At 47.6% G+C, this 115,343-nt stretch carries 95 protein-coding genes and 3 tRNA genes (2 of these 98 running past the window's edge); 72 read left to right on the forward strand and 26 right to left on the reverse strand.

All coding sequences use genetic code 11. The features are described 5' to 3' along the window. Positions 1–485: the 5' portion of a carbon-nitrogen hydrolase gene (locus M0L20_RS03400; protein ID WP_248475714.1), read on the reverse strand. It extends 388 nt beyond the left edge of the window; 485 of the gene's 873 nt are visible here — the first part of the coding sequence; its start codon is at positions 483–485; its stop codon lies off the left edge, out of view. 141 nt (positions 486–626) lie between these two features. On the opposite strand from M0L20_RS03400, the gene M0L20_RS03405 reads away from it, so the two are divergent. The 5 genes from M0L20_RS03405 (at position 627) to M0L20_RS03425 (ending at position 5,484) form a co-directional block, all read left to right on the forward strand. After that, positions 627–1,721, forward strand: coding sequence for a Gfo/Idh/MocA family protein (locus tag M0L20_RS03405; protein WP_232559454.1), 1,095 nt, complete (start codon positions 627–629; stop codon positions 1,719–1,721). 181 nt (positions 1,722–1,902) lie between these two features. Further along, positions 1,903–2,133 (forward strand): hypothetical protein, encoded by a 231-nt coding sequence (locus tag M0L20_RS03410; RefSeq protein ID WP_232559455.1) that lies wholly within the window; start codon positions 1,903–1,905, stop codon positions 2,131–2,133. Positions 2,134–2,320: 187 nt separating this feature from the next. Continuing rightward, positions 2,321–2,512, forward strand: coding sequence for a cold-shock protein (locus M0L20_RS03415; RefSeq protein ID WP_232559456.1), 192 nt, complete (start codon positions 2,321–2,323; stop codon positions 2,510–2,512). Positions 2,513–2,665: 153 nt separating this feature from the next. Then, on the forward strand, positions 2,666–4,792 hold the full coding sequence (locus M0L20_RS03420; protein ID WP_248475716.1) for a Tex family protein: 2,127 nt from the start codon (positions 2,666–2,668) through the stop codon (positions 4,790–4,792). Between the two features lie 143 nt (positions 4,793–4,935). After that, the gene (locus M0L20_RS03425) at positions 4,936–5,484 is read left to right on the forward strand and encodes a C40 family peptidase (protein ID WP_435531813.1); all 549 of its coding nucleotides are present in this window, start codon (positions 4,936–4,938) and stop codon (positions 5,482–5,484) included. Between the two features lie 79 nt (positions 5,485–5,563). Here M0L20_RS03425 and M0L20_RS03430 read toward each other — a convergent pair whose 3' ends face one another. After that, complete coding sequence (locus M0L20_RS03430; RefSeq protein ID WP_232559459.1) at positions 5,564–5,818, reverse strand: GIY-YIG nuclease family protein; 255 nt, start codon at positions 5,816–5,818, stop codon at positions 5,564–5,566. A 172-nt stretch (positions 5,819–5,990) separates the two neighbouring features. On the opposite strand from M0L20_RS03430, the gene M0L20_RS03435 reads away from it, so the two are divergent. Both M0L20_RS03435 and M0L20_RS03440 read left to right on the forward strand, forming a co-directional pair. After that, a tRNA-Ala gene (locus tag M0L20_RS03435) sits at positions 5,991–6,064 on the forward strand. 459 nt (positions 6,065–6,523) lie between these two features. Continuing rightward, a complete protein-coding gene (locus tag M0L20_RS03440; RefSeq protein ID WP_248475727.1) occupies positions 6,524–9,232 on the forward strand; it encodes a S8 family serine peptidase in 2,709 nt (902 codons plus the stop codon). 99 nt (positions 9,233–9,331) lie between these two features. Here the strand turns inward: M0L20_RS03440 and M0L20_RS03445 are convergent, their stop codons facing one another. Continuing rightward, complete coding sequence (locus M0L20_RS03445) at positions 9,332–9,832, reverse strand: DUF3299 domain-containing protein (RefSeq protein WP_248475729.1); 501 nt, start codon at positions 9,830–9,832, stop codon at positions 9,332–9,334. A gap of 87 nt (positions 9,833–9,919) precedes the next feature. Here M0L20_RS03445 and M0L20_RS30300 point away from each other — a divergent pair, with 87 nt between their 5' ends. From M0L20_RS30300 to M0L20_RS03475, 6 genes are all read left to right on the forward strand, one after another. Continuing rightward, on the forward strand, positions 9,920–11,461 hold the full coding sequence (locus M0L20_RS30300) for a sensor histidine kinase (RefSeq protein WP_248475730.1): 1,542 nt from the start codon (positions 9,920–9,922) through the stop codon (positions 11,459–11,461). Beyond that, positions 11,448–12,104: a response regulator transcription factor gene (locus tag M0L20_RS03455; RefSeq protein ID WP_483012342.1), complete on the forward strand. Its 657-nt coding sequence runs from the start codon at positions 11,448–11,450 to the stop codon at positions 12,102–12,104. The genes M0L20_RS30300 and M0L20_RS03455 overlap by 14 nt, the downstream gene beginning before the upstream one ends. Positions 12,105–12,262: 158 nt before the next feature. Next, positions 12,263–12,898, forward strand: coding sequence for a peroxiredoxin (locus tag M0L20_RS03460; protein ID WP_232559465.1), 636 nt, complete (start codon positions 12,263–12,265; stop codon positions 12,896–12,898). 171 nt (positions 12,899–13,069) lie between these two features. Beyond that, a complete protein-coding gene (locus tag M0L20_RS03465) occupies positions 13,070–13,315 on the forward strand; it encodes a hypothetical protein (protein ID WP_232559466.1) in 246 nt (81 codons plus the stop codon). A 116-nt stretch (positions 13,316–13,431) separates the two neighbouring features. Continuing rightward, a complete protein-coding gene (locus tag M0L20_RS03470) occupies positions 13,432–14,205 on the forward strand; it encodes a glycoside hydrolase family 25 protein (protein WP_248475732.1) in 774 nt (257 codons plus the stop codon). A gap of 78 nt (positions 14,206–14,283) precedes the next feature. Beyond that, positions 14,284–14,526, forward strand: a complete 243-nt coding sequence (locus M0L20_RS03475) for a hypothetical protein (RefSeq protein ID WP_232559468.1) — start codon at positions 14,284–14,286, stop codon at positions 14,524–14,526. Between the two features lie 60 nt (positions 14,527–14,586). On the opposite strand, the gene M0L20_RS03480 is transcribed toward M0L20_RS03475, so the two are convergent. Together M0L20_RS03480 and M0L20_RS03485 are read right to left on the reverse strand one after the other, a co-directional pair. Continuing rightward, positions 14,587–16,254, reverse strand: a complete 1,668-nt coding sequence (locus tag M0L20_RS03480; RefSeq protein WP_248475733.1) for an ArnT family glycosyltransferase — start codon at positions 16,252–16,254, stop codon at positions 14,587–14,589. A gap of 131 nt (positions 16,255–16,385) precedes the next feature. After that, positions 16,386–17,234 (reverse strand): 2OG-Fe(II) oxygenase, encoded by an 849-nt coding sequence (locus M0L20_RS03485; RefSeq protein ID WP_248475735.1) that lies wholly within the window; start codon positions 17,232–17,234, stop codon positions 16,386–16,388. A 226-nt stretch (positions 17,235–17,460) separates the two neighbouring features. Here M0L20_RS03485 and pgi point away from each other — a divergent pair, with 226 nt between their 5' ends. From pgi to M0L20_RS03505, 4 genes are all read left to right on the forward strand, one after another. Continuing rightward, positions 17,461–19,116 carry a glucose-6-phosphate isomerase gene (gene pgi / locus M0L20_RS03490; protein WP_248475737.1) on the forward strand — a complete coding sequence of 552 codons (1,656 nt, stop codon included), beginning with the start codon at positions 17,461–17,463 and terminating at the stop codon, positions 19,114–19,116. A 279-nt stretch (positions 19,117–19,395) separates the two neighbouring features. Beyond that, entirely contained in the window at positions 19,396–20,259 is an 864-nt protein-coding gene (locus M0L20_RS03495) for a PorT family protein (protein ID WP_248475739.1), read from the forward strand. A 175-nt stretch (positions 20,260–20,434) separates the two neighbouring features. Continuing rightward, on the forward strand, positions 20,435–21,322 hold the full coding sequence (locus M0L20_RS03500; RefSeq protein ID WP_248475741.1) for a hypothetical protein: 888 nt from the start codon (positions 20,435–20,437) through the stop codon (positions 21,320–21,322). 102 nt (positions 21,323–21,424) lie between these two features. Further along, positions 21,425–21,991, forward strand: a complete 567-nt coding sequence (locus M0L20_RS03505) for a precorrin-2 dehydrogenase/sirohydrochlorin ferrochelatase family protein (RefSeq protein WP_232559474.1) — start codon at positions 21,425–21,427, stop codon at positions 21,989–21,991. Positions 21,992–22,003: 12 nt separating this feature from the next. On the opposite strand, the gene M0L20_RS03510 is transcribed toward M0L20_RS03505, so the two are convergent. Next, on the reverse strand, positions 22,004–22,357 hold the full coding sequence (locus tag M0L20_RS03510) for a hypothetical protein (RefSeq protein ID WP_232559475.1): 354 nt from the start codon (positions 22,355–22,357) through the stop codon (positions 22,004–22,006). A 121-nt stretch (positions 22,358–22,478) separates the two neighbouring features. Here M0L20_RS03510 and M0L20_RS03515 point away from each other — a divergent pair, with 121 nt between their 5' ends. Then, positions 22,479–22,895 carry an OsmC family protein gene (locus M0L20_RS03515; RefSeq protein ID WP_248475742.1) on the forward strand — a complete coding sequence of 139 codons (417 nt, stop codon included), beginning with the start codon at positions 22,479–22,481 and terminating at the stop codon, positions 22,893–22,895. A 51-nt stretch (positions 22,896–22,946) separates the two neighbouring features. On the opposite strand, the gene M0L20_RS03520 is transcribed toward M0L20_RS03515, so the two are convergent. The 3 genes from M0L20_RS03520 to M0L20_RS03530 form a co-directional block, all read right to left on the reverse strand. Next, positions 22,947–24,128: a glycoside hydrolase family 88 protein gene (locus M0L20_RS03520; RefSeq protein WP_232559477.1), complete on the reverse strand. Its 1,182-nt coding sequence runs from the start codon at positions 24,126–24,128 to the stop codon at positions 22,947–22,949. 30 nt (positions 24,129–24,158) lie between these two features. Beyond that, positions 24,159–24,989 carry a 5-dehydro-4-deoxy-D-glucuronate isomerase gene (gene kduI, locus M0L20_RS03525; RefSeq protein WP_248475743.1) on the reverse strand — a complete coding sequence of 277 codons (831 nt, stop codon included), beginning with the start codon at positions 24,987–24,989 and terminating at the stop codon, positions 24,159–24,161. A gap of 601 nt (positions 24,990–25,590) precedes the next feature. After that, positions 25,591–26,067 (reverse strand): CHRD domain-containing protein, encoded by a 477-nt coding sequence (locus M0L20_RS03530; RefSeq protein ID WP_248476596.1) that lies wholly within the window; start codon positions 26,065–26,067, stop codon positions 25,591–25,593. Between the two features lie 294 nt (positions 26,068–26,361). On the opposite strand from M0L20_RS03530, the gene M0L20_RS03535 reads away from it, so the two are divergent. Continuing rightward, complete coding sequence (locus M0L20_RS03535; protein WP_248475744.1) at positions 26,362–28,629, forward strand: aconitate hydratase; 2,268 nt, start codon at positions 26,362–26,364, stop codon at positions 28,627–28,629. 74 nt (positions 28,630–28,703) lie between these two features. Here M0L20_RS03535 and M0L20_RS03540 read toward each other — a convergent pair whose 3' ends face one another. The 4 genes from M0L20_RS03540 to M0L20_RS03555 form a co-directional block, all read right to left on the reverse strand. Further along, positions 28,704–29,021, reverse strand: a complete 318-nt coding sequence (locus tag M0L20_RS03540) for a protease inhibitor I42 family protein (protein ID WP_248475746.1) — start codon at positions 29,019–29,021, stop codon at positions 28,704–28,706. An 80-nt stretch (positions 29,022–29,101) separates the two neighbouring features. Beyond that, positions 29,102–29,506 (reverse strand): hypothetical protein, encoded by a 405-nt coding sequence (locus tag M0L20_RS03545; protein WP_248475748.1) that lies wholly within the window; start codon positions 29,504–29,506, stop codon positions 29,102–29,104. Positions 29,507–29,522: 16 nt separating this feature from the next. After that, complete coding sequence (locus M0L20_RS03550) at positions 29,523–30,638, reverse strand: C1 family peptidase (RefSeq protein WP_248475749.1); 1,116 nt, start codon at positions 30,636–30,638, stop codon at positions 29,523–29,525. A gap of 533 nt (positions 30,639–31,171) precedes the next feature. Beyond that, positions 31,172–32,656: a helix-turn-helix domain-containing protein gene (locus M0L20_RS03555; protein WP_232559483.1), complete on the reverse strand. Its 1,485-nt coding sequence runs from the start codon at positions 32,654–32,656 to the stop codon at positions 31,172–31,174. A gap of 264 nt (positions 32,657–32,920) precedes the next feature. On the opposite strand from M0L20_RS03555, the gene M0L20_RS03560 reads away from it, so the two are divergent. Then, positions 32,921–33,253 carry a hypothetical protein gene (locus M0L20_RS03560; RefSeq protein WP_232559484.1) on the forward strand — a complete coding sequence of 111 codons (333 nt, stop codon included), beginning with the start codon at positions 32,921–32,923 and terminating at the stop codon, positions 33,251–33,253. 150 nt (positions 33,254–33,403) lie between these two features. Continuing rightward, complete coding sequence (locus M0L20_RS03565) at positions 33,404–33,931, forward strand: hypothetical protein (protein WP_248475751.1); 528 nt, start codon at positions 33,404–33,406, stop codon at positions 33,929–33,931. A 23-nt stretch (positions 33,932–33,954) separates the two neighbouring features. Here the strand turns inward: M0L20_RS03565 and M0L20_RS03570 are convergent, their stop codons facing one another. After that, positions 33,955–34,947, reverse strand: a complete 993-nt coding sequence (locus M0L20_RS03570; protein ID WP_248475758.1) for a chemotaxis protein CheB — start codon at positions 34,945–34,947, stop codon at positions 33,955–33,957. Positions 34,948–35,653: 706 nt separating this feature from the next. Here M0L20_RS03570 and M0L20_RS03575 point away from each other — a divergent pair. Then, positions 35,654–35,821, forward strand: coding sequence for a hypothetical protein (locus tag M0L20_RS03575; protein ID WP_248475760.1), 168 nt, complete (start codon positions 35,654–35,656; stop codon positions 35,819–35,821). Between the two features lie 321 nt (positions 35,822–36,142). Here M0L20_RS03575 and M0L20_RS03580 read toward each other — a convergent pair. Then, positions 36,143–36,227 (reverse strand) — tRNA-Ser (locus M0L20_RS03580). Between the two features lie 174 nt (positions 36,228–36,401). On the opposite strand from M0L20_RS03580, the gene purL reads away from it, so the two are divergent. Together purL and M0L20_RS03590 are read left to right on the forward strand one after the other, a co-directional pair. After that, on the forward strand, positions 36,402–38,633 hold the full coding sequence (purL, locus tag M0L20_RS03585) for a phosphoribosylformylglycinamidine synthase subunit PurL (RefSeq protein WP_248475762.1): 2,232 nt from the start codon (positions 36,402–36,404) through the stop codon (positions 38,631–38,633). A 12-nt stretch (positions 38,634–38,645) separates the two neighbouring features. Continuing rightward, positions 38,646–39,206: a D-sedoheptulose-7-phosphate isomerase gene (locus M0L20_RS03590; protein ID WP_232559489.1), complete on the forward strand. Its 561-nt coding sequence runs from the start codon at positions 38,646–38,648 to the stop codon at positions 39,204–39,206. Between the two features lie 39 nt (positions 39,207–39,245). On the opposite strand, the gene M0L20_RS03595 is transcribed toward M0L20_RS03590, so the two are convergent. From M0L20_RS03595 to M0L20_RS03605, 3 genes are all read right to left on the reverse strand, one after another. Then, positions 39,246–39,956, reverse strand: coding sequence for a sulfite oxidase-like oxidoreductase (locus M0L20_RS03595; RefSeq protein ID WP_248475764.1), 711 nt, complete (start codon positions 39,954–39,956; stop codon positions 39,246–39,248). 42 nt (positions 39,957–39,998) lie between these two features. Beyond that, a complete protein-coding gene (gene pheA / locus M0L20_RS03600; RefSeq protein WP_232559491.1) occupies positions 39,999–41,072 on the reverse strand; it encodes a prephenate dehydratase in 1,074 nt (357 codons plus the stop codon). A 98-nt stretch (positions 41,073–41,170) separates the two neighbouring features. Next, on the reverse strand, positions 41,171–43,069 hold the full coding sequence (locus M0L20_RS03605; RefSeq protein ID WP_248475766.1) for a DNA topoisomerase IV subunit B: 1,899 nt from the start codon (positions 43,067–43,069) through the stop codon (positions 41,171–41,173). 252 nt (positions 43,070–43,321) lie between these two features. Between M0L20_RS03605 and M0L20_RS03610 the strand changes: the two genes are divergently transcribed. From M0L20_RS03610 to M0L20_RS03705, 20 genes are all read left to right on the forward strand, one after another. After that, positions 43,322–45,952 carry a polysaccharide biosynthesis/export family protein gene (locus tag M0L20_RS03610; protein ID WP_248475770.1) on the forward strand — a complete coding sequence of 877 codons (2,631 nt, stop codon included), beginning with the start codon at positions 43,322–43,324 and terminating at the stop codon, positions 45,950–45,952. A gap of 13 nt (positions 45,953–45,965) precedes the next feature. Next, positions 45,966–47,078 carry a GumC domain-containing protein gene (locus tag M0L20_RS03615; RefSeq protein ID WP_232559494.1) on the forward strand — a complete coding sequence of 371 codons (1,113 nt, stop codon included), beginning with the start codon at positions 45,966–45,968 and terminating at the stop codon, positions 47,076–47,078. A 45-nt stretch (positions 47,079–47,123) separates the two neighbouring features. Beyond that, entirely contained in the window at positions 47,124–47,954 is an 831-nt protein-coding gene (locus M0L20_RS03620; RefSeq protein ID WP_232559495.1) for an ABC transporter permease, read from the forward strand. A gap of 77 nt (positions 47,955–48,031) precedes the next feature. Continuing rightward, positions 48,032–49,288 carry an ABC transporter ATP-binding protein gene (locus M0L20_RS03625; RefSeq protein WP_248475771.1) on the forward strand — a complete coding sequence of 419 codons (1,257 nt, stop codon included), beginning with the start codon at positions 48,032–48,034 and terminating at the stop codon, positions 49,286–49,288. Between the two features lie 48 nt (positions 49,289–49,336). Beyond that, positions 49,337–50,431, forward strand: a complete 1,095-nt coding sequence (locus M0L20_RS03630) for a DegT/DnrJ/EryC1/StrS family aminotransferase (RefSeq protein ID WP_248475772.1) — start codon at positions 49,337–49,339, stop codon at positions 50,429–50,431. 41 nt (positions 50,432–50,472) lie between these two features. After that, a complete protein-coding gene (locus M0L20_RS03635; RefSeq protein ID WP_248475773.1) occupies positions 50,473–52,554 on the forward strand; it encodes an ArnT family glycosyltransferase in 2,082 nt (693 codons plus the stop codon). A gap of 70 nt (positions 52,555–52,624) precedes the next feature. Continuing rightward, positions 52,625–53,329 (forward strand): WbqC family protein, encoded by a 705-nt coding sequence (locus M0L20_RS03640; protein WP_248475775.1) that lies wholly within the window; start codon positions 52,625–52,627, stop codon positions 53,327–53,329. Between the two features lie 65 nt (positions 53,330–53,394). Then, positions 53,395–54,048 (forward strand): acetyltransferase, encoded by a 654-nt coding sequence (locus M0L20_RS03645; RefSeq protein WP_232559500.1) that lies wholly within the window; start codon positions 53,395–53,397, stop codon positions 54,046–54,048. Positions 54,049–54,184: 136 nt separating this feature from the next. Further along, entirely contained in the window at positions 54,185–55,315 is a 1,131-nt protein-coding gene (locus M0L20_RS03650; RefSeq protein WP_354004158.1) for a glycosyltransferase family 4 protein, read from the forward strand. 54 nt (positions 55,316–55,369) lie between these two features. Then, positions 55,370–56,488: an acyltransferase family protein gene (locus M0L20_RS03655; protein WP_248475779.1), complete on the forward strand. Its 1,119-nt coding sequence runs from the start codon at positions 55,370–55,372 to the stop codon at positions 56,486–56,488. A 43-nt stretch (positions 56,489–56,531) separates the two neighbouring features. Further along, positions 56,532–57,539 carry a glycosyl transferase gene (locus tag M0L20_RS03660; RefSeq protein WP_248475781.1) on the forward strand — a complete coding sequence of 336 codons (1,008 nt, stop codon included), beginning with the start codon at positions 56,532–56,534 and terminating at the stop codon, positions 57,537–57,539. A 1-nt stretch (position 57,540) separates the two neighbouring features. Then, positions 57,541–58,575, forward strand: a complete 1,035-nt coding sequence (locus M0L20_RS03665; protein ID WP_248475782.1) for a glycosyltransferase family 9 protein — start codon at positions 57,541–57,543, stop codon at positions 58,573–58,575. Continuing rightward, positions 58,572–59,399 carry a DUF5672 family protein gene (locus M0L20_RS03670; RefSeq protein WP_248475783.1) on the forward strand — a complete coding sequence of 276 codons (828 nt, stop codon included), beginning with the start codon at positions 58,572–58,574 and terminating at the stop codon, positions 59,397–59,399. The genes M0L20_RS03665 and M0L20_RS03670 overlap by 4 nt, the downstream gene beginning before the upstream one ends. Before the next feature lie 9 nt (positions 59,400–59,408). Next, positions 59,409–60,431 carry a glycosyltransferase family 2 protein gene (locus tag M0L20_RS03675; RefSeq protein WP_232559506.1) on the forward strand — a complete coding sequence of 341 codons (1,023 nt, stop codon included), beginning with the start codon at positions 59,409–59,411 and terminating at the stop codon, positions 60,429–60,431. A 17-nt stretch (positions 60,432–60,448) separates the two neighbouring features. Further along, a complete protein-coding gene (locus M0L20_RS03680) occupies positions 60,449–61,465 on the forward strand; it encodes a hypothetical protein (protein WP_248475784.1) in 1,017 nt (338 codons plus the stop codon). Positions 61,466–61,571: 106 nt separating this feature from the next. Continuing rightward, positions 61,572–62,672: a glycosyltransferase family 4 protein gene (locus M0L20_RS03685; RefSeq protein ID WP_248475785.1), complete on the forward strand. Its 1,101-nt coding sequence runs from the start codon at positions 61,572–61,574 to the stop codon at positions 62,670–62,672. A 4-nt stretch (positions 62,673–62,676) separates the two neighbouring features. After that, the gene (locus M0L20_RS03690) at positions 62,677–63,570 is read left to right on the forward strand and encodes a glycosyltransferase family 2 protein (protein WP_248475786.1); all 894 of its coding nucleotides are present in this window, start codon (positions 62,677–62,679) and stop codon (positions 63,568–63,570) included. Between the two features lie 76 nt (positions 63,571–63,646). Continuing rightward, positions 63,647–65,029, forward strand: a complete 1,383-nt coding sequence (locus tag M0L20_RS03695; RefSeq protein WP_232559510.1) for an O-antigen ligase family protein — start codon at positions 63,647–63,649, stop codon at positions 65,027–65,029. After that, entirely contained in the window at positions 65,029–66,195 is a 1,167-nt protein-coding gene (locus M0L20_RS03700; RefSeq protein ID WP_248475787.1) for a glycosyltransferase family 4 protein, read from the forward strand. Before M0L20_RS03695 ends, M0L20_RS03700 begins: the two co-directional genes overlap by 1 nt. A gap of 22 nt (positions 66,196–66,217) precedes the next feature. After that, positions 66,218–67,405 carry a glycosyltransferase gene (locus M0L20_RS03705; RefSeq protein WP_248475788.1) on the forward strand — a complete coding sequence of 396 codons (1,188 nt, stop codon included), beginning with the start codon at positions 66,218–66,220 and terminating at the stop codon, positions 67,403–67,405. Here the strand turns inward: M0L20_RS03705 and M0L20_RS03710 are convergent. The 3 genes from M0L20_RS03710 to M0L20_RS03720 all read right to left on the reverse strand — a co-directional run bounded on the left by M0L20_RS03710 (position 67,374) and on the right by M0L20_RS03720 (position 71,110). Then, positions 67,374–68,228: a polysaccharide deacetylase family protein gene (locus M0L20_RS03710; RefSeq protein ID WP_248475789.1), complete on the reverse strand. Its 855-nt coding sequence runs from the start codon at positions 68,226–68,228 to the stop codon at positions 67,374–67,376. The two genes, M0L20_RS03705 and M0L20_RS03710, sit on opposite strands and share 32 nt — an antisense overlap. A gap of 50 nt (positions 68,229–68,278) precedes the next feature. After that, positions 68,279–69,043 (reverse strand): methionyl-tRNA formyltransferase, encoded by a 765-nt coding sequence (locus M0L20_RS03715; RefSeq protein ID WP_248475790.1) that lies wholly within the window; start codon positions 69,041–69,043, stop codon positions 68,279–68,281. 66 nt (positions 69,044–69,109) lie between these two features. After that, the gene (locus M0L20_RS03720; protein ID WP_248475791.1) at positions 69,110–71,110 is read right to left on the reverse strand and encodes a sialate O-acetylesterase; all 2,001 of its coding nucleotides are present in this window, start codon (positions 71,108–71,110) and stop codon (positions 69,110–69,112) included. Between the two features lie 133 nt (positions 71,111–71,243). Between M0L20_RS03720 and M0L20_RS03725 the strand changes: the two genes are divergently transcribed. From M0L20_RS03725 to M0L20_RS03850, 26 genes are all read left to right on the forward strand, one after another. Continuing rightward, on the forward strand, positions 71,244–72,161 hold the full coding sequence (locus M0L20_RS03725; protein ID WP_248475792.1) for a glycosyltransferase family 2 protein: 918 nt from the start codon (positions 71,244–71,246) through the stop codon (positions 72,159–72,161). Beyond that, a complete protein-coding gene (locus M0L20_RS03730; protein WP_232559517.1) occupies positions 72,127–72,720 on the forward strand; it encodes a WcaF family extracellular polysaccharide biosynthesis acetyltransferase in 594 nt (197 codons plus the stop codon). The genes M0L20_RS03725 and M0L20_RS03730 overlap by 35 nt, the downstream gene beginning before the upstream one ends. Next, positions 72,717–73,496 carry a glycosyltransferase family 2 protein gene (locus tag M0L20_RS03735; protein WP_248475793.1) on the forward strand — a complete coding sequence of 260 codons (780 nt, stop codon included), beginning with the start codon at positions 72,717–72,719 and terminating at the stop codon, positions 73,494–73,496. The genes M0L20_RS03730 and M0L20_RS03735 overlap by 4 nt, the downstream gene beginning before the upstream one ends. A 192-nt stretch (positions 73,497–73,688) precedes the next feature. Beyond that, a complete protein-coding gene (locus tag M0L20_RS03740) occupies positions 73,689–74,897 on the forward strand; it encodes an MraY family glycosyltransferase (protein WP_232559519.1) in 1,209 nt (402 codons plus the stop codon). A 302-nt stretch (positions 74,898–75,199) separates the two neighbouring features. Continuing rightward, positions 75,200–75,949, forward strand: coding sequence for a Fe-S cluster assembly ATPase SufC (gene sufC / locus M0L20_RS03745; protein ID WP_232559520.1), 750 nt, complete (start codon positions 75,200–75,202; stop codon positions 75,947–75,949). A 72-nt stretch (positions 75,950–76,021) separates the two neighbouring features. Beyond that, on the forward strand, positions 76,022–77,347 hold the full coding sequence (sufD, locus tag M0L20_RS03750; protein WP_248475794.1) for a Fe-S cluster assembly protein SufD: 1,326 nt from the start codon (positions 76,022–76,024) through the stop codon (positions 77,345–77,347). 189 nt (positions 77,348–77,536) lie between these two features. Then, positions 77,537–78,457: an esterase-like activity of phytase family protein gene (locus M0L20_RS03755; protein WP_248475795.1), complete on the forward strand. Its 921-nt coding sequence runs from the start codon at positions 77,537–77,539 to the stop codon at positions 78,455–78,457. Positions 78,458–79,245: 788 nt separating this feature from the next. Continuing rightward, entirely contained in the window at positions 79,246–79,986 is a 741-nt protein-coding gene (locus M0L20_RS03760; protein WP_232559523.1) for a polysaccharide biosynthesis/export family protein, read from the forward strand. A gap of 39 nt (positions 79,987–80,025) precedes the next feature. After that, the gene (locus tag M0L20_RS03765; RefSeq protein ID WP_232559524.1) at positions 80,026–82,329 is read left to right on the forward strand and encodes a GumC family protein; all 2,304 of its coding nucleotides are present in this window, start codon (positions 80,026–80,028) and stop codon (positions 82,327–82,329) included. Between the two features lie 196 nt (positions 82,330–82,525). Beyond that, positions 82,526–83,122 (forward strand): sugar transferase, encoded by a 597-nt coding sequence (locus tag M0L20_RS03770; protein ID WP_232562874.1) that lies wholly within the window; start codon positions 82,526–82,528, stop codon positions 83,120–83,122. Between the two features lie 35 nt (positions 83,123–83,157). After that, the gene (locus M0L20_RS03775) at positions 83,158–83,910 is read left to right on the forward strand and encodes a WecB/TagA/CpsF family glycosyltransferase (protein ID WP_248475796.1); all 753 of its coding nucleotides are present in this window, start codon (positions 83,158–83,160) and stop codon (positions 83,908–83,910) included. 9 nt (positions 83,911–83,919) lie between these two features. Continuing rightward, entirely contained in the window at positions 83,920–84,903 is a 984-nt protein-coding gene (locus M0L20_RS03780; RefSeq protein ID WP_232559526.1) for an NAD-dependent epimerase/dehydratase family protein, read from the forward strand. Next, a complete protein-coding gene (locus tag M0L20_RS03785) occupies positions 84,903–85,247 on the forward strand; it encodes a cupin domain-containing protein (RefSeq protein ID WP_232559527.1) in 345 nt (114 codons plus the stop codon). The genes M0L20_RS03780 and M0L20_RS03785 overlap by 1 nt, the downstream gene beginning before the upstream one ends. A gap of 17 nt (positions 85,248–85,264) precedes the next feature. Further along, complete coding sequence (locus tag M0L20_RS03790; protein ID WP_232559528.1) at positions 85,265–86,665, forward strand: flippase; 1,401 nt, start codon at positions 85,265–85,267, stop codon at positions 86,663–86,665. A gap of 5 nt (positions 86,666–86,670) precedes the next feature. Continuing rightward, positions 86,671–87,579, forward strand: coding sequence for a glycosyltransferase family 2 protein (locus M0L20_RS03795; protein WP_262923844.1), 909 nt, complete (start codon positions 86,671–86,673; stop codon positions 87,577–87,579). A 42-nt stretch (positions 87,580–87,621) separates the two neighbouring features. Continuing rightward, positions 87,622–88,554: a glycosyltransferase family 2 protein gene (locus M0L20_RS03800; RefSeq protein WP_248475797.1), complete on the forward strand. Its 933-nt coding sequence runs from the start codon at positions 87,622–87,624 to the stop codon at positions 88,552–88,554. Next, positions 88,551–89,684, forward strand: coding sequence for a glycosyltransferase family 4 protein (locus M0L20_RS03805; RefSeq protein WP_248475798.1), 1,134 nt, complete (start codon positions 88,551–88,553; stop codon positions 89,682–89,684). Before M0L20_RS03800 ends, M0L20_RS03805 begins: the two co-directional genes overlap by 4 nt. Continuing rightward, complete coding sequence (locus tag M0L20_RS03810) at positions 89,681–90,928, forward strand: O-antigen ligase family protein (RefSeq protein ID WP_248475799.1); 1,248 nt, start codon at positions 89,681–89,683, stop codon at positions 90,926–90,928. Before M0L20_RS03805 ends, M0L20_RS03810 begins: the two co-directional genes overlap by 4 nt. Positions 90,929–90,949: 21 nt before the next feature. Next, positions 90,950–91,831 carry a glycosyltransferase family 2 protein gene (locus M0L20_RS03815; RefSeq protein WP_248475800.1) on the forward strand — a complete coding sequence of 294 codons (882 nt, stop codon included), beginning with the start codon at positions 90,950–90,952 and terminating at the stop codon, positions 91,829–91,831. Between the two features lie 50 nt (positions 91,832–91,881). Beyond that, positions 91,882–93,201 carry a glycosyltransferase family 4 protein gene (locus M0L20_RS03820; RefSeq protein WP_248475801.1) on the forward strand — a complete coding sequence of 440 codons (1,320 nt, stop codon included), beginning with the start codon at positions 91,882–91,884 and terminating at the stop codon, positions 93,199–93,201. A 45-nt stretch (positions 93,202–93,246) separates the two neighbouring features. Next, positions 93,247–94,041: a class I SAM-dependent methyltransferase gene (locus M0L20_RS03825; protein WP_232559535.1), complete on the forward strand. Its 795-nt coding sequence runs from the start codon at positions 93,247–93,249 to the stop codon at positions 94,039–94,041. Between the two features lie 364 nt (positions 94,042–94,405). Further along, on the forward strand, positions 94,406–95,653 hold the full coding sequence (locus M0L20_RS03830) for a glycosyltransferase family 4 protein (protein WP_248475803.1): 1,248 nt from the start codon (positions 94,406–94,408) through the stop codon (positions 95,651–95,653). A gap of 137 nt (positions 95,654–95,790) precedes the next feature. Further along, positions 95,791–97,362 (forward strand): hypothetical protein, encoded by a 1,572-nt coding sequence (locus tag M0L20_RS03835; RefSeq protein ID WP_248475804.1) that lies wholly within the window; start codon positions 95,791–95,793, stop codon positions 97,360–97,362. Between the two features lie 70 nt (positions 97,363–97,432). Beyond that, on the forward strand, positions 97,433–99,142 hold the full coding sequence (locus tag M0L20_RS03840) for an IPT/TIG domain-containing protein (RefSeq protein ID WP_248475805.1): 1,710 nt from the start codon (positions 97,433–97,435) through the stop codon (positions 99,140–99,142). A 71-nt stretch (positions 99,143–99,213) separates the two neighbouring features. After that, entirely contained in the window at positions 99,214–100,224 is a 1,011-nt protein-coding gene (locus M0L20_RS03845) for a hypothetical protein (RefSeq protein ID WP_248475806.1), read from the forward strand. Between the two features lie 427 nt (positions 100,225–100,651). Further along, complete coding sequence (locus M0L20_RS03850) at positions 100,652–101,089, forward strand: response regulator (protein WP_232559540.1); 438 nt, start codon at positions 100,652–100,654, stop codon at positions 101,087–101,089. A 132-nt stretch (positions 101,090–101,221) separates the two neighbouring features. On the opposite strand, the gene M0L20_RS03855 is transcribed toward M0L20_RS03850, so the two are convergent. After that, the gene (locus tag M0L20_RS03855; RefSeq protein WP_248475807.1) at positions 101,222–106,369 is read right to left on the reverse strand and encodes a PA14 domain-containing protein; all 5,148 of its coding nucleotides are present in this window, start codon (positions 106,367–106,369) and stop codon (positions 101,222–101,224) included. 499 nt (positions 106,370–106,868) lie between these two features. Then, positions 106,869–110,114 (reverse strand): right-handed parallel beta-helix repeat-containing protein, encoded by a 3,246-nt coding sequence (locus tag M0L20_RS03860; RefSeq protein WP_248475808.1) that lies wholly within the window; start codon positions 110,112–110,114, stop codon positions 106,869–106,871. 671 nt (positions 110,115–110,785) lie between these two features. On the opposite strand from M0L20_RS03860, the gene M0L20_RS03865 reads away from it, so the two are divergent. Together M0L20_RS03865 and M0L20_RS03870 are read left to right on the forward strand one after the other, a co-directional pair. Beyond that, positions 110,786–111,181: a LytTR family DNA-binding domain-containing protein gene (locus M0L20_RS03865; protein WP_248475809.1), complete on the forward strand. Its 396-nt coding sequence runs from the start codon at positions 110,786–110,788 to the stop codon at positions 111,179–111,181. A 156-nt stretch (positions 111,182–111,337) separates the two neighbouring features. Continuing rightward, positions 111,338–112,234, forward strand: a complete 897-nt coding sequence (locus tag M0L20_RS03870; protein ID WP_248475810.1) for a glycosyltransferase family protein — start codon at positions 111,338–111,340, stop codon at positions 112,232–112,234. Positions 112,235–112,598: 364 nt separating this feature from the next. Here the strand turns inward: M0L20_RS03870 and M0L20_RS03875 are convergent. From M0L20_RS03875 to M0L20_RS03885, 3 genes are all read right to left on the reverse strand, one after another. Then, positions 112,599–112,670, reverse strand: a tRNA-Arg gene (locus M0L20_RS03875). A 58-nt stretch (positions 112,671–112,728) separates the two neighbouring features. After that, positions 112,729–114,012, reverse strand: coding sequence for a GTPase HflX (hflX, locus tag M0L20_RS03880; RefSeq protein ID WP_248475811.1), 1,284 nt, complete (start codon positions 114,010–114,012; stop codon positions 112,729–112,731). 185 nt (positions 114,013–114,197) lie between these two features. Then, on the reverse strand, positions 114,198–115,343 hold the 3' portion of the coding sequence (locus tag M0L20_RS03885; protein ID WP_248475812.1) for an MATE family efflux transporter. The gene runs 240 nt beyond the window's last position; 1,146 of the gene's 1,386 nt are visible here — the last part of the coding sequence; the start codon falls outside the window, past its right edge; it ends in the stop codon at positions 114,198–114,200.

The following is a 115,343-nucleotide window of genomic DNA, read 5'->3' on the forward strand; positions in this document are numbered from 1 at the left end:
GCTTCTGGATACCACTGGTCCCAGCAGATCAAGACGCCAATACGGGCGAATTTTGTATCAAATACTTTATAACCCAGGTCGCCGGGGGTGAAATAGAACTTCTCGTAATAGCCCGGATCGTCGGGGATGTGCATCTTCCGGTACTTACCCAGATACGAGCCATCTGCATCTAAAACGGCGGTGGTATTGTGGTACAACCCCTGCGCCCGTTTTTCGAACAGCGACGCAACGATAACAACGCCAAGCTCACCGGCTAACTTCCCTAATCGGTCGGTCGTGGGACCCGGAATAGCTTCAGCCAAACTGAAATTATGGTGGTCCTCTACATCACAGAAATAGAGCGATGTAAATAACTCCTGTAAACAAACGATCTGAGCACCTTTCTGAGCAGCCTCACGGATACCCTTGATCGCCTTCTGGACGTTAGCTTCGACATCGGCCGAGCAACTCATCTGCACTAAACCGATATTGACTTTTTTAGACATAATGCAAAAGTAGGGCGTTCTGTGTTGTTAACGCCTAAAACCAACAAAACTCTTATCGGGTGGGTTCGGCAAAACTTGTAGTTTACAGCTCGATAGTCGTAGTTTACTCTTGAAACTCGTTATTATAACTGTTCCAATCCTATGACCTCTCGTAGAAGCTTTCTACACGCGGCAACGCTGACTGCTGCCACAACGGCAATTGCCCCAAATTCCCTGTGGGCCGCTACCCGACCCGCCAAAGACAAACTTGGCGTGGCCCTGGTTGGCTTGGGGTATTACAGTACGGACTTACTGGCTCCTGCTCTGCAAAAAACAAAGAACTGTTATCTCGCCGGAATCGTGACGGGTACACCCGAAAAGGCTGAGAAGTGGAAGAAACAGTATAATATTCCCGATAAAAACATCTACTCGTATCAAACCTTCGACCAGATTGCCAATAACCCCGATATCGACGTCGTATACGTGGTTTTGCCTCCATCCATGCACGAAGAATACGTAATTCGGGCGGCTAAGGCTGGCAAACACGTTTGGGTTGAAAAACCGATGGCTGTAACGGCTAAAGAGTGTCAGAACATGATTGATGCCTGCGCCAAAAATAAACGGTCACTGGCTGTTGGCTATCGGCTTCACCATGAACCCAACACGCAGGAATACGTAAAAACCTTACGTGACGGCAAAATTGGCAAAGTGCTAATGGTGAGCTGTGCCGCTGGTTACTACGACGCCCGGACTACGCACTGGAAGCAGAAAAAAGAAATGGGTGGCGGAGTGATGTACGACATGGGCGTTTATGTATTACAAGGAGCACGTCTGGCAACCGGCGAAGAACCGATAGCCGTAACCGCTCAGCAATACACCACCCGACCGGATGTCTATAAAAACGGACTCGACGAAACGACGATGGCTCAACTTGTTTTTCCGAGCGGGGCGCGGGCAGCGGTACAAACCAGCTATGGCATGAACATGAATTTTCTGGATGTAACCGGCTCAAAAGGAAAAATGCGGATAGAGCCCTATTCAGCCTACAACGGTCAGAAAGGTATTTGGAGCGGTGGCACAATTGAACACCCTTACGAGGTGCCCTACCAGCAAACGCAGCAGATGGACGATGACGCGGCAGCCATCATGAACAATAAACCGGTACTGGCCCCCGGCGAAGAAGGACTGCGCGATATCAAGATTGTTGAGGCTATTTATGCAGCAGCCCGATCAGGGCGAGAAGTCAAAATCGGTTGAAAAATTTTCCGGAGGCAGCTATACCGTTGCCTCAGGAAACCTGCCTGTTTTGTAGTTAGTTAGCCAAGACACTATTTTAGTTATGCGGCAACTATGTTTCAATTGTCACATATAAAGTAAGAACGATCATTTGGCTAGGCGGCTGGTTTTTGCGTACTTCGCTTGTCAACCCCCGTATGTTATGCAACCCGCTGATTTTACTAAGCTGCCCGCTCAGCAACAACTTGATACCCTTTACTTCGCCGGTGATGTACTAGCCAATCGCTACGAAGGCGATAATATATTCTTGCTCTACAACCTGCGGGATTTTTACGTCGAACTTCGCTACGACGCTTATAACAGCCATCTTCATCAGGTCACTGCCTTCCGAGATACCGATCACTTAGAGCCGTATCTGCCTTATTTGGCCTAACACGGTCGGTCGTATACGACTCCTGTTTTGAATCGGATTAGTTGTCGTATTATAGGTTTATAGCTAAGGCTCAAAAACTTATAAATCGGTTTTTACGAAAAATTTTTCCACTTGTGAGGGAAAAACCTCATATATATTTGGAATTAATCTTTATTGTGCCGTCCTTCGCTTAAATTTTAAACAAGCAATGCAAACAGGAACTGTAAAATTCTTTAATGAAACCAAAGGGTTTGGATTCATTAGACCCGATGAAGGTGGCGAAGACATTTTTGTACACGCTTCTGGCCTCATCGATCAAATCCGCGAAAACGACAAAGTAAAGTTCAACGTCGAGCGCGGTAAGAAAGGCTTAAACGCCGTTAACGTCGAAATAGCTTAATTGTAAGATATAAAGACACCCGTAGTAAAAACATGCCGAGTGGCATGTTTTTTTTTGCCCCTACAAGCCTACTTAGTGGATGAATGAGCAACCACAACACCCGTTTTTTCGCCAAATTGCCCATTCGCTTTCTTTCCATTTATTTTATTACCAATGCCCCAATCACCCGAACAACGTACAGCCGTACGTCTTGGACTGAACCTCAAGTCGGTAACCGCCACGATTGACCTGCTTACTGGTGGAGCTACCGTCCCTTTTATTGCCCGATACCGAAAAGAAGCCACGGGACAACTCGACGAATTACAAATCGGACAAATTAAGGATACCTACCAAAAAATAACAGAGCTTGATAAACGTCGAGATGCAGTTCTAAAAATCATCGACGAGCAAGGCAAACTAACCGATGATCTGCGCCGAAAGCTTGAAGCCGCCGACTCGCTAACTGAACTTGAAGATCTTTATTTACCCTACAAACAAAAACGTAAGACCAGAGCGACAATCGCGATTGAGCGGGGACTCGAGCCATTAGCGAATCTGATCATTGCCCAGCGAGAAACAAACCTTGAACGGGCGGCTCAACGCCACCTCACCGATGCGGTATCGACCATCAGTGACGCCTTACAAGGGGCCCGCGATATTCTTGCCGAACGGATCAGCGAAGATGCCGACGCCCGGCAGCGTATTCGCAACGTGTTTGAACGCGAAGCAATTATCCGCTCCGTTGTCAAGAAAGGGAAAGAGGTCGACGGTATAAAGTTTAAAGACTATTTTGATTTTGCGGAACCGCTACGGCGTGTCCCATCCCATCGATTACTGGCGCTACGCCGGGGCGAAGCGGAAGGATTTCTCTCGGTAAGCATCGGTCCCGACGAAGAGGTTGCTATCGAACGGCTCGACCGGCAGTTTCTGTACAATCAGTCAAATGCCCAGGATTGTCGGCAACAACTCACTCTGGCTATCCGCGATGGCTATAAACGACTCCTTAAACCATCACTCGAAACTGAATTCGCAAACCTGTCGAAAGAGAAGGCGGATAGCGCTGCAATCACGATCTTCGCGGACAATCTGCGGCAGCTTCTCCTGAGCCCTCCGCTCGGTCAGCAACGCGTGCTAGCCATTGACCCCGGTTACCGCACGGGCTGCAAAACCGTTTGTCTGGACGCCCAGGGAAATTTGTTAGCTGATACGGTATTATACCTTTTTCAATCAGAGAGCCAGAAACAGCAGGCGGTAAAAACCGTTCAAAGTTTATTGGAGCGCCATAAAATCGACGCCGTAGCCATTGGTAACGGTACCGCCGGACGAGAGACGGAAGAATTTGTTCAAAGCCTGAATGTCGGTAAACCGATCTTTATGGTTAGCGAGCAGGGCGCTTCGGTTTACTCAGCCTCCGAAGTAGCCCGAGAGGAGTTTCCCGATCAGGATGTTACAGTTCGGGGGGCCGTTAGCATCGGACGCCGGTTGATGGACCCGCTGGCCGAACTGGTCAAGATTGATCCAAAATCAATTGGCGTAGGGCAATACCAGCACGATGTTGACCAGACCGATTTAAAAGATAGCCTGGATACGGTCGTCGAAAGTTGTGTCAACCAGGTTGGCGTTTCCCTCAACACCGCCAGTGCTTACTTACTCCGGTATGTGTCGGGACTTGGCCCCCAGCTAGCAGGTAACATCGTTGCTTACCGCGCGCAAAACGGCGCGTTCACCTCCCGCGAACAACTCAAAAAAGTCCCCCGGCTCGGCCCGAAAGCCTTTGAACAGTGCGCGGGTTTTCTACGCATTGAAGGAGCCAAGAATCCGCTTGACAACAGCGCCGTACACCCGGAACGTTATGCGGTAGTCGAACAAATGGCGGCTGACGCGAAAAGCACGGTGATGGACCTTATCCAAAAGGCTGAATTGCGTAAACAGATTAGCCCCGAACGATACGTAACCAACTCGGTTGGTCTACCTACCCTACGCGATATCCTGGCCGAGCTCGAAAAACCAGGTCGAGACCCACGCGAGCAATTAGCGGTGTTTGAGTACGACGCCCGCATTCGGACCGTAGATGATTTGCACGAAGGTATGGTACTAAATGGTGTGGTGACCAACATCACCGCTTTTGGGGCTTTTGTCGATATCGGTGTCAAGCAAGACGGTTTGATTCACGTTTCTCAGTTGGCCAATCACTACGTTTCCGATCCAAAAACAGTGGTTAAGGTGTACCAGAAAGTAAAAGTTAAAGTTTTGGAAGTAGACAAGGCTCGCAAACGGATTGCGTTGTCCATGAAAATTTAATAGGTTGCACTTGTATCGTCGTTGGATGACTGCGATAAACGTGCACTACAAATCCCATCCATATGCAACAATGCTGGTCACGGAGCTTACAGCGCTCCGTTCTCCTGAGCACTTGCCTGCTTTCATTACTTACCTCCTGCGAGGTGCTACGTTCTTCGGGACCGTCCCATTCGGTCAGTCGTCGCTCGGCTGGGTCCAGCTCAGTGGCCCGCCGAACACCGACGGGTAAAACCCCGGCCCGACCGCCAGCAGTCCCTGCCAAGTCGGTCGGTAAAGTGGTAGATTCGCGAACGTACGAGAACCGGTACGTTCCGGAAGTCGTGAAGATAGCCCGAACGTATACCGGTACCCCCTATCGATCAGGTGGAAATACAACGGACGGTATCGACTGCTCAGGATTGGTATTTGCTGTTTTTAATACGGTAGGCTTGCGGATGCCCCGAATTTCGTGGCAACAATCGGAAGTAGGCCGGGAAGTAGAAGTGACTGACATACTGCCCGGCGATCTGATCTTCTTCGTTCCCGATAAGGGGCAGGCTGGTTATGTTTCGCACACAGGTATTGTAACGGAGGTCAACGGCAGCAGTAATATTCGGTTCATTCACGCATCATCGTCGCGGGGTGTTCGGGAAGATAATTTGTTTGCGGATTACTTCAAGGGTCGCTTTGTCAAAGCATTACGGCCATTTTAAGTCTACAAAACGAAAAGAGGACGCTCATTAATGAGCGTCCTCTTTTCGTTTTACAATTATTTTATCTCACCAGCAAGAACTATACGGCTGGCTGCGGATTGTTGATTAGTTCTTCCCAATAAACTCGGTCCTTGTTTTTGAGCTTCATCTCTAAGCTTAAGGCTTCATTACGCGTAGCAAACTGCCTTGTGAATTTAACTTCCCACGGCTTACCCTCGGCTGTAGCTGGGTTTGTTTTGGCATTGTGTTGCCACAACGTGATTTTCAGGTCTTTCGACTGACCGATAAAATATTGATCAGTTGATGGGCTGTAGATGATATAAACCGTATGCATGAGATGTCGTATACTATTATCAAAGCTACGTAATTGTTAACATAAAACAAACCTGGTTAAGTGTAAGCGGTTTCAGGTATCGGACGATTTAACTTTTTTAACCAGCAATTTGGGCTAGTCTATTTTTTTTCCAATCTTTGCAGCCACAAAACCGCCACCAAGTGGTTTTTGAGGGGGTATAGCTCAGTTGGCTAGAGCGCTACAATGGCATTGTAGAGGCCGTCGGTTCGAATCCGACTATCTCCACCCTACTGCATACTATCGGCTTTTAAGTCTGCTACATACCGTGGCAGACTTTTTTTATTGCACGTTCATTAAATATGATTTTCTCAATATTACTTATTCATTATCACACTATCACTGTATAAATATTTATAAGTAATAACTGCAAAATCACTATCGAACTTTCATCATATTTAAAATATTATACCAATAATGCTTATTTACGTAATATAAAATTACTCTATTTAAAACTATTAAAGCATAATTTTTCTCGTAAGACGAAAAAGACTAAATCCGTATTAATACTCCTTCCGTATGTGTCTTCATTAGAGAAGTAGTTCCTCCCACAGACTGCAGCTGTTTACAGGTTCGCTACACGCTCCACTGAGTTGATGAAAGTCTGATTCTGTCCTACTCAACGGACGGCGTGTCTTTCATACCCGAAACCAATCGTTCCATAGTATCAATCAGCTCAATAAGCCAATGAAACAATTTCTAACATTGTTAGTGCTCTCTATTTTGTCTGTTCAGTCTACTTGGGCACAGGCAGTAGTCGATCCAGAGTTGCAAGACGCATTACGTACCAATCCACTGGCCCAAGTCATCGTTACGTTTAAAGGTGACGCAGCACCATTACCAACTCAGGTCGATCTTCTGCGCCAGATGGGGATTACAAAGGGCGTAACGCTTAAATCCCTTCCCATTGCGGGTATCTTGGCAACTGCTGCCCAAGTAAACGCATTATCGATGAGCGCAGAGGTCAAATCACTTTATCTCAACAAAAGACTTAATTACTATAACTACGACGCCACTCATCTAACGGGTGTAAAGCGGTTACGGGCTGACAAAACGATGACCGCGTCGAACAAAGGACTACCTATTTCCGGAAAAGGAATTGGCGTGCTTATCAACGACAGCGGTGTTGACGGTACGCACGACGACATCAAATTTGGGACGCATCTGGTACAAAACACGCTGGGCACAACTAATTTGAACTCGCTGAATTCGCTTCTCCCGGTCAGCTATATCGAAGGCGTTCCCAATACAGATTCAAACTCAGGTCACGGAACGCATTGCGCTGGCACGGTAGGCGGGAATGGGGCAAAATCCAACGGAAAGTACGAAGGTGTTGCTCCCGGTGCCTCTCTGCTTGGCTACGGTTCAGGGGGTGCCCTGCTGGTGCTCGACGCTATTGGCGGTTTCGATTACGCCCTGACGCATCAGTACCAGTACAATATTCGTGTGATTAGCAATTCGTTCGGGACCAGCGGGCGGTTTGATCCGAACAGCCCGATCAACCTAGTTACTAAAAAAGCGTACGATCGCGGGATGGTCGTTGTGTTTGCCGCTGGAAACAGCGGTCCTGGCTCAGACACGCACAACCCATACGCCATCGCGCCGTGGGTTATATCGGTAGGCGCTGGCGACAAATACGGCCGATTGGCTGATTTTTCGTCACGGGGCGTAATGGGTCAGGGAGGTACGTTCAGCGTAGATGGCGAAACGTGGACTTATAAAAACGAGCCAACGATTGTAGCACCTGGTGTAGACATTATATCAACTCGTGTGGTCGGTCCGGTAGCCTCACTAGGTATTCAGACCGACATTGCACAGCTAGAGGCCGCGCATGTACCTTTCTATACGTTTATGAGCGGTACTTCTATGGCAACTCCACACGTAGCGGGTATTGTTGCTCTGATGTTGGAAGCTAAACCTTCCCTGTCTCCGGCGCAGGTCCGTCAGATTATTCAAAATACGGCGACTAATATGCCTGGCCGGCAATCCTGGGAAGTAGGATCGGGATACGTTAACGCCTATGCCGCTGTCGATTACATTTACCGGGGTGCTAGTTTTGGGACAACGCTCAACAGCACACGAAACTTCAACAGCTCGGTTGATTCGCAGCTTTCTACACAAGCGTTCACCGTCAACTACAACCCAGCAACCAGCAGCAGCAATCAATTTACATTTTCGGTACCTGCGGGCGTAAACAGCCTCGAAGCTAAAATAGCCGCTTTCGGATTGCTGGAGCAAACAGGTAATACGGTTGGTCTAGTGCTAGTTGATCCCAATGGTACTCAGTATCGTTCGGGAGTACCTCTTACCTTCGCCCTGTCTACGGATCGCAATGTGGCCGTATCATTACCCCTGGCGGGTTCCTGGACGTTGAAAGTAACCGGTATACAAGGATACCTAGGAGTTCCTGAAACAATCAACGGCACGATTTCTACCTTGACCGCTAGTGGCACCAAAGGGCTTGGTGACATTGCCGGTCACGCAGCCGAAGCATCCATTAAACTAGCGATAACCAAGCGCCTGGTCGACGGATTATACGGTGAGTTCAAACCAAACGAGTCGCTTAAGCGGATTCATTTAGCGGACTACTTGAGCATGGGCCAGGCTGTTCGTCAGTATTTTCCAACCAATGGTACAAAATCATTTTACGATGTGAACGATAGCCAGGCTTTACTAGCCGAATCGGTAACAGCACAAGGTGCATCCCTTCGGGATGGCGAACAGAAATTCAAAGGCGTGATGCTGCCCCGGAGCCAGAATAATTTTGCGCCCTGGGATGATGTCAATCGGGTTTCGCTGGCTTATTCACTTGTTCAAAGTCTGGGATTACAGGAAGCAGCGCTGGCACGTTCGGGCAAACCGGTTAGTCTGACGGTTGATGGAAAAACGTTAACTCTCGATGATGCAGCCAGCATACCGGCAGGCATGGAAGGGTACGTGAGCGTCGCGCTGGACCTGAATCTGATCAACGCCTTCTACAGCGTTGCTCAGGGGCCGTATGACTTAAAACCAACACTTCGCGCCGTTTTTAAACCTTTGCAGACCGTCAGTCGCGCTGATTTCGCCGTTATTGTTACCCGCACTTTCTCGCAGTGGGAAGCCTTGGCGAAGGCGCGGGTAGCCGCCAGCCAGCCTGAATACGTATACCAGGTATCGGCGTCACCCAATCCGTTCTCGGGGCGTACAACCGTCAACTACACGCTGGCGAAGGAAGAACACGTTCTGGTAGAGGTATCCAGCCTATTGGGCTATCGGCTACAAACATTGGTCAACGAGAAAAAACCAGCGGGCAGTTATCAGGTCAACTTCGACGGAAATAATCTGGTACCAGGAAGCTACATTCTGAATGTGAAAACACCAACCAGTCTGTTATCCAAACGTCTGGTTGTCAACTAAGCGCTTCCTCAAACAATTAGACAAGTAGAACAGTGATAAAAATAAAAGCCCGGAAGACTATGTGTCCTCCGGGCTTTTGTATTGACTAATAAACTTTTTCTATTGCTCAACCATCTCGGCATCAGCCAGGATGTAGTTCAGTTCGTAGATATTGTCAGCGTTCAGCTTGAGCGTTCCGTGAAAAGTCCGGCGCTCGTCCGTCTTGAACTTCTTGCCTGCTTTCTTAAACTTTAGCGACACCACCGACTCAGGACCCGCTCCTCCGCAGAAGAAACACGCGCTGTAGGGGAAAGCCGACAGTACGTACAGGTTTGACTCCAGATCGACGGGTAAGACGTAGCCGGTCAGCTCGACGGTTTTGCCGTTAAGCTTTTGGATACCTTGTCCGAATGTTGGATAAAGCATGTATACTGATTCTTCAGCGTACCATTTCTTTTTGAAAGTAACATCGCGTAAGACCTCCCACGACAGTTTCACTGGCTCAGCAGCCGCAGCAACGGTCTTTGAAGTGACTCCACGGCCTGGGCTGACGGGTTCCAGCGGCCGGAAAGAAAATGCAACAAAACTGGCGAATAGCAGAGCAACGAGTAAGCGGTTCATGGCGTTATACACAGTATGTGACAAGTGTGAAGTAAAATTACGAAATTTACTACATTTACTCAATTATTTGCTTCGATCCAACTGACGGTGTCCGAACTACTCAACGATAACACAAAAAACGACCAGGCAATTCCATTTCGGTTTACGCGCCTGTATGTAACTTTATTTGTTGTCCTCGCTGTGCTGCTTACCGGGGGGCAAATTCTCACGCAGTGGCGTCTTAGCACGGTACAGGATGAACTGTGGATTATTCGGTACACCGCTTTACAACGACATCAAAGCCAGCAGATTGTCAAGCAGGCACTTCAGGTAACTGATATCAACGAACGGGCTAACTTCGACCAGAACCTTTCGGAATTACGTCACGTATTCACCACGTTTGAACGGTACCATCTGCAAAGTCGTGAAGGTAAAGTAAGCGATCACAACGTAACGATTCCCAACTCGGCTAACGTACAGGTACTCTACAATGAGATCAATCCTGAATTCACGGCCTTTCAGCGCAGCATTAGGCGCTTGATAAACCTCCGTAGTCCAGACGAAGTGGTACAGCCTGACGTACAGGCCAGTTTAAAATTGCTTCTGGCCAACGAGAAACCATTTCTGGAAGAGATTGACGCTATCGTACGTCAACATACGGGGGATCTTCGCAATCAGCTTACGCGACTCGAATCGATTGAGCTTTATCTGTATATAGTTTCAATACTGGTACTGCTAGGTATTGGGGTACTTATCTTCCGTCCTGCCACACGCCGTCTGAAGCAGACCATTGCCCAACTAATTGAAGCAGAACAACAGGCTAGTATAGCCAATAAACAGTTATTGAGCGTAAACAAATCGCTCAGCGAAACGCGGCAGAAACTGTTCGAAGCGACCCGGCTTCAATACCAGCAGGAAATGGACGAACAAAAATTACGCACATCATATTTAATGGCTGGCCAGGAAGATGAGCGGAAACGGTTATCGCGGGAATTACACGATGGATTGGGGCAGATGCTAACGGCGATCAAACTTCAGATTGAGGGTTTGGAAGCGGGTCTCAAGCGAGCGGCTCAACAGGGAACAAGTGATCTAACGGCCCACTCTAAAAATATTAGTAACCTTAAGAAACTGGTTACCCAAACTATTCAAGAAACCCGTACGATCTCTAATAATTTGATGCCGACGGTTTTAAGCGATTTTGGGGTTATTCCAGCCATCAAAATGCTGGCCGAAAATGATCGTAGTGAAACAATAGATGTAACTTTCGAATCGAACCTTACAGCCGATGATCCGCGTTTAGATAAAAATGTGGAGATTATGTTGTACCGCATTACGCAGGAAGCCATAAGTAATGCAGTACGTCACGCACATCCTTCACATATTCATATTGAGTTGATCGAACGCCAGAACTACGTACACCTGATCGTCAGCGATGATGGGCGGGGATTTCGTCCGGAGAACCAGCGTTCGAAGCTTTCGCACCAAACCCAAGATGGCCGTGCTCCATCGCAGGGTTTACACAACATGCAGGAACGGGCAAAACTGCTCAACGGCAAGTTGAAAATTAATTCGGTACCCGGAAAAGGTACAAAAGTACAAGTTAGTATACCGTACAAGATGCAATCTGCGCACTATGACGCCAATTAAATTAATGCTTGTGGATGATCATTCGATTGTCCGCGATGGGATTCGGCTGTTGTTGGAACAGGCCGATGGCTTGGAAATTATCGATGAAGCCAACGATGGCGAAGAAGCGTTAGAAAAGCTCAAAACGCATCAGCCCGATCTGGTCCTTATGGACATTTCTCTGCCCGGTATGTCGGGTATTCAAACAACACAGGTTATCAGCCGACTGTATAAGAGTGTGCGGGTCTTAATGCTGTCGATGCACAACAATGAAGATTACATCCTGCGCTCGGTAGAAGCCGGAGCCTATGGCTATATCCTCAAAGACTCTTCCTCGGACGAAATGATCAAAGCGATACGCATGATCGCTGGTGGCGAAAAGTACTACAGCTCGCCGGTGGCTTCCATTATATTAAGCGGCTACATGCAGCAACTTAAGAAAGGCAGCAAACAAGGCCGGGAGGTTCAACCCTCCCGCTTATCGAACAAGGAGAAGGAGATTCTGCAATTCCTGGTCGATGGGATGAGCAGCCGGGAAATTGCGGAACGACTCCAGTTGAGCGTTCGTACGGTCGACAACCACCGCGCCAACATGATGCGTCGCTTACAGGTCCGCAATGCTGCCGAGCTGGTTCGAATCGCGGTTGAGGAAAAACTTATTTGAAAATGCTCCGCGCTTTTCGAATGAGATGAATCAACGCATTGCGAACTAGGAAAATCTTTTCTACGTTTACATCGAGAAACCGGTCGTATAAGCCGGTTTTTCCATTTCATTACTACTATATTAAGTATATCGAGTTAATCAATAAAACCATCTCAACTATGTCACTTCGTTTAGGAGACATTGCCCCCGATTTTGAGGCCGATACAACCCAAGGTCACATTCAATTTCATGAGTGGCTCGGTAATTCATGGGGAATGCTTTTCTCGCACCCCGCCGATTTTACTCCTGTTTGCACCACTGAGCTGGGCAGAACAGCGTTATTAAAGGATGAATTTGGTAAGCGTAACGTGAAGGTCATCGCTGTTTCGGTAGACGATCTGGAGTCACATAACCGCTGGACGCCTGACATTAAGGATGTAACAGGGTCAGAGGTAAACTTCCCAATTATTGCCGATGCGGACCGTCAAGTGGCAACGCTTTACGATATGATTCACCCGAATGCCAGCGAAAAAGCAACGGTTCGTTCGGTGTTTGTGATTGGCCCCGATAAGAAAATCAAGTTAACGCTGACCTACCCGGCATCAACGGGCCGTAACTTCAATGAACTGCTGCGCGTTATCGACTCGTTGCAGCTGACGGCTAACTACCAGGTGGCTACCCCCGCAGATTGGCAGGAAGGTGACGACGTTATTGTTACGCCAGCGGTAACGAACGATCAGCTGGAAGAAAAATTCCCCAAAGGTGTAACGTTTGTGAAACCTTACCTGCGCACAACGCCACAGCCGAATAAATAAATTTCTTTAAACGAAAAGTCGTTAGGTATCGTCAAGAAGTACTGTTGTTGGGACAGTATCTGGCCGATGCCTAACGACTTTTGTTTTATTGCTCAAAGACTAACCCCCGATTCAAACAAACCTTTTTGCTTGCTGGTTAAGCCTTCGTTATCAACCAAACATATCAACGTTATGTCTAAGTTACAAAACTCCAATCCAGAACATAAAGAAGGTCCAGTAGCCACTGCCATCGAGGAACAAACCGCTAAATTACCATCTGACCTGTTCCTATGGTCGGCACTGGGTTCAATGGCCGTGTCTTTGTTTTTGCAATACCAAGGTGATCAGAAGCGTAGCCTCTTTGTTGGACAATGGGCAGCACCGTTCCTACTTTTGGGCTTGTATAACAAACTGGTTAAACTTGAAGGCCACGACTAATCCAGGTCTAGCCATTCCATATGATTCGGCCTCCTGCAAACTTGCAGGAGGTTTTTTTATGTTCGCTCATTCAATTGTAAACCTGTAATTTCGTCTAAAAAAGTAAGTACCTCTTCATGAAGATACGCGTTTTGATCAGCATCATTTTTCGGCGGTATGGTCTCTGGATAGCGGCCTTCATGGTGTTGCTCTTGGGCTATCTGATCTTTAGAGCCTATCGGCGAGAGGATATGGACTGGCGGTTTGTTCAGGCTTTTGGTATTCGCTTGCCCATGCGCTACGGCATTCACGGTATCGATGTATCGCGGCACAATGACCGGATCAACTGGAAGCGAGTGAGGCAGATGGAAGCCGAGGGCGTACGTTTGCAGTTCGTTTTTGTCAAGGCGACGGAAGGTGCTACAATGACGGATAAACACTTCGATAAAAATTGGCGCGAGGCTAAAAAATCAGCGCTGCGCCGGGGAGCCTACCATTTTTACCACCCCACCCGTGACCCGCTTAAACAGGCTCAGAATTTTATCCGTCACGTCGAACTAGCCACTGGTGACTTTGCACCCGTCGTCGATTTTGAGGTTACCAATGGTCAATCTGACGAAACGATTATTAATGGTCTACGCCAATGGCTGGCTACAATTGAAGAACACTACAAGGCTAGGCCGATTATTTATACTAATGGCAATCTTTATAAGCGATACATCAAAGGTAATCTGGACGACTATCCCCTCTGGATTGCCGATTATTCAACCAAACATCTTCGATCTTACGATCCCGACTATTTATATCTCTGGCAGCACAGTCAAAATGGCTGGGTGCAGGGCATTCGCGGGCAAGTAGATTTCAACGTCTTCGTGATGGACGAAGACCGCCTGGCCGAGATCTGTTTGTGACTTATATGTTAATTCTGCTACCTACCCGAAAACAAAATAAAAAGTTGACGGTTATTAGGCTGTAACAATCTAACAATAATGAAAAGCAAACAATTTATACTGGCAGTGGGCTTTGCCTTCTTGAGTGCTACATCGCTAATGAGCTGTGATTCGAAAAAAGAAAACAAGGCTGAAGAAGTTCAAGATCAGAAAGAAGACGTTATCGAAGCCCAGAACGAAGGTGACACGGCTAAAGTAATGGAAGAACAAAGCGAACTAGACTCAGCTCGCAAAGACTACCGCGAAGCCGTTCGTGATTCTGTTAAGAGCGCAAACAACTAGTCACTTCATATTTATACAAACGAAAGAGCCAGCATAAAACTGGCTCTTTTGCTTATGTACCTAGGGTTTGTGCCTTCTTATGTAGAATACAAATCCGTTCTCTTCACCCGTCTTCTTGATGTCTGGCAAGGAATCAAGCGGGGTCTGAGTTTCGACGTTCTTCTTGATGAACCACACGTCTTTGTCAATCTTGCCGCGTAACAGCCAGTTTTCGTCATAATAATTAGGGTTCGTGACGGCCGGTTTCTGTGTGTAAAAAAATGGTCCATAACTCCGATACCCATAGGTTTTTACGTAAACGTCCTGTCCCTGCGCCCGCTCAAAAAAGCGCATAGCCGCATCCTGCGAAATACCTTCGATGCGACCGATAAAAAACCATAACGTGAGGGTGATGAACACGGCCATTCCGCCAAACAAAACGACAATGGCCCGGTCGGTCTGCCGCTGGTTGAACCAGGTTAGACTCAATACCAGTATAACAAGCAACCACACACCCGGTATTACCTCCCAGCCTGTCCAATTGATTTTTGCGTTCAAATTTGCCTGTGTGAACGCATCCTGATCAGCCACGGATTTAACGATGTCCATGTGATGAGCCAAAATCGGTAAGCCAATTGTCGCCAGGACATAAATTCCACCAATCACAATGAGGCCCGCCCGAAGCCAGTTGTTGAACCGGATCTTATTTGTTTCGAGGTGGATCAGTGTCAACGTCGCTATGTACGTCAGCGGGAAGTAACACATCGACGAGTAGTGAACAATCTTGGATTGTACAATGCTGAAAAGAATCAACACGACCCAGAACAAAATGAGCATCCACCGCCGGAACTCGCGCTGGTAGTTTCGTTCAATCATCAGCGAGCCAAACCCCCGAATGGCAAAAATCGACGCTGGAAAGCAGCCAACCAACAAGATAATGAAGTGGTAAGCCGGAAAACCAGCGTGACCGGCGTCAGGGGTGCTGAACAGGCGGAAGTTATATTTGATAAATTCGGTGATGAAAACCGGACCGTGCAAAAACGTCTCAAGACCGTACCAGGCCACTGATACGAGCGTTGCCGACAGCGAATAAAACAAAAACTGGACGGGTGTAATAAACCAGCGAAAACGGCTCAATATCCAATAAACGCCTAACGTCAGACACACGATCAGGTAGGCGACCGGTCCCTTTGTGTTTACGCCCATCCCCAACACGAAGCCGCCAATAAATAAGTAGCCCCACACGCCCCTTGGCAACAGCAGATTACTGGCGGTTCCTTCCCGCTTCCAGGAGGCAAAGATCAGATTGACTAATCCGATAAAAATAAACAGGTTGAAGAACGGGTCGATGATGCCGGACCGAAAATACAAGTGTGGTGTAACCGAGCCTAAGTACGTCAGCGCCCAAATCAGTCCAAACCGATGACCGTGCAGTTTTGCCCCCAGATTATATAAATAGATGAGCGAAATAATCCCGCAGATAGCATTCGGCAAACGAGCGGCAAACTCATTGGTACCAAACAAATTCATCATCAGCGATTGGCACCAGAAGAAAAACGGTGGTTTCTCGTAAAACGGCTTAAAATCGACGTGCACCCGCAGGTAGTCGCCTAGCACAACCATTTCGCGCGAGCATTCTGCGAAATTAATTTCGTCCCAATCGAAAAGCCGGACACCTCCCAGAAAGGGAATAAACAACAACGCGCCCGCCACCGCAAATAGCAGCGAGTAAAACAGTTTTTGATTCATACGCTACACAAAAAAGCCCTGTCCACGTGGGTGAACAGGGCTGTAAAAGTAAGTAAAAATGTTTGAGGCATCACCTCCATAGAGTTTGTTCGAACCAGTTTTGTTGACCAATAGCTACTAATCAACACGTCTTACTTCTTGCCACTCAGCCGGTTAAGGATATTACTAACAAATGCGTCATCGATACCCAGCGCCCGTTTGACCGTCGTATAAGTAGCCACCAGCTTTTTATCCAACCAGATCAAAATCGCTTTCGCACCATCTTCCGGGCGGGCTTTGTAATTGGTAGCACGCAGCGTCGGCGTTACCGATTCTTCCGTAAAATAGTAGAGCGCGATCGATTTGCGGGTCATATTTTCCGGACACAGAATCGGATCGGGCAGACCGTGGTACGAATCTTCGTCGGTATTAAAAACAACGCACCGGTTAAAGATAGGGGCTATCTTTTGCACTACTCCCTTCATCTGTCGGTCCCACAGTTCAAGATCACCCCGGTATTCAGGTTTCCAGTCGTGATTGAGGTAGATAAGCAGATTTACGCGCCGACGCCAGTTACGCTTGTGCGGGTGAACCGTAAAATCGGCGTGCACATTCAGAAAGCCATTCCGCTTCGATTGGTGTAACCCTCCTCCTTCAAGCGAATCGTCCGGAAGCAGGTTTGGAATACCCGTGAGTTTGCTCAAATAAGCAACAAAGCGGGGCGAGTTCATTTCACGAATAACGTCCTGAATGGCAGATGGCAGCAAGTCCATCTTGTTTAGACCGTGCTTTTTCTCATTTACATGAACGTAATGAATCCAGCCCGCGTCACCGACGGCAGGAAAAGACGCGAGTGCTCGTTCGGCTGCCGCAGGTTCCAGAAAATTCTCTAGCGCAATATGCGGGTAAGGTTGGTTCTGTTGATACCGTTGAGCGTCAGCGGGCAGCGAAACCTGCCAGCGGTAGTAGTCGAAGAGCGTATCGGTCGAGATAGTATTCATACCGTAAAGGTAATTCGATAATTAGACCAGTTTACAAGGAAACCGATTTATCCGGAAAAAGATTGCGTGGGAAATACGATATTCGCGCCGACAAAATGAGTTTGCTGGTTGACGTTGTCGTTTTCAATGGGTTGCTAGCCAGGCTGGACTATTTTGTAAAAATCCGGACCGGGCATCGCACCAGAAATTATAATCGTAAACCTGTAAACCGAAAACTTTCTTTCCTATGCTTCCGAATCATCGCTTTACGAGTCTCCCGGCCTACGCTCAACTACAGGCTCATTACGACGTACTGAAAAACAGGCATCTCCGCGACTTGTTCGCCGACGATACCGAGCGCTTTCCGAAGTTTACCCGGCAGTTTGAAGACATCCTGCTTGACTTCTCCAAGAACCGTATCACCGACGAAACCTTTGAACTACTGCTCCAGCTGGCCGAACAGGCAGGTTTATCGGAAGCAATCCGCAACATGTTTTCGGGCGACAAAATCAACCGGACCGAAGACCGCGCCGTACTCCACGTAGCCCTACGCAATCGTTCGAACACGCCCGTGCTGGTCGACGGTCAGGACGTGATGCCGGAGGTAAACGAAGTGCTGGATCACATGAAAGAGTTTTCCGAGCGCATTCGGTCGGGTGAGTGGAAAGGCTACACGGGCGAAGCTATTACCGACATCGTCAACATTGGCATCGGCGGTTCGGACCTGGGCCCGGTCATGGTAACCGAAGCGCTGAAACCGTACGCGAGCCCTGATCTGCGGGTCCATTTTGTGTCGAACGTGGATGGTGTGCATATCTACGAAACGCTACAGACGGTTAAGCCTGAAACGACGCTGTTTCTGATTGCCTCGAAAACCTTTACGACGCAGGAGACAATGACCAATGCCCAAACCGCCCGGCAGTGGTTCCTCGATACGGCAAAGGATGAAACAGCTATTGCCAAACATTTTGCCGCTCTTTCGACAAACAAGGCTGCGGTAGAAAAATTTGGTATCGATCCGGCCAACATGTTTGGTTTCTGGGACTGGGTTGGCGGACGCTATTCGCTTTGGTCGGCTATCGGCTTGTCAATTGCCTTGTACATTGGCTTCGATAACTTTGAAGAGCTGCTGGAAGGTGGTCACGCAATGGATTTGCACTTCCGGGACACCCCCGCCGAGCAAAGCTTACCCGTGGTGCTGGCTCTAGTCGGCATCTGGTACAACAATTTCTTCGGCGCTCAGACCGAAGCAATTCTTCCGTATGACCAGTACATGCACCGCTTTGCGGCTTATTTCCAGCAGGGCGATATGGAAAGTAATGGTAAATCGGTCGACCGCGATGGCCAGCCGGTTGACTGGCAAACGGGTCCGATCATCTGGGGTGAACCCGGCACCAACGGTCAGCACGCGTTTTACCAGCTTATCCACCAGGGCACGAAATTGATTCCTTGTGATTTTCTGGCTCCGGCCATCAGTCAGCGGCCCATTGGCGACCACCACAAGATTTTGCTGGCTAACTTCTTCGCGCAGACGGAAGCGCTGATGAACGGCAAAAATGCGGAAGAAGCCGGGGATGAACTGCGTAAAGCGGGCAAAAGCGACGAAGAGGTTGCTTTCCTGACCCCATTCAAGGAATTCTCCGGTAACCGGCCAACCAATTCGATTCTGTTCAAAAAACTCACCCCTCGCACCTTGGGCAGCCTGATTGCGCTTTACGAGCACAAGATTTTCACGCAGGGTGTCATCTGGGATATTTACAGTTTTGATCAGTGGGGCGTAGAGTTAGGAAAGCAGTTGGCAAGCCGAATTTTACCCGAATTACAGGACGACGCTCCCGTTAATACTCACGACAGCTCGACCAATGGTTTGATCAATGCGTTTAAAAAATTACGCAACGAATAGAAAAAAACTGGCTGTAAGCGTCAAAAAAGCATTTTCTCAAAAAACAGGTCAAAAATATTGTTTATCCTCCTATGAGAAGATGATCAAACTGCCAGATTTATTTCTTTGTGTATTTTATACAGATTAAAGTTTCCAGTTCACCATAAAATTTAGAAACCTAACGGTCCGCAATCCGAACAAATTGGAAAAATCTAAAAACATTGTTTGTAACAGGGCTGTTAATGGGGTGTAATACAAATTACACCCTTTTTTTATACAACTCAACGCTGTAGAAAAATTATGAAAGCTCAAATTACACTACTCGCAGCTGGTCTGCTATGTGCTGGTCTGGCGAACGGACAAAGCACTACAAATGCTTATTCGACGACTACATCATCTTACAATTCGTCTCCAACGACCGAGACAAACAGTACCTATTCGACGACGCCCACCACAACGTCATCGGAGAACACGTCGAACATGAATGCCAACAGTACCTATTCGACGACACCTTCGACGAACAGCTACAACAACACGGGTGCTACAACAACAACTACGACTGACACCTACACGACCACGGCGCGCGACAAAAAAACCAACGATTACAAAAACTTCGTATTTGGTATCTACGCAGGTCTGAACACAACCAAATTTAAAGGTGAGTCAATCAATACCGGTGGTGGCAGCGAAAATCTGACAGGTCGTTTGGGTTATCAGGCTGGTTTCTTCGTGCGGGGTGGTGGTCGTCTTTACGGCCAGATCGGTGCTGAATATTTCGCATCTAGCTCGAACTATTTCGTAGCAGGCTCAGGTCAGTCGGTATCTGACATTAAAGACCGGATCAATCTCAAGTATATCCAGGTTCCAGTTTACATCGGTTACAAACTGGTCGAATCAGATCGTGGTATTTCGGCAGTACGTCTGCAAGTGGGTGTTGAATACGCGAACCAGATTGGATCGAGCAGCAACTCATTCGGTAACCTGAACAACCTAGAGTTCAAAAACGGTACGTTCAACGGCTTAGGTCAGTTAGGTTTTGATGCAGGTCCTGTTTTCCTTGATCTAACGTATCACCACGGCTTCAGCGACGTTATCAACCGCAACACAGGATTTGCAGGATCGCAGCGCCGGATTCTGAGCGCAAGCGTAGGCTTCAAATTCTAATCATAGGTTCTTCATCAACAGACAAAGCCGTCTCTTTCAGGGGCGGCTTTTTTATGACTAGTATCGCTGGTTTACGGCCTCATCCGTGACGAACCACAAATAAGCCAAACATTCAATAAGGCGACATAGTTGTAAGAAAACACAGGTATATACCTTTTGCTCAACTCAACACGTTATGAAAAAATCACTAAATGCAGCATTGCTACTGGCAGGAGTGTGCAGTGCAGGCTTGGCTTTAGGCCAGCAAAATTCTTACAATGACCGCTACGATCGAGATTACCGCCCATCGCGTCGGGACGAACGCCGAATGTACGAAGAGCGTATCGACGAACGACGGGAATTTAATCAGCGAAACGACGATAACCGCCGGTACGACAATCGCTACGAAGACCGGATGGGAAATAGCCGGAACTACGGTCGCATGTTCGACGAGCGCGATCTAAGTAAAGCGTACGATGAAGGATTCGAAGATGGCCAACGTAGTGTAGAAGTTGAAGAGCGGAAGCAGCGTCGGGAAAACTACAAGAATTTTACGCTGGGAATCTATGCGGGTGCCAACTCAACCCGGTTTGAGGGCGAGGATGTGCAAGGCAATAATCTGAGCGGTCGGCTAGGTTACCAACTAGGCTTCTTTGTACGGGGTGGTGGCCGCGTTTACGGTCAGATTGGGGCCGAATACCTCACATCTAGTTCCGACTTTTTCCGGGCTGGCGATGGTCAGGTAAATGGTATCAGCGATATTACCTCTAACGTAGATCAAAAATACATTCACGTTCCTGCGTATATCGGTGTGAAGATCGCGCAATCAGAGCGGGGTATCTCCGGTGTTCGCCTTCAGATTGGGGCTGAATACTCGGCTCCGCTGGGCGTAAACAACAACGCATTCAACTTTTCTCAAAGCGATTTTGCCGCAGCAACCGTCAACGGTTTGGCTAACATTGGTTTTGACGCGGGTCCGCTGTTCCTTGATTTTGTTTACCACTATGGATTTGCAGATGTGCTGAACAACGTCAGCAACACTAAGCGCCGGATTCTAGGCGTCAATTTGGGTGTTAAGTTCTAAAAAAGAACTTCATTTATACTAGTCGATAGTCGTTCGTTAATACCGTAAGTTTGTTAGTCCCTACTACAAACGACTGTTGACGAACAACTATCGACTATTTTTATGAATACGCTATTCCCTATTTTTGTCAAAGCTGAAAACCTGCATACGCTCATTGTGGGTGGTGGTTATGTAGGACTGGAAAAGTTAACGGCTCTGCTCGGCAATTCACCGAATGGCCGTATTACGCTGGTTGCCCCCGAAATCCGCTCCGAGATCCAGGAATTAGCCCAAAAATACCCCAAGCTAGAGCTGATTCAGGAGCCTTACCACGAGTTGTTCCTGGCCGATAAAGATCTGGTCATCGTCGGAACCAACGATAAGAACGTTAATCGACAGGTTCAGGCCGATTGTAAATCCAGACGGATTCTGGTCAACGTAGCCGATACACCCGACCTGTGCGACTTTTACCTAAGTTCGGTTGTGAAGAAGGGAGATCTGAAAATCGCTATCTCGACCAACGGCAAGTCGCCCACCTTTGCCAAACGGTTCCGAGAAGTACTCGAAGATATTCTACCCGATAGTTTACAGGAAACCCTCGATAACCTGACCGCCATTCGCAATCAGTTGAAAGGCGACTTCGTTCAAAAAATGGAAAAACTAAACGAGATTACGAAGGTGTTGAAATAAGGATAAATAGCACTAAAACAAACCTGATCCGAATAAGTGGTCGAGTGATACCGGTTCGTTGTGCAGAACAAAAATGTACACCAACACAGCAAGTACTAAATAACTAAAGGCAAGCCACTTCTTTTTCTGAGCGAACTCAAGCGGATGGTGATAGTAGTCGTAAATCATTGATGCTGACAGTCCCATTACCATCAAAAAAAACGAGAACACCCCAAAATCGGTACGGTACATACTCACCGAATGCATGAACCGCGCCCCCGACACAATATAAAGCAGCCAGCAAGCAAAGCCCGCCCGGTAAAGGTAGACGCTCAGCCGCCTGTCATTTTTTAGATCAAAGAGATCGTCGGTGAATTTCTCGGACATGATATGGGTTGTTTGAATTACGAAGCCGCCCGTGCGGTGAAAATACAAACTCTACGCTATAAACGCAAAAAGTACGATGCTTGATTCACAACCAGTTGACGCCGTCCAAGAATTTAATACCATGCAGGTAGAACTTGTTCGTGTTGACGATGCCTTTCACTTTGAAGCCGTCGGCACATCGGGGGTAGCCCAGCACATCGACGCAGCAACGGATATTGGTGGCCATAACGCGGGCGCGCGCCCGATGGAAATGCTGCTGATGGGACTTGCGGGTTGCTCGGCTATTGATGTCATTCTTATCCTTCAAAAACAAAAGCAGGTTATCGAGGACTTTCGTTTAAAGGTGGACGGTCTTCGGGAGAAAGGCGCTACGCCCGCACCGTTCAAGAAAATACATATCACTTATTTGCTGAAAGGCCAGCTAAGCGAGGATAAAGTCAAACGAGCTATCGATCTATCGATGGATAAATACTGCTCGGCAACGGCTCAATTCCGTCCATCCGCCGAAATAACCTATTCATTTGAGATTTCTGAGTAACTCCGAGAGCCTCTGAGACGATCAGCGATCATCTCAGAGGCTCTCGAACGGTTACGATTTGTACGCTGATTTTTTACGGAGGGCATCATAGCGTAGCAGCCCTTCCAGAAAATAGTAATCTGCGTAGATCAGGGGCGTATCAATTTCGCTCTTGCCGGGTTTGTTGCCCACGCTATGCTTCAGGATAAAGTTGTTGTTCTCTCCTGCATTAGCTTTATAGGCCGGACTCGCCAGACTTTGCAGCATCTTTACTGCCGATTGGTAATACGTTTTGGCCGAAGGACCACCGTAGGTCGATAATTCAAGCAGCGCCGAAGCCGCAATAGCTCCCGCCGACGCATCACGCTCCTCATTTGGTATGTTAGGCGCATTGAAATCCCAGTACGGAATCTTGTCTGCTGGCAAGTTTGGGTGATTTAGATAAAAATCGGCAATATGCCGGGCCTGCTCCAGATACTTTTTGTCTTTCGTTTCGCGGTACATCACCGTATAGCCATACAAACCCCACGCCTGTCCACGCGCCCAGGCCGAATTATCAGCCGCTCCCTGTGCTGTTTTCTTATCGGCTACGGTTCCATCTGAGTTATAACAAACTACGTGATAGCTGCTATGATCAGGTCGGAAATGATTTTTCAGGGTGTTATCGGCGTGCGTAATGGCGATGTTACGTAGCTCTTTGTTACCGGATTCTTTGGCGGCCCAGAATAGAAATTCCAGATTCATCATATTGTCGATGATCACCGGGTAATTGTAGTTCTGAAATTTATTCCACGACTTGATCACCCCCACTTTAGGATCAAAACGAGTGGCCAGCGACTTGGCTCCGGTCAGCATAATCGGCTTATACGCTTCGTTTTTGGTTAAGCGATACCCGTTTCCAAACGGACAATACAGCATAAAGCCGAGGTCGTGCGTACCCGTATTGTACTGTTCCTTCGCTACCGCCATCGACCATTTGTGAGCTGCTTCTTTCAAGGCCGGGGTCTTGGTCCGCTCGTACAAATACCATAACGACCCTCCGAAGAATCCACTGCACCACCAGTCTGACTTCATATTGCGGATGCTCCCGTCAGGATTGGTCGATTGGGGAAATTTGGTGGTATCAGGGTGGGTTTTCAGCATGCCTTCATACTGCTGAGCGGCAAACGCAAACTCTTTGTCAACGTCGATGGGCGACTGAGCCGCGACGGAAAAGGTTAGCAAGGCTAAGGGAATAATGAAAAAACGTTTCATAAAAAATGAGAGTTAGGAAAGTCTGTTATGTTACCGCAGATCGGCAATGGCTGTCATGTCCATGTCGGCGTAGTCTGTATTTTCACCCGCCATACCCCAGATAAATGAGTAGTTCGTTGTGCCGCAACCTGAATGGATGGACCACGGTGGCGATAGAACGGCCTGATGATTGGCGACCAGCAAATGCCGGGTCTCGGTGGGTTGTCCCATCAGATGAACAATCCGGTGGGCCGGGTCGAGATCGAAGTAAAAGTAAGCTTCCATCCGCCGGTCGTGAACGTGGGCAGGCATCGTATTCCAGACACTACCCGGCTGGAGAATAGTAAGCCCCATCACCAGTTGGCAACTCGGCAACCCATCGCGATGAATGTAGCGGTAGATCACCCGTTCGTTAGCACCTTCTTTCGATCCCATCGGTGCCGAAAACACATCCTGCTGTGCCGCTTTCTGCGTTGGATAACTCGTATGTGCCGGAGCTGACAGCAAGTAGTAAAGAGCCGGATCGTTGGCGTTCTGACTCCCAAACATGATGTGACGTCTTCCGCGCCCGATGTATAAGCAATCCAGTTTACCTAGTTCGTACGCTTGCCCATCGACCTGAATGGTTCCAGCGCCCCCCACATTGATCACCCCCAGTTCACGTCGCTCTAAAAAGTAATCGCTTTTCAGTTCGCTGTAGGTTGGCAGTTCTATCGATGTGTCAACGGGCTTGGCACCACCGACGATAACCCGGTCGAAATGGCTATAACACAGTTGCACGGTGTCGGCAACAAAAAGAGTTTCAATCAGAAAGTTCTCTCGAAGGTCATTCGTATCTAAACGACGGGTTTCGTTTGGTCCAATTGCGTAACGTACCTGCATGGGTAAAGTATGATAGTTGATGCTAATGAAAGGCTGTTTTCTCTGGTAAATCCAATTTTTGTCGTCGGTAATCTACCCGCTTGAACTACCTCAATCACTGGCTTTTTCCTGAATATTACCCGAATTATACAACTATTCGCAAGAATCAGCTGACAAAATCCTTGATAATGGCGACGATTTTTATGCAAACGATGCCGCAACCGTTTGCATTCTGAGCGGAACAGAATGCCATTTGGTTTATTTTTCCACCGATTTTTTTTGGTGAAGCGTTTATGAAGGTATCTGAGTATTTGTGAAGAGTCGGAGACGGTCTAAGAAATCTACAATCCGGCTATTTACCAACGCCAAGCCATGCGTGTGGTCAGGAAGGGCTACATAATCTACTATCCGGCTGGCTTAGCAGAACGATCTACACCGAATAGAGATAGCTGTGACGCATGATGCGCACGGGTAGCAAGTGGGATTCCTTATTTTCCTGAATCGACAAAGGAAGTGTTTGAGTTAGTCCTCGTCTCTTCCTGGTCAGCCTTAATGGGATAAAGAAACAAAAAGGGCTGATGTAAAAAGACGTCTACACGCCCACATCAACCCTTTTCAGTCACTACTGTTTTTTGATATCACCCCGAATCTCCCCGGCAGGGTAGAGCGTAGTGTGCAGGTTTGCGTAGTAGAATCCGTTCAGCATGCTATCCACTTTCGCCTGTGGCAAAGCAGCTGTCGTTCCCGTGATTGGCGATGTAAGGCTATTAAACTGAACGTCGATGGGACCAGTACCGTTTGCGTTCGTGATCCGGTGCAAATGCCCACCCGTCAGCGATGACGAGAACGGACCCGTATAAGTAAGCGTGTAGCTGAGCACCCGCGTCGTCGTGTTCAGATCGCCAACGAAATTACCGGTAGCAGCTGATGTGGTTGACGTCGGTTTCTCACTGGCACCGTTTAGGGTTGCCACCAGACGCGTGGTTGTTGGTGTTGTCGTACTGGGAACAGTGGTTGGGTTCTCTTCGTCTTTGCACGACATAAACGACATTCCTAGTGCCAGAAAGGCTACCATTGAGAAGAGTGTGTTTTTTTTGATCATAAAATTAGGGTGTCTGTGTACTGATGTTAAAAGATCGGAGACGAACAAAGGTACGCAGTTTCAATAAGTAGAATAGAGGAATAAACGGTTTATTGCTTAGCATTGAACAAACCGAGGAAACGGGCAAACTGTTTACGTCTCGATAAGGACTCTAACGACTCATTGTCAGATTATTTCCAAAACGCGACAGAATCTTCTAATTTTGAGCCACGAACAGGAATCCATTTTGTGAATTCCTTGGTTATTTCTATAGAGTATACCTTTTTTAGTAACCCCGTTATCTTATTTGCTATGGCTTTTGATTTAGACATGATTCAGCGCGTTTACGCAAACCTCGGCGAACGCGTCGAAGCAGCCCGGAAGGCAGTGGGCAGACCGCTGACCTTGTCGGAAAAGGTTTTATACAGCCACCTGTTTGCCGGAACGCCCACGCAGGCGTTTGAGCGGGGTAAGGCCTACGTGGATTTTGCACCCGACCGGGTAGCGATGCAGGATGCTACGGCTCAAATGGCTCTGCTGCAATTTATGCAGGCAGGTCGGCCTCAGGTAGCCGTTCCGTCAACTGTTCACTGTGACCACCTCATTCAGGCCGAAGTAGGTGCTGACAAAGATCTGGATATTGCTAAGAGCAAAAACAAAGAAGTATACGACTTTCTGTCGTCTATTTCCAATAAATATGGCATTGGCTTCTGGAAGCCCGGCGCCGGTATCATTCACCAGGTCGTGATTGAGAACTACGCGTTTCCGGGTGGTATGATGATCGGTACGGACTCACACACGCCAAACGCGGGTGGTCTGGGTATGATCGCTATCGGTGTTGGTGGTGCGGATGCCTGCGACGTGATGGCTGGTCTGGCCTGGGAACTGAAGATGCCGAAACTGATTGGCGTGAAGTTAACCGGTAAACTGAGCGGATGGGCGTCAGCGAAAGACGTTATCCTGCGGGTAGCTGGTATCCTGACCGTAAAAGGTGGTACGGGCTGCATCGTTGAGTATTTTGGCGAAGGGGCTGAAAGCTTGTCAGCAACGGGTAAAGGAACGATCTGTAACATGGGTGCTGAGATCGGTGCGACTACCTCGATCTTCGCTTATGACGAAAAGATGGCCGATTACCTGCGCGCTACAAACCGCGCCGATATTGCCGACGCAGCGACTGCCGTAAAAGCTGATCTTCGTTCGGACGAAGAAGTATACGCTGATCCGGCTACGTATTACGATCAATTAATCGAAATTAACCTATCGGAACTGGAGCCGCACATCAACGGTCCGTTCACGCCCGATCTTGCGTGGCCTCTGTCGAACTTTGCGAAAGCCGTAAAAGAAAACAACTGGCCTGAGAAACTTGAAGTAGGTCTGATCGGTTCGTGCACCAACTCGAGCTACGAAGACATGACCCGTTCGGCTTCGGTAGCGGCACAAGCAACAGCGAAGAACCTGAAAACGAAAGCTGAATTCACGGTAACGCCGGGTTCAGAACTGGTTCGGTTCACGGCTGAGCGTGACGGTCTGCTGGATACGTTCGAAGAAATCGGTGGTGTCGTCCTGGCGAACGCTTGCGGTCCTTGTATTGGTCAATGGGCACGTCATATGGACGATCCAACCCGTAAGAACTCGATTATTACGTCATTCAACCGGAACTTCGCGAAACGGAACGACGGTAACGCCAGCACGCACGCGTTCGTAGCCTCGCCTGAAATTGTAACGGCATTGGCAATTGCGGGTGATCTGACGTTCAACCCGATGACCGATACGCTGACCAACGAAGCAGGTGAGCAGGTTATGCTTGACGAGCCACAAGGTATCGAGCAGCCCGTTAAAGGCTATGCCGTTGACGATGCTGGTTATCAGGCTCCGGCAGCCGATGGCTCAGGGGTACAGGTTATCGTTAGCCCAACCTCGGATCGTCTGCAACTGCTGGCTCCGTTCGCAGCCTGGGAAGGTACTGATCTAACGGGTCTGAAACTGCTGATTAAAGCGAAAGGCAAGTGTACGACTGACCATATTTCGATGGCAGGTCCGTGGTTGAAATACCGTGGTCACCTCGACAACATCTCGAACAACATGCTGATCGGTGCGGTGAACTACTTCAACGAGAAAACCAACAGCGTGAAAAACCAACTGACGGGCGAGTACGGCGAAGTTCCAGCCGTACAGCGGGCTTACAAAGCGGCTGGCGTTGGTTCGATTGTGGTTGGTGACGAAAACTACGGTGAAGGTTCATCGCGCGAACATGCCGCTATGGAGCCACGCTTCCTGGGCGTTCGGGCGATCCTGGTGCGTTCATTCGCCCGGATTCACGAAACGAACCTGAAAAAACAAGGTATGCTGGCGTTGACCTTCGCGAATCCTGCCGATTACGACAAGATTCAGGAAGACGATGTCATCGACATCGAAGGACTGACCGAATTTGCTCCAGGTCGCCCGCTCGAAATCGTGCTGCATCACGCCGATGGTACCACGGACGAGTTCCTGGTTAACCACACCTACAACGAAGGTCAGATCGAGTGGTTCAAAGCCGGTGCTGCTCTGAACATCATTCGGATGAAGCAGAACGCGTAAGCACCTGCATTCGTTGTTGTCAATAAACCCGATCCGCCAGCGGATCGGGTTTACTTTTTTTAGAACTAGTACACCTACTCAGGCTGGTAAAACAGCGTGAAGGATTTGTAAACGTCGTTGCTCCAGGACTGACGGTTTTCGAGTACCAGTTGCCCGGTTCCCACCCGCAGTACGTGAATGTGCACCGTTCTGATGCCTCCTCCCCCAATGCCAGCCGATTCGTAAAGCGTATACGCGTTATCGACAATGGTTAGCTGCTCGTTGTTTATCTGAGTTATTTCCCAGCGGTACCCGGTAGTGGGGGTCTCTTCGAGCCGCAACTCAATCTGATCGCCTTCCGCCACAGCAATCGTCTCTTGACTGACGCTATCGGTCACTTGAATTGTTTTCATAAGGTTAAAGGCACACCCTGTAGTCACCTCCGTCTGTTATCCGATTAGGCGTCGAAAGCTGTAGTTTTCGCAAAAGACCGTTACCACACGTAAATTTCCGTCGTTACACCAGCGTCGATGGCGTAATCGATTCTTGAATTTTTCGCACGGGCAGCCGATGCCAGTATAGTCATGGCTTCACAGGCCGCATCGGTATTGGTCGTTAGCTTTACCCAGCCTGTTCCGTTGATACTCATCCAGGAGTTGCGGGCATTGAACGTCGTGTACAAACCGTTGACTCGCTTATCCGTATTCCAGACAGCCGCTCCGATAGCATCGTTCTGACTAGCGGAAGTCGGAGGAGTCAGCGAGGGAGCCGTCATAACATCAAGGGCTGATTTACTGGACTCACTGATTGGAAGGGATGGTGGCGTACCGTTCACGGCAACGGTGACGGCGCCATCGGTAGGCGGATTTTTCTGGGGAGATGTCATTTTCTTAGACATGTTAAGAATTATTTTTTTAAAATACGTAAGCAGTGGTAATCAAACCATTATCGACGTACACATTCACGTCCGCGTTGGTAATTTTAGCGGTTGCAAGCTGCGTCAGCGTGTTGATGAACCCATCATCGTTGTTGTTGGAAATTTTCTTCCAACCTTCGTCCGACAAATAAGCCCAGGCGTTGCGTTCTTCGTTTTTCGTCCAGAGGCCAACCACTTTTTTAGTGTTAATCCAGCGCGTGTCCACAATGGAATTCGCCCCCATCATTTCCGAATCGATACCACATTGTCCGTACCCGATTCTAAAAAAACCGTTGTCCCCCCAGCCCGTCCCCCAACTATTTTTAGCGATCCAGCATCCGGCACCGTCATCGTAGCCAATAATGCAGACACAGTGGCCACCTTCAAGTTTATTCGACGTTTTCTTGTAGACGCCGGACTTATAGCTGTAAAAATCGTCGTATACGGTAAAACAGGCTTCCATGGGACCGTTCTTGGAAATCCAGTCCTTCATGTCGGCGATGTTGGTCAATCGGGTGTAGCCGCTGATCTTGGTTACGCGGTTGGCCCAGTCGGCACAGCGCCCGGTGCAGTTTTGGTCACCGGCTGTATAGGGGTAGCACGTTTCGTCGGTAACTCCGATATCCCGAAAACCGTCCATCGCCGGACCCGGCCACCAGCCTCCCGAACTTCCCCCGCAGGTCCGCCCCTGCGAACGGGCGATGCAGTAAAACAAATGAGCCTCCGACAAATCAACGGGATAGGCTGCCCCACGAATGATTTTCAAGCGGCTTTCTACGGCCGCAACCGTTCCAAAAGCCACGCAGGAGCCGCAACCACCTTGATTTTTCACACCCGTTACAAAATTTTGCCCGTTGACATTCCGCCAATCTATAGAAGCGGGTGCCATTATGGCTTCATTGCTTGCCAAATTCGCTTGATACGCATCGAGATTGGCCGCTGCAATCTGTTCCTGCTCTTCAAGGCTGGGCTCGTTCGGACCGGGGACGTAACCTAGATAATTCCGGCGCTCCTCCTCCGATAAATTGTTAAGCGATGTAAAACCAGCGGTCCATGTGTGACCTGAGCTGGCAATTGCTTCCTGAATGGCTCGTAACTCGTCTGAATTTGCCATGTTTTTTTGGTTTGGGAAAAGGTTATCACTGGAGCGTATGATCGGTGAACAATTCCGTACCACTTCCTCAGGGTGTCGGCCAAGACGCTGGCGCAGTTTACAAAACCGACACAGCCAGGTTTGCGAACCAGACAGCTTATTTTATTCGCTTCGCGAGCAGCGATAACAGTCAGTCTGGCAATGGTACGGATTTACGCATGGATCAATAAGCCCACTCAAAAACTTCATAAGCAAAGTAATAGCGCAGTACTATTGCTACTTCATTTTCTTGATTTATCGGTATAACTATCTGATTATCAAATAAAAACATCTGAATATAGGATACTAATGGCACGACGACTTTAATAGGCGACGGACAAGTAAGCGTTCCCGAAAACCAACCTCTCTACTGATATAAACCGTCAAAAACAGCGGGGCCGGGCCATTTCGAAAAATGGCCCGGCCCCGCTATGCATACCGATTTTTGGCAGATCGGTACTCTTGTCTATGGATACGCTACGGCGTTCGTGTCAAACTCGAATTGGTTTCTGAATTTATTTTAGTTTTTCCATTGCCTTCTTCATGCCAGCAAATTGCCGTTTCTTCTGCAATACGACTGGCGCGGCAACTCGTTCACGACAATCGAATAGGCCACAACGTTCACAGGCTTCGTTGACCACCCGATGCGGAACTTCGTTCGATGCCGTATTCATAAATTTCATTTTGCTCCTTAATGCGTCATTCACGGCAAAGCACATGGAAACACTGATGTTCTGCTGCGTCTGGGAATGAAACGGATGGGCGACGGAAACAATAAGGTACTGAAGACCCGAATCGGCGTATTCGGAGAGTTGCGCCCGACAAAGCGTTTCGTCAAAGCCTTTGGTTTGCTGAAGAGACTGGAGTTCCTGCAAAATCGTCCAGGCGATCCACCGTCGGCAAAAATGTTCGTCAACAATACCCCGTGGTCCTTGCTGACGCGACAAATGCATCTCTTTGGTTAACTGAAACGTAGACTGTCCGGCAGTATGGTTGAAGCGGTAAAAGAATAACTGGTCGATACCAAAGTGGCTCGGCAGGACGTTGCTCAGCCGATAGAAAAACCGCTCAGGTGTTGAGCCAAAATCGGCGATGAGCTGTAAAAAAGCTTCGTTACTCCAGGTATCACGCGCAAATAAATCCGTCAATCTGGCAACGAGTGCGTCGCGCCGAATGAGAATCGCTCCCGCAAAATACGAAGCTTTATAGTTGTTCAGGATCTGTTCAAACGACTCGGCTTCGACCCATGAATACGTATAGGGCCTGTTTTTCAGATTCATATACTGAAAGCCAACCTCCCGCGCCAAAATAAACGACCGTTGTTCTCCCGACAGGGCGACATTCAGGTATAACCGGCGGTGTTCGGGGCGGAACACGGAGCGCAGGGATACCAGTTCGGGTTGCGTAAGCGGATCAAAAAACTCGATCTGAACTTCGTAGCGTGTCTTGAGTAAGTTCATCAGCAACGCTTCACTGACCGGTTGCCCAGCCTGAGCAAAATCATTCAGAAAGCGCTCGGCGTCGGCTTCGATCTCCGGAAAATGGTTGTCGTGCATTTCCTGATATGACCGTAGCATGGCCAGGTACAGCCGCTCAACGCTCATGTTGTAACTCAGCGCAATGTCCATGAACGTGCGGATCATGGCACTCACCTTGGCGGGGGCTTCAGCCAGTAACTCCAGCAGATCGGAAGGATCGATTCCGAACAGTTCGAGTGGAATTTCGGTCAGAAACTTTGAGCGGAGCAAGTCCGAGATTGGCTCTAGCTTTTTGCTTAGTTTTAGCGAAACCAGCGTATCGTAATCCACTTGCATCGCATTGGCCAACGCAGCTATCTTATCCGCTTTAGGGTATTTCCGGCCTTTTTCGATCTCGGTAACGTACGAAACCGAAAGCCCTGACTGCTGTGCCAGCTCACTGACTGACAAGCCTTTGTCTAATCGCATCTGGCGCATTTTCAGGCCAAATAACAGGCGTATATGGTCAGCGGGTAGATTCAATGGATACGTGAGTAATTAATGAGAAGATAGACCGTACGGCGAGACGGCCGACTAATAATATGCTATTAAAGAATTGGTAAAATTACAAAACTGTAGCGAATCAACCTTATACGTCTGCTCATAGATCTCACTCATAGTAACATGAATTATCAGGTACTATCAAAAATAGTGTAGCTCTGAACAGCAACAAATAGTAAAAAACAGTGGCAACATAAGTGACTCCTGATTAATTCGTCAGTCAATAAGTTACAAACTACCTTAGTTATGGATACGCAGGATACGATCAAGTACAAATATGAAGCGTTAAAAGCGGCCAGCGTTTCACAGGATCTTGGCACAATAAACGATCTTGTCGTTGATATTCTTTCGTTGCTCCATAAAGAATGGAGTAGCGTAGCTGGTATTCAGAAAGATACGTTTGAAGAGGCTTATTGTCAGGTAGATAACACATTCGCTGCTCATAAAAAAACAAAGCAGGACACCAGCAACAGCAGTTATTTGAATGAAATCGGCCTGCAAATTGGTCGTGACTTGTATCCGGTTCTATCCTCCCCCACCCGACGCTCGCCCGTAAAAAATAAGTATACCATAAGCTAACCTGTTTTACCATGTAGCCTCTACTGAGTACAAGGTGACATTTTACCGGGCTGGTTGCCCATAACCTCACTTTCTGTTTGTTAGGTGGCAAGGCTATTAAAGAGTCTGGTTATCATCTTGTTGGATTTTATATTCTTACTTCTGGCAGCGATGATGCTCTTTATTAATGGAACCAGCCGGGGCATCCAGTGCTCAAACTTAGGTTATTGGGTAAAAGACTACGAGTCGGCTTTCGAAACGTTAACGCAGTTGGTAGCTGAGCAGTGGACCTTGCAGGAGGCTACCATTGTCGATGAGCATAATCGAATGAGCATACCCGTAGAAGCGTTTGACGGGCAACCAATCCAAGTACACATTCACACCCTGCAACAACAATGGAACCGCATCTTGTTCGCTAAACCCGAACTGCTAGAACTATCGGACGAACAATGGCTCAAAAATCACTTCACCCAGCTAGATACGTATTATAAGGACATGTTGACGCATTTAGAAAAAATGATTGTCCTGTACGAAATAAGAAAAACAAAGCTGAATGTTATGCGTGACAAAGACCTTAGAACTCGCGTAAGAGCACAGTATGACCTGCTGTTGGAAGGCAATAAAAGAATGTACAAACAGATAAGAAACAGCCGTCAGAAAAACCAGATTCGGCTCAATCGATTTGACAAGGAAACGTAGCTACATAACTGCTCTGCTGTTTGTTAAGCTTCGTCTATTGCTATCGTTCGAATTTTGAACGCTTGCTGCTGAGCATCTTCCGCTTTCTGCCAGTACGTTTGGGCAGCTTCAGGATTGCCCCCTTCGTCAAACGCTTGGGCCGCCTGGTTCATCAAGATCGTTACTTCGTCCAGGCTACGGACAGCACTCCATAACGAATCTTCTACACCTTGTTTTATTTCGGCCAACAACGAACTGGCTGTATAAGCATGGCCGGTATGGCAGCGGTACCGGATAATCGTACCCTCCCGGATGCTGACCAATGAACCATGACATTGCGGACAGGTTAACGGCGTTAACTCTCCTTCTTGCAAAATATTCATAGCAAATGCACTATCAGTCATTGCGGTTTTAACTTCTGTTTCCATTCGCTTACGCTCTAGCCCGGAGAGAGTCGGTTGCGGGCTGACATCCTGCTGAATCAGTTCACTCAGTAAAGGAGCTAACTGAGCCAGTTCAACAACATAATCGACTTCTACATGCTGCTGGACACTTTCGGGCATACTGGGATACATGGCTTCCTCAGGCTGCTGAATAACGCTTATTCCGCCTAGCCGCTTGATCGACCACATGCCGGACGTTCCGTCGTCGAGCAGCCCTGTCAGGACAATACCAATCACGCGTGGACCGTACGTATAGGCAGCAGAACGAAATAACGCGTCAATAGACGGACGAAAGCGGTTCTCTTTTGGTCCTTTCTTGACTAATACACGATCTTCTTCTATGAGCAAATGATGGTCAGGCGGAGCGACATAGATATGTCCTGTTTTAATGGACTCTCCATCGACCGCATGAGACGCGGGTAACTTACCAGAGAAATTAAGAATCGTAGGTAAGTAGCTGGTCGTATAAGGTGCCACATGCTGAACGATGAAAATTGAAGCGGATAAGTCGGCGGGTAGCGTAGCAGCTAGCTCTTTGAGAGCGTAAATGCCACCGGCTGAAGCGCCGATTACGATAATGTCACGTTTAGCCATATACTGATAGTGGAGTAAGTCCTACTATGACAGGGTCCTAAGACAACAGGTTTGTAAGAACCCCTGATAAGCTGAATTAGTGAGGCAAAGGAGTTTATTGATACTGCTTAATTAGCACACCAAAATCTGCTTCGGGACGTTCGTCTTTACGTGGCTTTTCGATATTACCTGGCTAGGTAAACATCCTGATGGTAACATAAGAATCAGGCAAACGGACGAAAAAATAAAGCCCGAACCAGTTCAGGTTCGGGCTTGTTCATGTCTTAACGTTGAGTGAGAAGCAATCGATCTATAGCTAGGCTACATATAAAAGTAGCGAACAACTGAAGTTTGAAGTAATCGTATGAATCATCGTTTGCCTAAATCATGCCACATAAGCTTTCTATACGTAATTTACTGTATATAAGCACCTTGCGACTTGGTCCACAAGTATGAAATAGCTAATATTGTGGCTTTTTTACTCAATAGTGTACTGACAAGCACACATACCAGGTGTACTTGCTGAAAGTAATCTTGTTTGTGCGTTACAATTTTCGACTCGATTTTTGATGCAGCTATAAACCCATTAGAGAAGTACTATCATATGAGGCAAATTGAGGATATTAAAAAGACTAGTTCATATAATTATTAAGATATTTCCATATAAAATAAATCGGTAACAAAACTATTTGCGTTTATATACCACATACCACTTCACTAATTAGCTATGAATAAGAATAAGCCAAAGCTCAGACCAGATCAGGTGTCTAAAGAAGGTCTTAGCATCCAGGAGTTTACGAATCTGTTTGCTCAATATAAAAGAGCGATGTACGAAAGCCTGTACCAGCCAAAAGTAAATCTCCAGCCTTTGTATTGTCCACTACCCATTCGATAAGTTGTATAAAAAGCGTTTTACCGAACAACGTAAAAACGGTCTGTGCACAATCAATGATTAGATCTTCTCATTAGCAGAAATCTATATACCTCTCTCTACTAGCTGTAAATAGGCATGTCCTTCTATAGCTAGCAGAGGAATTTTGCGGCAATATTGATAATGCTTGACAATTGTTAGGCTAAGTCGAAAGGCATTCAGAAGACTATTGTATGCGTAGTCTATAGTGTAGATAACTGTTGCGTTACTTGCATCATTACCAAACAGCAGAAAGCCCGATACGAAGTTCGTATCGGGCTTTTGTTATTCATTGTATCTCTTTTGCAGAGAGAGAGGGATTCGAACCCCCGGACCTGTTACAGTCTTCGGTTTTCAAGACCGACGCAATCGACCACTCTGCCATCTCTCTTTACGGGTGCAAATATACGAACGTTTTGAGATTTGTCAACCCATAACGGAACATTTTAGGGCAAAAAGCGTAATTTTGGGCAATGTTTAAAGAGCGAAAACGTAAATGAGCGGATGTACAGTACGCTTCCATTACTCATAAACCTTTTCCTCTTTCATTCTTTCGCTCTTTATAATGGACGCAACAGAATCGTTACCCACGCTTGACACTGCCCGCAAACTGGGCTTGCTCCCCGACGAATTTGACCGTATCAACCAGATCCTGGGTCGTCAGCCAAATTTTACTGAACTGAGTATCTTCTCGGTAATGTGGTCGGAACACTGCTCGTATAAGAACTCCATCGTCTGGCTTAAGACCCTCCCCCGCGACTCGGAGCGGATGCTGGCAAAAGCCGGAGAAGAAAACGCCGGACTGGTTGACATTGGCGACGGGCTAGCCTGCTCGTTTAAAATCGAATCCCACAACCACCCTTCCGCCCTGGAACCTTACCAGGGTGCTGCAACAGGCGTTGGTGGTATCAACCGCGACATTTTTACGATGGGCGCGCGACCCATTGCCCAGCTCAACTCGCTCCGTTTTGGTAGCCTCGATCTGCCAAAAACCAAACGGTTGTTGCGCGGTGTCGTCAAAGGGATTGGCGATTATGGCAATGCATTCGGTATTCCGACCGTTGGTGGTGAAATCTATTTTGACGAGTGTTACAACACAAACCCCCTCGTCAATGCCTTTTCAGCAGGTATTGTTGAGGTCGGTAAAGTAGCAAAAGCCACTTCGTACGGCGTCGGCAATCCAGTATTTATCGTTGGCTCGGCAACGGGCAAAGACGGTATCCACGGGGCTACGTTTGCGTCGGAAGATATCTCGGCAGCATCGACGGATAAGTTGCCTGCGGTTCAGGTGGGCGATCCGTTTATGGAGAAGCTGCTGTTGGAAGCCACGCTCGAAATTATTGCAACGGGCTACGTGATCGGCATTCAGGATATGGGTGCGGCTGGTATTATCTGCTCGACATCTGAAATGAGCGCCAAAGGTGAGCACGGCATGATTATCGACCTGGATAAAGTGCCTACGCGCCAACCTAACATGGCTCCTTTTGAAATATTGCTTTCTGAATCGCAGGAACGAATGCTCGTTGTGATTGAGAAAGGAAAAGAATCCGTTATCCAAGCTATTTTCGACAAGTGGGATTTGAACTGCGCGCAGATCGGTGAAGTAACCGATACGCAACGCCTGCATTTCTACCGTTATGGCGAACTCGTGGCCGATGTTCCGGCTTATGATCTTGTGCTAGGTGGCGGGGCTCCGCAATATCATCGCGAATACAGCGAACCGGCCTATATCAAAGAGTACGCCAAATTCGATCCATCGGACGTGGATGATCTGGAAAAAGATGAGCTCAAAGAAGTAGCCCAGCATCTGCTGTCGCACCCGAATATCTGCTCCCGCAAATGGGTCTACGAACAGTATGACTCGATGGTAGGTACTGCCAATCGGAGCACCAATGCGCCTTCTGACGCTGCTATCGTGCGCGTAAAAGGTTCTGACAAATCCATTGTTATTACGGTTGACTGCAACAGTCGCTACGTCAATGCCAACCCGCGCAAGGGAGCAATGATCGCCGTTGCCGAAGCCGCCCGGAACATTGTTTGTTCGGGTGGTGAGCCGCTGGCCGTTACCAACAACCTGAACTTTGGTAATCCTTACGTGCCGGAGGTTTACTGGCAGTTTGTGGAAGCCGTACAGGGTATGGGTGAAGCCTGCCGCCGGTTCAGTACGCCCGTGACCGGTGGTAACGTTAGCTTCTACAACCAAAGCTCTGATGACGGTCCGGTCTTCCCGACACCAACCATCGGCATGCTGGGCCTGATGGAAGATCCGACGCACCAGATGACACTCGATTTTAAGAATGAAGGCGATTTGATTTTCCTGGTGGGTCCTATAACCGATGATATTGCTTCGTCGGAATACCTGTACTCATACCGGGGTATCAAAGCGTCTCCGGCACCAAGTTTCGATTTCGAAACCGAATGGCGTGTTCAGGAGTCGATCAAAACCATGATCCGCAACGGTTGGATTCAGTCGGCGCACGATATTTCGGACGGTGGCCTGTTCGTTACGCTGGCTGAGTCGGCAATGGCGGGAGGTAAAGGATTCCAGATTGAAACCGATGATCGCTATCGGTTGGACGCGTTCCTGTTTGGCGAAAGCCAGAGCCGGGTCGTTGTTTCCGTTTCGCCCGACAAGCAGCATCTGGTCGCCAATTATCTGGAAGATACGATCCTTCCTTTCCGGTACCTGGGTAAAGTGACGGCGGGCGGTTTTGACGTTGACGACGTGGCCATTGCCGACTTCGCCGACGCAAAAGCTCTTTACGATAACGCACTGGGCAAGATCATGGGCAACTAACTCCGTATAGCCATGAATAAAGCTTATTTTGAAGCGTACCTAGAACGCCAAAAAGCCGCTTACGATGCCATTCCAATCGATCAGGTTGAACGAATCATCAACCTGATCAAAACGTGTTGGGAAGAAGATCGGCAGCTTTTTGCCTTTGGCAACGGGGGAAGCGCGTCAAACGTATCGCATTTTATCACCGATCTCGGCAAAAGTGCGTCCGATTGCATGGGCAAGCGTTTTCGCTGTCATTCCCTGAATGAAAGTATTTCGTGGATAACAGCCTTAGGAAATGATTATGCCTACGAAGATGTGTACGTGCAGCAACTGCATAACTACGCTCAACCCGGTGATCTGGTACTAACGCTCAGCGTTAGCGGTAATTCCCCCAATGTGGTCAAAGCTGTCCACTGGGCCAAGGAACATGGGCTGAAAACGGTAGCGTTAGTCGGTGGTAAAGGGGGCCGTTTAGCTGCTATCGCGGACGAGGTGATTATCGTTCAGGATGAGCATTACGGTCGTGTCGAAGATGCGCAGATGACTATTTGTCACATGCTTTGCTACGGCTTTATTGATACAGTGTAGAAAAGAAGTAAGTAGAGACGTAAAATACGTCTCTACTTATCATGAATAGCGGTCATTCCGCCAGGGGTAAGCGGTATTGGAATAGCCGCGTTCTTCCCAGAACCCTAGCTGGTTCTTTGTCAGAAACTCAATTCGCTTAATCCACTTCGACCCTTTCCAGGCGTAAAGCTGCGGAGTAATCATGCGCAATGGTCCACCGTGTTCGCGAGCGAGTGGCTGACCGTCGGCGGTATGAACGAGCAATACGTCGAGCTTCAAGGCTTCTTCCAGCGATAGATTTGTCGAGTAACCGTCGTATCCATAGCACATTACGTGCGTCGCCGTTTCTTTGGGTTCGGCCAGAGCTGCCAAATCCATGAACCGAACGCCTACCCAGGGTACGTTCAGCCGAGACCAGGTGGTCACGCAATGAAAATCACTCGTGTCCTCAACCTGTGGTAAAGCCATCAGATCGTCCCACTTGAGCCGAACGGGGTTGTTTACCTCACCGTCGATGTTTAGCTGCCATTTGTCGAGTGGGATGTTTGGCTGGTAACCAAGATCCAGAACCGGCCATTTGGCCGTTACCGTTTGCCCAATCGGTACAGTAGGCATTCCATGTCGATTTAGCGGGCCGGTGCCACGGGGCGTCTCATCGATCATCGATGGCGTCTGGGCGATTTTCTCCTCAAACCGTCGTTTCAGCTTCATCCGGGCTTCAACGATCCGGTCAAGTTTATCCGTCTGTCCGGATGGTGTGTTCGTGTCCATACGTTTACTGTTTCCTATACAACTACAAACGACAGGGGTAGTTTAAGCGACCCGAACGTAACTTCCCAGTAGCTTAACTTCGGCAGCGTGGTGGTTTAGAATTTCCTGCAAAGCCGGTTCGTCCGAGTGACCTTCGCACTCAATCAGGAACCAGTAGCGGAACGTCGCACCTTCCCGCAGGGGACGGCTTTCGATCTTGGTCAGGTTGATTTTACGTGCGTTAAATTCCTGAAGAAACTCCGCAAGTACCCCCGGCGATTCGGTATTGGCAAGCTTGGCAATGAGGGTGGTCTTGTCGCTACCGCTTGGCTGATTCTTAAAGTTTTTTGCCAGAATCAGAAATCGCGTCCGGTTGAGGTCGCTATCTTCAATGTTATCAAACAGAATCGGAACGTCGAACAACTTGGCTGCAATATGCGAACAGACTGCCGCCGTATTCGGCTCCAGCGCAGCTAGTTTGGCAGCTCTCGATGTCGACTCAACCGGAATCAACTCCGCCTGTAGCCCTTCGAACGAATCTTTAAGAAATTTGCTACACTGCCGGAACGCAATGTCCTTGGAATAGATATGCGTGATGCTAGCGAGATTATCAGCTTGGGAAGCAAAGGTAAAATGAACCGGTATCTGCGCTTCAGCCGCGATGGATAGATCTTTTTCGAGAAGTAGGTCGATGGTTTCCAGTACCACCCCTTCCTGGTTGTTCTCGATAGGAACGACCCCAAAGCGTACTCTGCCGGTTTCCACGCTTTCAAACACTGAGCGGATGGTAGGTAACGCCATGTATGCGCTCATAGCCCCAAAACGACTCTCGGCGGCCTGATGCGTAAAGCTTCCTTCTGGTCCCAGGAAGGCTACTCGTTCGGGTAGTTCGAGGTTACGCGAAACGGCAAAGATTTCGAGAAAAATAGCTTCGATGGCTGAGCGGTTCATTAAACCGTCGTTCATCTGCTGCAAACGGTCTATTATTTGCTTTTCGCGCTCGGGCCGGTAGATAACGGTATTGGAGGAGCGCTTTAGCTCGCCAACCTGACGAACCAGCTCCATTCGTTGGTTCAACAACGAAAGTAGCTGATCATCAATGGTATCGATGCTATTACGGAGGGATTCGAGAGTCATTCTACTACGGTTTCAGCTTTAAGTTTTCAGTTTTCGGCCACGCTGATTTGCAAATGACCCACTGAAAACTGAAAACTCAAAAACTGTAAACCTAAAACTTACGCTAAAGCGGCATCTTCGATGTCTTTTTCAATGCGGAGGTTATCGATAATGAACCGCTGACGGTCGGGCGTATTCTTGCCCATGTAATAACTGAGCAGCTTGGAGATTGAGGTTTCTTTCTCCATAATCACCGGCTCCAGACGCATGTTTTCGCCGATGAACAGTCCGAACTCTTCCGGCGAAATCTCCCCTAGTCCCTTGAACCGGGTGATCTCCACCTTTTTGCCCCCTTTGGTCAACTTATCGATGGCCGCCTGTTTCTCTTCTTCCGAATAACAATAGGTTGTCTCTTTGTGATTCTTTGGATTGCGTACCCGGAACAAAGGAGTTTCGAGAATGTACAAATGCCCGTTCCGAACCAGATCGGGGAAGAATTGCAGGAAGAAGGTCAACATCAGCAGCCGGATGTGCATGCCGTCAACGTCGGCGTCCGTGGCAATCACGATTCGATTGTAACGCAATCCTTCCAGGCCATCTTCAATATCGAGGGCGTGCTGAAGCAAGTTAAATTCCTCGTTTTCATACACCACTTTCTTGGTCAGGCCAAAGCAGTTGAGCGGTTTACCCCGCAAGCTAAATACTGCCTGCGACTGCACGTTGCGCGATTTTGTGATTGATCCACTCGCCGAATCTCCCTCGGTAATGAACAGGGTCGATTGATAGCGATCTTCCGCTTTCAGGTCGGGCAGGTGGTTGCGACAGTCACGCAGCTTTTTGTTGTGAAGACTCGCTTTTTTGGCACGATCATTGGCCAATTTCTTGATGCCAGCGAGTTCCTTCCGTTCCCGTTCCGATTGCTCAATCCGCTTTTTAAGCGCATCGCGCACGGTGGGGTTCATATGAAGAAAATCGTCCAGGCGCTCTTTAATGAAATCTTTGACAAATGAGTTGACGGACTGCGCATTCGGCTCGGGCGACATGTTGATCGAACCCAACTTCGTTTTGGTCTGCGATTCGAAGACCGGCTCCTGAACCCGAATACTGATGGCCGCAATAATTGACGCACGGACATCGGCTACGTCATAATTCTTGTCAAAGTGTTTACGAATGGTTTCAACCACAGCTTCGCGCAGGGCCTGGAGGTGGGTTCCTCCCTGGGTTGTATACTGCCCGTTAACAAACGAGTAGTATTCTTCCCCGTATTGATTACCGTGCGTCATAGCGACTTCCAGATCATGCCCTTTCAGGTGAATAATCGGGTAGCGCAAGGAGTCTTCGTCTTTTTTGGTCTTGTCCCGAAGAAGGTCGAGCAAGCCATTCTGCGAAACGTATTTTTGTTTGTTAAACGTAATGGTCAGACCCGCATTCAGGTAGCAGTAATTCCAGACCATGTTTTCCAGAAACTGCGGGATATAATGAAAATGCTTAAACACCGTATCGTCCGGCTCGAAACAGATAAGCGTTCCGTTGCGCTCGTTCGTCGGCTCGTCCCCCTGATTTTTCAGTTCGCCCCGGTCAAACTCAGCCCAGACGGTCCGACCATCACGAAATGCCTGTACCCGAAAGTAGCTCGACAGCGCGTTCACGGCTTTGGTACCGACACCGTTAAGACCCACCGATTTCTGAAAGGCTCCGGAATCGTATTTACCACCGGTGTTGATTTTAGAAACGACTTCAACCACTTTACCGAGCGGAATTCCCCGACCGTAGTCACGAACCTCGACCCGGTGATCGGTTACACGCACGTCGATGTTCTTCCCAAAGCCCATCACGTGTTCGTCAATGCAGTTGTCGATGGTTTCTTTGAGCAGAACGTATATACCGTCGTCGGCGGCTGATCCGTCGCCAAGTTTACCAATATACATGCCCGGCCGCAGACGAATGTGTTCACGCCAATCAAGGGATCGGATGCTGTCTTCGTTGTACTGCGCGGGCTGAGGTGTCTGTTCTGTCATAGACGATTTATAGGTATTTTAAAATAAAGCAACTAACGCTGCCTACTAACGTGTAAATTGTAACATTAGAAAAATCATACCAGCATGAGGTATGGAAAGAAAAGGTTCCTTACAGTAAGAAATCGTTCATAATCCGGCAAAAGTTCATTTACTTTGCCGACTGAACACAAGAAACGTACTACACAGGCAATTATGTCGTTACATACAAGCCCATACAACTGCTTAAGCGGTAGGCTTCGACATCTTAAAAATATGCAAAAAATTCGAAATAATCACAACTTCGTGTTAAAATATTTTTACGACATTACGGCTCTATTCACGCGTCAACTAAGCACTAGCCTCACCATAGTCAGTGTATTTTTATTTAGCCTGTCTGCACAAGCACAGGTAGCACCTGCCCCAGCTGCTGGCACCGGAGCAGGTAGTGGAGCTTCGGGAACATCGGGTGCGGGTGGCGTGCGTTCGGGCGCTTCTCCAGGCGCAACGCAGGGCGCGCCCGCCGGGCAAGGGGTTGCGTTGCCACCGGGTGTTAACATAAATAATCTGCCTGCCAATATCCAACAGCAAATCCGGCAACAAGCCGGACAGGGAAACGGCAGAGGAGCTAACGGCGCAACGACACCTGCCGACCAATCGACCAGTCAGAACGAGCGTAACATAGACTCGACAGGTACGGGTGTAGAAACCAACCAAAAGAATACGGCTGTAGAATCCGGTTATGAAGCCGCCCGTCGTCAAGAACAGGAAGAGCAACGGCGGAAGATATTTGGCTATTCACTTTTCAATGATCCAGCCATTCAGGCAACGTTCCAGCCTAACGTAAACATGGCGACCCCCCGGAACTACATTGTTGGTCCCGGCGATCAGCTCAACATTCGCCTGTATGGCTTTTCAGAGTTTGACTTTAGTCAGAAAGTATCGCCGGAAGGGGCTGTCTACTTCGCCAATCAAACCGGTATAGGGCCTATTTACGTCACGGGCCTGACCGTTGAACAGGCCAAAGCAAGAATGGTCAGCCGACTAGCTACCAAATTTGTCGGGCTTCGCAATTCATCGTATGGTCCGGCCAATACGTTTCTGGAAGTATCATTGGGTACGATTCGAAGCATTCGGGTAACGGTAACGGGTGATGCGGTCCGGCCTGGTACGTACACCATGTCGTCGTTGTCAACCGTTATGAACGCCATCTATCAGGCTGGTGGTCCCAACGAGCTGGGTTCGTTCAGAAGAGTACAGTTGATTCGTAACAACAAAGTTGTTGCAACGCTTGACTTATACGATTACCTGCTCAACGGCACACAACGAAACGATTTCCGTCTACAGGACAACGACAATATTCGCTTTACGACCTACCTCGAGCACGTTGAAATAACGGGAACCGTCAAGCGCAATAATATCTTTGAAATGATACCGGGCGAAACCTTTGACCGGCTCCTGTTTTACGCTGGTGATTTCGCGGCTAATGCCTACAAAGGGCGAGTTAAAGTCAGACGCTTAACGGATCGTGAATTGAAAGTAGTGGATGTCACAACATCCGAGTTTAAAACCTTCGTGATGCAGGATGGAGACTTGGTAACGGTTGAACAACTACTGGATCGTTTTGAGAACCAGGTTACCATTGAAGGAGCTGTGTACCGACCTGGTCAGTACTCGCTCGATCAGAATAAGTCTCTAAAGCAACTCATCAATTCGGCAGAGGGCCTCAAAGGCGATGCGTTTCAAGGACGCGTAAACATTATCAGAACGCGTGAAGACTTAGCCATCGAAAACATCACGGTCAATCTGGGTGATATTTTGGCAGGAACAGCTCCCGACCTTCAGCTACAGCGCGAAGACCAGATCATCATCACGTCTCGCTTCGACTTGGCCGAGCAAGCGGCTATATCCGTACAGGGAGAAGTCAATTTGCCAATCGAGGGCGTTCCCTACATGGCGAACATGACACTCGAAGATGCCTTGTTACGGGCTGGTGGTTTAAAAGAGTCAGCCGCAGCTTCGCTGGTGGAAGTTGTGCGTCGTAAAAAAGATGCTGATCCTCGTTCGTCTTCTGCACAGATTGCGGAGACGTTCCGATTCAACGTCAACCGGGATCTGTCTATCGGTGCCGATCAGAACAGATTCGTGCTGGAGCCTTTCGACCAGGTTATTGTTCGGAGATCACCTAACTACCGCGTACAAACCTATGCGAACGTAGAAGGTGAAGTGATCATACCAGGCGCTTATCCAATCCGTAGCAAAGACCAGAAAATTTCGGATCTGGTAACATTGGCGGGCGGTCTGACTCCCCAGGCCTACGTTGAAGGAGCTACACTGATTCGACGCGTACAACTCAGTGCCGATGAGCTAGCCCGGCGCCAAAAGTCGGTCGAAGACTTAGCGGAAGCAACAACTACCGGCAAAGCTGTTGTGGAAACCGAAACGCTGTCGCCTGATCAGCCTGAATCGATTGGTATCAACCTAAAGAAAATCCTAACTCAACCTGGGTCATCGGAAGACATTCTGGTGCAGGAAGGCGACATTTTACGGATTCCTAAATTATTGGAAACCGTACGGGTTCAAGGCGAAGTATTGCTACCAACAACGGTGAAATTCCGCACGGGCCAGACCTTCCAGGATTATATTTCACAATCGGGCGGCTTTACATCGAAGTCGCAACGGCGGAAGTCGTTTATTGTGTACGCGAATGGATCGGTTGACCGGACACGTAAATTTATATTCTTCAACATTTATCCAAGAGTTGAGCCCGGATCGGAAGTAATTATTCCGAAAAAGACATCTGTACCGTTGACGCCACAACAGATTCTAAGCTCTACAGCAGGTACTATCTCATCACTGCTGTCTGTAATTGGACTAGTCATTGCCTTAAGTAACGTTGCTAGATAAACCTTCTCAGGACATGAGTGCTACAAACCTGACAACAACAGATACGAATGGTCTTGCCCCGAAGGCATTGCCACCCGATCAGATTTCGCCCAAGTCCGTTGTGGTCCGTCTGTTTAAAATTAAAGACGTAGCCCGGCGTAACTGGAAGTTACTGCTAATTATGGTTGCCATTGGTGGAACCATCGGTTTCATCTACGACATCACGCATAAGAAACAGCCCGTTTACAACGCGACGATGACATTCAACCTGGGTGGCGGTAGCAGCAACAGCTCCTTTGGTGACCTGAGCGCGCTGGCTGGTGCGTTTGGTTTATCGCAGGGGGCACCGGATGCCAGCATTTTCGTTGGTGATAACTTTCTGATCTACGCCAAGTCGAGACCGGTTGTCGACAAGACATTGATGAAAACCGTTAAAATCGACGGTCGCGATACATTGCTAGTCAATTACTACATCCGACACAGCGGTATCCGGGACGAAGAATGGGAAGACAGTGACAGCCTGCGATCCTTTTATTTCACGCGAAGCAAGAAGCCAGAAGAGTACACCAAGCTTGAGCGTATTGTGATGTCACAAATATACGCGCGCATCAAGGGGGAAATGAGCGTAACGCAACCCGAGCGGAAGTCATCCTTCATGGAATTGCGTAGTGCTATGCAGGACGAGATGCTGGCAGCGTCATTCCTCGAAAATCACCTGGCAACGATTGAGCAGGACTATCGTCAGAAGCAAACGAAGAAAACAAGCGAAATGTATGAACTGCTCAGAACACGGGCCGACTCAATTGCTCGCATTCTGACTGGCACTGAAAACAAACTAGCGCAGTACATGGACCAGAACCAGCAAATGGTTGTGGCGCAGGGGCAGATTACGCAGACAAAATTGACGCGTAACTCTACCTTCTTAAGCACTATCTATTACCAGGCGTTGCAGAATGCGGAAAACATGCGCTTATCGTTGATTCGTGAAGCTCCTCTGTTTACCATCATCGAACCCGTTGAGCTACCGCTTTACAAAGAGATCATTACGCCGGTTGGTATGCAGGCTGGTATTGCACTCGGATTGATACTAGCATTTATCATTATATTTTTGCGGGAAACTTACCGTTCCGTGATGCGAGAAGGATAATACGTACCGGTTCGAACCAGTACGTATTGTCAACTCACCACCACCATGAAAACACACGAAGTAGTTATAGAACCCGGCCGCGCAGAACGGCACTATTGGCGCGATTTGTGGCGAAACCGAGAATTGCTGTATATTTTATCGATGCGCGACGTGTCGGTTCGTTACAAGCAAACTGCTCTCGGTACGGCATGGGGCTTAATCCGTCCGTTGACAACGATGCTCATCATGGTATTCGTTTTCAGTAAAATCGCCAAACTACCCGCTGACCCCGGTGTCCCCTATCCACTTATGGTCCTGGGCGGCATTACGATCTGGACGTTTTTCTCTACGGCATTCACGCAGATCAGCAATAGCGTCACGCTCAACTCTAACCTTGTCACGAAAGTTTACTTTCCACGACTGATCATGCCAATCAGCTCGATAGCCGTTAGCTTTCTTGACTTTTTGGTGTCGCTCGGTCTGTTTATTATCTTGGCGATCTGGTATCAGTTCATCCCTGACTGGCACTTGTTACTTGTCCCGTTCTTTATTGTTTTGGCCGCTTTGGCAGCCTTTGCGTTCGGGTTATTTTTTGCGGTTGTCAACGTCCGTTTTCGGGACATCGGTCAGCTTATTCCATTTATTGTGCAGGTCGGTTTTTATGCCTGTCCGATTGCCTACAGCAGCCGATTGGTAGCGATGGAACGGTGGTACCCACTGTACATTCTTAACCCGCTCGTGGGTATTATTGATGGCTTTCGTTGGGCTTTGCTCGGTGAAAAAGCGTATTTTAACCCCCAGAGTCTTTTAGCCTCCGTTATTATTGTTGGCATTTGTTTAAGTTTGTCACTTTACTTCTTCCGGAAGCGCGAGAATACGTTTGTTGATGATATATAATAGTCGCTCCTTATTGGTTACTGTTAGAATTTCTTTCTACACAAGAACCTACAAGGAACAGCTAATACCTAGATGCTATGTCCGTCATTACTGTCGAAAATATAAGTAAGCACTACATCATTGACCACCAGAAAGGCAAGGGTGTTAACACCCTGCGGGACGTACTAACTGAAAATTTAAAGCAGTTATTCGGTGGAAAAAAAGCGCAGGAGCAACATACACGAGAGGAATTCTGGGCCTTGCGGGACGTAAGTTTCTCCATTGAGCAAGGGGATCGTGTCGGTATTGTTGGACATAATGGCGCGGGGAAGTCAACGCTTCTGAAAATATTAAGCAAAATTATTGAACCCTCCTCGGGCTCCGTTCGCATTCGTGGACGAGTGGCTTCGCTGCTGGAAGTCGGAACCGGCTTTCACCCGGAGTTGACGGGTCGGGAGAACATCTACCTGAACGGCTCGTTGCTGGGCATGAGCCGCAGCGAGATTCGGAAGCAGTTTGATGAAATCGTTGCGTTTGCCGGAGTCGAGAAATTTCTGGACACACCCGTCAAACGCTATTCGTCGGGTATGTACGTCCGATTAGGCTTCGCTATTTCAGCGCACCTTGATCCTGAAATCATGATCGTCGATGAGGTGTTGGCCGTTGGTGACGCTGAGTTTCAGAAAAAGAGCTTGGGCAAAATGCGCGACAACTCGGCCAGCGGTCGAACGATTCTTTTCGTTAGCCACAACCTGACGGCGGTTCAGGCGCTTTGCAACAAAACGCTATACTTCGAGAAAGGACAGCTTGTCGAAAATGGGGAGACTAACCAGGTTATTGCAACGTACCTAAGCAAAGTCTCGAAAACCAAGCTGCTTCGGCAATGGGCAACGCCGGAAGAAGCTCCCGGCAACGATCTTGTCCGGATCAAGCGAATCGAGTTGATTCCCGACTATCAGGATGAGCTGACCCATATCGATGTGCGGACGCCGATGAAGTTTCGGTTTGAGTTCTGGAACATGATGGACCACGCCAACCTGAACTTGTCGATGCACCTTAACTCACTTACCGGCGAATGTATTTTCAACGTCGGTACGCAGTCGAAACCGTACGAAAAAGGGTTGATTGTAGGTGAGTGCACAATTCCAGGGTATTTCCTCAATGACGGCTCCTACACCATCTCGATTATGGTGGTAAAAGACACCGTTACCCCGCTCTATGTCATGGAAGAGGGTATTACGTTCGAGGTGGAAGACTATAGGGAGGGTATTGCCTGGTATGGTAAGTGGCCAGGTTACGTACGCCCACAGTTTCCTTTCGCAATGGGTATGCTTGAACCAGCAGTTGTTAAATGAGTTTTCAGTTCCTTCTGATTGCTGAACTGAAAACTGAAAACTTGACCAATGATTAACGTTACTAAATCATACCTGCCAGACTTTGACGAGTACACCAACTACCTGAAGGGGATCTGGGAACGCGTACATCTGACCAACGACGGTCCGTTACTGCGCGAACTGGAAGGAAAGTTAAAGGATGTTCTAGGCGTCAAACACCTGAAATACTGCACAAACGGCACGATTGTCCTGCAAATGGCTCTCAAGGCGATGGATATCACGAAAGAAGTGATTACAACGCCCTTCTCGTACGTAGCCACAACCAATGCGCTGCTCTGGGAAGGTTGCACGCCCGTCTTTGCTGACATTCGGCCTGATGACTACAACATTGATCCGGATAAAATAGAACCGCTCATCACCGAAAACACGCAGGCTATTATGGCTACGCACGTATACGGTAACGCTTGCCGGATTGAGCAGATTCAGGCTATTGCGGAGAAATACAAGCTAAAAGTTATCTACGATGCGGCCCATACGTTCGGCGCATCTTATCAGGGCCGCTCGGTTCTTAGCTACGGAGATATCAGCACGTGTAGCTTCCACGCCACCAAAGTTTTCCATACGGTCGAAGGTGGCTGTATTGTAACTGACGATGACGAACTAGCCCAGAAACTACATTTCTATCGTTCGTTCGGCCATCGCAACGACGATTATTACAGCATTGGTATAAACGCAAAAAACTCGGAGTTCCACGCGGCAATGGGGCTTTGCGTTCTCCCTAAAGTTCCGGATTTGATCGCGGCTCGCAAGCAGGTATTTAGCTGGTATGGCGCCCGGTTAAATTTTGAAAAAATTACGCGCCCGACGTTGACGCCGGGTGTCGATTACAATTACGCTTACTACCCGATCGTACTGGATTCAGAAGCAACGTTATTACGCGTGATGGATGCCTTGAAGGCGCAGGATATTGTGCCAAGAAGGTATTTCTATCCTTCACTTAATACGTTACCCTTCTCGGTCGGCCACCAACCCTGTCCGGTATCTGAAGATGCATCCCTGCGGGTTCTGTGCTTACCTCTGTATCCAGACCTCCCCAAGGAAGACGTTGACCGGATTGCAGCCATTGTCAATGAAGCCGTTGCTATTATGAGTGAACCAGTATAGCGAAGTGACTGGCCTTTTTTGTCAATCTATCTTTCGTTATCATGACTGTTCTTTTTCTTGCTTCGTTCTTTCTCTATATTGTTTATCTCGGACGACTCGCGACTAAGCTATGTCGTGAGTCACTTACCGAGTGGTTCCTAACGACTTTTTTGCTTGGTGCGGGCAGCACCATTCTGACCGGGTTTATTCTATCGGCGTTTTATCTTACGGCTAATACGTTTGCCTGGGCGGGTGCCGTGTTTGTAACGGCAACTATTCTCGGCTTTTTGCTGAACCGATTGATCGCACCGAGAAACCTTGCCGAACCTCAAGGTTTTTCTGTTTTGGCTCTCTGCCAGCAACGCTGGCAGACGTTCGGTGGTTGGTTTAGTGGTCTCTCCACGTACACTAAATTCCTGTTTTCAATACTTTTCGCAACGCTGTCTGTTATTGCGATTACCAATTTACTGCTGGTGTTCTTTACCGTTCCAAACGAATGGGACAGCATGACGGGGCATTTGAACCGGGTCATGCAGTATGTTCAGCGAGGAACCATGCGGCATTTCGGCGGTACAAACTGGAATATCGATACGTATCCAAAAAGCGTCTGTACACTACAGATCTATTCGTTTCTGATTACTGGCCGCTTCGAAAACGGATTTAAATTCATTCACCATCTAAGTTATTGGACGGCTATTGTTGCTGTTTTCGGCATTGTACGACGGATAGCCGCTAACCGCCCAGAGAGTACGTCGCTATCAGCCAGTTTTTTCTGTGCGCTGGCTTATGCTTTGCTTCCAGACTTTCTGATGCAGTCCATCACGACGGAAACGGACATTGTGTTGACGGCCTACCTGAGTGTGCTGCTCTATATGCTGTTCACGTATCGACAAACCCAGGATAACCGCTATCTCTGGTTGGCAGGTATGGCATTTGGTATCGCTTTTGGCCACAAAATCACATTTGCGCTACTACTACCATCGGTGTTTGTCATTATGATACACACTGTTTTTCTGTCGCCTTCCTGGGTTACAACCTTTGCACGGACCTGGCGTCTGGCCGCTGCTATTGTAGTAGGAGTTTGTCTTTGGACACTTCCAACGGGCTACCTGAAAAACATTGAGGTGTTCGGTCATCCGATTGGGCCGCCAACGGCCTTAAAACACCAATCGGTAGAACGCGCCGGATCGTTTAAAAACCTGATGGAGCAGGGAAGCCGAAACGTTGTGCGCTATGGCTATGATCACGTTAACCTGGATGGTATTCGAAATCTGAAAGTTGGCGCGGACCTGAATCATATCATGCGGCAACCGCTTGTGGTGCTCGAAGATAAGCTTCATATGCGGCTGGACGAAGAGACCGATTTTTCGATTCAACCGTTTTCCTTCGACCGCCGGTTTATTTTTTACAATGCAAACCCGTATTGGGGCGTGTTTGGCTTCGGCCTTATTTTTCCGTTGCTATTGCTGGTCCTGGTCGGCTATGTTCGATCAACGGCTCACATTTTTCTGGGAATAGCCCTACTGCTGCATTTTGTGGCGCTCTCCTACTCGGCCCCCTACGATCCGTTCAAAGGGCGCTATTTCATCGAAACCGGCTTATTCGGCGCTACTTTTCTAGCTCTTATTTTTCTCCATCCCCGTACCACAGTGGAATCGCCGGGTCGGTCTATCTGGAAAAGTTACGTGGGTTTGGTAACTGTACTTGGTTGTGTATCGGCATTGCTGTGTGTATTTCTGAATACGCGCGCCTTACCCTTTGCCTGGACAACACCCGATGGCAGGCATATTCCATCCGCATTCGAGTCGGATCGTGTTCGACAAATTACGCTTGGCCGGCCCGATACCTACGTTGCTTACAAACGTTTCGATGAGCTTGTCCCCGAAAACGCGACGGTTGCGCTCGGTACGATCAATGATGATTACGAGTATCCGCTTTATGGTCCACATCTGTCTCGTAGACTAATTGCCATTAATCCGTTTGAACAGGGACTAAAGCCTATTCCTGCGAACGCAGATTACTTATTCTTCGCCAAAAGTGTGATTGCACCCCGGCCCGGTGATATTCGGTTAGGAACCGACACAACCCTGCGCGAAGGAGTGGTTGTACCGGGCGAAGATTATTACCTACGTAAACTACACTGATGGTCCGGGAATGGCGTTGCTTTCGTAATGCGCCTGATTTCATGGACTGTCCTACTTAATTTGAAATTCGATGACTCTAGCCATCATGCAGCCTTATTTTCTGCCTTACATTGGCTACATGCAGTTGATGAACGCGGTTGATACGTTCGTGCTGTATGACGATGTAGCCTTCATTAACCGGGGCTGGATCAATAGAAACAAACTGCTTATAAACGGGCAGGAATATCTTTTTACTGTTCCGCTGAAAGACGCCAGTCAAAACAAGCCGATCAACGAGGTACACTTAGTTGACGACCCAAAATGGCGTGGAAAGCTGCTAAAAACAATCGAACAGGGTTATCGGAAGGCACCCCATTACGGAACGGTAATGCCAGTGACCGAAAAAATGGTGAATTTTACGACCGATTCAATCGCTGATCTGATTTATTTCAGCCTCGTTGAACTCAATCAGCACCTCGGCCTGACAACTCGCTTGGTACAATCGTCTACAATTTACAACAACGGTCATCTGAAAGCGCAGGAGCGCATTCTAGATATCTGCCAACAGGAAAAAGCGTCGGCTTATATTAACCCGATTGGCGGCATGGAATTGTACGACAAACCTACCTTCGCTCAAGAAAAAATCGCCTTGAGTTTTATCAAAGCGAAACGGGTCGAGTATCCCCAGTTTAATCGGAATCAGGAATTTATACCCTGGCTTTCTATTTTGGATGTGCTTATGTTCAACGATGTGACTACCGTTCGGGCGATGTTGGATGAATATGAACTCGTTTGATTAGTGAATACCTGAATGCTTAACTACCCGCGTTTGCGGTCTGATCACTCAACAATTCAGTCTATATGGCAAAGGTTATCATTTTTGGGGTAATGGATACCGCCGAGCTGGCTCACTTCTACCTTACTCACGATTCTGAACATGAGGTAGCGGCCTTCACGGTCAGCCGGGAATACATGAATGGCTCAGAATTCAAAGGTTTACCCTTGGTCGCTTTTGAAGATGTAGAGACGTTGTTTTCACCGCAGGAGTATAAATTCTTTGCTCCGATGACGGGACGGGGTATGAACCGCAACCGCGAGCGAATTTACCTTGAAGCGAAGGCCAAAGGCTACGAATTTATCTCTTACGTTAGCTCAAAGGCTACGACATTCGGTAATCCAATCGGCGAAAACTGCTTTATCCTGGAAGACAACACCATTCAGCCTTTCACCACAATTGGCAATAACGTTGTACTCTGGAGCGGCAACCACATCGGCCACCACGGACAGATTAAGGATCACGTCTTTTTTACGTCGCATGTGGTCATGTCGGGTCATTGTGTCATTGAGCCGTATTGCTTCTTTGGGGTTAACAGCACTATTCGCGATTTTCTGCATATCGCAACCGGTACGCTGGTAGGGATGGCAACTGCCATTTACAAAGACACCGACGAATGGGGTGTGTACATCGGAAACCCGGCTAAGAAATTACCGACACCAAGTCACGAAACGTATTAAGTTCATGGTTTCGGGTATATGCTACGCCTGTTAGAGCGAGAACAGCTAGAAAACCCTAAACCCACAAACGGTCTGCTACACTCTGAAAAAGTTACTGTTAATCGGCAATGATGCTAACCGGGCCGGAGCACAGCTGGTGTTACTAAACATCATGCGGTTACTGAAAGCGGAAGGATTCCAGATGCATTTGCTTTTGGGTGAAGGCGGGCCGCTTCTTGACGAGTATCGATCCGTGTGTACCGTTACGGTCTGGCCTGCATCTGACCGATATGTGATGGGCGTTTTAGCCGATAAGGTTCTGGGAAAACTAGGCTTGTGGGAACAATTTTATCAACGCCAGCAACAAAAACGTCAGGAGGAAATCCGCTCAATTCTTAAGCTAGATTCCTTTGATCTGGTGTTCGTCAATACCGTTACCAGCAGTCGGTGGTTTAGTCAGTTGGGCATTCCTGAAACCATTCCGGTGGTAACTTTTGTCCACGAACTGGCCATGTCTGTGCGGATTTACACCCGCCCCGATGAATTAGCTTATCTGTTAGGTCGAACCAATCATTTGCTGGCTGTATCCGAAGCAACCGCCCGGTACTACAAAGAAGAACATCACTTCGATCCGGCCCGCATTACGCTGTTTACGCTCATTGACACACCATCGTTGAAGCGCAACGTAGACAAGGCACGACAACAGCCCAATATCTATAAGGAGCTAGGCTTACCCGACAATGCCTTGATTGTCGGTGGATGCGGTAATGCGGAATGGCGCAAAGGAAATGATTTATTCGTAACCCTTGCCCGACAGGTAATCGGTAGAACACCCGAAGCCAACGTTCATTTTGTCTGGGTCGGCATATCGCCTGGGCCGTTGTACGACGACCTGCTGATGGACATTCAGAAAGCAGGGATCGCCGAACGGGTTCACCTGATCGCGCCCACCCCGGATGTACTGCGGTACATGAGCCATTTTGATGTGTTTGCGCTTTGTTCGCGTGAGGACCCCTACCCGTTGGTTGTGTTTGAAGCCGGTTTGAGTGAAGTACCCGTTGTTTGTTTCGACGGTGCGGGCGGCTCTCCCGAACTGATTGAAGCCGACGGTGGTTTCGCGGTTCCTTACCTCGACCTCGACGCGATGAGCAGCCGCACTGTTACGTTGTTGAATAATCCTGAACAGCGTCGGCAGATGGGGAAACGGCTTAGCGAAAAAATTCTCGAACGTCACCCTGCGCAACAAAGCATCGAAACTCTCGTAACTTTGTTTCATCAATTAACCTAGGATCACGCGTGTCACAGCCCGTCGTTGTGGCATTTTCCAAACGCAACACCGCGAATGTCCAAGATTCCTTCTGGCCATATGCCTCAGTTAGATTCCCTGCGGACATTCGCGGTGTTGCTGGTGGTTATTTACCACTGGTTTCCAACGGGCGAGGGATTCAATCGACTTCCCAACGGCACCATTGGCGTGATGGTCTTTTTCGTAATCAGCGGTTTTCTGATTACGCGCATTCTTATCGAAAACCGCAATCGGATAGCCGCAGGTCAGAGTACGCTTACCGATACGTATCGCAATTTCTTTGTCCGGCGCGCCTTACGGATTTTTCCGCTTTATTACCTCGCCATTACGTTTGTTCGCGTTTTTCATCCCGAAACATCGGACATTGACGATCAACCACTTTATTATTATCTGTACGGGTATAATATCTTGTTGAGCAAGACAGGCAACTGGGCTGATATTCTATCCCCTTTCTGGACATTAGGCGTTGAAGAACAATTGTATCTGGTCTGGCCCTGGCTTGTCTTGCTGACCCCGCGTCACCTGTTTCGGTGGGTCATTGTTGGCATGATCGTAGTGGGTGTGCTATTCCGGGGTTATGGGTATTCGCAGGGCAATCTGGACGGTGTACTGACACCTGCCAGTTTCGATGCTTTTGGGTTGGGAGCCTTGTGGGCCTACGTGGCGACCAGTCAACCCGAGGCTTTACCGTCTTTTCTGAAAAGATTATCGCTAGCAGCAGCTTTGGCATTACCCAGCTTTATTGCCCTACAGCTATTACCCGGCGATGATTTATTGGTCGTCCTGTTCCAGCGTTTATCCATTTCAGTCCTGGCCCTGTTTGTCATCGTACGAGCCAGTATGGGTATAAACGGCTTGGCCGGACACGTACTCAACAGCAAAGCCTTGCAATACGTTGGTCGCATTAGCTACGGTATCTACGTCTTTCACATGCTCGTACCGGGCTTTGTTACGCCTGTTGTCATGCGCGTACTGAATCGTGTTGGTTTAAACCTAACGCTGGGCTTCTGGTCACATCGAATTATTAGTCTTGTAATGCTATTAATCGTAGCTTCGCTGTCCTGGTACTTGTTTGAGAAGCCGATTAACGAGTTAAAACGATATTTTTCCTATACTAAATCAGTCGGTAAGTCAGTTGGTCAATCAGTGAGCTAGTTCGAAAAGCCCAGATATTCAGACTCCTTTCCGACCTGTAGTTATGACACTTGCTTTCACTATATGCTCCATTAATTATTTAGCTCAGGCCCGAACGTTAGGCGATTCACTCAAAGAAACGAATCCCGACTATACGTACGTAATTGGGCTGGTTGATAAGCTTAGTGTAGCCAACCTGCCCGCCGAGCTGATGCCGGAGTACGCCATGCTGGAGGTAGACAAGATCGGTATCCCCGATTTTGCCGCTATGTGCGACCGGTATGATATTACAGAACTCAACACCGCTGTCAAGCCTTTCTACATCGATTACTTCTTCAAGAATAATCCAGATGTCACTCAACTTATTTATTTTGACCCTGACATCATCATTTACCAACCGCTGCATAAACTGAACCAGGCGCTGCAACAACACAGTCTGGTGTTGACTCCGCACACATGTTCACCCACACCGGACTGGGAACGCCCCAACGAGATCCACCATTTAGGTACGGGAATTTTCAACCTGGGTTTTATTGGCCTGCGTAAGGACCAGACAGCACAAGAGTTTGTTGATTGGTGGAAAGAGCGACTGGTCTACGAATGCCGGATCGATCTATGCAACGGTCTTTTTGTTGATCAACACTGGGTTAATTTTGCACCAGTTTACTACGACAATGTTTTGATTGATCGTCACGTAGGCTATAACGTTGCTTACTGGAATTTACACGAGCGCTATTTCTCCCAGGATTCAGGTGGACAATGGCGCGTAAATGACACCGAGCTTCTTCAATTTTTTCATTACAGTGGGTACAACCCCTACCGGCCAAACGATGTGTCTAAGTACCAAACGCGGTTTACGTTTGATCCTGTGGAAATTCCCGGTCAGGAGCGCCCCGATGTAAAACCACTCTTTGATATCTATCGGAACAGGCTATTGAAAAACCACAATGATATTTATCAGAAATACCCCTGCGTATACATAAAACCCCCGAAGGTACTCCGGTACAAACGGGTGAGAAAGGTGCTAAACACGCCCTTTACTAGACTTATTTCGCTCTTAGAAACGCATTGATATGGCTTATTGGTCGCGCCAACGAGCCCTCTGGACTCACCGTTATAATAAATATACCCACATTGTGGGTAAGTATTGGTCGTTCGTTTGGAAATACCTCGAATTACGCCAGCTTAAATCTAAGCTGGGCGATAAGCCGCTGGTAGCGATCATCTTGTCCGAACAGATGGGTGATATCATTGCCTGTGAGCCTGTTGCACGTGAAGTTCGGCAACGCCATCCTGACGCACACATCCTTTGGGTTGTTCGGCAGCAATATGCTGAACTGGTTAAATACCACCCGGACTTAGACGGTTTTTTTGTTGAAAAGTGCCCTAGTGAGCGAGTCCTGCTGTTGCGTACCGGTATTTTCGATCAGGTCTATAACATGCATATTTCGCACCGCAAGTGCAAATACTGCCCGGAAGATCCGATTAACCCAACTGCTGATCAGATCAATCTGACGTTTGATAATTACTACGACCGTGGAGACTTGCTGTACATGTTTTCACAGGCTGCCGGTTTACCGGCTCTGACAGCAGAACCTAAGATGTACATTCCAGAGGAAGTTCGACAGCGCGTAGCGGCACTTCAACTTCAGGAATCCCCGATTGTCATTCACTGTCAATCAAGTCATATTATGCGCGACTGGCCGGTAGAGAGCTGGAATCGGCTGGTAAAATGGCTGCTTGATACGTATCCTTATCCCGTCATAGAAGTTGGCCTGCAATCGATTATCACTGAAGCGCACCCCAATTTCCGAAGCCTATGCGGTCAGTTGAGCCTGCTGGAAACGGCTGAGGTAATCCGGCAATCGCATTTATTTATCGGGATTGATAGCGGTCCGGCTCACATGGCTAACGCAACCGGTGCTACCAGCATTCTTTTACTTGGCCAGTTGTTCGACTTTGTCGATTACCTTCCTTATTCGGGACGTTACAAACGTGGGGAGGATGTTACCATTCTGAATAATTTCGGCCATCCCTGTGCGGAACTTCCTTACGCGTGGGTACAGGACGCTGTCTTACAGCGATTAGGTCAACCAAAATTTGTATGAAGTATCCGGTATCCGTGAGCGTCGGCGTAGTCATCCCTGTTTATAAACCAGATTTAACTGATAACGAGCGCATTGCGTTGACGCAGTGTATGCGCGTTTTAGGCCATTACTCGGTCTGGCTTGTAGCTCCACAATCCCTCGACATTTCTCTTTACCAGAAATTATACCCTTCTTTGCAAGTCAAAACGTTCGATGATTCGTTTTTTGCCAGTATTCAGGGCTACAATAAGTTGATGCTTTCAGAGGTCTTCTACAAGGCATTCACCGATGTAGAGTACATCCTCATTCATCAGTTAGACGCATTTGTTTTTCGCGACGAACTGGCGGACTGGTGTCAGAAAGGATACGATTACATTGGAGCGCCCTGGTTGCGGGATCGGGATTTTACGGGCTGGCGCGACGAGCTTTGGTTTACGGTCAAACAACGAGCTGCCACGTGGCTTGATTTAAAAAAGCCAGACGGCGTGACACCTAAAGAAATTATTAGTTTAAATGGTGTGGGCAACGGAGGACTTTCGCTACGTCGCGTTTCGGCTATGCTGCGCCATTTACCCGAACTAAAGCAAAAAATAAACAAGTACGAGCAAATTCATGTACACCAGTATAACGAAGATGTGTTCTGGGGAATCGAAGTCAATCGGTACTGGCCCCGGTTACGCATTCCAGACTATCGGGAAGCCATGAAATTTGCCATTGAATTTTACCCAAAGCGGGCTGTTGAAGACTATAACAAGGGGCAGTTGCCGTTCGGATGCCATGCTTGGGATATTCACGGCACCGCCTATTGGCGACCTATTTTTGCTCAGTATGGTTACCAAATTTGATTAGTGAGAATGGAAAATCCGGTTCGACCGACAATATCGGTTGCCTTGTGTACCTATAACGGTGAAACTTACTTACCTGCGCAGTGGCAAAGCCTACTCGACCAGCACTTATTACCCGATGAGATAGTGGTATGCGACGACCGCTCCACCGATGGTACAGTCGCCCTGCTGGAACGCTTAGCCGCTGAGGCTCCTTTCCGCGTACGGATTCTGGTCAACGATGTCCAACTGGGTTCCAATAAAAACTTCGAGCGCGCTCTGTCAGAATGTACTGGCGATTTGATTTTCATCTGTGATCAGGACGACTATTGGTTTCCCAATAAGATCAGTGTGATGACTGATTATATGGAGAAGCACCCCAATGATCAGCTTGCTTTCTCTGACGCCTGGGTGACTGATGAACATTTGCAGGGACGCGAACGACGATTCTGGACCTGGATTCGCTTCGATGAAGAGGCACAAAATCGTTGGCGAACGGGCGAGATGATGGAAGTAATGCTCGATGGCAATCGGGTCATGGGTTGTGCAACGGTTGTTCGTCGATCTTTTCTGAACAGAGTGATGCCTTTTCCCGACGAAGTTCCCGGCTATATCTACGATGGCTGGCTTGGTCTGGTAGGAGCCGCTTACAACGCCATTCAATTCGTTGATGAGCCGCTGCTGTTGTACCGAACGCACGTCCGGCAGCAGGTAGGTGTTCGTCAAAAAGAGCCACCTCAGCGCGTTCGTTTACGAGACCGTTTTTCCAGACACCGCGCTATAAAGCTAGCCCCCTTGCGTGAAAAGCAGGCGACACTGGCTACGATCAGTCGCTTACTGGCCGAGCGAGTACCGCAGGAAGCGCCGGGACTTACCTTACTTCGTCGTCGTCTTTCTCATTTTACAATGCGAAGCTGCCTGCCGCATGATCGACTGCGACGCTTGAAACCCGTGTTAAACAGCCTTCAGCAAGGTAATTATAACCGCTATGCCGACGCTGCCGCTAACTGGTATGCGCCGTATCTGGCGGCTCTTGGTGATGTGCTTGAATAATTAGTTCTGACTCGACTGTGCTACTAACCCTTTGTACGACCCGACAACTGCCGCAGGCATTGTCATTAGGCGATAGTTTTACGAAATATGCGTCTACGGATAAATCCTATCCCGTTATCATTGGTCTAGTTGACGATCCCGCTAATTTGCCGGCCGGTTTTCAATCGCCTTACCCTCTTTGGCCAGTTAGTGAATGGATGGATCAGGATCAGATTCGCACGCTTTCTAGTCAATACACGCCAACAGAGTTTGCAGCGGCCTGTAAACCAGCCTTTATCCAGGAGGCCTTCCGGCGTTTTCCCGACCAGAACAGCCTGATCTATACCGATCCAAATAGTCTGTTCTTTAGTAGCCTAGAACCGATCTGGCAGCAACTCAAGTCCGCCAATGTGTTGCTGACTCCTCACATCACCCGCGCTCCTGGCGGCTCTGCTAAACCGGGTCAGGAATGGCCCGACGAAAAGTTTTTCCAGAACATTGGCCTATACAGCGCTGACTTTTTGGCCTTTCGGCGGTCGGCTGAAACCGATAGATTGCTAGCCTGGTGGAGAGATCGTGCTGAAACCCGCGCTTTTATCGATTTCTGTAAAAGCTTATGTACGGATCAAATCTGGCTGATGCATCTGCCGGTTTTCTTTCAGAACGTAGCAATTATTAAAGATACGACCTGGCACGTAGCCCTCTGGAACCTTCCTCAACGGCGTTTGCAGCAGGAAAACGGTACATGGAAAGTAAGTGGCAATACAGCGCCGTTGTTATTCATGAACGCTAAAGGGCTGTATAACCCGAACGAAGGCTTTTTTCCCTATCAAAATCGCCTAAAATTCGCGGAAAGGCCAGATGTGGTATCGCTGATTGCGGCTTACAGAAAAACCATTTCGGCCCATAACGATCCGAACATGACAGCCACTCAGCCTGCGTATGGGCAGCAACCGGAGCCTGTTGTATTGCGAGGTTGGCGTCGGGTAACTGTCGAAGCCATGCGCATTGTCACAAAGTTCGTGGAAGAAGTCCCACTCCCTGTCCTACGATAAATATCCAGCTAAGGAGAGTCAGGTATAATCTTGGCTTTGTCGCTATAAGTTGTATTTTTGCAGGCGTATTTTCTCAAAAAAATACAAACTAGCTGATTCTTGTTCAATGAATGTTCTATACGACCATCAATGCTTTACAGGGCTGACATACGGGGGAGTATCCCGCTATTTCTTCGACTTGATGAGTTCGTTTTCCAATCGCTCTGACATTGAGTTTGAACTGTCTCTGCGGCTTTCCAACAACGAGTATCTTAGCAAAGCGTCGTTTAGCAGGCACCTTCGGTATCGGCAGCTAGCTCATCTCCGGAATGTAAACCGGGCGGCCTCACTGTTTAATCGGCTGTATAGCTTACAACGCATCAAGGCTGGTCAGTATGATATTTTTCATCCTACTTACTACCACCGGTACTTTTTAAAATCCATTACTAGACCGTTCGTTCTGACCTTTCACGATGCCACTAGTGAACGCTATGGTAAGCAATACCCTGACGTTGGGGAAGGGCTTTATGAGGTAAAAAAGCAACTGTTGCACCGGGCCGACCGGATTATTTCAGTCTCAGAATTTTCCAAGCAGGAAATTCTGAGATTCTTCCCGATTCAGCCTGATAAAATTAGTGTCATTCACCTGGGCACTAATTTTAAAGACGATTCTTTACAAAACGCACCAAGAGCTTTTGATTTTCCTTACCTGCTGTTTGTGGGAAAACGGGGGCTCTACAAAAATTTCAATGTCTTTTTTCGGGCCATTCGACCGGTTCTGAACCGTTATCCCGATTTGCATCTTGTTTGCGCTGGCGGTGGCGCTTTCACCGCTGAAGAACAGGGCTTGTTCCATTCGGCCCGAGTTAATGAACGCGTTCATTATCGCCCAATTACTGATGCAAGTTTGTTTGGACTCTACCGGCACGCGCAGGCTTTTGTCTTTCCGTCACTCAACGAAGGGTTTGGCATTCCTGTTCTGGAAGCATTTAGCGCTGGCTGTCCGGTCATCGTTAGTGATCGAAGTTCCTTGCCCGAAGTTGCTGCCGACGCTGCCGTTTATTTTGATCCTGAAGACGATGAATCGATTGCTAATGCGGTTGAAAAAGTCGTTATGAACGACAGCCTACGTAATGAACTGCGCCAGAAAGGTGCCGAACGGCTAACGCATTTTTCGTGCGAACAAACAGCTCGTCAAACACTGGCCGTCTACCAATCTTTACTGTAAACTCATGACCCGTTCCGATAACTCGCTTTCTTCGTTCGTTACGCAGTCCTATCAACCGCTTGTGGCAAACGATGGCCGATCTTATCCGAAGCTAACGGTGGTAACGCCTTCGTATAACCAGGATGAGTATCTGGAGCGTACGATTTTAAGTGTATTGAATCAGCAATACCCAAATCTTGAGTATTTTATAATTGATGGTGGTTCGACAGACGGAAGCTTAGACATCATAAAAAAGTACGAACCGTATCTGGCAGGCTGGGTGAGCGAGAAAGATCGCGGACAAACAGACGCGATTAATAAAGGTTTTCGACTGGCGACTGGCGACTATGTAGCCTTTCAGAATTCGGACGATGTGTTTGCGCCAAACGCGTTCGCGCGGGTAGCCGATGCCTGGCGGAAAAATCCAGATACGGACGTTTTTTTCGGTGATATGTATATTACTGACGAAGATGACGTTATTCTCGAAGAGATGCGTGCGCCGAAGTTCTGCGTCGAATGTCAGATCTACGAAGGAATGCAGGTTTTTAACCAATCGCTATTTATAAGCAGAAAGCGTTTAGAGCAGTTCGGACTGCTGGATGAGAGTCTTCGCTTTGTGATTGATTACGAAATTGTATCGCGCCTAGGGGTTCAGCCAAGCGTTCGCTTTCAGCACGTTGACGGCTTTTGGGGAGGATTTCGCGTTCAGCCCAATGCAAAATCGTCTACGATTCAAACCGTTGGGCTTAATGAACACCAACTGGTGAAGGAAAAGTACCGTCCTCAGCTACAAAGTTCGCTTGGGCCTTCGTTCTGGAGTCGGTATTGTCGGTTACGCAAACTGGTCACATTTGTCTTACAGGGTGAGTTTGGTTATGTCCGACACCGGCTACAGCTACGTCGTTCCAACCAAAATTGAATTTACGTTCGTCGTCCATGTGCGTAGTCAACAGCGTATCTAATCTGCTGACCGTACGTAATAAACCATACTATTTATGAGCGGTCTCATTCGTTTTTTGCAGACACTCGATTACATGCGCCTTGTGCTGGGTATATGCATCCTTGTAGATGGATACCCACTCATTTTCTTTTTCCGGGAAACCCTCAAGCTAGCTCCGGGCAGCACGGCCTTTACGGCGGCAGCGCTGGCAGGTGGATTAGTGCTGATGGTTCCTTTCACACTTTTCAGGCGCTTGTACCGTCCAAACATCACTATGTTAGGGCTGGGCGTTGGATTCCTGCTGCTCTGTATATTTTATATGTATGTGTACATGGGTGATCCCGGTTTCAAGGATTACACCAAGGATATGATCTATTATACATACATTTTCATTTTCATTTTTCTCCTTATAAACATTCCCAACGATATTATCAGGGTGTTTATCCCGGTCGTCATTCTGTTTACGTTTATATCCAATCTGGGTCTTATCTACTCTCTGATGACAAATCCAACTTGGGCACTTGGGCAACGAGCGACCATTACGTTGGGTGATAACGATGAAGGTTCGGGAAACCCCCACGCGTTTGCCCGCAACGCGTTTATGGGCCTAGTAGCCTGCGCGATTTGGCTGGTACGACCACAGACAGGTGTAATCTTTCGGTTATTCGCGTTGTTTGCCGGCATTCTGAACCTCGCTATTCTGATATTGACGCAAACGCGGTCTGGTATTCTGGCTATGCTGATAGCGTTAGCCTTTTTTATGTTCTACAATGTACGTCCGGCCCAAATTCGAATGGCAGTCCGGGGTATTTTCCGACCCATTCCTATTATCACAATTATCCTAGGTTTCGTTGGCGTGGTCATCTTCTTTCAGAAGTTTAGTGATACCTACGGAATCTTGTATAGTTATGTACTGGCCTTTGCGGAACGGAATCTTGAAAACGTGTACGCTTTATTGGGACTAAAAGCAAAAGGAGCGGCCTATCAGGCAACGCTGGACGCTTCGGCAGCGAACCGATCCGTCAGTGCAAACTTCTTCTCGAATGTATTATCCGGACACTTGTATATGCTGATTCTAGGCTACGGGTATAAGTTTTTGTATCTCGACGTACCGGTCATGGAAGCCTTAACGAATCATGGCATACTGGGTTTCGTGTTTTTTGGCGGTCTGAATGGCCTGATTTTCTATCACATATTGACAATCATGCGGACCAATCCGAACCCGTTGAGCACGTTTTTAGCTTATTTCTATATGTTGATCCTTGTCACCCTGTTTACCAACGGACGACCCAACGAAATAGCCTTCTGGTTTCCCTTGGCACTGATGATTCGGTTTATTGGCGTTGAGCACTTATTCCCGACTTATTTATCAAATCATCCAACAGCGGCTGACGGTACGGATCAATATGTTGTTGTACCTAACAATCAGGCCTCCTGATGCGTATTCTGATTGTTCATAACATCCTATGGGCACACTATAAATCCGTTGTGTTTCAAGCATTACAGCGCCTGGTTGATCAACGACCTGATGTAACTATGCTTGTGCTGCAAATTGCGCGTAACGAACGCTCCAGAGCTGGGCTGGAAGTTGAAGTAGGCACGACAGCCCCTACTTATGCTTATGACTACGACTTACTTTTTGATCGGTATTTAGAGGATGTAACCTTGGCTGAGCGAATGCAAGCTCTGCTCCAGAAAGCCAGGAAATTTCGACCCGATGTAATACACCTTACTGGTTACTACGACCCAGCTCAACTATTACTGCTAGGATGGGCTAAGGTTCAGGGCATACCCGTTGTAATGCAGAATGAGAGCACAGCCGTAGATCACAAGCGAGGCAGCTTAAAAGAGTACTTTAAACGGTTCGTCTTTAGTCAATGTGCCGGTTTTTTTTGTTTTGGTAGTCAGTCCGCTCAATACCTGATACAATTAGGCGTAAAACCGGCAAAGATCCTGCTTCAGAAAAACGCGGTAGATAATGCTACGCTTCGTTCGGTTTACGAAAAATCCGTTAGCCAACGCTCTGACCAGCAGCAGGCTTTGAGCTTACGACAGCATAATTTCATTTTCGTTGGCCGGCTGATCGAATTCAAAAATTTACCAACGCTCATTACAGCATTTGCGCAGGCTATTACTCAGTCGGCCATGGCGCATCAGTGGGGCTTGGTTTTACTGGGCGATGGTGTAGAGAAAGACTCTTTACAAACTCAGATCAATGCGTTAAACCTTACTGATCGGGTAACTCTGTTATCAGGTCGTCCGTGGTTCAGGGTACCGGAGATACTGGCTCTCAGCGATGTCCTAGTGCTACCAAGCCGGTCAGAACCTTGGGGTTTGGTTGTTAATGAAGCAATGGCTTGTAGTTTACCCGCTATTGTGTCAGAACGATGCGGCTGCGTTCCGGATTTAGTGCACGACGGTCAGAATGGCTTTGTGTTTAATCCTGATCAGCCTACTCAATTAGCCGATCAGCTTAAGCAAGTTATGGACGGATTGGTTGATCTAAAGCGGATGAAAAACGCGGCTGAACAATCAGTTGTCCCTTATTCTCCCGAAGCGGTAGCTCAGGAAATGTTTGACGGTTTTAGTAAAATCACGACATAACGTTTTACTTCGCAGCACGTTTATGCGAATCTTAAATATTTGTGCTTATACCTGGGAAGCCGGAGGCCCACCCAAAATCATCTTCGACCACACGCAGGTTGCTTTGCGCTATGGTCATCAGGTCGATATTCTCAGCCCCATTACTGCTGGCGAAAAACCGTATCCGGTTCCCGAGGGTGCTAGACTGATTTTATGCCGACGCACACCGGTGATCAGCCGTTACTTCAGAGAATTCTCGGGCGAGCTTTATCAATATATCAAAAAGCACAGCAAAGAATACGACGTTATTCACTGTCACGGTCTCTGGCATTTTGGAACGCTGGCTCCGTTCATGATTGATCACAGTGTAGCAAAAGTGATCACGATTCATGGCGTGCTCGACCGCTGGGTATACGCGCACAACAATTGGAAAAAACAGTTGATGGACACGCTGGCTCAGAAACGATTTCTCCGCCGGGCGGATCTAATTCAAATAAACAACACAGACGAGCGAGAAGACATACTTCGCTATCTGGGTACTCCTCATTCCAATGTTGTTATCCTTCCGAATGGCATTAAGCTGAGTGATTTTGCGCAGTTACCGCCAAAAGGCAGGTTTCGACAGAAATTTGGCTTACCCTCGTCCAAAAAGCTGGTCTTATTCATGAGCCGGCTTAATGTAAAAAAAGGGCTTGGCCTGTTATTACCGGCATTCAAAGAATATGTCCGCCATCATCCAGATACTGTCCTGGCAATAGCCGGGGGTAACGATGGCTATGAAGCGACTACCCGGCAGTTTATAGAAGACAATAAGCTTGGTGATTCTATTCACCTTGTAGGTATGCTGACCGGTGACGACAAGAAGGCTGCCCTTGTAGACGCCGATCTATTCACGCTGCCTTCGTACTCGGAGGGCTTTTCTATGGCGGTGCTCGAGGCTATGGCGGCTGGCACCCCCGCTTTAGTGTCGGATCGAGTCGGTTTTGGTGAGACTATCCGTCAACATGAAGCCGCTGGCCTCATCAGTGATCTGACTCCTGAAGCGCTTCAGAAAGAGCTAGAAAAAATGCTTGGCGATTCTCAACTCCGCCAGCAGGTTGCCCAAAATGCTACTACGCTGGTACAAACACAGTACGATATCGACATTGTTGCTAAGCGCCTGCTGGATGAATACGAAAAAATTGTACGCGCAAAAAAACTTAAATCGTCACCTGTTTCTGAACTACCTTAGACCAGTCTACCTGCCGATCAGCCTCCGCCAGATCAACGAAAGGAAACTCCATTAGAAGCTGTTTGAGCTTGGGCAAGCAGTTTTTCAGACCGTAGTACGATTTGAACTGGCGCGACCGGCTCAGACCCGGGATCATGGGTTGTTCTGCGTCGAAGTCGCGGGGGTGAAAATACGTCATTACGTAGGGCGAGCGGTTCATCAAGCCCCTAATTGCCCGGTAGGGTAGCAAGCGGAAATAGCCCCCGCCTGAGAAGATCAAATCCTGACCCATCACTGCCGCCGTATTGATCGGAAACTCCTTTAGCAAGGTGCCATTGATATTCAGGTAGCCCGGCTCAAACATGCCCAAAGACGCGTCGCCACCGTGCGCCCGCCGAGCCGAAAAGACGGAACAATCAACCTCGATACCTTGCTCCATCAAAATCGGGAAAACCCAGCGATTGTAGGCTTTGATCGAGAAGCCGGGCGCTCGGTACGACCGAACTTTCTTACCCGTAATATCCTGCAAATGCTTAATGGATCGTTCCAGATCAGCCTGAAACTCAGCCGGGGTCTGCTCGTAAGCAAGCTGGTGCGCGTACGAATGCGTTGCAATTTCGTACCCTGCCGCATCAATGCGACGGATAACGTCAGGATGCTTGTCAGCTACCCAGCCTAAGCAAAAGAAAGTCGCTCGGCTGTTTGTGTCTTCCAAAAGCTGAAAAATACGGTCCATATTGGCATGAATCCGCGTTTCGTAGCGGCTCCATTCAGCCTCAGTTCGCGTCGACGCATTGTCCAGAATATGAAACCACTCTTCAATATCAAATGTCAGGATATTCATAAGTATAAACGTCGCTAACAACCGGAGCAGACCGTTGCTAGCGACTACAATTAATAGAAACGCTTTCCGGCGGCAAGAAACGCTTTAACGTCATCGCGGGTCGGGAACGTAAAATAGGTCATTTGGGCAGCGTCATTTTCGATTAGCTCATAATCGCCTGAGTGGATCTTCTCAATGGACTCCAGGATAGCGTCCATGCCCATTTTCTTTGTAACATCGATCAATTGAGCCTGACTCATTCCCCCGATCTCCAATTTTTTCTGAACGAGAATCGGCCCACTGTCAATACCTTCGTCAACAAAGAAGACAGATACACCTGTATGTGTCTCACCGTTTTTCAAGACCCAGAACGACGGCATTAAACCCCGATACTTCGGTAAAAGAGCGGTGTGGAGATTGATGCAACCGTACGTCGCCACATCTAACAGCTTCCGTTTGAAAATCTGATTACCGGCAATTGACACTAACAAATCAGGTTTGTAAGCCCGGATCTTCTCCAGATTTTCGTCTTTGTTGATCGCTCCTTCGATTGTAATCAGGGGTATGTTCCGGTCAGCCAGCACCTTTCTGACGTTATTACGGCTATCCATTTTAGAAAGCACGTACTTAAATCCGTACCGGACAAAGAAGGGTAACCCAAAAATATCGTAGGTTTTCTTCATCTTCTCCCCGAAGCTTTCCCGCTTACCAAATGGCGATACGTCAAAAACTACAGTAGCTACAACTTCAGCATAGGGAGGCAGTTTTTTCAGCAGGTAATCAATATTTCGGGCGAGGTAGAACGGATCGTCCTGCGTCAGAATCACAAGGCGCATAAATCGTTAGATAGAGGTTGTTGGTCACAAAACTAAGCAATCCATCGTAAAGCAAAGCTTCATTTCTTAACGAACGATAATCTTGTGGCTAAGCTGTTGTCCATCTGCCGTTTCCAGATAGGCGATGTAAAGACCCGCAGCGGCTTCTTCCAAACCAATTGACAACTCATCATAAGCCTTACCGCGCCAGTCTTTCACCAGCCGCCCCATCAGATCCCGCACAGCAACCGACGTGATTGTCATATTCTTCGCTTCGATGTGCAAAGTACGGTCAGCAGCCAATGGATTCGGATAGAGTCGTACGGGAGGCTCCACTTCTGCAACACCCAGGACGAGTGGTTTCGAAACAACCTCGTTACTGTATGCTGATTCCGAAGTATTGCTGTACGCGCGGAGCCGATAATAGTACGTGCCGAACGGATTTGACAAACTGCCGTCTGTATATGAACTTGGCAAGACAGATGAGTTCGTAGTAAAGGTGATAAGTCGCTTAAATCCACCTCGTGTGCTATCGCTTCGTTCCAGAACTAGTGTCTGAGCCGTTGGGGGTGTTGTCCAGCTTAGTTGGATAGCTTTTTCAGAAATCGGTTTTGCAGCAAGGGTCGTTATGGTCGAGATGGCGTCCGCAATGGGTACGCCATCGAAGCTGAACGCCCGCATTCCTCGCGAATTTTTAAGCGTTGGTCCGTTGTAAAAAGGGGACAAGGCATCCGAAAAGTAAGCGGGAAGGTACCGAATTGATTTAGCCGACGACGGCTGTCTAAGGCTTACGACTACTCGGTTTCCTTTAGTGGTTCCCCCCGAAAGAAGTCCAGCCTGTCCGTCCAGATAAAAGTAATCTTTCAGCGCCCGACTTCCAATCATCTGCCCGGTTGCAAAGTTGTAATAGGCTGTATCTTTCCAGACCATCTGCATGTCGTTATCGAACACAAGCGTAATGGAGTCTTTACGAGCGTTATAGAACACTTTTTTAATATCCGGCGAGTTAATCTGCAAGGTGTCTTTGTAGCCATAAAAGTCCCGCGCTATCTGCCGGAACTGCTCATAAGCCAGTTGCTGATGTCCGAGCGGATCATAATGGATTCCATCATAACCGCGTCCGCCAATTGTCGCAATCGATTCTACGTTAGAAAACAAATATTTCGTTCGTCGCTGGAAGTCTCGCAGAGCAGCCGCCCCTTCCACTTTATCGGCCAGAATGTTGATTTGGCCAACGTACAGCCGGGCATTTCCATAGTCTTCGTGAAACTGATTGTAGAGCGTTTTAAATTTCTCGTCATAACCGGCAGGTTCATTACCAGCCTCGTCTTCGCCCTGCTTCCAGATAATGGCTTTTACATTTTTATCAACGCCAGCCCACTTCGCCCGAAAAAGTAATCGTCCGTAGAATGTGCTTAAATCGGCATGATTGGCCGGATTCCTCGCCGAAAGCGCTAGAATTCCCGTTCCGCCGTAAGCCCCGTTCAGGACCAGCGTTGGTATGCCATACTGCTCTAGAATTAGCCGCTGGAGTGTCAATCCGAACCCACCTACGCTCCCATACGGGTCTTTGGCCCCGTACCACCGCATATCGTTCGGAATGTCCGTAGATCCATAAACGTAACTGGCATTACGCAGGTATTTATCATCAAAATTAAAGGCATAATATTCTTCAAGACCCGACAGCGCCAAGGCATTCGATTGGCCGTGAATGATATAAACGTCTCCGCAGACAATACGCTTCCGATCCGCTACTAACGTAGAGTCAATCCCCTTGTACGTAAAAACCCGGAATTCATATTCGGCCCGTTCCGCTTTAATTGTGCTCGTCAACTTAAACGACGCATTAGCGACTGACGACACAAGCGTCTGGCTAACAGCTTGTATTAGCTGGCCTTCGCGCAGCACCTGCATCCCAATTTTCTGGTAGCCAGTATTGGTAACGGTACCGCTAACGGTTACATCGGCTTGGCCGGCGGCATTGCGCGGATAAAGCTGAAGGTCTCGCGGTATCTGGTCGAAACGTACTTGCGCTGTGACCGTAAAATAGCATAAAAACAATATCAAGCTGGTGTGGAGTAACTTCATTGACTTTTTCCTCTCTAAAAAAAGTGATAATATTGCACCATAAATCAGGAGTAAACGCTTCTGTAAAAATAACCGGATTTCGGAATTACAAGCTGTTTTGATAAAGCGATTTTAACAGGAGTATTACTTGGGCATGGCCGACGTATCAGTCATAATTTTAACGCATAACGAGGAAAAACACATTGCCCGGTGCTTGCAGAGCCTGCATCCCTTTACCGACAAAGTATTTATTGTCGACTCGTTTTCAACCGACCGAACCGTCGAAATTGCTCGTTCGCTCGGTGCAGTTGTTGTACAGAACCCTTGGGTTAATTACGCGATGCAGTTCAACTACGGCATTGATAATACGCCGTTTAAGACGACCTGGCTGATGCGGATGGATGCGGATGAGTATGTACTACCTGAATTAGCGGCTGAAATCAACCAGCGTCTGGCGACGTTATCAGATGATGTGTCGGGTATATACGTTAAGCGACGAGTTCTTTTTTTCGACAAATGGATACGGCACGGTGCTTACTATCCAATCTGGTTGCTAAGGCTATGGCGCCGTCAGCAAGGTATCTGCGAGGAAACCTGGATGGACGAACACATTAAGTTATCACAAGGTAAATCCATTCAGTTTCAGCACGATCTGGTCGATCATAATCTGAACAACCTTACCTGGTGGACACAAAAACATAACAATTATGCCATCCGGGAAGTCATTGATTTATTGAACATTAAATACAATTTCGACAAGACGCAACGAGTCGAACCTAAATTATTTGGCTCGCAGGAACAACGAGTCCGTTACCTAAAAATACAATATGCGTCATTACCTTTGTTTACTAGACCGTTTTTGTATTTTTTCTATCGGTACTTTGTCCGACTAGGGTTTCTGGATGGAAGACGAGGATTAGTTTGGCACTTTTTGCAAGGACTTTGGTACCGTTTCTTGGTAGACGCCAAAATGTTCGAAGTGTATTTTCACGCTGGACGAGACAAACAGGCAATTATCGAATTTTTCAGAACGCATTATGGCAAAGACCTCAGCCCAAACAACCGACCCTGAGAAGGCAGTCGGCCGCACGGATCTGTCGGTTTATGATATTAGTTGGTATAAGCCCGGTCCGCGCTGGAAAATCATTTTATGGTTTCTGGTAAACTCGGTTACGCTTAATACATACCTGCCTATTCCTATTGCCATCAAACGATTTATCTTGAAACTGTTTGGGGCCAAATTAGGCGTTGGCGTAGTTATCAAGCCTGCCGTCAACATCAAATACCCTTGGTTTCTGCGGGTAGGCAATCACGTCTGGATTGGCGAACAGGTATGGATTGACAATTTAAGCGAGGTTGTGATCGGCGATCATAGCTGCCTGTCTCAAGGTGCTCTTATTTTGACAGGCAACCATAATTATCGGCGATCCACTTTTGATCTAACAAGCCAACCTATTACAATTGACGACGGCGTCTGGATCGGTGCTAAAGCGGTAGTCTGCCCAGGGGTACGTTGTCATTCGCATTCGGTTTTGGCGGTTAATTCGGTAGCTACCCGTTCGCTGGAAGAATACGGAATCTATCAGGGTAACCCGGCGGTCTGGGTTCGTAAACGAGACATTGCAGCGTGAAAGTATCTATCATTACGGTTGTCTTCAACGGAGCCGAACACATCCGGGATTGCATCGAATCAGTCCTGAACCAGACATATACAGATATAGAGTATATCGTTGTAGACGGAAAATCGACAGATGGAACTGTTGACATTATCCGCTCTTATGGTACAAAAATTGCTCAATTTGTATCTGAACCGGATAAAGGGTTATATGATGCAATGAATAAAGGCATTGGCATGGCTACCGGCGACGTGATTGGCTTGCTCAATGCGGATGATTTTTACCGGCATGATCGGGTTATTGACAACATGGTTGCTACGTTTGTCCGGACAAACAGCGATGCGGTTTATGGCGACATGATTTATGTAGACCGACTTGATAGTCAAAAGCTTAAGCGTTACTGGCGTTCAGGCTGGTATCGGGACAATGCTTTTTTGTGGGGCTGGATGCCCGGCCATCTGTCATTCTTTGCCAAACGATGGTTGTACGAAAAACACGGTCTTTTCCGACTCGACATGAAGAGTGCCGCCGATTACGAATTGATGTTACGCTTTATTCACAAAAACAAAGCCAAGCTGGCTTATATGGACGAAGTGACGATTGTTATGCGGGCGGGTGGTATTAGCAATAGCAGCCTTAAAAACAGGATTCGGGCCAATCAGGAAGACCGAATCGCCTGGGAACTAAATGGATTGACTCCTTATTTTTTCACCTTATGGCTAAAACCATTGCGCAAACTAAAACAATACATTACCAAACCCCCAGCCATACCGACAACTACGGTTAAGTAGTAGCCGTACCGTTTGATCAAATTATACTTGTGCTTTTGCGTAAAGAATAGATTTTTACGCCAACCTAAAGTACCTCTGCACTTAGTTTTGTGCAAAAAAACGCTCCACACCTTTTAACATAAATGGGCTTTGTCTGATAAACTGCTCTAATAAAGGGTCACTCGGTGGTAATTCACCTAACTAAAAAGCCTTATGAATCTCGATCTATTAATTGCTTACCTACAGAATAAGATGACCGATGAACTGTTCAAGCTCGGCTTGTATCAGTGCATTCTTTCTTTTCTAGTAGCCTGTTTTGTATCTGTCGTATCGATTCCGGTCGTCATAAAGATTTCCGAGCTTAAATCGCTCATGGAAAAACCGGGAGAACGCCGTGCACACTCCACCCCTACACCAACATTCGGCGGTATCGCTATTTACGCTGCCGTTCTGATTGCTTACTTCCTATGGCCTAGCATTGACCAGACGGATGTATACCGGACAAATTTGTCAGTAGCGGGGATGACTATCCTGTTTTTCATTGGCATTAAGGATGATCTGGTAGGGATCGATCCCAACAAAAAAATTATATTCCAGATTCTGGCGGCAATGATTCTGATTTTTTTCGGCGATCTGCGCGTCGATTACCTGTACGGAATCATGGGTTTCCACCACATCGCCGAAATTGTTGGCATCCTGTTGACGTGCTTCATTTTTATCGCGCTCACCAATGCTATTAACCTTATCGACGGTATTGATGGATTGGCGGGTGGTATTGCGACCATTGCCAGCGGCACATTTGGGGCGTGGTTTTTACTGACTAACCACTTCGCGATGGCTTGCTTAGCCTTTACACTGACCGGAGCACTGCTAGGCTTTTTGCGGTTTAACTTCTCGAAGACCAGTAAAATTTTCATGGGCAATACAGGCTCCCTGATTATTGGTTTCATGCTGGCTTTTTTCGCCGTTCGTTTTGTCAATCTGAACGCTTCTTACCGCTTCGAACCTACAGCTTTCTTCAATGCGCCCATTATCGCCATCGTTATTCTGATTGTCCCCATATTTGATACGTTGCGCGTGTTTCTGGTGCGCATTCTGGCACGTCGCTCACCGTTCTCCGCCGACCGCAACCACATGCACCATATCTTACTGGATAATGGTCTTTCTCACGCTCAGGCTACGGCTGTACTTTGCGGAGCATCACTGGCAAACACCCTGCTGTTTTTTCTGCTACACCGCAATATCACAAATACCCAATCCCTGCTGATTTTAGGAGGTTTGTTTGGGGTTTATATGATTGCAAGCTTTTCGCTGAAGATGCGGGCTATGTACGTATCAACCCACCCACGTCGTCGCCGGGCGGTTTTACGTCGGGAGCTGCAAAGTGGCATCATTGGCCGTCGTATCGTAGACTACCTATAGCCCCTAACGGCGGCTTAGTTTTTCTCATTTACCTTAGTTTTTCTCATTTACTTAGATTATGGAAAAGCAGGACTGTACTACACCAGTCCTGCTTTTTCGTTTCGTTTGACCGAGGTTAGAAACAAGTTACGCTGGCGTAAACGGGATTTTAAGAAGGTCTCTTTTGCTAGGCTAGCCGGTTTTGACAAATAACAGAGCCCACATCAACTTTTAGATAGCTGATTTTGTTATCCTCACAAGTCAGATACTGTTTCATCTGTTATCTTTGCGGCTTCATTTGGCCGTCACGTTCTATTTCTATTATGTTATCGATCAGCAATTTACAAGCCTTTATTGGCGACAAACAAATACTAAAAGGTCTCGACCTGCAAGTTAATGCCGGTGAAGTCCACGCAATTATGGGTCCAAACGGGGCTGGTAAGAGCACGTTGGCATCCGTTCTGGCAGGTCGTGAGGACTACGAAGTAACGGGCGGTAGTGTGTTGTTTGATGGCAAAGATCTCCTGGAGATGTCTCCTGAAGATCGGGCGGCAGAAGGAATTTTCTTGGCGTTTCAGTATCCGGTCGAAATTCCGGGTGTGAGTACGACCAACTTTCTGAAAACAGCCATGAACGAGATTCGCAAGTATCGGGGGCAGGAGCCACTCGATGCGGTGCAGTTCCTGAAGTTGATGAAAGAGAAGATGAAACTCGTCAACATCGACCAGTCGCTCCTGAGCCGATCGCTAAACGAAGGCTTTTCGGGAGGAGAAAAAAAGCGGAACGAAATTTTCCAAATGGCCATGCTCGAACCTAAGCTGGCTATTCTGGATGAGACGGATTCGGGATTGGATATCGACGCCTTGCGGATTGTAGCTGATGGGGTCAACAAACTCCGTTCGCCGGAACGGGCTACTATCGTTGTTACCCACTACCAGCGCTTACTGGACTACATTGTTCCAGACTATGTGCACGTATTGTACAAAGGCCGCATCGTTAAGTCGGGCCCCAAAGAACTGGCTCTTGAGCTGGAAGAAAAAGGGTACGATTGGATCAAAGCCGAAGCAATATAGTCCTCATCAAGCAGTAACGAGTCGGCAGTTAGCCTAACCTATTTACTGCTTGCCGTTAACTGCCAACCGAATATGAATCCTTCTTACGCATCATATAACGAATTTAAAAATCAGCTCCTGGCCGCTTTTCGAACCAACGAAGAGCGCATGAACGGAGAAAGCAAAACCCCGTTGCACCAGCTTCGCCGGGCGGCTTTAAACCAGTTCGATCTGTTGGGCTTTCCGACCATTCGACACGAAGAATGGAAGTATTCCAACGTTAGTGGGTTGTTCAAGGAAGCTTTTGACCTCGAAAGTCCGACTACGCTCACCACAGAAGACTTAGTCCCGCTGGAAATACCCAATCTGGATGGTAATATTCTGTACTTTGTCAATGGTCGCTATCAACCCGAACTTTCGCGGATTATCAGCCCCTCAGAACAGGTACAGATTACAAGTTTTGCAGAAGCGACAAAAGCAAACCCTGATCTGGTAGGTTCGCATTTCGCTCGTTATGCCGACTATCAGGACAACGCATTCACGGCTCTCAACACGGCTTTGGCCAGCGATGGTGTCGTGATTCACGTACCTGCCAATAAGACGGTTGAGCAACCTATCATTTTACGCTTTGTCACGGATGCCCGACAGCAGAATATCGCGTCTCAACCACGTAACCTCATCATCGTCGGTGAGAACGCAGAGGTAACCGTAGCAGAATCGTACAGAACGCTTGGCGATCGTTCCAGCTTTGTCAATGTCGTGACGGAGATTGCGCTGGACCGTGAAGCGCGGATGCAGTATTACAAAGTCCAGGACGAGAGTGAGAAAGCTTACCACATCGGTACAACACAGGTAAGCCAGACCGACAGTAGTCATTTTTATTCGGCTACCGTCACACTCAATGGCAACTTCATCCGTAACAATCTCAATATTGTTCTCAACGGTCAGCACGCCGAAGCGTTTATGTACGGCCTTTACATGCCGAACGGGCGTCAGCATATTGACAACCACACGCTTGTTGACCACGCTATGCCTAATTCGTACAGCAGTGAGTTGTACAAAGGCATTCTTGACGACAATAGTACGGGGGTCTTCAACGGTAAGATTTACGTACGGCCCGATGCCCAGAAAACCAATGCCTACCAATCGTGTAAAAACGTGGTGTTGTCTTTGGGAGCGTCCATGAACACCAAACCGCAGCTGGAAATTTTTGCCGACGACGTGAAGTGCTCTCACGGCACGACGACGGGTCAGCTTAACGACGAAGCGCTGTTTTACCTGCGGTCGCGGGGTATTCCAAAAGACGAAGCAAGAACGTTACTTCTTTACGCCTTCTCGCAGGATGTACTAAGCCAGATCAAGATTCAACCTATTCGGGAATACCTGGAACGGGTTGTAACAGAAAAGCTAACTAAGTAAGCGGAGCACAAATTTTTTGCAGAAAGCCGGGTAATCGTCAACGATGCCCGGCTTTTTCTATGGAAGCTGGTTTTCTTTTTTTACGCTTCATTGACGGCAGCCTGTTGCTTTGCAGCGATTCATTTAAAAAACTTACAGACTGTGGACGCAAATTAATTCCAGCTTATTTTAGCGTATCTTTTCCGGACGATGAGAACACTCTTATTTATTTCTTGCTGGCTTTTCATCAATACATTTACGCTTGGTCAAAGCATACGCTTCACATTCGAGGGAGATTCAACCACACTGCCATTCGTTCGGGATAGTCTGCGAGGAATTTCCGGACTTGAAATAATACCCGCTACTGGTGATTGGCATTTTGTCAGCGATAGAGGCTGGCACTTTACGTTCACATCCATCCATAAAATCGGAGACTTAAGTGACGGTGCCCGTGTTAAGGCTGCTCAAAAAACCCCGTTTTGGTTTGAAAGCATCCGCTACAACGCCCAGGACAGCACTTATTTCTGGACGGACGAGCATGAATTTGTAACTTCGCTTCATTACGGAAAAACAATCGGTAATGACGATTGCCAGTTATTGGTAAAGATCCCTCTTCCTGGTTCGAACAAAGGACTTGAAGGAATAGCATTGACACCTTCCGGCACTCTTTGGGTAGCCCCTGAAGCAGGTTGGGAAGGCCAAACGCAACTAAATCAGGACACGATCAGCTTTATCCGATATGCGGACCCACAGGTTGCTGATCCCATTGCCGAGCGGTACAAATACAGAATTGATCGTTGCCCGTTCGCGCAGGGAGAAGAGCGGTTAGGCGGTATTTCGGAAATACTCGCTGTTGATGATCAGCGTTTACTAGTATTAGAACGCTGCTATGATGCCGCACAAAAACGTGTAACAGCTAAATTGTACCTGGCTACCTTGGACACAACGGCCAAAACGTTACAGAAACAGCTGGCTTTCGATTTCAATACTCAGTTTCCCGGAATCGTTTGTAACTTGGAGGCAATGGCTTGGGCGGATGCTCAGAAACAAACACTTGTTTTGGTTGCAGATGATAATTTTCGTCGGCAAGGAACATTGCGAAATCAGATTATCCTACTTCAACGGCGCTGAAAGTAACTAGGTCACCTGGTAAGGAGTGTTTAGATCATTTATACGTGATCGTTATTTCGCTTACGACTTGGTATAAATGGCATCGCTGCCAACTTATCAAATAGGATAAAACTAATATTTAACTTAACAATATAATATATGATCGTTACAACCGCGTTAAAAGATAATGCAACTCTAATTTTTAACAAAAGTTTTATAAGCATAAATAAGCATCACATTAAATAAATAGGCATAGTAAATTTCTAATTAGGTATTACTAGCTTTCCTTTCATTATTTATAAAATCGTTATAATTATATAGTTACCGAATAAACCTTAATTTAAACTAATAAATACTATAGCAGCTCAATTAGGACTTAAAATGTAAACTTGATTTAATTCCTAAATTACTCAGATAGACCTTATTGTCTTTGACTGGAATTGCCCCCTCTTTATCTTCGAGTGATTTATAAGGCAGGTAACTAACAAATTGTTGGCAAAACTTGCTCTCCACCGTGCTTCACTTTTCTTAGAAATAGCCAGTTGTCCACTACGCTGGTGACCAGTAAGTATTACTACTGGTTAATTGTACATTTTATCAGTTTCATCGGAGCTTGTAAATGTATTTCACAGGACTACTTTGTCCAAAAACGGTTTCTATTACCAATTGTAAATAAGTCTGAGTGGTTTTCTGAAGCGCTTAGGCTAAGTCAGAAGTACCACACCAGGGGATTAATGATGCATAACGTGACAAGGAAAAAAGAAAATTTCTGTGTAATCGCATGGGTAGGTTTAATAACAATTGTTCTTTTGGGGGGTTCTCTAGGAGGCTGTACGTCGGCTAAGAAATTAGTCTACTTTCAGGAAACGACCACCCGCGACGATACGGTGACAATACCGGAACCATTTATTCCTACCATTAAGAAAGGCGATTTGCTGTCGGTTCAGGTTAGTAGCCTCAATCCCGAAGCATCAACCTATTTTAATCCTTCAGCCATGGCTGAAGCTAGCGTAGTCCCTAACACGACCAATCAGCTAACGAGGGCGTCTGGTTATTTAGTTGGCCAAGATGGTACCATAAAACTACCTCTGATCGGCCAATTGACAGTAGTCGACCTTACGACCGCCAAAGCTGGTGAGTTAATCAGCAGTCGGCTTAAGTCTTACCTGAAAGAACCAACTGTCAACGTACGAAATCTTAATTTCAGAATCTCGGTACTTGGTGAAGTAGCACGGCCATCGCTCTTTACGATCCCCAGCGAGCAGATCACATTACCTGAAGCGCTGGGCTTAGCAGGTGATCTAACGATTTACGGCCGCCGTGATAACGTCTTGATCATTCGGGAGCAGGGCAATCAGCGCGTTTTTGCCCGCATTGACCTGACCCGACGCGACGCCTTTCGGTCGCCTTATTACACGCTGCACCCCAACGATGTGGTTTATATTGAGCCAGCTAAGGTGCGTGTTACCAGCGTAGACAGAGCCTATCAACTTGCCCCAATCATAACGGGGATTTTATCAATTATTGCCATCATAGCAACCCGCCCTTAACGAAACCACCACAACCCCTGAACGTTACTTTTAATTGATATGGCATCCAAATCGGCACATTCGTACGCTAATTATCAGGTAGTCGAGTCGCAGGAGTCCCCCCTGCGTACCTACTTACTACCTTACTTCCGACACTGGCCGTGGTTCGTGCTGTCGCTAGCCCTGGCACTGGCAGGTGCTTATGCGTACCTGCTTTACAAGCAGCCTATTTACCGTATCCAGGCTAGTCTTATGCTTCAAGACGAAAAGCGGGGTACAGTAGATAATACGCCACTGAAAGAACTGGAAACGTACTCGCCCAAAAAGGCAGTTGAAAATGAACTGGAAGTAATCCATTCGTCAATGCTTATGGATCGGGTGGTGACAAACCTGCATCTGGATACCCGCTACTACCGAAAAGCGTCTTTCGGCAAACGGGAGATTTACGGCGATTCGCCAATTTGGTTACTCGTTGAATCAGGCAAACCCGAGCTCTACAAGAAGATGCTTGAGGTGTCTTTTCCGTCTAGCCAGTCTATTCAGATCAACAACCAGACTTACCCGCTAAACCAACGCATCCAGACACCGCTGGGCACTATGCGCGTTATGACCCGCAAGCCGATAAGCGCCGAAACGGCACCGATGCTGGTGCAGGTCATGCCACAAGCTGCGGCTGTTGGCTTGTACCTGGGTAATCTGAAGGCAGAACCAACGAGCAAAACATCTGCGGTTATTCATCTTACGCTCGAAGATCCCGTACCTCAGAAAGGGGAAGCCATTCTGAATAGCCTTATCAATGAATATAACCAGGCGGCCATTGCCGATAAAAGCAAAGTAACTGCTAATACGCTCAAGTTCATCGAGAACCGACTGAATATGGTATCGAGTGAGCTGTCCTCGGTTGAGAGAAACGTAGAGCAGTATAAGTCTACACTGGGCATTACGGATCTTAGCTCACAAGCGCAGACAATGCTGCAAACCGCTCAACAGAACGACGCGCAGCTCAATCAGGTGACCATTCAATTGGCGGCACTCAACGATCTACAGGAGTTTGTCAACGATAAGTCTGATAAACGGGGTAGTACCCCCGCAACGGTTGGTTTGAATGATCCGGCCCTTTTGGGTCAGATCGACAAGCTGTCTCAGCTGGAGCTTAAGCGTAAGGAACTGATTCAAACAACGTCGGAGGAAAACCCAAACCTCCAGATTATTGATAACCAGATCAAGGATACGAAGAACAACATTGAGCATAACATCAAGACCATGAAGTCTATGCTCAGCCGTTCGCAACAGCAATACGTCGCTCAAAACCAGAATCTGGAAAGCGTCATCCGGAAGATTCCAAAGCAAGAGCGTACCCTGATGGATATTACCCGTCAGCAAACCATCAAAAATAATCTGTACACGTACCTGTTGCAGAAGCGCGAAGAAATGGCGGTTACGTTCGCTGCTACGATATCGGATAGCCGCACTATTGATGCCGCCAAGAGTAGCATCAGCCCAGTTAAGCCAGTAGGTATTGTTATCTACGCGCTGTTTGGGTTAGTCGGTCTGCTGGTACCAACGGCAGCTATCGCCGGTAAACGTGCCATGAATACGCGGGTGATGCGTCGGGGCGATGTCGAGGAAGTTACGCAGGTGCCCATCATGGGAGAGGTAATGAGCAAGAAGCACCGTGACGTGTTAGTGGTAGCACCAAACAATCGGTCGGTTATTGCCGAACAGATTCGGGCGATTCGTACGAACCTCAACATCGATAAACATGATTCGGAGGAAAGTCAGGTGATGCTGTTCACGTCCAGCATCAGTGGTGAAGGAAAATCCTTTCTGTCACTGAATCTAGGCGCCAGTCTCGCTTTGTTACGCCAGCCGACCGTCATTTTAGAAATGGACATGCGGATGCCTCGTCTGCACCAGTCATTCAACATTGACAACTCGATTGGGTTGAGTAACTACCTGAACGGAGAAGCGACTATAGGAGAAATTCTGAAACCCATTCCAGGTTATCCTAACTACTTCCTTATTCCGAGTGGTCCTCTACCACCAGATCCATCGGAACTATTGAGTGGTCCGGCCATTAAGCAATTATTGCAGTCGTTACGCCAACAGTTCCGCTATGTCATCATGGATGCTCCGCCAGTCGGCGTAGTGACTGACGCCCAAATCGTTGCTCCGTATGCCGATAGCACACTGTTCGTTATTCGTCATGGCGTAACGCCCTTACAAAGTTTGAAAATGCTGAATACGCTTTACCGCGAACAGCGCTTCCAAAACATGAGTATCATTCTGAATGCGGTAGGTGGTAGCGACGCAAGCGCATACCATTTTAATCATGGTTACAAAAATAGCTACTCGTACAAGTAGCCCGCGATCCTGATTCTGACCGAGCGTTTGGCCTTTCAAAAAGCTGAACCAGCGCCTTCGGGCGAACCCTATTAAACAACAGGCTAATCCAACACTGTGAACATAACTAGTAATTCATATGCAGGCTTCTACCAATGGCAAAACAATCGACCTGTATCTAGACTACGACGTTCAAACGCGTCCAAATACCAGCAGAATGATCAGTGGAATTAAAAAGCGGGTATTCGACATAACAGTAGCTAGCTTGGTATCAGTGGCTATTCTTAGTTGGCTAATACCGCTTATAGCTATACTCATCAAGATGAACTCGCGGGGTCCTGCCTTTTTCATACAACCGCGAACGGGAAGAAGTGGGCGTGTCTTCCCGTGTCTGAAGTTTCGGACAATGCGGTATGAACCCGGTGCAGACTTTAAACAAGCTAGATTCGGCGATGATCGGGTAACGCGTATCGGTAAAATACTACGCAAGACGAATCTTGATGAAATGCCTCAGTTTCTGAATGTACTGGCAGGGCACATGAGCGTAGTAGGGCCACGCCCCCACCCGCTTCCACTAGATGCCAAGCACTGGGATAGTTTACCTGGCTACCGCGAGCGCTACGCTGTACGTCCTGGTATTACGGGTCTTGCTCAGGCACGGGGAGCGCGCGGTGAAACCGACGAACTGTACAAGATGAAGATCCGGGTCCGGTATGATCACCTGTACATCCATAAGCAATCAACCCGTTTGGATGCGCGAATTTGCTGGTGGACAGTAAAGTCAGCCATCAATGGTAATAAGAACGCTTGGTAATCCATTTGTAGACCTCAATACTAGTTATCAATTCTATGGCTAAAGTTCTACAAGTAGATCTCTATGATGCCGGGCTGGATTCAGCCGTAAGTGAAATGGTTCAGCAGTGCGATCCGGCATTGCCTCGTTCTAATTACTGCGTCAGTGCCACAGGCGCTCATGGTTTAGTCACCGCTTTCAAAGAGCCCGACTTCAAAGCCGTTCTGGATTCGTTCTACTGGAATCTGCCCGATGGTATGCCTGGCGTCTGGATTGGAAAACTCAAAGGAGCTCAACAGATGACCCGTTGCTACGGCCCTGACGTATTCCGGTATGTGTTTGCAAATAGTGCTAATAAACCAGTTAAACACTTTTTGTGCGGAGGTAAAGAAGGTGTAGCCGATGAACTAAAGGCAGCTGTTGCCAAAAAGTTTGGTAACTCACAGGTAGTAGGAACCTTCTGTCCTCCATTCCGTGAGATGTCGGACGATGAGTTTAAGGCCCTGGCCGAAACCATTAATAGCTCAGGGGCAAACATTGTGTGGATTGGCCTGAGCACCCCAAAGCAGGAACGATTTGCCCGACGGCTGGCCCAATGGACAAAGGTTAATTTCATCGTAACGGTTGGTGCTGCCTTTGATTTTCATACCGACCGGGTAGCGCAGGCACCAAGCTGGATGCAGCGCCTTTCGTTGGAATGGTTGTTTAGACTCATGGCAGAACCAAAGCGGCTGTACAAGAGGTATTTAGAAATTGTTCCGCTTTTCATTTTGCTCAATATTAAAGAAGTTTTCTCACCCGTTAAATAGTACACAATTATGAAAAAAGCGCTCGTCTGTGGTGCCGGTGGCTTCATTGGGGGTCACTTAGTAAATCGACTCAAATCGGAAGGTTACTGGGTTCGCGGTGTCGATATTAAAGAGAACGAATACGACAACAACAACTCGGATGAGTTCGTCATTGGTGACCTTCGGGATCCGCTCGTAGCCAGCAAAGTCGTTACGGCTGATCTTGACGAAATATACCAGTTGGCTGCTGATATGGGAGGTGCTGGCTTCGTCTTCACTGGTACGAATGATGCTGCCATCATGCACAACTCGGTTCTTTGCAATCTAAACATTCTGGAAGCGGCAAAAGACAAAGGTGTTCGGCGTATCTTCTACTCGTCGTCGGCTTGCATGTACCCTGAGTACAACCAAATGGACCCCAATAACCCAAAATGCTCGGAAGAGTCAGCTTATCCAGCGGCTCCTGACAGCGAGTATGGTTGGGAAAAACTATTCTCGGAACGCCTGTTCCTTGCTTACCAAAAGAACCACGGTATCGAAGCCCGTATCGCTCGCTTCCACAATATCTTTGGTCCACAAGGTACCTGGGATGGCGGTCGTGAAAAAGCACCTGCGGCAGTATGTCGGAAGGTAGCGATGGCCGAAGATGGCGGTTCAATTGAAATCTGGGGTGATGGTCAGCAGACTCGTTCGTTCCTGATCGTTGATGAATGCGTTGATGGTATCCGTCGGTTGATGAATTCGGATTTCTCGGGTCCGGTTAACCTGGGCTCAGAAGAAATGATCTCACTGAACGACTTCGCGAAAATGGTGATTGACATTTCAGGCAAAAACCTGACAATCAACAATATTCCGGGTCCACTTGGTGTTAGAGGCCGTAATTCTGACAACCACTTGATTCAGGAAAAACTAGGTTGGGCTCCATCGACTCCACTTCGCAAGGGTGTTGAGAAAACCTACGACTGGATTACGGAACAAGTTCAGAAAAAAGTGCTTGTCCCGGTTGAAGCGTAATGGAACGTATCACTGCTACACTAACCAATCTTGAGCGTGAGGTAACAGCTCATGCTCAAGGGGTTAAGCAGGTTTTTCTGCGCAACAACGATACTCCGTCCAACATAACGCAGGTTGCTTACGGCCACTTTGCCCCGACGGATTATTGTGATTTACATTCGCACCAAACAATGGAAGAATGCTTTTTCTTCCTGAATGGTACAGGCGTCTACTTTGTTGGTGATCAAGCGATTCCTTTGCATCATGGTGTGTTCGTCAGAATTCCAGCGGGAGTTCTACATCGTCTGGAAGCCACCGGCGACGCCCCTTTGGAATACGTGTATTTTGGCGTGGCAACAGAATAACTTGCAATTGAGGTATTATGCTTAGTAAAGAGGTGTCAGATAACGATTCGACGGATGTGAACGCAGCTGTTGCTACACCAGTGGCTGAAAAACAACCCGTTTTATCGAGACCCATCTTGAAGCGGTTTGCGATCAACGTAGCATCGCTGTTCAGCGTTCAGGTAGCAAACATGTTATTACCTCTGCTTACCGTACCGTACGTTGTGCGGATCATTGGACCAGAACGCTTAGGCCTACTCAATTTCTCACAAGCCTATGTAGCCTATTTTACATTACTGATCAATTACGGTTTTGAAACGGCATCCCTGCGATCTATCGCGGCCAACCGATCCGATAAAGCACATGTCAACCGGATATTCAGTGAAGTGATTGCGGGTAAAGCCGTACTGTGGGTGTTGTCAACGTTGATTTTCGGCACGCTTTCTTACTTCGTTGCTGAATTTAGAGAACACCTTGTACTTCATATCTGTACGTATCTGATGTGCATAGGCACTGTTCTCTTCCCCGTCTGGCTTTATCAGGCGATGGAAGATCTGGGGAGAGTAGCTATTTTTAATCTGGTCGTCAAAGTAATCTTTTCTCTATCGGTATTTCTGCTGATCAGAAAACCCGAAGATTATATTTACCAGAATCTGTCCATTAGTATCGCTCAGATCGTGGTCAGTGTCATTGCGTTTAAAGTAGCGCTTAGTCGGTTCAACTTGACGTTTACCTGGCCAACGTTACAGCAGTTTGTAAATCGGTTTCGCGAAGACAGTACATTGTTCTTTTCGTCTGTCATGATCACGTTGTATGCTGGTTCAACTGTCTTTTTACTGGGGCTGCTGAGCAATCCGTATGATGTGGGTATTTTTTCGGCCGGTACACGACTCGAAACGCTTTCCCGCTCATTTGTTTCGATGGCACTCAACCAAGCGTTTTTCCCGATTGTGGCTAGTGCATTTGGGACAGGTCGCGAAGAAGGGCTGCGTATTGTAAGAACAACGTTTTTTCCGCTGGCACTTTTGATGATCCTGATGTCCGCAGGGCTCTGGATAGTGGCTCCCTGGTTTATCGATCTACTGTATGGCAGCAAATTTCACGATGCCATTCTGGTCTTACGCATTGTATCACTGTTACCAATTATGATTGGTATCAGTAATCTTCTGGGCCTGCACACCATGCTGAATCTGCGCATGGACAAAGCGTTTTTCCGCATTACAGCCATTGGATCTGTAGTGGGATTAGCGTTGAATACGATGTTGATTGACAGAATGGGCTATGTCGGAGCAGCGTATGCCTGGGTAGCCGCCGAAGCCTACATTACGCTGTCAATGTACATTTACTTACGTAACAAAGGAGTTGAAGTTATAAATCTATCATACCTAAAAGAAGCCGTGACCTTCAGCAAAACTCGATTAACAACGCTATTTAAATAGTTCTGATGGAAACTGTTGCAGCAGTAGTAGTCACGTATAACAGGCTTGAGGATTTGAAGAAATGCATTACAAGTTTGCGCCAACAGACTTGTAAGCTAAGTGAGATCGTCGTGGTTAACAATGGCAGCACAGATGGAACGGACAACTGGTTAGCTGAGCAGTCGGAGTTAACGGTGGTAACCCAGGCCAATTTAGGCGGGGCAGGCGGTTTTGCAACGGGCATCGACACAGTACACAAGGCTGGCTTCGACTGGTTTTGGTGTATGGACGATGATTGTCTGGCGGCTCCAACAGCGCTCGCGCAACTAATGGCTTCACCCGCCATGGGTCCTTGCATAAAAAATTCGGTGTCGGTCAGCACGACGGATCACAGCGAACTAGCCTTTCACGTAGATCGACCCAATCAGTCGTACCGAAAGGTAGCCGACATGACTCAATTCGATCTGGTGTACGGAGTAGCTTCCTTTTTTAATGGAACGCTCATCAACGCCAAGGTTGTCGAGAAAATTGGGTTACCTGACCGGAAACTGTTTATTTGGGGTGATGAAGTAGAATACATGACGCGGGCCGAAAAAATGGGATTTCCTGTTGTAACGGTTCCAAGTTCGGTGTTCTATCATCCTCCCTCCTTCGACCGCAATGGCATTCCCTGGCCGGGTGCCTGGAAGCAGTATTATGCGGTACGCAACCAGCGTCGGATCCTTCAAAACATCCACGGTGGTAAGTTTGGTTGGCTTTTGTTTATCCACTGGTCGCTAAGAGCCCTGACGGAACAAATGATTGCTAAACGCAAAAATCGGGTTTATAACTTTCTTCTGTACGGAGAAGCAACCATTGATAGTTTGTTCAACTATTTTGGTAAAAAGCCGAATCACATTTTAACCGTGCGCTTGTACCGGCTGCTGAATAAATAGTCCCGCAGCCAATACTATTTACTTTGTCTACAATTGATTAACATGGAAACTGTTGCAGCCGTCGTAGTAACCTTCAACCGGCTTACCGATTTAAAACGTTGCATTGGCAGTTTGCGGAAGCAGTCGTACCCATTGAGTAGCATCATTGTCTTTGATAATGGTAGTACGGATGGTACAGCGGACTGGCTATCTGAGCAAACCGACGTATGCACGATTATTAATAAGGTCAATCTGGGAGGAGCTGGCGGATTTCATCATGCCCTCAAATATGGCTATGAGAAGAAATCCGATTGGTTCTGGATTATGGACGACGATTGCTGCCCGGAAGAAAAGTGTCTGGAGAAGCTACTCGCTATTCCTGATAAAGAGAAATACGCAGGGCTGGCTCCAACGGTTTATGAAGACGGTAAAGTACCCGTATCCCACCGGGCTAACCTAACCTATAGCCCAAACCTTGCCACGATACAAAGCCCATTGGAATACGGTGTTTCCGAAGAAGCCATCTCCGAAATAGATTACGCGTCTTTTGTTGGTTTGCTGCTCCCCTATCGTTCTGTATCGGCCATCGGCTTACCCCGCCCCGAGTTTTTTATTCATTACGACGACGTAGAGTATAGCCTGCGGCTGAAACGGAAAGTTGGTAAAATTGCCTTATTGCACTCCGCTCGGATTGATCACTATCAGGCGGCTAAACCATCCGTTACAACGTACCCGATTGACAAGTTGTGGATTCGTTTTTATGGCATTCGGAATAGTGTCTGGCTGAAACGAGAACCCTGGTCCGATCTAAAGCCAATCCATAAAGCCCGACTGACGGGTAGTTTCATCAAGACCTTATCAGCGCAGTTGCTCAACGTCATTCTGCACGATGACCATAAAGTAAAGCGAATCAAGTTCTATACAGCCGCTTATCTGGATGGCTGGTTTGGCGTGTTTGATAACGAAAAACCCAGAGTTATTTTAGGACAAAAATGAACGTGCTTATCGTAACAGTACTGGCCTCACATTCACCTTCGGGCGTTGTTACGTATTACAACACCCTGGCGCAGGATTTAAGGAACCAGGGCGTACAGGTTAGTATTGTTGACGCGTCGGATACTCCATTTCTCTGGCGCAAAGTGCTGGCGGTATTATTTAGGATCATGCCGTTGTTTGGCAATGCTGGTCGTGCTTTGTACTACGAGTTCGCTCAGTTTACGGGCATGTACATGGCTATTCGTAGCAAGAAAATAGACAAGCCTGATCTGATTCACGCACAGGATGCGAAGTCGGGAGCCGCTGCGCATCTGGCTTTGGGCGAAAAGGTACCGGTTGTTATGACGTGTCATTTTAACGACGATCCAGCCAGTGAGATCATCCAGAAGTATAAGCTCAAAACCGGGCTTGCAGCACGATTCGTCAAGTGGTACACGTATTTATTTTCGCACATCAAGAGTTACGTATTTGTTTCGAATTATGCGTACAGCAAGTCTAAACACCTGCTGCCTGCCGACGCGAACAGAATCATCTTGTACAACACCGTTAGTATTAAGGCAGTCCCTAGTGCAAAAGATCTTTCTACAGCCAATAAGCTGATCATCAGCAACGTTGGTTATATTGATGAACGTAAGAATCAGAAATTGTTGATTCAGATTGGCGACGAGCTGCGCAAACGGGGAATCAGTGATTTTGTCATTTGGTTAATCGGCGATGGTCCTAAACGGTCCGAGTACGAACAACTGGTCGAAAAGCTTGATCTGAGTAAACAGGTCAAATTTTATGGTCAGCAGCAGACCCCCTGGCAGTTGGTGGCTCAAACTGATCTGTACGTGCATACAGCGCTGAATGATAACTGCCCGTACTCGATTATCGAGGCCTTTGCGGTCAAAACGCCCGTACTGGCTTTGCCCGTTGGTGGCATTCCGGAAATGCTGCCGGATCACTTTGGGCTTTTACAAGGAACCGATGTAAAAGCACTAGCGGACGAAATAGCTACGTATTTCAGCCCTGAAAAACGGACACAGCTCGTGAATGCTCAGTCAGCTTACGCGGGTAACAATTTTGATCACTACAAGACGTTGGCCAAGTTGATTTCATTTTATAACCAAACCGGACAAGCAGCATGAATATCTGGATTGCTCGAATCGCTTTGTTCACCATGCTGTTTGGGCTGAGTGCGTCGACTTACGCTGGTAATCACGGTAGTGCCATATTGAATGCGCTTACAAATCTGTCACCGCTCATCGCAATGGCAATTTTTGTACGCTACTACTTCGAATTACCTGGCTTTTATAAAGTAATGGCCTGGGTTCTCGTCCTGAGCGTAATTTTGCTGGTGCTGGAATCAAAGTACGAATACGATCAGTTTGTGTACTCCTACTTTGTCATTAAGCGCTTTGCTTACTGCGGAGTAGCCCTATGCTGTTATTATCTTGCCAGTAGAGCGGGTCTGTTGAAAATAGAATACGCCGTTTACCTGATTTTTGGCTTTTTCTTTTTCAACCAGCTTTTGTTAGGCCAAATTTTCAGCTACAACCTGACGTCTGAAAGCCGGACAACGCTGTCGCCGGATGCGCTTTATTTGGTTATACCCTTTATTTACTACCTGGTACTCTACTTAAGAGAGCGTCGATTAAGGCAACTCATGGCGTCATTGTTTACGCTGTTCATTATCATCTTCTTGCTGCATCGAACGGTTATCTCGGCAGCTGTAGTGGCTGCTTCGGTAATTGTCGGTATATCGTTTCTGGGAAAGGTTACAATCAACCCGCTGCCCGTTTGGCGGACACTTATCCTGTTCACCATCATGCTGGCCATTTCGTTGCCGTTTACCGATCTGCTGCCCGAATCAAAAGTGACTTCGTTCATGGAGAATATCAACGGTATATTCGATCCAAAAGAAGATAACACGGGTAGCTGGCGCGTGGAGCAGAGTACATACTATCTAAGTCAGGTGCCGGAGAAACCGATTTTTGGCTGGCGCTACGAAGGATACGATCGGGGCGAAATCATGGAGAACGAAGACTTTCCGGACAAAGGAACGATCATTCACTCTCAATACGTAGATATGCTTTATAACTACGGAGCCTTTGGCCTCGCCATCAATCTGATATTGATGTTAAGCGCCATCATAGCTTTGTACTTTTCCCGTCGTGTGCTGACCGTAGATCAACTCGTACTCTTTGGCTTTCTTGTCAGTGGGGTCGTGTATGGAATCTCGTATCAGGAACCTGTTTACTTCTGGGGTTTCGTTGGCGTCAGCATGTTTTACGGTCTCCACCCTCCGCTTGATTCTCCCGAACATGAAGAAATAGCGATAGAGGATGAGGACATTGATGAGTATGATTCTCCGAAAACGATAGCCATCTAGACTGGCTCAATTTATACAACCATGGTTAGTATTGTCATTCCTGTTCATAACCGTAAAGCGTACACGCGTGAGTGTCTATCGTGCTTGCACACCCAGACCTACCGCAATTTTCAGATCATTGTGGTCGACGACGGTTCTACGGATGGAACCGATGAAATGATTTACCACGAGTTTCCGAACGTAGTAGTTCTGAAAGGTGATGGAAATCTGTGGTGGGCCGAAGCAACGAACTGGGGTATCCGCTATGCGCTCGAACATCTGGATAAGACACAGGAAAATTTTGTGCTTACCCTAAACGACGACACACGGGTCAATAACGATTATTTGCAAACACTGCTCGACGCCTACAAGCAACACAAACCTTGTTTGATCGGCTCCGTCAGCGTGGATAGTAACAATCCGGATAAGCTTGAGTTTGCGGGTACGTACATGGAATTGTACACGGCCAGCGGACGGCACCTGGCAGAAGATTATCAGTACAGCTATCCAGAATTAATTAGCAAAAAGGCCTACGTTGAATCGCATTCACTACCGGGTCGGGGTACGCTGATTCCGATGGAAGTCTTTGATAAGATCGGCTTATTCGATTCGAAAAATTACATTCACTACATGGCCGATATCGAGTTTTCGCTTCGGGCACGTAAAGCGGGTTACCACCTGATTGTCAACGCAAAAAGCATTGTCTACGAATTCGTAGCGGCAACGGGTATTCAAGTAGAGAAGGGCGTGACTCTCAAGCAGTTTATCAACGGCTTCACCTCTGTCAAGTCAATGACCAATCTGACCGTTCGCTATAATTTTGCCATTGCGCATTCTAAAACGAAGCTACTTTACTTTTTCTTCGACGTAGGCAGGATTTGCGCTGGTTTTTTACTGCGAAAAATCAGATTGATGAAAGCTTAATTGGCAATTAGCCTCTGTTGGCTAATCGCTGCTATATCCAATTTAGTGGTATGAAGAAAGTTCTGCTATCTGCCTACGCCTGCATTCCTAACTGGGGTTCCGAAGAAGGAACAGGCTGGACGTACGCAACGACCTTAAGTCTGAATAATATGGAGGTGCACTGTCTAACCAAAAAAGACGGTAAAGCTTCTATTGAATCGATTCAGGCCAATGGCTTTTTCCCGAACCTGACGGTTCATTACGTGCTTGTACCCGACTGGGTGGACAAGTTCTGTAATTCGAATCTGATCGGGATGTACTTCCATTACATCTACTGGCAGTGGACGGCTTACAAATTGGCAAAGAAGCTGGACCAAAGCCACAAGTTTGATTTGGTCCATCACGTAACCTACGGTAGTATTCAGTTGGGTAGCTTCATGTACAAGCTGCGCAAACCGTTTGTGTTCGGCCCTGTCGGGGGCGGGCAACGGGCTCCTAAAGCTTTTAAGCGTTATTTTGGTCAGTACTGGTCCCGCGAATGGATGCGCGACTGGGTCGGCAAAGTGCTTGAATACACGAATCCAGGGTTTTACAAATCCGTAAAATCCGCGGATCAGGTCATTGTGACAAATATGGACACGTTTGCGCTGGCCCGTCGTCTGCGTCCAGACCGCCCCATCGAACGCATCTGGGACGCGGGGTTAGCCAGCACCTTTATTCCATCGCAGGCGATTGAACGTAAGCCGGATTCCAGTCAGCCCTTAAAGTTACTTTGGGTAGGTCGTATGCTTCCCCGAAAAGCATTGGAACTTACCATTCAGGCACTTGGTAAAGTGAACCCAGCTATTCCCGTTAGTCTGACGATTGTGGGCGGAAAAGGCGAAATGGCCGAGTATGTCCCGCAGTATATCAAGCAATACGGCGTTGAAAATCGGGTGAACTGGGCGGGCCACGTGACGTTTCAGGAGGTGAAAGAATTCTACGAGCAGTCAGACGTTTTTTTCTTCACCAGCCTGCGCGATTCATGTCCCCATCAGCTACTCGAAGCGATGGCGTATTCCTTACCGGTAATTACGCTGAAGCTTCACGGACAAGCCGAACTGGTTGACGACACAACGGGTATTCGAGTTGCAATAACTACCGAAGAGCAGGTAGTAGCCGAATTAGCGGCAGCGGTCGAGTGGATGTACAACCACCCCACCGAACGGCTATCTATGGGCCGTGCTGGTTACGCCTTTGCCCAAACTCAACTGTGGGATAAAAAAATAAGACGTTTCATTGACGATCTGTATCCGGCGATGCTAGCCTCGAGTCAACATAGCAAACTTGTTCAAACAGCCGACGCAGCGCCCCTTGTCAGTTCTGAAATTCCTAACACCAATAGTAAATAAACCCTGATTAGCTTTACCAACCGTTTAGTATCAACTCTAATGGATATGAAAGAGACACTAAGAGCGATCAAGCAGAATGTTAAAGAGACTTATTTGATGACGTCTCAAGTTTATTATAACATTGCCGGAAGCGACGTAGAATGCAACATCTGTCACTATAAAGCCAATAAGCTTACCAGCGACTCCTGGCACTTGTACTGCATCTGCCCCAACTGTTACTCAACGGTTCGTCACCGCCTGTTAGTAGCCTCTCTCTCTTTACTGAACAATTTCAGTTTCGAAAAAATCATCGACGGTAAAAACGTTCTGCACTTTGCTCCGGAAAAGAAACTGGAGAAAATGATTCGTTCCCGAGCTAGTTTGTATAAGACTGCCGACTTCTTCACGGAGGGGTACTCCTACAAGAACATCGACTTCAACCTCGACATTTCGAATATGAAGACGGTGGCTGATCAGTCGTACGATTGTGTCATTGCCTGCGATGTGCTTGAGCACGTACCAGACCACATAAAGGCGATCCAGGAAGTATACCGTGTTTTGAAACCAGGCGGCTACTGCATTTTTACCGTTCCGCAAAAAGATGGTCTGGATGTTACGCAGGAAGATCTGACAATCACGGACCCCAAAGAGCGGGAGCGTATATTTGGTCAGTACGATCACTTGCGTATATATGGCAACGATTTTGTCGATATACTAGCCAATTGTGGGTTTGATGTAACAGCCGTCAATGAAGAATACTTTGACAAAGATACGGTTCATAAATACGTTCTTTTCCCGCCCGTTCTTTCCCAAAATCCCTTAGCGACGAACTACAGAAAAGTGTTCTTTGGTAAGAAATAAACAGGCCAACGGGTAAGCTATCCGATGTACAACGCTGTTATCCTGAAGATTACGAAGTCGTTGACTTTGTTCGTCAGCACCGCCAGCAGATTCGTTTATTGGTCATGCATGCCTGTCTTGTTCATCTTCGACCATTTTTCACTTTTCAAGAATCTTATTATCAGACAACTACGATACTCATGTTTGACGTTGACTTTTTCAGCTGATCAAAATCAATGTCGAACAAATTATTTTTATCAATGTTGATTTGTTCATGTAAGCTGATAATTTTTACAATCACGACAAGTGAATCCCAGTAGACAGGAAAATGCTTGATCAATGCCGTCAGTTGGCGTTGTTGGCCCTGTCCAAAACATAACATAGCATGTATATTGGCGTAGTAGGTCCGATTGCCACAAAAGACCTGTTGTCAGAGTCTGAGCTGCAACAGCATCAATCGTGTCCTAAAGGTCGGGCAGGAGCTCCTTTAGTAAGTAGTCTCATCAAAGAATACATCAATCGTGGCCATCGGGTGCTCGCCATTACGATTGACCCTGCGATGAACGACGACGATGCGCCTTACATTTATACGAAAGGACTGCTTACGTACGTCATAGCGCCTAGTCGCAAACGTATTTTTCGGCCAAACGGTCGACGCATGGGCCGTACAGCGGATTTCTTTCGGTTTGAGCGGAAACATATTTTAGAACTGCTCAACCAGTTTAAACCGGAGGTTGTCCACGCTCACTGGACGTATGAATTTGCGCTGGCGGCATTGGATTATAATCCAAATACGCTGATAACAGTACACGACAATGCCAGAACGATCCTGAGCTACATACGCACGCTGGAACGGGTATTCATGTTTATGCTGGCACGCTATGTTTTTAATCGGGGCCGGTGGTTTACAGCGGTATCGCCCTACATGGCAGAGTCGGTTAGCGAATGGACATCGGCGAAAGTACACGTCGTTGGCAATCCCGTGCCAATTCCCAACGTGATCGGTCGAACGACAATACCCGATAAGCCAGTTATCAGCCTGATTGTAAACGGCTGGGAAAAGCGTAAAAACTGTGGCAACGCGCTGCTAACCTTTAAAGCGTTGCAAGAGCGGTATCCGCAAACTGTTCTATGGGGCATGGGTGATGCCTTCGAACCCGACGGCGAAGCGGTTAAGTTCTGCCAGGAGCACGCTATTGATATGTCGAACATCGTCCTTTTTGGGTCGATACCTTATGCCGATGTATTGGCTAAAATCGCTCAGAGTACGCTCGTTCTACATGCGTCGAAGGAAGAATCGTTTGGGATGGTGCTGGCAGAAGCAATGAGCTACGGTGTTCCGGTTGTGGCGGGTAAGTTCAGCGGGGCCGTACCCTGGGTTGTGCAGGACGGCGGCTTGTTGGTGGATATTACGAATGTTGACGAGATGGTGGCCGCAGCGGACAGACTTCTTTCTGACCAAGCCCTGTACGCACAGTTGTCAAGCAATGCTATCGAAGCCGTTAAAACACGATTTGCTCTAAAAACTATTGCAGATCAGTACCTTGACCTTTATCAGAAGTGTAGCGCGGACACGATAGATGGATCAAACAAGCTCCGTCGTACCGCTCCCGCAATGACTCAAATTGAGTAAGGTTCGTAGTGTAACCTTTCCAAATACTTTTCACCGTTGCTGTAAGCTAAATTGGTCAGGGGCTGGTACACTGTCTTGTTGTATAAGCCCCTTCAAGATTAACACCCATTGGAATAATTCCATTAAACTAATTGGCTATGGTCTTGGTGAAACAGAAGGAGGAAATTCAATTGTTAAGCGTCGGTTTATTCACCCTCTTTGCGCTTAGTATTATTGTCGGTTTGGTCTGTAGAGAACCCTGGCTTTGGATGGATGAAGTCCTGAGCTACGTATTTGTCTCTGATCCGTCATTCACGCACATGAATAGTGCAGTGATCAGCAGTATGGATCAAAATCCACCTTTATTTTTCAATCTCTATTGGTTGATTGGTCACGCCATTAATCTGGACCCGCTGTTTTTGCGGATCATATCCGTCCTATTATTTGCCGCGACAATCAGCTTGTTTTTCCTGTACACAACCCGGCTGATTGGCGACCCTGCTACCAATTTCGTACTGATTTCAGTCATGGTATACATGACTTATCAAAACTTTGCCCATGCAACCGGTATACGTCAGTACGCACTTTTGTTTCCGCTTTGCTGCGTGTACTTCATTCTTTTACAACAGCTCATTAATCGGCCTGCCAGCAAGCGACTTCTAATTTTCCAGACCTTTGTTGGAATGATGATCGCTTTTTGCCACAATTACGGGCTGTTTTACCTGGCGGCTTCAGGCGCCTTTTTTCTGGGTCTACTACTTTGGTCGAAAAATCGACATTATCTATTGCCAATGGCCACGCATGGGTTGATTGCCATAGTCTGGCTGGTCGGCTGGTATCCAAATTTTGTCATTCAGTCGCAGGCTGGTAATCCGCATTCATGGATTCCCTTTCCTACTATTCAATCGTTCTTCGGCGCTTTTGGTGACTTAATACCAGGCCTTCCCATTAAAGTAACTGGCATCGATTACTCGTCTTGGTTTCCGATTGCGCAGGTTGTGCTGGTAGTAGGCTTATTTGTTTACCTGGCCCTACCAATGCTGAAAGCAGGCTTCCGAACGATACGTCACGATCCAGCTCGTCAGTTTTTCTTACTGTCGGGGTTCATCTACCTGACTACGATGATGATAGCCTTGATAGTTTCTCTGTTCCATACGCCTATTCTACTTGGTCGGTATATGTGGCCTAGCCAGTTGCTGATCATGTATCAATTGGTATATACCTATTATCACTTTGCGGGTCAGCGCCGTATTTTACCACAATTAGGCTGGTTACTGTTAGCGCATTCGCTGTTGCTATCAGGCGTTATTTTTTACAAAGTGTCGAAAATGGAATCGCCATTTCCGAGCCAGATCTTAACCTACCTGCCTCAGTTGAAGCCAGAATATCCGGTTTTTGTCGAACGGGCTGATTATTTTTTACCGATCTGGTTTCACAAAAAGCGTTCTAACATTTCATTTTTATTGGACTGGAAAACTGCTGACTGGCCTGACAACATCAAAAGTGCAACTGTGAATTATAAGGTTCTTCAAACGATGAAGGAGACATATAAGATAAGCGGCATTGTACCAGTCAATCAGTTTAATGCCGATCGCTACCCGCGCTTCTACGTTGTTGACGAGCAGGACGTTTATCAAATAGAACATTTTATTAAAACAGGACACGTCAAAGTGATTCGAGAATTGCCTATCGCGATGTCAGGTCATCGACTTTTAGAATGTGCTTTTTAATCGGCTTTCGATCAACGGCAATACAAGTATAAATAGACATTCAACTTTTTAACAGTCAACGGATACACAGATGAAACGTTTTGAAAACCTACTTTACCCATTGCTCCTGCTATTGAGCATGTCTGCCATCATTATTGGTTGTAAGAAGACCCCGGAGGATCCCCCCCAGCCGCAGCAGCCTACAACCACTATTACGAGTATTGACCCAGCCACTGCACCCGTCGGCAGTACCATTGCGATCAACGGAACGAATTTTAATACCAATCCCGGTAGCAATACGGTGTCTATCGGTGGTGTTACGGCAACGATTGTATCGGCAACGGATTCGCGCCTGGTCGTTGTTGTCCCTGCTGGCGCTGCGAGCGGTCCCGTTTCGGTAACCGCAGGCGGGCAAACCGTCCAAAGTCAAACTCAGTTTACACTAGCGACTCTTCCTCTCAAGCCGACTTCGATAAAGCAGGGTACTTTATTCCGAAATCAGACCTGGACCAAAGACAGCGTTTATATACTTCGCGGCATGGTGTATATTCCTGAAAACTACACCTTAACTATTCAGGCGGGAACCGTTATCAAAGGGGCTGGACCGGAACAGGACCCCGAGGGGAAAAGTACGCCTGGGGCACTCGTCGTTGAGCGAATTGGCAGCCTGATTGCAAGGGGTACAGCCACGCAGCCAATCGTATTCACCTCATCAGAACCCGCTGGTCAACGCAATTACGGCGACTGGGGAGGCATCGTACTAACTGGAAAATCACAGGTGAACCGCTCGTCATCGACTCCTTACCCAAACGGTGTTCGTGGTACAGTACAGGCGTATGGTGAGCCCTTCGACAACTCCGGTGCGCTTCAATATGTGCGCATTGAATACGCGGGGGCTTTGCAACCCAGCGTACCAGGTGCCCGACTGAGTGGGTTAACGATGATCGGGGTAGGGATTAACACAGCGATTGACCACGTTCAGGTTTCGTACAGCGGTGGCGACGGTTTCTCGTGGTTTGGCGGTTCGGCTAACGCAAAAAACCTGGTTTCCTTCCGAAACTCCGATGATGACTGGACAGCCGATTGGGGCTATGTTGGTAACGTACAGTTTGGCGTAGCGCTCCGTGATGCGCAGGTTGCGGATCGATCCGGCTCGAACGGCCTCGAGGTAGAAAACTACGAACCAAACGCCACTGCTGATGTAGCGCCCGTAATTCCCACGAACGGACTACCACAGAATGCACCTGTCTTCGCGAATCTGAGCAATTTTGCGTTTCAAACGACACCACCAGCCAGCAGCACCGTAGCGGGGACCAGCACGTACCGATCGGGTATCTTATTACGCCGGAATTCTATTATCTCGGTTTATAACTCCCTGTTTTATGGGTATCCAGAGGGGCTTCGGATCGAAGGAACAGCGGCAGGCTACTTGGTAAATGCAACCAGCAGTGCGCTTGACCTCCGAGGGGTTGTTCTCGCCAATACAGGAACACCCATTGTCGGTGCCGGTACAATCACAACCGATCAGATAACAAGCTACTTCACGTCGACGGCACGAGGCAATCAAATTATTGCATCGTCGGACCTGGCTTCACTACTGCTGAACAGCAATAGCTTTACGCTGAATTCGCCAAACTTCGTACCTCAAACCGGTTCACCACTGTTATCGGGGGCGGCAACAGGTGGTAAAATTGGCAGTACTTTCTTCACGCCAGTGAATTACCGGGGTGCGTTTGGTACGGACAACTGGCTCACAGGCTGGACGAACTTTTCACCCCAAAATACGGATTATGACAGGTAACCAGCCTGGATGAACTCGCAATAGTCAGGGCTAGGTCGTATATTGTACACGAATATATAAAACTGCAAATCATGCCTATTCGACAGCCTCTTCAAACACCCGATAGTGCTGAAGACTCTATAACCAAGTCGTCTCGGTTTATGGTGACCCCTGATCCTATAGCGGAGAAAAGCGACTCCAACGAATTATCGCTGACTACACCGTTAGACAAACCTGTTCTAACGGTTAGTCACAGCGAATTAACATTCGCTAAAACGGCCCCCGGTCATCCAAAGTATTTGGTACTGACCATCTCTCAGCAGAACACGAACACACCTGTAACCTTAACAACCGACGCACCGGATCATTTCCAGCTAGCCAGCGACAGTCACCCGAACTTCGCTCCTAGCCTGACGTTGGTTCCTTCAGCAAAGGGAACGTATGTACACGTACGGTACGTGGCCAAAAGTCTAGGCACGCATCAGGGTCAGTTATTCATCGAGGCACCTTACGATAAGGGTACACTACCACTGAAAGGAAGCAGTTCAGGTATTTTGCCGGCTATAGGAAGTTCGGACAATAGACGAGCCAAAGTAAGCCCCGCAGGAGGAATATCCAGTACTTTACTGGCCGGTCTCCTAGTTGGCGTCGGTGGACTAACGTTAGGCGGTTACTATTTCCGATGCACGCTTTTTCCTAGCCTTTGTTCGGAAAACGTAACAAACCAGCGTGTTCTGGACAATGATCGTCCGCAAGCAAGTCAAACAAGCTCAGATAATGGTCTGGTAGCAGTGCCTGCACAGCCAACCGAAGAGAAGAAAACAGAAAAAAGACTAGCTGTTCCTGCGAGAAAAAAATCGATTGTAGTTGACGAGCAAACCAACCAGACGTCTCTTCCCAATCCGGTTGACAATCAACGTACCACACCGCCAACCGACGGTGTTGCTAATAAATCGGAGCGCATTCGAACGGAACCTAAGCAGGAAACCAGCCAACGTTCAACCGTTCGTCCACAGAAGCCGCCCGTTACTACTCCTGCTGAGGAAGAAAGCGAACTCGAACAGGAACTTAACCAAAAACCACCCCGCCAGCAAAATAAGTAAACTGCTGGCAGATTTCGTCTTTTATTCAGCTACTCATAGGCTATACCAATTCACACAACTGCTTATGAGTAGCTGAATAAAGGACCCTATACACGTCTATGGATTCATTCTATAGCTGAAATCAATAAAACTATTAAACGGCAGAAAGCATAACTAATTGATTTAAAACAATATATACCTTAGAATACTTTCTCTATAGCGCATAAAATAAATATTCGACAAACAGCTAATCGTCAAGAGGTACAGCTTTATTGCTAGCAGCTATCTTTACACTAATACAGAAATTTCTTTTCGCTTAGGACAAGCAACGCCTATCCGATGTTCACTGGAGCACGAAATGCAGCGCTTGGCCACCTATTATCATTAGATTAGCTGGTTACTACTCATGGGGAAGTCTACTACACCAAAACGTCGAAAAGCAAACCGCATGCCTATTTTGGTAGTAGAGGATAACGCTGATCAGTGGCTGATTATCCGTTCTGCTCTGGCACAGTGTTTTCCGGAAGTCGAGCCTATATGGGTAAACAATCCTATGCAGGCTTTAAAATATCTGGAAAGCTGCTTAAGCGATGAAACAAAATTACCACGGCTCATTTTACTGGATTTATACCTGCCACGCCGGGAAGACAGTTGGATATTGCTAGAAGCGATAAAATCCAATTCCGTTTATCGTCAAGTTCCGATTGTTGTTTTGAGTGGTTCACAAGACCATGACGACGTTGTAAAATCATATACGTTTAGCATTGCTTCGTACATCGTTAAGCCAATTACGTATCATCAATGGCTGACATGTTTTTACACCTTCCGGCGCTATTGGTGGGAATCGGTTACCCTGCCTCAACGCTCGCTGAAATCGAGTGTGTAGCTCGCGTTCAATTTTAGCAATCCGTTATTTTCAATGAAAATAGAACCTCGGTTGATTAACTTTTCAAGCTAATTAACCGAGGTTCTATTTTGTGCAGTTTCTAATTTAACTTTTACTCAATACTCATTGGCATTACTCCTTGAAAAGAACTTTGCTGGTAAGGCGCTGTTGCCCCTGAGTAAGCATCAGTACGTAGCCTCCCCGGTTAAATTGCCCTACTCCTATCTTGATCAGGTTCTCGCCTTTGACAGCCTGGTAGGTTGTCTGCATAACTTCCTGGGCTGCCATATTGATCAACTGAACCGTCACATCACCAGCATTTTCTGTAGAATAACGTATCCACATGTTGTCCTGAGCGGGTATGGGGTACGCCTGCATCTGAAACGTGATTTCAGGAGTTACCTCACCAACAGCTGCTTCACGTCCACCGGAAGTCACCCGTCGGAACGCCGAAGCGGGGATGTTCTGCTTGCCGATATTGGGACCGCTGTAGCTCACCGACAAAGCCGCTCCACCGCCCCCCTGGAAGTAGACCACCGTGATAGCATGCAAACCTGCTTTCAAACCAATCGTGCCTGACTTCTCCTGATCACCATGCACTCCGTCATTGCTGACTACCTCGGTGCTGCCGATGTAAAGCTTGGTGCCATCGTCCGAAGAAGTGTAGAAGGTGTACTGTCCATCGGTAGGTACGCTGATGTAGCCCGTGAACCGTATCCCATAGCTCTCCTCCCGATTGCGTACCGAAAGGCTGGGCACCGAAGTGGTACCGCTCTTGGTGGGGGTGAGACTGTTGAAGTCGGGCAACGTCGTCCAGTAGCTCTCGTAGTAGCTGTAGGTCAAACCCACCACTGCGTTGGCTGGGTTGTCGGCATCCCGCAAGCCAGTGGTCGGTGTAGTGGTCGTGGTGGTGCCGGTGTTGACCCGGTACCAGGCCGAAGCCGGGATGGTCTGCTTGCCGATGTTGGGGCCGCTGTAACTCACCGACAAAGCCGCCCCCCCATTGCCCTGGAAGTAGACCACCGTGATAGCATGCAAACCTGCTTTCAAACCAATCGTGCCTGACTTCTCCTGGTCAGCGTGCACCCCATCGTTGCTGACCACCTCGGTGCTGCCGATGTAAAGCTTGGTGCCGTCATCCGAAGAGGTGTAGAAGGTGTACTGCCCGTCGGTAGGTACGCTGATATAACCTGTGAAACGCAGTCCGTAGCTCTCTTCCCGGTTGCGCACCGAGAGGCTGGGCACCGAGGTGGTGCCGCTCTTGGTGGGGGTGAGGCTGTTGAAGTCGGGCAACGTCGTCCAGTAGCTCTCATAGTAGCTGTAGTTGAGCCCTACCACCGCGTTGGCTGGGTTGTCGGCATCCCGCAGGCCAGTAGTTGGCGTGGTAGGGTTGTTGTTGCCACTATTAACCCGGTACCAAGCCGAGGCCGGAATGACTTGTTTGCCGATGTTGGGACCGCTGTAGCTCACCGACAAAGCCGCCCCCCCATTGCCCTGGAAGTAGACCACCGTGATAGCATGCAGACCCGCTTTCAAACCAATCGTGCCTGACTTCTCCTGGTCAGCGTGCACCCCATCGTTGCTGACCACCTCGGTGCTGCCGATGTAAAGCTTGGTGCCGTCATCCGAAGAGGTGTAGAAGGTGTACTGCCCGTCAGTGGGCACATTGATGTAGCCCGTGAAACGCAGCCCATAGCTCTCCTCCCGATTGCGTACCGAGAGGCTGGGCACTGAGGTGGTGCCGCTCTTGGTGGGGGTGAGACTGTTGAAGTCGGGCAACGTTGTCCAGTAGCTCTCGTAGTAGCTGTAGTTGAGCCCTACTACTGCGTTGGCTGGGTTGTCAGCGTCCCGCAGGCCAGTGGTCGGTGTAGTGGGCGTGGTGGTGCCGGTGTTGACCCGGTACCAGGCCGAGGCCGGAATGACTTGTTTGCCGATGTTGGGACCGCTGTAGCTCACCGATAAGGACGCTCCACCGCCCCCCTGAAAGTAGCTCACCGTGATAGCGTGCAGCCCCGCCTTCAAACCAATGGTGCCTGACTTCTCCTGCCCCGTAAAGGTGCCGTTGTCAACCACTTCTGTACTACCAATGTAAAGCTTACTACCATCGTCCGAGTTTAGATAGAAGGTGTACTGCCCGTCAGCAGGCACGCTGATGTAGCCCATGAACCGTAGTCCGTAGCTCTCCTCCCGATTGCGTACCGAAAGGCTGGGCACTGAGGTGGTGCCGCTCTTGGTGGGGGTGAGACTGTTGAAGTCGGGCAACGTCGTCCAGTAGCTCTCGTAGTAGCTGTAGTTCAAACCCACCACCGCGTTGGCCGGGTTGTCGGCATCCCGCAGGCCGGTGGTCGGTGTAGTGGGCGTGGTGGTGCCGGTGTTGACCCGGTACCAGGCCGAAGCGGGAATGGTCTGCTTGCCGATGTTAGGGCCGCTGTAGCTCACCGACAAAGCCGCGCCCCCGTTGCCCTGGAAGTAGACCACCGTGATAGCATGCAAGCCCGCCTTCAAGCCAATGGTGCCCGACCGCTCCTGGTCAGCGTGTACCCCATCGTTGCTGACTACCTCGGTGCTGCCGATGTAAAGCTTGGTGCCGTCATCCGAAGAGGTGTAGAAGGTGTACTGACCGTCGGTAGGTACGCTGATGTAGCCCGTGAACCGCAGCCCATAGCTCTCTTCCCGATTGCGCACCGAGAGGCTGGGCACCGAGGTGGTGCCGCTCTTGGTGGGGGTGAGGCTGTTGAAGTCAGGTAACGTCGTCCAGTAGCTCTCGTAGTAGCTGTAGTTCAAACCCACCACCGCGTTGGCCGGGTTGTCGGCGTCCCGCAGGCCAGTGGTCGGTGTAGTGGGCGTGGTGGTGCCGGTGTTGACCCGGTACCAAGCCGAAGCGGGAATGACTTGTTTGCCGATGTTGGGGCCGCTGTAACTCACCGATAAGGACGCTCCCCCACCCCCCTGAAAGTAGCTCACCGTGATAGCGTGCAGACCCGCCTTCAAGCCAATGGTGCCCGACTTCTCCTGCCCCGTAAAGGTGCCGTTGTCAACTACCTCTGTACTGCCGATGTAAAGCTTACTACCATCGTCCGAATTTAGATAGAAGGTGTACTGCCCGTCAGTAGGCACGCTGATATAACCCGTGAAACGTAGCCCGTAGCTTGTGTCACGATTTCGAACAGAAAGAGTCGGTGTACTGGTAACATCACTCTTGACCGGTGTCAGACTATTAAAATCAGGGAGACTGGTCCAAAATGATTCATAATAACTATAATTCAAACCCGCCACCGTATTGGCCGGGTTGTCAGGATCACGTAGCGGTAGTGATTGGGTAATATCTCTCAGCAGAACCAACGACGAATACGCCGGAACAGTAACCTGCCCCGAATAGGTGTTATTTTTCGCATCCCGGTAAGTACCGTTCAATGAAGCCTGTATAGAGCTACCCGTAGGATTCGGAATGAATTTGATATAGTCATCTGGATTACCCGACGAGTATGTGACTGGGCTTATCGTCGATGATGCATCTTTACCGTACCGGTTCCGCCATTCAGCAAGCGAGATGTTGCCGCCACTACTACCATTGTAGTAAAAAATAGGGTTGCTGGCAGCAAAAGGACGGATATAAGCGTTGTTGTCGAACTGTCCGTACTCTCCTAGATCGTTCTGCCCAGACTCGTACTTGACATTGTACTGATCGGCCACACGACTCACAAACACGTTGTTTAAAATTGCGTTACTCCGTGGCTGACAGCCGCTGGCGGGTGTGATAGACAGTTGTCCTTCATCGTTATTATAGGCGGTGTTACCTGTTACCCGAACATTGGACGATCCGTGCAGAAATATACCGTACCCTTTACAATTGTAGACCGTGTTATTCGCTACCTCAATGTTTGTGGTGCAATCGTCTAGGTAGATACCATTCGCTCCTGTGTAAGTCCCACCGGGAGTGCCTTCATTAGCTCCGATACCATTGTATACCGTGTTTGACAGAATACGAATATCAGACATACCCAGCCGGTTGCCATTCCAGATATACAAGGCGCTTCCATCACTCTTGGTCAGGCAGAAATTGCTAATTAGATTGCGTTGTATCGTTGAACTAGTCGAGAAGTTAATGGCTACATAACCAATATTATCAAATGTATTATTCTCGATCAATGTGTTAGCCGTTGAGTTTGATTGAAACCCAACGTACATCCCATCTCCGCTCTTACCGCGACCGGGTAGCAATCCAATGTTCCGGACATTGTTTCCTCTAAAGGTGATATTCTGATAAGTAGAAATGGCAACCCCGTTGTTGTTGATGTTATCGATATTATTGTTTTCGAAAGTGATCTGACTCCCACTTCCCTGTAAAACAATACCATCTTCACCAGCCTGCGTGATGTCGTTATTACTGATCACTAAGTTAGAACTGTTCGTAACCACGAGATTAGTTGCCAGCGCCTGCGTAATTTGCAGGTTACGAATTGTCACAAAAGATATATTCGCCAGATTTACCGCTTCGGACGAAGTGGTGGCCGTAACAGTCTGACTATTCAGATTTCCCTGGTTGTCGTATATCCGAATCGTTTTGTTGCCGGGATTATAATACCACTCTCCCACCTGATCCAGCGTAGCCGGATGGTTCTGGACAAAAAACCCCCAGTTGTCGCTAATATCGTAGGAGCCGGAACCGTCTAAATACAGGGTGTTACCACTTTGTCCCGTAATTTTGGATCGATTCAGAATCCATTGTACTGGCCGAAAAACTACCTCCCCTCCTGTCCAGTTTGTTGACAAACCTACCTGACTGGTAAGCTGACTTCTGCCAGAGTGCGATTGTACAGTTATATATCCTTTGTTCGAGGCATCAAGATTTGGATATCGTCCAAGCGGCAGGGCAGCATTATCTCGGTAAACTCCTGTTACCCGATCCCCACAAGCAGGACAGTCGGCCTGCCATATGTTGTTGCCTAAGTTGGTCCAATTTCCTACGGCCAATGAGCCGGTTAAAACTGGTTTGTTACCCGACCCATAAGCGTCAATTACTATCGGTTTATCAGAAGATCCTGACTGGCGCAGTTGTAGGCTTCCCCGAAAGGTGTCATTACGCCGAAATAAAACTTGATCGCCAGGTTGTAACCCAAGGCTGCTCACTTTTGCCAGTGTTTGAAATGGAGCATCACTTGAGCGTCCGTTATTCGAATCACTACCAGCGTTGGATACGTAATAAGTTGTTTGAGCTAATGAAGTGGAGAGTCCACCGAGGAGTACAAATGGTATAGCTTTTCTAGCTAATGTTACCATTTTCCTTACTGGATTACCTTTAGAGATATGCACGGAGAAACTATTTTAGGTTTAATAAGTATGCGAGCGTACAAGGTAAGGTGCACATTGCTGTACATCCATGTAACCTATTGATATCTTACTTATTAGACAAATATTATACCAATAAATTACGTGAGTTTGCTATTTATTCTAATTAATTGTACCAATAGTCCTAATCACAATTGACCGCTTAAGAAATAAAATTGGTAGTGTATGTTATATTAACTATATGTTAATGAATAATATATAGTTACCTTATTTTGTGATAACTAACACGTTAAATCATTTTTTGTTACACAAGCATATTATTTTTAATTTATACAAATGAAATTTACCGATTCAACAGCTTACACATTTATATTATTTAATTATCAAAATTAGTAACATAAAAATTACCAAAAAAGCCAATATGATATCATATTGGCTTTTTTGGTAATTTTTATGTTACTCCTGATCAAAGCACCGAAGAAACACGATACTATTTGCTGGTACGTATATCAATTTGAGCCTCGTCATCTTCGCCATTTGTGAACCCATTTCCTGGTATCGAATCAGGATCAGCAGTGCCAGAGGCACTGATTTGAGCTTTATTCACCCACGATCCTAGTGAGTTGACACGCGCCTGAAAAGATATGCTGACAGTCGCTCCTGCTGAAATTGAAGGAAGCGTAGCATTTAATAAACGTCCACTAGCCGTCCAGTCCGTAAGGTTTACAGGTGTAAGACCCTCAGGCAGCTGGTTTTGCAACTGAACTCCGTCGGTAGCAAGGCCACCAGCGTTATTAACATACAAGGTAATCCGTATGACTTCATCCTTAGCTGGTGTTCGATTGCTTACTTCAATCCGTAAACTAAGGTCTGCTTTAGTAGGATCAGGTGTTGGCTGATTCGATTCTATTGGAGGCAATGCACGCTGATTCGGGTTTGGCGATTCAAATACAGTGTCACTTGGACCGTCAACACGCAGTTCGGTCATAGCTGTATCATCTTCGCCATCAGCCGTACCCGAGTTCGGTTTACTGTCTGGATCAGGAGCTGTTGCCGTGGTTATCTGAGCAGCCGTTCGAAAGATACCTGCAACAGTGGGTTTGACGGATAAAATAAATGTCGTATCAGTTAAGGGCGCGAGTTGCTGAACCGTTCCCGTCAGGACATTATCGCTGTAAGGCTGACCGTCACTATTGATAAACTGGAGGTTAGCAGGCAACCGGTAAGTCCACCGCGACAACGCAGCCGGAGTCTGTCCCTGGTTGCTAATACGAAGCTCAATAGTGGTTGGTTCATTAACCTGTACTAGTCGCTTACGACTTTGTAGCGAAAGGCTCAGATCAGCGGGAGGTACTGGCAGCGTGTCTTTCAGCAAAATAACCGACGTGTACGGTTTAAGAGTAAATGAGCCGCTGTATGCTTGGTTTTTCACGTCACGATATACATCGGTCAGGGTAATAACGCTATCCTTCAGCGTCGGATTATAGAACAGCTTAATAAAATCATCTGGGTTGTTTTGAATAGGAACACCTTCCTGAAGACGAATATTATCGAGCCAGAACGTTGGCCCTTCTCCGTCTATCTGGAACATTACAACCGCGTCAGTACCACTTTCTGATGCCGTAAAGACAAATTCATAGCTTTTTCTGGTCGGCCCAATTGATACAGTGTAACGTTTGTCGTATTCTACGTAAGGCGGTCCATATGACCGTAGATATGCCAGAATATTTACGTTTACCGAGGCAACGGCATCAAACCGCAAAACATAGGTTTTACCTTTTGTAATCGTACCAAACCGATTGACGGCTTGTGCATACGAATTGCTTTGACCGGAAGGGGTTGGAAACCCAACTCGCAGACTCCCCCCATCTAGTTTATTTGTTGCATCCCGAGTAGCTTCTGCATTGTTATAGTTACTATAGACAATAAACCAACCATCGGCATCGGCATCAAAGGAACTGTTTATACGATTAGTACCACCAGCAACTTCATTTCTATACGAGTTATATACAATAGGACTTCTACTAGAATGGATATCTTTACCACCAGAGAAATTACGCCAATCTTCTAAGCTAAATGTTCCTCCTTGTGTATTGTTTATTATACCCAGAATAGTGGCTGGTTCACTAAAAGGACGAGCGTAATAGTTACTATCTATATCGCCGTATAGGTTTATATCATTTGTATTCGATTCGTACTGACTTGTTAGTTGAGATGGTTCTTTGCTAAGGAAGATATTATTTTTTACTGTATTATTTCTGAAGGGGCAATAGCCAGCGTTATGGTACATGGCGAACTGGCTAACTCCATTGTTATAGGATGTATTACCAATTAGGGTAATGTTGCTGGTTGCATGTAAGTAGATTCCCCATTGGTGGTTATTGAATACTGTGTTGTTTCTGAATGTGACATTTTCAACGCAATCATCCAGAAAGATTCCGTTAGCTCCCGAATATTCTCGTCGGAACGAACCTTCGGGGGCGCCAATGCCATTGTAAATGATATTTGAATCAATGTAGATATTTGTCATTGAGGCTTTCGCCTTATTCCAAACATACAAAGCACCGCCATCGCTCTTTGTCATACAGTAGTTCGAAACTACATTTTGCCGAATGGTCGTATTGTTCCAGAATGAGATACCATTGTAACCTATGCTATCTATAGTGTTTCTCTCAATTAACACACCTACATTTGCGTTAGACTGAAAACCGTTGTATTGTCCATCCCCGCTCTTACCGCGTCCCGGTATCATTCCAACGCGCCGTAACGTGTTACCTCTAAAGATAACATTTTGTAAAGCATCTATACGAACGCCGTTGTTGTTTACATCTACAATGTGATTTCCTTCAACGAGTAAATTATTACCAGATCCTGTAATTATTACTCCATCCTCCCCGGAGTTTGTAATATCGTTATCTGCAATTGTAACGTTTGTTGCATTATCCATAAAGACCCCTTCATTGAGCGTCTCCTTAACATGAATATTATTCACGCTAACGTTAAAGATATTATAAGCTTCTATACCCCTATTTTGTACTGTTGCCGTGATAAGGTTCTGATCAGGAGTTGTTTGTGAGTTATAAAGCCAAATAGTTTTACTAGTCGCATCATAATACCACTCTCCATTCTGGTCAAGGGTTGAAGGATGACTTTGGATAAAAAAACCCCAACCGTCAGATGGCGTATAATTGGAATAGTTTAATATATTGAGTACATCGCCATTTTGATTATCGATTACAGCACGATCGATAATCCACTGTGTGGGCCTCATGACTGCTTCTCCACCTTTCCAATTTATGTTGTCAGGCAAATGCTCCTGACTAGTAATTTGATTCTTATCGTTATGTGATTGAATAGTCAAGTAGCCCTTATTAGGAGCGTCCATATTAGGATAACGACCAAGTGGCAAAGCCACTCCATTCTGATATAGTCCAGTAACTGTATTTCCGCAAGATGGACAGTTAGCCTTCCATATGTTTCCGCCTGCGTTTGACCAGTTCACCACTGGAACGGATCCTGATAGCACTGGCTTCGAACCGACTCCATAAGCGCTAAAAATAATACGTCTGTTTACTGAGCCAGATTGTCGGATTGCTAATTTTCCACGGAACGTGTCGCCTTTACGAAACAGAACAGAATCACCAGGTTGCAATCCTAAACGGTTAACCGGGTCCAGGGTCTGGAAAGGAGATGTACGTGACCGCCCGTCATTGGAGTCGTTTCCGTTACTTGCCACATAATACGTCGTCTGAGCTAGGCAAAGCGATACTGTCGAAAAGAGTGTAAGCAGTAATCCATAACAAGTTATGTTTCTCTTACTTAGTAGCCATAAGTGCACTTTGGGGTGTGGTTTTGTTTTAGTATTTATTAAATAAATAAGCTTGCGTAGCTAACAATTGTTTTCTATCATTAACGGATTGATGAAAGCGTCGTTCATCGCGCTTTAAAGGCTTAAAATCGGGTCTGATTGCCTTTGACTCTCTTCATTCTTTATAGTACAAAAATATGATCTTATATAACGCGGTTTGTGGTTAATTTCTAAACAGGCATTAATCTAAAATATCCTAACGTAGCCTTTTTTAATTATAAAATATTGTTTCTTAAACAATACCTTTTATACCTATACTTGTCTTTTTTTTAATAAAGAATACTAATTTCATCTATTTAGTATAACAGAAATTAACTAAAACCAGGCCCCATCTTCTGTATTCTTATTATTCGTGTGTATCTGTCAGCTTAACAATCAATAAATCACTTACTTTCGTACCCTATTTGCCTGGAGCATTGGCCGAATAATCAGAGAATATATATCCTGTATATAAGTTCGGGTAGGAAAGCTTATCTTGGCTGTCTCAAAACCAAACATGGCCATACACCATCGTGAGGTTTAGCCGATAATATCCTAGCATGAACACAATTCAGTTAATTGGTCATCCAGATCCTGTAGACGTTGATTCAATTGTGTGGCTGAAGGGGGAAGCTAATTATACGCGCATACATTGCCTAAAGGGTACATTTATTCTTGTTACCCAGCCTTTGCATTGGTTTGAACAACACCTTAATTTCATCCGGGTCCACCGTTCAGCCATTGTAAACCCTGTTTACGTTCGAGAGTTCATGCGGAAGAAAAGCCGGTCCGGTTGGGTACGATTGTTTGATGATACTGTTGTAACTGTATCGCGGGACCGACTTGAAACGACTGCGCTTCAATTGATGCTTATCAATCGCGCGAAATCGGTACAGGAAGAAAATGGAATTTACAATCTATCAAGTAGCATCAGTTATCTAGAAGCAGACTTATAAGTAGCTAGTTAACCCTATTTTATTTTAACTCAAATCACTCACGTTTATCGCTTGGCAGCAAACACCTTAAACTAGCCAGTCAATAAAGATAGGTAAAGTCTTCAGGCTTATACATCTTCATCAACGGCTTACTAGGTCACAAAACGCCTTCTGACTATGAATGCTCCAGTACTTCTTTTCGCCTACAAGCGCCCTGTCGAACTCAAGGCTACTATTCAAGCGCTTCAGGCAAACTACTTAGCTCCCCAAAGCGACTTGTACATCTTCGCGGATGCTCCCAAACGGCCCGACGATGCACCCAAAGCGGCTCAGGTACGTCAATTGTTAGACGAGGTTACCGGTTTTCGCAGTATTCACAGAGATTATGCTGAGAACAATATCGGCTGTGCGGATTCAATTATTCGGGGTATTAATCGAGTCCTGGAGGAACACTCTTCGGTCATTGTCGTGGAAGACGATATTGTAACAGCTCCGAATTTTCTGGACTTCATGAATCAAGGTTTGGCAAAATATGCCAAAACTCGACGCGTATATTCAGTATCTGGCTACACTTTGCCTTTTCAACGGCCCGCTGGTTACTCGTCAGATGCTTATTTTATCCCACGTCATAGCCCTTGGGGATGGGCGACCTGGGCTGATCGCTGGAACTCGGTAGATTGGGACATGACTGATTATCCGGCTTTCATAAAAGATAAGCAACAGCAGAAAGCGTTTATGCAGGGAGGGTCAGACCTAGTCGGGATGCTCCGCGATCAGATGGAAGGCCGGGCCGATGCCTGGGATATCCGCTTTTGTTACAACCGCTTTAAAGAAGGTGGCTTAACGGTCTATCCCACTGTGTCGAAAGTTCAGAATATCGGCTTTAGCAAAGACGCAACGCACACGGATATTTACAACCGCTATAAGACGAACCTAGACAATAGCGGACAACGCGATTTTACGTGGTCTGATGTAGTGGACAACTCCGATTATTACCAGCGTCAGACATTACGCCATTATAGCATCCCTACTCGTATTTATAACCGGCTAAAAACGCTGGCGGGTATTCGTTAACAGGATTTCCTTGATCGCGTAGAGAACTTTCTGGTTTCGTAGTCTGGCAACCACCCAGCTACAAAATCAGAAAGTTCTTTTTTGGGAGCCTCTTATCTTACTTACCGTACTCATCGATACAACTACTTGGGTTGATCAGCAGAAAATAGCAGATTCAAAGGCTCCTCGCTGACGTTGTAATTTTATGATGAGAACACTGCGTTGCGCCACTATTGAAGACGAGCCGATTGCTCAGAAACTATTCGAAAATTTATCCAACTCACACTGTGTATTGGTTGACGAGTCTAACCAATACATTATTGATTCGACTTGGGTAAGCTACGACAACCAGTACTTGGCCTCACTTCGTGTTAAGAGTAATCTGTGGTCCCGACGGGAATCGAACCCATATCAAACGTTTAGGAAACGTCTATTCTATCCGTTGAACTACGGGACCAAAAAAGGAGCGGCCATCCTGACCGCTCGGTTTCTTTTACAAAATTGACGAAAATCCGTTAACCTGCCAAACCGTCGCTGTATTCAGCCGATTCGTTTAGTGGAACGTGCACCCAGTTCGGATAAATCTGGTAATGTTTCTCTTTTACCAAATCATAAAGCAACTCACGCAGCTCACCAACGTTCTCGCCTGTCTGTGCCGAAATAAAAGCGACATAGTCTGCCTTTTGAGTCAGATAAGTTTTCTTCAAGTACTCCAACGCAGTTTTTCTCCGCATAGCTACCGGCACGACAACCTCCTCGTGACTCTGCTCGTCATCAATGTCTTCGTCATCATCTCTGTTGACTTTATCCGTCCACTCCTCTCTTGGCACGAATTCATCCATTTTGTTGAAGACTAAAACCATAGGTTTGTCAGCAGCTTTGATGTCGGCAAGCGTGGTGTTAACAACCTCTATTTGTTCTTCAAAATTAGGATGGGATACATCGACAACATGGAGTAGAATATCCGCTTCGCGAACCTCATCGAGCGTTGATTTAAACGACTCAATAAGCGTGGTAGGCAGCTTCCGAATAAACCCAACCGTATCAGTCAGCAGAAAAGGAATGTTGCCAAGCGTCACCTTACGCACGGTTGAATCGACAGTAGCGAACAGCTTATTCTCGGCAAATACTTCCGCTTTAGCCATCGTACGCATCAGCGTCGATTTACCGACGTTGGTATACCCGACCAAAGCCACCCGCACAAGCCGGTCACGCTCTTTCCGACGCGTTACACTTTGCTTGTCGATCTTCGCAAGCTTATCCTTTAGAAAGGCAATACGATCTTTTACAATCCGACGGTCAGTTTCCAGCTCTTTTTCCCCCGGACCACGCATACCGGTTCCGCCTTTCTGACGGCTAAGGTGCGTCCACATGCGAGTCAGACGAGGGTAGAGGTACTGATACTGCGCTAGTTCGACTTGGACACGTGCCTGGGCAGTCTGTGCTCGCATCGAGAAAATATTCAGGATGAGCAGGCTACGGTCAAGTACTTTGATTTCTTTAAACTCGGCTTCCAGGTTACGCACCTGAGCAGGAGTCAAATCATCATCGAAAATTATAGAATCTACCGGGTTGGCGAGAATAAACGTCTGAATTTCTTCTAGTTTACCTTTTCCGACAAAAGTTCTTGTGTCGGGCCGGTCAAGTTTCTGCGTAAATGTCTGTACAGTGGTGACACCCGACGTTTCCGCCAGAAACGCAAGTTCGTCCAAATATTCTTTAGTCTGATCAGCGGTCTGCTTTTGCGTGACCAGTGCTACCAGAACAGCGGTTTCGGGTTGTTTGTGTGTGTCGATCATAATAAAATGGTTTGAGGATGTCGCATAATCGTACGTCGCGAGCTACTTTCGATTCCCGAGAAAAACGGGTCTACCAACAGCTTCTCACCGAAGATTCGCATTTTTTATCCAACATCTCATAATTAATAACGGACTGATTTTTGGAAAAGTTTCTACTTTTTGGACCCTCAACTGCCTGACCCATATTATAGCTGAACGGTTTTCCAACGACCACGTCGGAAGACCCAAACGGCAATAAGAGCAAGCAGCGACTCGCTAATCGCCACAGACCAGAATACGCCCGGCGGTCCCCAGTGCAGCCATGTGGCAAGCGTGTAAGCCAATGGAATTTCGATAATCCAGAAGCAAACAATGTTAATAAGCGTTGGCGTTCGCGTATCACCTGCGCCATTTAGTGCCTGACTTAACACCATCCCGTACGCCATAAAGACGTAGCCTACGCAAAAGACCTGTAAGCATTCGACGGCAATCTCCATTACGCGAACGTCGCGGTTAAATAAGCCAACAACTTCCCTGGCTCCGATAAAGAAGCCGATACCAACGGCGGCAAGAAAAAGCATGTTACAGAAAGCGGCCCGCCAGGCAGATGTCGCGGCTCGTTCAGGCTGTCCCGCTCCCAAGTTCTGTCCAACCAGCGTTGCCGCAGCATTAGCCAAACCCCAGGACGGCAGAATGGTAAACACGATAATCCGGATGGCTATGGTATAGCCCGCAACAACGTCGCTACCAAACGCCGACAAAATGCGCGTCAGAAAGATCCAGCTTGCTGACCCAACCAGAAATTGGCTCGTACCGCCAACCGCTAGGTTAAGCAGGTTTCGGATGATGCTCATATCAGGAGTCACATCGGTCCGCATGACCCTCACGTTTCCACCAGGACGCGTTAAGGCGTAAAGCTGGTACAAAACACCAACCGTTCGGCCAGTTGTGGTAGCTACCGCCGACCCCATAACGCCAAGTTCGGGGAAGGGGCCAAGACCAAAAATAAAAACCGGACACAGAATAATGTTAACTCCGTTTGCCAGCCATAACGAACGCATAGCGACCGACGCTTCACCCGCGCCACGCAGACAACCGCTCAGGGTATAAAGCAAAATAATCGCTGGCGAACTGGCGAAAATCATCTTTGTAAAGCCTACCCCATTGGCAATCAGCTGGTCGTTACCACCCATCAGCCGTAGAATATGTTCAGCTAATAGAAAGCCAGGTATGCCTAACACGATCGACATAGCAACGGATAGCAACACTACCTGACCGACAGTTCTACTGGCCGCTTCTTTATTCTCCTCACCGATGCGCCGGGCTACCAATGCGGTGGCGGCAGTACTTAG

This window comes from Spirosoma liriopis, from assembly GCF_023196085.1.
In the GTDB taxonomy this organism is placed as follows: Bacteria; Bacteroidota; Bacteroidia; order Cytophagales; family Spirosomataceae; genus Spirosoma; species Spirosoma oryzicola.

Excerpts from the sequence above, each read along its gene's own strand:
- M0L20_RS03545 (WP_248475748.1), bottom strand. The coding sequence starts at position 29,506 with ATGTCTAAGAAAATGACATCTCCCCAGAAAAATCCGCCTACCGATGGC.
- M0L20_RS03615 (WP_232559494.1), top strand. The coding sequence starts at position 45,966 with ATGAGTGCTACAAACCTGACAACAACAGATACGAATGGTCTTGCCCCG.
- M0L20_RS03540 (WP_248475746.1), bottom strand. The coding sequence starts at position 29,021 with ATGAAAACAATTCAAGTGACCGATAGCGTCAGTCAAGAGACGATTGCT.
- M0L20_RS03625 (WP_248475771.1), top strand. The coding sequence starts at position 48,032 with ATGTCCGTCATTACTGTCGAAAATATAAGTAAGCACTACATCATTGAC.
- M0L20_RS03690 (WP_248475786.1), top strand. The coding sequence starts at position 62,677 with ATGACCCGTTCCGATAACTCGCTTTCTTCGTTCGTTACGCAGTCCTAT.
- M0L20_RS03410 (WP_232559455.1), top strand. The coding sequence starts at position 1,903 with ATGCAACCCGCTGATTTTACTAAGCTGCCCGCTCAGCAACAACTTGAT.
- M0L20_RS03825 (WP_232559535.1), top strand. The coding sequence starts at position 93,247 with ATGAAAGAGACACTAAGAGCGATCAAGCAGAATGTTAAAGAGACTTAT.
- sufC (WP_232559520.1), top strand. The coding sequence starts at position 75,200 with ATGTTATCGATCAGCAATTTACAAGCCTTTATTGGCGACAAACAAATA.
- M0L20_RS03865 (WP_248475809.1), top strand. The coding sequence starts at position 110,786 with ATGAACACAATTCAGTTAATTGGTCATCCAGATCCTGTAGACGTTGAT.
- M0L20_RS03565 (WP_248475751.1), top strand. The coding sequence starts at position 33,404 with ATGATGCTCTTTATTAATGGAACCAGCCGGGGCATCCAGTGCTCAAAC.
- M0L20_RS03460 (WP_232559465.1), top strand. The coding sequence starts at position 12,263 with ATGTCACTTCGTTTAGGAGACATTGCCCCCGATTTTGAGGCCGATACA.
- pheA (WP_232559491.1), bottom strand. The coding sequence starts at position 41,072 with ATGACTCTCGAATCCCTCCGTAATAGCATCGATACCATTGATGATCAG.
- M0L20_RS03705 (WP_248475788.1), top strand. The coding sequence starts at position 66,218 with ATGCGAATCTTAAATATTTGTGCTTATACCTGGGAAGCCGGAGGCCCA.
- purL (WP_248475762.1), top strand. The coding sequence starts at position 36,402 with ATGGACGCAACAGAATCGTTACCCACGCTTGACACTGCCCGCAAACTG.
- M0L20_RS03790 (WP_232559528.1), top strand. The coding sequence starts at position 85,265 with ATGCTTAGTAAAGAGGTGTCAGATAACGATTCGACGGATGTGAACGCA.
- M0L20_RS03830 (WP_248475803.1), top strand. The coding sequence starts at position 94,406 with ATGTATATTGGCGTAGTAGGTCCGATTGCCACAAAAGACCTGTTGTCA.
- M0L20_RS03810 (WP_248475799.1), top strand. The coding sequence starts at position 89,681 with ATGAATATCTGGATTGCTCGAATCGCTTTGTTCACCATGCTGTTTGGG.
- M0L20_RS03485 (WP_248475735.1), bottom strand. The coding sequence starts at position 17,234 with ATGAATACTATCTCGACCGATACGCTCTTCGACTACTACCGCTGGCAG.
- M0L20_RS03820 (WP_248475801.1), top strand. The coding sequence starts at position 91,882 with ATGAAGAAAGTTCTGCTATCTGCCTACGCCTGCATTCCTAACTGGGGT.
- M0L20_RS03725 (WP_248475792.1), top strand. The coding sequence starts at position 71,244 with ATGGCCGACGTATCAGTCATAATTTTAACGCATAACGAGGAAAAACAC.
- M0L20_RS03780 (WP_232559526.1), top strand. The coding sequence starts at position 83,920 with ATGAAAAAAGCGCTCGTCTGTGGTGCCGGTGGCTTCATTGGGGGTCAC.
- pgi (WP_248475737.1), top strand. The coding sequence starts at position 17,461 with ATGCTTCCGAATCATCGCTTTACGAGTCTCCCGGCCTACGCTCAACTA.
- M0L20_RS03515 (WP_248475742.1), top strand. The coding sequence starts at position 22,479 with ATGCAGGTAGAACTTGTTCGTGTTGACGATGCCTTTCACTTTGAAGCC.
- M0L20_RS03505 (WP_232559474.1), top strand. The coding sequence starts at position 21,425 with ATGAATACGCTATTCCCTATTTTTGTCAAAGCTGAAAACCTGCATACG.
- M0L20_RS03475 (WP_232559468.1), top strand. The coding sequence starts at position 14,284 with ATGAAAAGCAAACAATTTATACTGGCAGTGGGCTTTGCCTTCTTGAGT.
- M0L20_RS03590 (WP_232559489.1), top strand. The coding sequence starts at position 38,646 with ATGAATAAAGCTTATTTTGAAGCGTACCTAGAACGCCAAAAAGCCGCT.
- M0L20_RS03440 (WP_248475727.1), top strand. The coding sequence starts at position 6,524 with ATGAAACAATTTCTAACATTGTTAGTGCTCTCTATTTTGTCTGTTCAG.
- M0L20_RS03415 (WP_232559456.1), top strand. The coding sequence starts at position 2,321 with ATGCAAACAGGAACTGTAAAATTCTTTAATGAAACCAAAGGGTTTGGA.
- M0L20_RS03550 (WP_248475749.1), bottom strand. The coding sequence starts at position 30,638 with ATGGCAAATTCAGACGAGTTACGAGCCATTCAGGAAGCAATTGCCAGC.
- M0L20_RS03800 (WP_248475797.1), top strand. The coding sequence starts at position 87,622 with ATGGAAACTGTTGCAGCCGTCGTAGTAACCTTCAACCGGCTTACCGAT.
- hflX (WP_248475811.1), bottom strand. The coding sequence starts at position 114,012 with ATGATCGACACACACAAACAACCCGAAACCGCTGTTCTGGTAGCACTG.
- M0L20_RS03405 (WP_232559454.1), top strand. The coding sequence starts at position 627 with ATGACCTCTCGTAGAAGCTTTCTACACGCGGCAACGCTGACTGCTGCC.
- M0L20_RS03465 (WP_232559466.1), top strand. The coding sequence starts at position 13,070 with ATGTCTAAGTTACAAAACTCCAATCCAGAACATAAAGAAGGTCCAGTA.
- M0L20_RS03775 (WP_248475796.1), top strand. The coding sequence starts at position 83,158 with ATGGCTAAAGTTCTACAAGTAGATCTCTATGATGCCGGGCTGGATTCA.
- sufD (WP_248475794.1), top strand. The coding sequence starts at position 76,022 with ATGAATCCTTCTTACGCATCATATAACGAATTTAAAAATCAGCTCCTG.
- M0L20_RS03610 (WP_248475770.1), top strand. The coding sequence starts at position 43,322 with ATGCAAAAAATTCGAAATAATCACAACTTCGTGTTAAAATATTTTTAC.
- M0L20_RS03765 (WP_232559524.1), top strand. The coding sequence starts at position 80,026 with ATGGCATCCAAATCGGCACATTCGTACGCTAATTATCAGGTAGTCGAG.
- M0L20_RS03795 (WP_262923844.1), top strand. The coding sequence starts at position 86,671 with ATGGAAACTGTTGCAGCAGTAGTAGTCACGTATAACAGGCTTGAGGAT.
- M0L20_RS03470 (WP_248475732.1), top strand. The coding sequence starts at position 13,432 with ATGAAGATACGCGTTTTGATCAGCATCATTTTTCGGCGGTATGGTCTC.
- M0L20_RS03835 (WP_248475804.1), top strand. The coding sequence starts at position 95,791 with ATGGTCTTGGTGAAACAGAAGGAGGAAATTCAATTGTTAAGCGTCGGT.
- M0L20_RS03645 (WP_232559500.1), top strand. The coding sequence starts at position 53,395 with ATGGCAAAGGTTATCATTTTTGGGGTAATGGATACCGCCGAGCTGGCT.
- M0L20_RS03850 (WP_232559540.1), top strand. The coding sequence starts at position 100,652 with ATGCCTATTTTGGTAGTAGAGGATAACGCTGATCAGTGGCTGATTATC.
- M0L20_RS03605 (WP_248475766.1), bottom strand. The coding sequence starts at position 43,069 with ATGACAGAACAGACACCTCAGCCCGCGCAGTACAACGAAGACAGCATC.
- M0L20_RS03480 (WP_248475733.1), bottom strand. The coding sequence starts at position 16,254 with ATGAATCAAAAACTGTTTTACTCGCTGCTATTTGCGGTGGCGGGCGCG.
- M0L20_RS03510 (WP_232559475.1), bottom strand. The coding sequence starts at position 22,357 with ATGTCCGAGAAATTCACCGACGATCTCTTTGATCTAAAAAATGACAGG.
- M0L20_RS03445 (WP_248475729.1), bottom strand. The coding sequence starts at position 9,832 with ATGAACCGCTTACTCGTTGCTCTGCTATTCGCCAGTTTTGTTGCATTT.
- M0L20_RS03695 (WP_232559510.1), top strand. The coding sequence starts at position 63,647 with ATGAGCGGTCTCATTCGTTTTTTGCAGACACTCGATTACATGCGCCTT.
- M0L20_RS03535 (WP_248475744.1), top strand. The coding sequence starts at position 26,362 with ATGGCTTTTGATTTAGACATGATTCAGCGCGTTTACGCAAACCTCGGC.
- kduI (WP_248475743.1), bottom strand. The coding sequence starts at position 24,989 with ATGCAGGTACGTTACGCAATTGGACCAAACGAAACCCGTCGTTTAGAT.
- M0L20_RS03635 (WP_248475773.1), top strand. The coding sequence starts at position 50,473 with ATGACTGTTCTTTTTCTTGCTTCGTTCTTTCTCTATATTGTTTATCTC.
- M0L20_RS03640 (WP_248475775.1), top strand. The coding sequence starts at position 52,625 with ATGACTCTAGCCATCATGCAGCCTTATTTTCTGCCTTACATTGGCTAC.
- M0L20_RS03630 (WP_248475772.1), top strand. The coding sequence starts at position 49,337 with ATGATTAACGTTACTAAATCATACCTGCCAGACTTTGACGAGTACACC.
- M0L20_RS03595 (WP_248475764.1), bottom strand. The coding sequence starts at position 39,956 with ATGGACACGAACACACCATCCGGACAGACGGATAAACTTGACCGGATC.
- M0L20_RS03700 (WP_248475787.1), top strand. The coding sequence starts at position 65,029 with ATGCGTATTCTGATTGTTCATAACATCCTATGGGCACACTATAAATCC.
- M0L20_RS03840 (WP_248475805.1), top strand. The coding sequence starts at position 97,433 with ATGAAACGTTTTGAAAACCTACTTTACCCATTGCTCCTGCTATTGAGC.
- M0L20_RS03455 (WP_483012342.1), top strand. The coding sequence starts at position 11,448 with ATGACGCCAATTAAATTAATGCTTGTGGATGATCATTCGATTGTCCGC.
- M0L20_RS03845 (WP_248475806.1), top strand. The coding sequence starts at position 99,214 with ATGCCTATTCGACAGCCTCTTCAAACACCCGATAGTGCTGAAGACTCT.
- M0L20_RS03755 (WP_248475795.1), top strand. The coding sequence starts at position 77,537 with ATGAGAACACTCTTATTTATTTCTTGCTGGCTTTTCATCAATACATTT.
- M0L20_RS03855 (WP_248475807.1), bottom strand. The coding sequence starts at position 106,369 with ATGGTAACATTAGCTAGAAAAGCTATACCATTTGTACTCCTCGGTGGA.
- M0L20_RS03730 (WP_232559517.1), top strand. The coding sequence starts at position 72,127 with ATGGCAAAGACCTCAGCCCAAACAACCGACCCTGAGAAGGCAGTCGGC.
- M0L20_RS03500 (WP_248475741.1), top strand. The coding sequence starts at position 20,435 with ATGAAAAAATCACTAAATGCAGCATTGCTACTGGCAGGAGTGTGCAGT.
- M0L20_RS03710 (WP_248475789.1), bottom strand. The coding sequence starts at position 68,228 with ATGAATATCCTGACATTTGATATTGAAGAGTGGTTTCATATTCTGGAC.
- M0L20_RS03495 (WP_248475739.1), top strand. The coding sequence starts at position 19,396 with ATGAAAGCTCAAATTACACTACTCGCAGCTGGTCTGCTATGTGCTGGT.
- M0L20_RS03740 (WP_232559519.1), top strand. The coding sequence starts at position 73,689 with ATGAATCTCGATCTATTAATTGCTTACCTACAGAATAAGATGACCGAT.
- M0L20_RS03520 (WP_232559477.1), bottom strand. The coding sequence starts at position 24,128 with ATGAAACGTTTTTTCATTATTCCCTTAGCCTTGCTAACCTTTTCCGTC.
- M0L20_RS03660 (WP_248475781.1), top strand. The coding sequence starts at position 56,532 with ATGACACTTGCTTTCACTATATGCTCCATTAATTATTTAGCTCAGGCC.
- M0L20_RS03570 (WP_248475758.1), bottom strand. The coding sequence starts at position 34,947 with ATGGCTAAACGTGACATTATCGTAATCGGCGCTTCAGCCGGTGGCATT.
- M0L20_RS03670 (WP_248475783.1), top strand. The coding sequence starts at position 58,572 with ATGAAGTATCCGGTATCCGTGAGCGTCGGCGTAGTCATCCCTGTTTAT.
- M0L20_RS03560 (WP_232559484.1), top strand. The coding sequence starts at position 32,921 with ATGGATACGCAGGATACGATCAAGTACAAATATGAAGCGTTAAAAGCG.
- M0L20_RS03805 (WP_248475798.1), top strand. The coding sequence starts at position 88,551 with ATGAACGTGCTTATCGTAACAGTACTGGCCTCACATTCACCTTCGGGC.
- M0L20_RS03665 (WP_248475782.1), top strand. The coding sequence starts at position 57,541 with ATGGCTTATTGGTCGCGCCAACGAGCCCTCTGGACTCACCGTTATAAT.
- M0L20_RS03815 (WP_248475800.1), top strand. The coding sequence starts at position 90,950 with ATGGTTAGTATTGTCATTCCTGTTCATAACCGTAAAGCGTACACGCGT.
- M0L20_RS03575 (WP_248475760.1), top strand. The coding sequence starts at position 35,654 with ATGAATAAGAATAAGCCAAAGCTCAGACCAGATCAGGTGTCTAAAGAA.
- M0L20_RS03770 (WP_232562874.1), top strand. The coding sequence starts at position 82,526 with ATGATCAGTGGAATTAAAAAGCGGGTATTCGACATAACAGTAGCTAGC.
- M0L20_RS03620 (WP_232559495.1), top strand. The coding sequence starts at position 47,124 with ATGAAAACACACGAAGTAGTTATAGAACCCGGCCGCGCAGAACGGCAC.
- M0L20_RS03430 (WP_232559459.1), bottom strand. The coding sequence starts at position 5,818 with ATGCATACGGTTTATATCATCTACAGCCCATCAACTGATCAATATTTT.
- M0L20_RS03720 (WP_248475791.1), bottom strand. The coding sequence starts at position 71,110 with ATGAAGTTACTCCACACCAGCTTGATATTGTTTTTATGCTATTTTACG.
- M0L20_RS03675 (WP_232559506.1), top strand. The coding sequence starts at position 59,409 with ATGGAAAATCCGGTTCGACCGACAATATCGGTTGCCTTGTGTACCTAT.
- M0L20_RS03785 (WP_232559527.1), top strand. The coding sequence starts at position 84,903 with ATGGAACGTATCACTGCTACACTAACCAATCTTGAGCGTGAGGTAACA.
- M0L20_RS03655 (WP_248475779.1), top strand. The coding sequence starts at position 55,370 with ATGTCCAAGATTCCTTCTGGCCATATGCCTCAGTTAGATTCCCTGCGG.
- M0L20_RS03420 (WP_248475716.1), top strand. The coding sequence starts at position 2,666 with ATGCCCCAATCACCCGAACAACGTACAGCCGTACGTCTTGGACTGAAC.
- M0L20_RS03870 (WP_248475810.1), top strand. The coding sequence starts at position 111,338 with ATGAATGCTCCAGTACTTCTTTTCGCCTACAAGCGCCCTGTCGAACTC.
- M0L20_RS03715 (WP_248475790.1), bottom strand. The coding sequence starts at position 69,043 with ATGCGCCTTGTGATTCTGACGCAGGACGATCCGTTCTACCTCGCCCGA.
- M0L20_RS03685 (WP_248475785.1), top strand. The coding sequence starts at position 61,572 with ATGAATGTTCTATACGACCATCAATGCTTTACAGGGCTGACATACGGG.